At 65.2% G+C, this 110,034-nt stretch carries 116 protein-coding genes, 4 tRNA genes, 1 other RNA gene and 1 pseudogene (1 of these 122 only partly in view); 46 read left to right on the forward strand and 76 right to left on the reverse strand.

Annotation, left to right across the window (positions count from 1 at the left end; all coding sequences use genetic code 11):
• Positions 1–119: integrase core domain-containing protein (locus tag NDI65_RS18560; protein WP_310893828.1), on the forward strand; the 119-nt coding region annotated here is incomplete at its 5' end.
• A gap of 312 nt (positions 120–431) precedes the next feature.
• Here the strand turns inward: NDI65_RS18560 and NDI65_RS18565 are convergent.
• The 9 genes from NDI65_RS18565 to NDI65_RS18605 form a co-directional block, all read right to left on the reverse strand.
• Entirely contained in the window at positions 432–848 is a 417-nt protein-coding gene (locus NDI65_RS18565; protein WP_139043095.1) for a hypothetical protein, read from the reverse strand.
• 202 nt (positions 849–1,050) lie between these two features.
• On the reverse strand, positions 1,051–1,296 hold the full coding sequence (locus NDI65_RS18570) for a hypothetical protein (RefSeq protein ID WP_089777009.1): 246 nt from the start codon (positions 1,294–1,296) through the stop codon (positions 1,051–1,053).
• A 1,006-nt stretch (positions 1,297–2,302) separates the two neighbouring features.
• On the reverse strand, positions 2,303–3,934 hold the full coding sequence (locus tag NDI65_RS18575) for a MarR family transcriptional regulator (RefSeq protein WP_089777008.1): 1,632 nt from the start codon (positions 3,932–3,934) through the stop codon (positions 2,303–2,305).
• 88 nt (positions 3,935–4,022) lie between these two features.
• The gene (locus tag NDI65_RS18580) at positions 4,023–4,259 is read right to left on the reverse strand and encodes a hypothetical protein (RefSeq protein WP_008610516.1); all 237 of its coding nucleotides are present in this window, start codon (positions 4,257–4,259) and stop codon (positions 4,023–4,025) included.
• Positions 4,260–4,432: 173 nt separating this feature from the next.
• Positions 4,433–4,505, reverse strand: a tRNA-Arg gene (locus NDI65_RS18585).
• Positions 4,506–4,567: 62 nt separating this feature from the next.
• Entirely contained in the window at positions 4,568–6,034 is a 1,467-nt protein-coding gene (locus NDI65_RS18590) for an MATE family efflux transporter (protein ID WP_310894078.1), read from the reverse strand.
• Positions 6,035–6,217: 183 nt separating this feature from the next.
• Positions 6,218–6,796 carry a 2Fe-2S iron-sulfur cluster-binding protein gene (locus NDI65_RS18595; protein ID WP_089776991.1) on the reverse strand — a complete coding sequence of 193 codons (579 nt, stop codon included), beginning with the start codon at positions 6,794–6,796 and terminating at the stop codon, positions 6,218–6,220.
• 150 nt (positions 6,797–6,946) lie between these two features.
• On the reverse strand, positions 6,947–7,846 hold the full coding sequence (gene gnd, locus NDI65_RS18600; protein WP_089776990.1) for a phosphogluconate dehydrogenase (NAD(+)-dependent, decarboxylating): 900 nt from the start codon (positions 7,844–7,846) through the stop codon (positions 6,947–6,949).
• Positions 7,847–7,963: 117 nt separating this feature from the next.
• Entirely contained in the window at positions 7,964–8,836 is an 873-nt protein-coding gene (locus NDI65_RS18605; protein WP_310894079.1) for a hypothetical protein, read from the reverse strand.
• Positions 8,837–8,977: 141 nt separating this feature from the next.
• Between NDI65_RS18605 and NDI65_RS18610 the strand changes: the two genes are divergently transcribed.
• Both NDI65_RS18610 and NDI65_RS18615 read left to right on the forward strand, forming a co-directional pair.
• The gene (locus NDI65_RS18610; RefSeq protein WP_310894080.1) at positions 8,978–10,072 is read left to right on the forward strand and encodes an aminopeptidase; all 1,095 of its coding nucleotides are present in this window, start codon (positions 8,978–8,980) and stop codon (positions 10,070–10,072) included.
• A gap of 114 nt (positions 10,073–10,186) precedes the next feature.
• Entirely contained in the window at positions 10,187–10,705 is a 519-nt protein-coding gene (locus NDI65_RS18615) for a high-potential iron-sulfur protein (protein WP_310894081.1), read from the forward strand.
• A 3-nt stretch (positions 10,706–10,708) separates the two neighbouring features.
• On the opposite strand, the gene NDI65_RS18620 is transcribed toward NDI65_RS18615, so the two are convergent.
• A complete protein-coding gene (locus tag NDI65_RS18620; protein WP_089776986.1) occupies positions 10,709–11,011 on the reverse strand; it encodes a rubrerythrin-like domain-containing protein in 303 nt (100 codons plus the stop codon).
• A gap of 154 nt (positions 11,012–11,165) precedes the next feature.
• On the opposite strand from NDI65_RS18620, the gene NDI65_RS18625 reads away from it, so the two are divergent.
• From NDI65_RS18625 to NDI65_RS18635, 3 genes are read left to right on the forward strand one after another with little or no spacing between them, the layout of a single operon-like run.
• On the forward strand, positions 11,166–11,567 hold the full coding sequence (locus NDI65_RS18625; protein WP_089776985.1) for a 30S ribosomal protein S6e: 402 nt from the start codon (positions 11,166–11,168) through the stop codon (positions 11,565–11,567).
• A 24-nt stretch (positions 11,568–11,591) separates the two neighbouring features.
• Positions 11,592–12,029: a hypothetical protein gene (locus tag NDI65_RS18630; protein WP_089776984.1), complete on the forward strand. Its 438-nt coding sequence runs from the start codon at positions 11,592–11,594 to the stop codon at positions 12,027–12,029.
• 54 nt (positions 12,030–12,083) lie between these two features.
• The gene (locus NDI65_RS18635) at positions 12,084–12,512 is read left to right on the forward strand and encodes a DUF5807 family protein (protein ID WP_089776983.1); all 429 of its coding nucleotides are present in this window, start codon (positions 12,084–12,086) and stop codon (positions 12,510–12,512) included.
• Positions 12,513–12,571: 59 nt separating this feature from the next.
• On the opposite strand, the gene NDI65_RS18640 is transcribed toward NDI65_RS18635, so the two are convergent.
• Together NDI65_RS18640 and NDI65_RS18645 are read right to left on the reverse strand one after the other, a co-directional pair.
• On the reverse strand, positions 12,572–13,834 hold the full coding sequence (locus NDI65_RS18640) for a phosphohydrolase (RefSeq protein ID WP_089776982.1): 1,263 nt from the start codon (positions 13,832–13,834) through the stop codon (positions 12,572–12,574).
• A gap of 96 nt (positions 13,835–13,930) precedes the next feature.
• Entirely contained in the window at positions 13,931–14,392 is a 462-nt protein-coding gene (locus NDI65_RS18645) for a universal stress protein (protein ID WP_187367430.1), read from the reverse strand.
• Between the two features lie 101 nt (positions 14,393–14,493).
• Here NDI65_RS18645 and NDI65_RS18650 point away from each other — a divergent pair, with 101 nt between their 5' ends.
• On the forward strand, positions 14,494–14,949 hold the full coding sequence (locus NDI65_RS18650; protein ID WP_089776980.1) for a universal stress protein: 456 nt from the start codon (positions 14,494–14,496) through the stop codon (positions 14,947–14,949).
• Between the two features lie 40 nt (positions 14,950–14,989).
• Here the strand turns inward: NDI65_RS18650 and NDI65_RS18655 are convergent, their stop codons facing one another.
• Both NDI65_RS18655 and NDI65_RS18660 read right to left on the reverse strand, forming a co-directional pair.
• Positions 14,990–15,544 (reverse strand): GNAT family N-acetyltransferase, encoded by a 555-nt coding sequence (locus NDI65_RS18655; RefSeq protein ID WP_310894082.1) that lies wholly within the window; start codon positions 15,542–15,544, stop codon positions 14,990–14,992.
• A complete protein-coding gene (locus tag NDI65_RS18660) occupies positions 15,541–15,909 on the reverse strand; it encodes a universal stress protein (RefSeq protein ID WP_089776978.1) in 369 nt (122 codons plus the stop codon). Before NDI65_RS18660 ends, NDI65_RS18655 begins: the two co-directional genes overlap by 4 nt.
• Positions 15,910–16,028: 119 nt before the next feature.
• Between NDI65_RS18660 and NDI65_RS18665 the strand changes: the two genes are divergently transcribed.
• Complete coding sequence (locus tag NDI65_RS18665; RefSeq protein ID WP_089776977.1) at positions 16,029–16,739, forward strand: DUF5806 family protein; 711 nt, start codon at positions 16,029–16,031, stop codon at positions 16,737–16,739.
• Positions 16,740–16,787: 48 nt separating this feature from the next.
• Here NDI65_RS18665 and NDI65_RS18670 read toward each other — a convergent pair whose 3' ends face one another.
• Complete coding sequence (locus NDI65_RS18670; protein WP_089776976.1) at positions 16,788–17,309, reverse strand: hypothetical protein; 522 nt, start codon at positions 17,307–17,309, stop codon at positions 16,788–16,790.
• A 127-nt stretch (positions 17,310–17,436) separates the two neighbouring features.
• Between NDI65_RS18670 and NDI65_RS18675 the strand changes: the two genes are divergently transcribed.
• Entirely contained in the window at positions 17,437–17,889 is a 453-nt protein-coding gene (locus NDI65_RS18675; RefSeq protein ID WP_310894083.1) for a hypothetical protein, read from the forward strand.
• Between the two features lie 42 nt (positions 17,890–17,931).
• Here the strand turns inward: NDI65_RS18675 and NDI65_RS18680 are convergent, their stop codons facing one another.
• Positions 17,932–19,221, reverse strand: a complete 1,290-nt coding sequence (locus tag NDI65_RS18680; protein WP_310894084.1) for a dihydroorotase — start codon at positions 19,219–19,221, stop codon at positions 17,932–17,934.
• 120 nt (positions 19,222–19,341) lie between these two features.
• Positions 19,342–20,028 (reverse strand): lipoate--protein ligase family protein, encoded by a 687-nt coding sequence (locus NDI65_RS18685; protein ID WP_089776973.1) that lies wholly within the window; start codon positions 20,026–20,028, stop codon positions 19,342–19,344.
• 54 nt (positions 20,029–20,082) lie between these two features.
• On the opposite strand from NDI65_RS18685, the gene NDI65_RS18690 reads away from it, so the two are divergent.
• The gene (locus NDI65_RS18690; RefSeq protein ID WP_089776972.1) at positions 20,083–20,994 is read left to right on the forward strand and encodes a hypothetical protein; all 912 of its coding nucleotides are present in this window, start codon (positions 20,083–20,085) and stop codon (positions 20,992–20,994) included.
• 221 nt (positions 20,995–21,215) lie between these two features.
• Complete coding sequence (locus tag NDI65_RS18695; protein ID WP_089776971.1) at positions 21,216–21,899, forward strand: helix-turn-helix domain-containing protein; 684 nt, start codon at positions 21,216–21,218, stop codon at positions 21,897–21,899.
• A gap of 199 nt (positions 21,900–22,098) precedes the next feature.
• On the opposite strand, the gene NDI65_RS18700 is transcribed toward NDI65_RS18695, so the two are convergent.
• Together NDI65_RS18700 and NDI65_RS18705 are read right to left on the reverse strand one after the other, a co-directional pair.
• A complete protein-coding gene (locus tag NDI65_RS18700) occupies positions 22,099–23,226 on the reverse strand; it encodes a hypothetical protein (protein ID WP_310894085.1) in 1,128 nt (375 codons plus the stop codon).
• A 103-nt stretch (positions 23,227–23,329) separates the two neighbouring features.
• Positions 23,330–25,921, reverse strand: coding sequence for a PAS domain S-box protein (locus NDI65_RS18705; RefSeq protein WP_310894086.1), 2,592 nt, complete (start codon positions 25,919–25,921; stop codon positions 23,330–23,332).
• A 204-nt stretch (positions 25,922–26,125) separates the two neighbouring features.
• Between NDI65_RS18705 and NDI65_RS18710 the strand changes: the two genes are divergently transcribed.
• Positions 26,126–26,611: a PaaI family thioesterase gene (locus NDI65_RS18710; RefSeq protein WP_089776969.1), complete on the forward strand. Its 486-nt coding sequence runs from the start codon at positions 26,126–26,128 to the stop codon at positions 26,609–26,611.
• Between the two features lie 105 nt (positions 26,612–26,716).
• Here NDI65_RS18710 and NDI65_RS18715 read toward each other — a convergent pair whose 3' ends face one another.
• Positions 26,717–27,289 (reverse strand): isochorismatase family cysteine hydrolase, encoded by a 573-nt coding sequence (locus NDI65_RS18715; RefSeq protein ID WP_089776968.1) that lies wholly within the window; start codon positions 27,287–27,289, stop codon positions 26,717–26,719.
• A 145-nt stretch (positions 27,290–27,434) separates the two neighbouring features.
• Here NDI65_RS18715 and NDI65_RS18720 point away from each other — a divergent pair, with 145 nt between their 5' ends.
• The 4 genes from NDI65_RS18720 (at position 27,435) to NDI65_RS18735 (ending at position 31,934) form a co-directional block, all read left to right on the forward strand.
• Positions 27,435–28,868 carry an Hvo_1808 family surface protein gene (locus tag NDI65_RS18720; RefSeq protein WP_089776967.1) on the forward strand — a complete coding sequence of 478 codons (1,434 nt, stop codon included), beginning with the start codon at positions 27,435–27,437 and terminating at the stop codon, positions 28,866–28,868.
• A gap of 45 nt (positions 28,869–28,913) precedes the next feature.
• Positions 28,914–30,341 carry an Hvo_1808 family surface protein gene (locus NDI65_RS18725; protein ID WP_089776966.1) on the forward strand — a complete coding sequence of 476 codons (1,428 nt, stop codon included), beginning with the start codon at positions 28,914–28,916 and terminating at the stop codon, positions 30,339–30,341.
• Between the two features lie 37 nt (positions 30,342–30,378).
• Positions 30,379–30,699 (forward strand): hypothetical protein, encoded by a 321-nt coding sequence (locus NDI65_RS18730; RefSeq protein WP_089776965.1) that lies wholly within the window; start codon positions 30,379–30,381, stop codon positions 30,697–30,699.
• A gap of 77 nt (positions 30,700–30,776) precedes the next feature.
• Positions 30,777–31,934, forward strand: a complete 1,158-nt coding sequence (locus tag NDI65_RS18735) for a nicotinate phosphoribosyltransferase (RefSeq protein ID WP_089776964.1) — start codon at positions 30,777–30,779, stop codon at positions 31,932–31,934.
• A gap of 89 nt (positions 31,935–32,023) precedes the next feature.
• Here the strand turns inward: NDI65_RS18735 and NDI65_RS18740 are convergent, their stop codons facing one another.
• Positions 32,024–32,626: a TIGR00296 family protein gene (locus NDI65_RS18740; RefSeq protein WP_004041686.1), complete on the reverse strand. Its 603-nt coding sequence runs from the start codon at positions 32,624–32,626 to the stop codon at positions 32,024–32,026.
• Positions 32,627–32,776: 150 nt separating this feature from the next.
• On the opposite strand from NDI65_RS18740, the gene rnpB reads away from it, so the two are divergent.
• From rnpB to NDI65_RS18760, 4 genes are all read left to right on the forward strand, one after another.
• Positions 32,777–33,207: RNase P RNA component (rnpB, locus tag NDI65_RS18745), an RNA gene on the forward strand.
• A gap of 79 nt (positions 33,208–33,286) precedes the next feature.
• Positions 33,287–34,417: a matrixin gene (locus NDI65_RS18750; protein ID WP_089776963.1), complete on the forward strand. Its 1,131-nt coding sequence runs from the start codon at positions 33,287–33,289 to the stop codon at positions 34,415–34,417.
• 105 nt (positions 34,418–34,522) lie between these two features.
• Entirely contained in the window at positions 34,523–34,834 is a 312-nt protein-coding gene (locus tag NDI65_RS18755) for a hypothetical protein (protein WP_058566260.1), read from the forward strand.
• A 237-nt stretch (positions 34,835–35,071) separates the two neighbouring features.
• Complete coding sequence (locus NDI65_RS18760; RefSeq protein ID WP_089776962.1) at positions 35,072–36,304, forward strand: digeranylgeranylglycerophospholipid reductase; 1,233 nt, start codon at positions 35,072–35,074, stop codon at positions 36,302–36,304.
• An 86-nt stretch (positions 36,305–36,390) separates the two neighbouring features.
• On the opposite strand, the gene NDI65_RS18765 is transcribed toward NDI65_RS18760, so the two are convergent.
• Positions 36,391–36,771 (reverse strand): hypothetical protein, encoded by a 381-nt coding sequence (locus tag NDI65_RS18765; RefSeq protein ID WP_193310918.1) that lies wholly within the window; start codon positions 36,769–36,771, stop codon positions 36,391–36,393.
• A gap of 101 nt (positions 36,772–36,872) precedes the next feature.
• Here NDI65_RS18765 and NDI65_RS18770 point away from each other — a divergent pair, with 101 nt between their 5' ends.
• On the forward strand, positions 36,873–38,105 hold the full coding sequence (locus tag NDI65_RS18770) for an MBL fold metallo-hydrolase (protein WP_089776961.1): 1,233 nt from the start codon (positions 36,873–36,875) through the stop codon (positions 38,103–38,105).
• A gap of 61 nt (positions 38,106–38,166) precedes the next feature.
• Here NDI65_RS18770 and NDI65_RS18775 read toward each other — a convergent pair whose 3' ends face one another.
• A complete protein-coding gene (locus NDI65_RS18775; protein ID WP_167344089.1) occupies positions 38,167–38,313 on the reverse strand; it encodes a hypothetical protein in 147 nt (48 codons plus the stop codon).
• A 136-nt stretch (positions 38,314–38,449) separates the two neighbouring features.
• Positions 38,450–38,824, reverse strand: a complete 375-nt coding sequence (locus tag NDI65_RS18780; RefSeq protein ID WP_089777297.1) for an SHOCT domain-containing protein — start codon at positions 38,822–38,824, stop codon at positions 38,450–38,452.
• A gap of 241 nt (positions 38,825–39,065) precedes the next feature.
• Here NDI65_RS18780 and NDI65_RS18785 point away from each other — a divergent pair, with 241 nt between their 5' ends.
• Positions 39,066–41,174, forward strand: a complete 2,109-nt coding sequence (locus NDI65_RS18785; RefSeq protein WP_089776960.1) for a PAS domain-containing sensor histidine kinase — start codon at positions 39,066–39,068, stop codon at positions 41,172–41,174.
• Positions 41,175–41,258: 84 nt separating this feature from the next.
• On the opposite strand, the gene NDI65_RS18790 is transcribed toward NDI65_RS18785, so the two are convergent.
• Both NDI65_RS18790 and NDI65_RS18795 read right to left on the reverse strand, forming a co-directional pair.
• Complete coding sequence (locus tag NDI65_RS18790; RefSeq protein ID WP_089776959.1) at positions 41,259–41,534, reverse strand: hypothetical protein; 276 nt, start codon at positions 41,532–41,534, stop codon at positions 41,259–41,261.
• A gap of 44 nt (positions 41,535–41,578) precedes the next feature.
• Entirely contained in the window at positions 41,579–42,067 is a 489-nt protein-coding gene (locus NDI65_RS18795) for an Lrp/AsnC family transcriptional regulator (RefSeq protein ID WP_004041677.1), read from the reverse strand.
• Between the two features lie 202 nt (positions 42,068–42,269).
• Between NDI65_RS18795 and NDI65_RS18800 the strand changes: the two genes are divergently transcribed.
• Complete coding sequence (locus NDI65_RS18800) at positions 42,270–43,217, forward strand: EamA family transporter (RefSeq protein WP_089776958.1); 948 nt, start codon at positions 42,270–42,272, stop codon at positions 43,215–43,217.
• Positions 43,218–43,316: 99 nt separating this feature from the next.
• Here the strand turns inward: NDI65_RS18800 and NDI65_RS18805 are convergent, their stop codons facing one another.
• The 5 genes from NDI65_RS18805 to NDI65_RS18825 all read right to left on the reverse strand — a co-directional run bounded on the left by NDI65_RS18805 (position 43,317) and on the right by NDI65_RS18825 (position 47,751).
• Entirely contained in the window at positions 43,317–43,739 is a 423-nt protein-coding gene (locus NDI65_RS18805) for an ester cyclase (RefSeq protein ID WP_089776957.1), read from the reverse strand.
• A gap of 170 nt (positions 43,740–43,909) precedes the next feature.
• Positions 43,910–44,830 (reverse strand): DMT family transporter, encoded by a 921-nt coding sequence (locus tag NDI65_RS18810; RefSeq protein ID WP_089776956.1) that lies wholly within the window; start codon positions 44,828–44,830, stop codon positions 43,910–43,912.
• Between the two features lie 319 nt (positions 44,831–45,149).
• Positions 45,150–45,434, reverse strand: a complete 285-nt coding sequence (locus tag NDI65_RS18815) for a DUF6360 family protein (protein WP_008574757.1) — start codon at positions 45,432–45,434, stop codon at positions 45,150–45,152.
• Positions 45,435–45,560: 126 nt separating this feature from the next.
• Positions 45,561–47,339 carry a ferredoxin--nitrite reductase gene (locus tag NDI65_RS18820; RefSeq protein ID WP_089776955.1) on the reverse strand — a complete coding sequence of 593 codons (1,779 nt, stop codon included), beginning with the start codon at positions 47,337–47,339 and terminating at the stop codon, positions 45,561–45,563.
• 88 nt (positions 47,340–47,427) lie between these two features.
• Positions 47,428–47,751 (reverse strand): hypothetical protein, encoded by a 324-nt coding sequence (locus tag NDI65_RS18825; RefSeq protein WP_004041667.1) that lies wholly within the window; start codon positions 47,749–47,751, stop codon positions 47,428–47,430.
• Positions 47,752–48,054: 303 nt separating this feature from the next.
• Between NDI65_RS18825 and NDI65_RS18830 the strand changes: the two genes are divergently transcribed.
• Complete coding sequence (locus tag NDI65_RS18830; RefSeq protein ID WP_007275457.1) at positions 48,055–48,219, forward strand: hypothetical protein; 165 nt, start codon at positions 48,055–48,057, stop codon at positions 48,217–48,219.
• A 101-nt stretch (positions 48,220–48,320) separates the two neighbouring features.
• The gene (locus NDI65_RS18835) at positions 48,321–48,995 is read left to right on the forward strand and encodes a hypothetical protein (protein ID WP_089776954.1); all 675 of its coding nucleotides are present in this window, start codon (positions 48,321–48,323) and stop codon (positions 48,993–48,995) included.
• Here the strand turns inward: NDI65_RS18835 and NDI65_RS18840 are convergent.
• A complete protein-coding gene (locus NDI65_RS18840; RefSeq protein WP_089776953.1) occupies positions 48,983–50,227 on the reverse strand; it encodes a M20/M25/M40 family metallo-hydrolase in 1,245 nt (414 codons plus the stop codon). The two genes, NDI65_RS18835 and NDI65_RS18840, sit on opposite strands and share 13 nt — an antisense overlap.
• Before the next feature lie 86 nt (positions 50,228–50,313).
• On the opposite strand from NDI65_RS18840, the gene NDI65_RS18845 reads away from it, so the two are divergent.
• Positions 50,314–50,387, forward strand: a tRNA-Lys gene (locus NDI65_RS18845).
• Between the two features lie 218 nt (positions 50,388–50,605).
• On the opposite strand, the gene NDI65_RS18850 is transcribed toward NDI65_RS18845, so the two are convergent.
• The 5 genes from NDI65_RS18850 to NDI65_RS18870 form a co-directional block, all read right to left on the reverse strand.
• Positions 50,606–50,773: a hypothetical protein gene (locus NDI65_RS18850; RefSeq protein ID WP_310894087.1), complete on the reverse strand. Its 168-nt coding sequence runs from the start codon at positions 50,771–50,773 to the stop codon at positions 50,606–50,608.
• Between the two features lie 95 nt (positions 50,774–50,868).
• The gene (locus tag NDI65_RS18855; protein WP_004967506.1) at positions 50,869–51,180 is read right to left on the reverse strand and encodes a 4Fe-4S dicluster domain-containing protein; all 312 of its coding nucleotides are present in this window, start codon (positions 51,178–51,180) and stop codon (positions 50,869–50,871) included.
• Positions 51,177–52,550: an FAD-dependent oxidoreductase gene (locus NDI65_RS18860; protein WP_089776952.1), complete on the reverse strand. Its 1,374-nt coding sequence runs from the start codon at positions 52,548–52,550 to the stop codon at positions 51,177–51,179. The genes NDI65_RS18855 and NDI65_RS18860 overlap by 4 nt, the downstream gene beginning before the upstream one ends.
• The gene (locus NDI65_RS18865) at positions 52,547–53,578 is read right to left on the reverse strand and encodes an electron transfer flavoprotein subunit alpha/FixB family protein (RefSeq protein WP_089776951.1); all 1,032 of its coding nucleotides are present in this window, start codon (positions 53,576–53,578) and stop codon (positions 52,547–52,549) included. The genes NDI65_RS18860 and NDI65_RS18865 overlap by 4 nt, the downstream gene beginning before the upstream one ends.
• The gene (locus tag NDI65_RS18870) at positions 53,579–54,358 is read right to left on the reverse strand and encodes an electron transfer flavoprotein subunit beta/FixA family protein (RefSeq protein WP_089776950.1); all 780 of its coding nucleotides are present in this window, start codon (positions 54,356–54,358) and stop codon (positions 53,579–53,581) included.
• 144 nt (positions 54,359–54,502) lie between these two features.
• On the opposite strand from NDI65_RS18870, the gene NDI65_RS18875 reads away from it, so the two are divergent.
• Positions 54,503–55,114 carry a universal stress protein gene (locus NDI65_RS18875; protein ID WP_089776949.1) on the forward strand — a complete coding sequence of 204 codons (612 nt, stop codon included), beginning with the start codon at positions 54,503–54,505 and terminating at the stop codon, positions 55,112–55,114.
• 21 nt (positions 55,115–55,135) lie between these two features.
• On the opposite strand, the gene pepF is transcribed toward NDI65_RS18875, so the two are convergent.
• Complete coding sequence (gene pepF / locus NDI65_RS18880; RefSeq protein ID WP_310894088.1) at positions 55,136–56,935, reverse strand: oligoendopeptidase F; 1,800 nt, start codon at positions 56,933–56,935, stop codon at positions 55,136–55,138.
• An 83-nt stretch (positions 56,936–57,018) separates the two neighbouring features.
• Entirely contained in the window at positions 57,019–57,174 is a 156-nt protein-coding gene (locus tag NDI65_RS18885; RefSeq protein ID WP_004967500.1) for a hypothetical protein, read from the reverse strand.
• Positions 57,175–57,319: 145 nt separating this feature from the next.
• Between NDI65_RS18885 and NDI65_RS18890 the strand changes: the two genes are divergently transcribed.
• Complete coding sequence (locus tag NDI65_RS18890; protein ID WP_310894089.1) at positions 57,320–58,657, forward strand: M28 family metallopeptidase; 1,338 nt, start codon at positions 57,320–57,322, stop codon at positions 58,655–58,657.
• A gap of 6 nt (positions 58,658–58,663) precedes the next feature.
• Here NDI65_RS18890 and NDI65_RS18895 read toward each other — a convergent pair whose 3' ends face one another.
• The 10 genes from NDI65_RS18895 to NDI65_RS18940 form a co-directional block, all read right to left on the reverse strand.
• Positions 58,664–58,987 (reverse strand): hypothetical protein, encoded by a 324-nt coding sequence (locus NDI65_RS18895; RefSeq protein ID WP_089776946.1) that lies wholly within the window; start codon positions 58,985–58,987, stop codon positions 58,664–58,666.
• Between the two features lie 134 nt (positions 58,988–59,121).
• Complete coding sequence (locus NDI65_RS18900; RefSeq protein ID WP_089776945.1) at positions 59,122–59,769, reverse strand: HAD family hydrolase; 648 nt, start codon at positions 59,767–59,769, stop codon at positions 59,122–59,124.
• A gap of 87 nt (positions 59,770–59,856) precedes the next feature.
• Positions 59,857–60,708 (reverse strand): tRNA pseudouridine(38-40) synthase TruA, encoded by an 852-nt coding sequence (gene truA / locus NDI65_RS18905; protein ID WP_007276190.1) that lies wholly within the window; start codon positions 60,706–60,708, stop codon positions 59,857–59,859.
• 110 nt (positions 60,709–60,818) lie between these two features.
• Complete coding sequence (locus NDI65_RS18910) at positions 60,819–61,286, reverse strand: universal stress protein (protein WP_004967495.1); 468 nt, start codon at positions 61,284–61,286, stop codon at positions 60,819–60,821.
• A 120-nt stretch (positions 61,287–61,406) separates the two neighbouring features.
• On the reverse strand, positions 61,407–62,702 hold the full coding sequence (gene hisS, locus NDI65_RS18915; protein ID WP_310894090.1) for a histidine--tRNA ligase: 1,296 nt from the start codon (positions 62,700–62,702) through the stop codon (positions 61,407–61,409).
• A gap of 54 nt (positions 62,703–62,756) precedes the next feature.
• Positions 62,757–63,662: a DMT family transporter gene (locus NDI65_RS18920; protein ID WP_089776941.1), complete on the reverse strand. Its 906-nt coding sequence runs from the start codon at positions 63,660–63,662 to the stop codon at positions 62,757–62,759.
• A gap of 91 nt (positions 63,663–63,753) precedes the next feature.
• Positions 63,754–64,344, reverse strand: a complete 591-nt coding sequence (locus tag NDI65_RS18925) for an alpha hydrolase (protein ID WP_089776940.1) — start codon at positions 64,342–64,344, stop codon at positions 63,754–63,756.
• Between the two features lie 3 nt (positions 64,345–64,347).
• The gene (locus NDI65_RS18930; protein WP_089776939.1) at positions 64,348–64,710 is read right to left on the reverse strand and encodes a DNA-binding protein; all 363 of its coding nucleotides are present in this window, start codon (positions 64,708–64,710) and stop codon (positions 64,348–64,350) included.
• A 105-nt stretch (positions 64,711–64,815) separates the two neighbouring features.
• Complete coding sequence (locus tag NDI65_RS18935; RefSeq protein ID WP_089776938.1) at positions 64,816–65,271, reverse strand: 30S ribosomal protein S19e; 456 nt, start codon at positions 65,269–65,271, stop codon at positions 64,816–64,818.
• Between the two features lie 114 nt (positions 65,272–65,385).
• A complete protein-coding gene (locus NDI65_RS18940; RefSeq protein WP_089776937.1) occupies positions 65,386–66,414 on the reverse strand; it encodes a lysylphosphatidylglycerol synthase transmembrane domain-containing protein in 1,029 nt (342 codons plus the stop codon).
• A 165-nt stretch (positions 66,415–66,579) separates the two neighbouring features.
• On the opposite strand from NDI65_RS18940, the gene thiL reads away from it, so the two are divergent.
• Entirely contained in the window at positions 66,580–67,467 is an 888-nt protein-coding gene (gene thiL / locus NDI65_RS18945) for a thiamine-phosphate kinase (protein ID WP_089776936.1), read from the forward strand.
• Between the two features lie 40 nt (positions 67,468–67,507).
• Here thiL and NDI65_RS18950 read toward each other — a convergent pair whose 3' ends face one another.
• The 4 genes from NDI65_RS18950 to NDI65_RS18965 form a co-directional block, all read right to left on the reverse strand.
• Positions 67,508–68,647 (reverse strand): site-2 protease family protein, encoded by a 1,140-nt coding sequence (locus tag NDI65_RS18950; RefSeq protein ID WP_089776935.1) that lies wholly within the window; start codon positions 68,645–68,647, stop codon positions 67,508–67,510.
• Positions 68,648–69,075: 428 nt separating this feature from the next.
• Positions 69,076–69,321: a hypothetical protein gene (locus NDI65_RS18955; protein WP_049920675.1), complete on the reverse strand. Its 246-nt coding sequence runs from the start codon at positions 69,319–69,321 to the stop codon at positions 69,076–69,078.
• Positions 69,322–69,628: 307 nt separating this feature from the next.
• Positions 69,629–70,414, reverse strand: a complete 786-nt coding sequence (locus tag NDI65_RS18960; RefSeq protein ID WP_089776934.1) for a molybdopterin synthase — start codon at positions 70,412–70,414, stop codon at positions 69,629–69,631.
• Positions 70,415–70,438: 24 nt separating this feature from the next.
• A complete protein-coding gene (locus tag NDI65_RS18965; RefSeq protein WP_089776933.1) occupies positions 70,439–70,783 on the reverse strand; it encodes a hypothetical protein in 345 nt (114 codons plus the stop codon).
• Positions 70,784–70,876: 93 nt separating this feature from the next.
• Between NDI65_RS18965 and pyrH the strand changes: the two genes are divergently transcribed.
• Both pyrH and lysS read left to right on the forward strand, forming a co-directional pair.
• Positions 70,877–71,590: a UMP kinase gene (gene pyrH, locus NDI65_RS18970; RefSeq protein ID WP_089776932.1), complete on the forward strand. Its 714-nt coding sequence runs from the start codon at positions 70,877–70,879 to the stop codon at positions 71,588–71,590.
• 1 nt (position 71,591) lies between these two features.
• On the forward strand, positions 71,592–73,265 hold the full coding sequence (lysS, locus tag NDI65_RS18975; protein WP_089776931.1) for a lysine--tRNA ligase: 1,674 nt from the start codon (positions 71,592–71,594) through the stop codon (positions 73,263–73,265).
• A gap of 34 nt (positions 73,266–73,299) precedes the next feature.
• Here lysS and NDI65_RS18980 read toward each other — a convergent pair whose 3' ends face one another.
• Positions 73,300–73,839, reverse strand: a complete 540-nt coding sequence (locus NDI65_RS18980) for a hypothetical protein (RefSeq protein WP_089776930.1) — start codon at positions 73,837–73,839, stop codon at positions 73,300–73,302.
• Between the two features lie 131 nt (positions 73,840–73,970).
• Between NDI65_RS18980 and NDI65_RS18985 the strand changes: the two genes are divergently transcribed.
• From NDI65_RS18985 to NDI65_RS18995, 3 genes are all read left to right on the forward strand, one after another.
• Positions 73,971–74,447: a hypothetical protein gene (locus tag NDI65_RS18985; protein WP_089776929.1), complete on the forward strand. Its 477-nt coding sequence runs from the start codon at positions 73,971–73,973 to the stop codon at positions 74,445–74,447.
• Positions 74,448–74,564: 117 nt separating this feature from the next.
• Positions 74,565–76,349 carry a site-2 protease family protein gene (locus NDI65_RS18990; RefSeq protein ID WP_089776928.1) on the forward strand — a complete coding sequence of 595 codons (1,785 nt, stop codon included), beginning with the start codon at positions 74,565–74,567 and terminating at the stop codon, positions 76,347–76,349.
• A 127-nt stretch (positions 76,350–76,476) separates the two neighbouring features.
• Positions 76,477–77,997 (forward strand): heme-binding protein, encoded by a 1,521-nt coding sequence (locus NDI65_RS18995; protein WP_089776927.1) that lies wholly within the window; start codon positions 76,477–76,479, stop codon positions 77,995–77,997.
• A 32-nt stretch (positions 77,998–78,029) separates the two neighbouring features.
• On the opposite strand, the gene NDI65_RS19000 is transcribed toward NDI65_RS18995, so the two are convergent.
• The 6 genes from NDI65_RS19000 to NDI65_RS19025 form a co-directional block, all read right to left on the reverse strand.
• Positions 78,030–78,278 (reverse strand): hypothetical protein, encoded by a 249-nt coding sequence (locus NDI65_RS19000; protein WP_089776926.1) that lies wholly within the window; start codon positions 78,276–78,278, stop codon positions 78,030–78,032.
• Between the two features lie 52 nt (positions 78,279–78,330).
• Positions 78,331–78,777: an SHOCT domain-containing protein gene (locus NDI65_RS19005; protein ID WP_089776925.1), complete on the reverse strand. Its 447-nt coding sequence runs from the start codon at positions 78,775–78,777 to the stop codon at positions 78,331–78,333.
• A 51-nt stretch (positions 78,778–78,828) separates the two neighbouring features.
• On the reverse strand, positions 78,829–80,958 hold the full coding sequence (locus NDI65_RS19010) for an alkaline phosphatase PhoX (RefSeq protein WP_089776924.1): 2,130 nt from the start codon (positions 80,956–80,958) through the stop codon (positions 78,829–78,831).
• 85 nt (positions 80,959–81,043) lie between these two features.
• Complete coding sequence (locus NDI65_RS19015; protein WP_089776923.1) at positions 81,044–81,526, reverse strand: hypothetical protein; 483 nt, start codon at positions 81,524–81,526, stop codon at positions 81,044–81,046.
• Between the two features lie 184 nt (positions 81,527–81,710).
• Positions 81,711–81,881: a hypothetical protein gene (locus NDI65_RS19020; RefSeq protein ID WP_006601108.1), complete on the reverse strand. Its 171-nt coding sequence runs from the start codon at positions 81,879–81,881 to the stop codon at positions 81,711–81,713.
• Entirely contained in the window at positions 81,881–82,954 is a 1,074-nt protein-coding gene (locus tag NDI65_RS19025) for an aldo/keto reductase (protein ID WP_089776922.1), read from the reverse strand. The genes NDI65_RS19020 and NDI65_RS19025 overlap by 1 nt, the downstream gene beginning before the upstream one ends.
• 190 nt (positions 82,955–83,144) lie before the next feature.
• On the opposite strand from NDI65_RS19025, the gene NDI65_RS19030 reads away from it, so the two are divergent.
• The 3 genes from NDI65_RS19030 to NDI65_RS19040 all read left to right on the forward strand — a co-directional run bounded on the left by NDI65_RS19030 (position 83,145) and on the right by NDI65_RS19040 (position 84,703).
• Positions 83,145–84,062, forward strand: a complete 918-nt coding sequence (locus NDI65_RS19030; RefSeq protein WP_089776921.1) for an acyltransferase — start codon at positions 83,145–83,147, stop codon at positions 84,060–84,062.
• 114 nt (positions 84,063–84,176) lie between these two features.
• The gene (locus tag NDI65_RS19035) at positions 84,177–84,473 is read left to right on the forward strand and encodes a zinc ribbon domain-containing protein (protein ID WP_089776920.1); all 297 of its coding nucleotides are present in this window, start codon (positions 84,177–84,179) and stop codon (positions 84,471–84,473) included.
• 50 nt (positions 84,474–84,523) lie between these two features.
• Positions 84,524–84,703 (forward strand): hypothetical protein, encoded by a 180-nt coding sequence (locus tag NDI65_RS19040; RefSeq protein WP_004967471.1) that lies wholly within the window; start codon positions 84,524–84,526, stop codon positions 84,701–84,703.
• Between the two features lie 14 nt (positions 84,704–84,717).
• On the opposite strand, the gene NDI65_RS19045 is transcribed toward NDI65_RS19040, so the two are convergent.
• The gene (locus NDI65_RS19045) at positions 84,718–84,897 is read right to left on the reverse strand and encodes a hypothetical protein (RefSeq protein WP_089776919.1); all 180 of its coding nucleotides are present in this window, start codon (positions 84,895–84,897) and stop codon (positions 84,718–84,720) included.
• 171 nt (positions 84,898–85,068) lie between these two features.
• Positions 85,069–85,139 (reverse strand) — tRNA-Gly (locus tag NDI65_RS19050).
• 265 nt (positions 85,140–85,404) lie between these two features.
• Here NDI65_RS19050 and NDI65_RS19055 point away from each other — a divergent pair.
• Complete coding sequence (locus NDI65_RS19055) at positions 85,405–86,235, forward strand: NAD+ synthase (protein WP_089776918.1); 831 nt, start codon at positions 85,405–85,407, stop codon at positions 86,233–86,235.
• Between the two features lie 45 nt (positions 86,236–86,280).
• On the opposite strand, the gene NDI65_RS19060 is transcribed toward NDI65_RS19055, so the two are convergent.
• Positions 86,281–86,976, reverse strand: coding sequence for an enoyl-CoA hydratase/isomerase family protein (locus tag NDI65_RS19060; RefSeq protein WP_310894091.1), 696 nt, complete (start codon positions 86,974–86,976; stop codon positions 86,281–86,283).
• 60 nt (positions 86,977–87,036) lie between these two features.
• On the opposite strand from NDI65_RS19060, the gene NDI65_RS19065 reads away from it, so the two are divergent.
• The 3 genes from NDI65_RS19065 to NDI65_RS19075 all read left to right on the forward strand — a co-directional run bounded on the left by NDI65_RS19065 (position 87,037) and on the right by NDI65_RS19075 (position 89,227).
• Positions 87,037–87,714: a hypothetical protein gene (locus NDI65_RS19065; RefSeq protein ID WP_089776916.1), complete on the forward strand. Its 678-nt coding sequence runs from the start codon at positions 87,037–87,039 to the stop codon at positions 87,712–87,714.
• 78 nt (positions 87,715–87,792) lie between these two features.
• Positions 87,793–87,864: transfer RNA gene (locus NDI65_RS19070), tRNA-Thr, on the forward strand.
• Between the two features lie 154 nt (positions 87,865–88,018).
• On the forward strand, positions 88,019–89,227 hold the full coding sequence (locus NDI65_RS19075; RefSeq protein ID WP_310894092.1) for a site-specific integrase: 1,209 nt from the start codon (positions 88,019–88,021) through the stop codon (positions 89,225–89,227).
• Between the two features lie 3 nt (positions 89,228–89,230).
• On the opposite strand, the gene NDI65_RS19080 is transcribed toward NDI65_RS19075, so the two are convergent.
• Together NDI65_RS19080 and NDI65_RS19085 are read right to left on the reverse strand one after the other, a co-directional pair.
• Complete coding sequence (locus NDI65_RS19080; protein WP_310894093.1) at positions 89,231–89,998, reverse strand: hypothetical protein; 768 nt, start codon at positions 89,996–89,998, stop codon at positions 89,231–89,233.
• Between the two features lie 69 nt (positions 89,999–90,067).
• Positions 90,068–90,736: a ribonuclease H-like domain-containing protein gene (locus NDI65_RS19085; RefSeq protein WP_310894094.1), complete on the reverse strand. Its 669-nt coding sequence runs from the start codon at positions 90,734–90,736 to the stop codon at positions 90,068–90,070.
• A gap of 267 nt (positions 90,737–91,003) precedes the next feature.
• Between NDI65_RS19085 and NDI65_RS19090 the strand changes: the two genes are divergently transcribed.
• The 4 genes from NDI65_RS19090 to NDI65_RS19105 all read left to right on the forward strand — a co-directional run bounded on the left by NDI65_RS19090 (position 91,004) and on the right by NDI65_RS19105 (position 95,324).
• Positions 91,004–91,714, forward strand: a complete 711-nt coding sequence (locus tag NDI65_RS19090) for an endonuclease NucS domain-containing protein (RefSeq protein ID WP_310894095.1) — start codon at positions 91,004–91,006, stop codon at positions 91,712–91,714.
• Complete coding sequence (locus NDI65_RS19095) at positions 91,714–92,226, forward strand: LAGLIDADG family homing endonuclease (RefSeq protein ID WP_310894096.1); 513 nt, start codon at positions 91,714–91,716, stop codon at positions 92,224–92,226. Before NDI65_RS19090 ends, NDI65_RS19095 begins: the two co-directional genes overlap by 1 nt.
• Positions 92,227–93,012: 786 nt before the next feature.
• Positions 93,013–93,318 carry a hypothetical protein gene (locus tag NDI65_RS19100; RefSeq protein WP_310894097.1) on the forward strand — a complete coding sequence of 102 codons (306 nt, stop codon included), beginning with the start codon at positions 93,013–93,015 and terminating at the stop codon, positions 93,316–93,318.
• Positions 93,319–93,413: 95 nt separating this feature from the next.
• The gene (locus NDI65_RS19105; protein WP_310894098.1) at positions 93,414–95,324 is read left to right on the forward strand and encodes a winged helix-turn-helix domain-containing protein; all 1,911 of its coding nucleotides are present in this window, start codon (positions 93,414–93,416) and stop codon (positions 95,322–95,324) included.
• Positions 95,325–96,176: 852 nt separating this feature from the next.
• Here NDI65_RS19105 and NDI65_RS19110 read toward each other — a convergent pair.
• Both NDI65_RS19110 and NDI65_RS19115 read right to left on the reverse strand, forming a co-directional pair.
• Positions 96,177–96,569: a hypothetical protein gene (locus NDI65_RS19110; RefSeq protein ID WP_310894099.1), complete on the reverse strand. Its 393-nt coding sequence runs from the start codon at positions 96,567–96,569 to the stop codon at positions 96,177–96,179.
• 15 nt (positions 96,570–96,584) lie between these two features.
• Positions 96,585–97,715, reverse strand: a complete 1,131-nt coding sequence (locus NDI65_RS19115) for a hypothetical protein (RefSeq protein ID WP_310894100.1) — start codon at positions 97,713–97,715, stop codon at positions 96,585–96,587.
• A gap of 110 nt (positions 97,716–97,825) precedes the next feature.
• Here NDI65_RS19115 and NDI65_RS19120 point away from each other — a divergent pair, with 110 nt between their 5' ends.
• On the forward strand, positions 97,826–98,068 hold the full coding sequence (locus tag NDI65_RS19120; RefSeq protein WP_310894101.1) for a winged helix-turn-helix domain-containing protein: 243 nt from the start codon (positions 97,826–97,828) through the stop codon (positions 98,066–98,068).
• 216 nt (positions 98,069–98,284) lie between these two features.
• Here NDI65_RS19120 and NDI65_RS19125 read toward each other — a convergent pair whose 3' ends face one another.
• The 9 genes and pseudogenes from NDI65_RS19125 to NDI65_RS19165 all read right to left on the reverse strand — a co-directional run.
• Positions 98,285–98,716: a hypothetical protein gene (locus NDI65_RS19125; protein WP_310894102.1), complete on the reverse strand. Its 432-nt coding sequence runs from the start codon at positions 98,714–98,716 to the stop codon at positions 98,285–98,287.
• Positions 98,694–100,190 (reverse strand): hypothetical protein, encoded by a 1,497-nt coding sequence (locus NDI65_RS19130; protein WP_310894103.1) that lies wholly within the window; start codon positions 100,188–100,190, stop codon positions 98,694–98,696. The genes NDI65_RS19125 and NDI65_RS19130 overlap by 23 nt, the downstream gene beginning before the upstream one ends.
• 102 nt (positions 100,191–100,292) lie before the next feature.
• Positions 100,293–101,012: a SprT family zinc-dependent metalloprotease gene (locus tag NDI65_RS19135; protein WP_310894104.1), complete on the reverse strand. Its 720-nt coding sequence runs from the start codon at positions 101,010–101,012 to the stop codon at positions 100,293–100,295.
• A complete protein-coding gene (locus NDI65_RS19140) occupies positions 101,002–103,953 on the reverse strand; it encodes a type I restriction endonuclease subunit R (RefSeq protein ID WP_310894105.1) in 2,952 nt (983 codons plus the stop codon). Before NDI65_RS19140 ends, NDI65_RS19135 begins: the two co-directional genes overlap by 11 nt.
• A complete protein-coding gene (locus NDI65_RS19145; protein WP_310894106.1) occupies positions 103,946–105,340 on the reverse strand; it encodes a restriction endonuclease subunit S in 1,395 nt (464 codons plus the stop codon). Before NDI65_RS19145 ends, NDI65_RS19140 begins: the two co-directional genes overlap by 8 nt.
• Entirely contained in the window at positions 105,333–106,832 is a 1,500-nt protein-coding gene (locus NDI65_RS19150; protein ID WP_310894107.1) for a class I SAM-dependent DNA methyltransferase, read from the reverse strand. The genes NDI65_RS19145 and NDI65_RS19150 overlap by 8 nt, the downstream gene beginning before the upstream one ends.
• 688 nt (positions 106,833–107,520) lie before the next feature.
• Positions 107,521–108,891, reverse strand: a pseudogene (locus NDI65_RS19155) (class I SAM-dependent DNA methyltransferase); the annotation flags it as partial.
• Positions 108,892–108,975: 84 nt separating this feature from the next.
• Positions 108,976–109,902 carry a metallophosphoesterase gene (locus NDI65_RS19160; RefSeq protein ID WP_310894109.1) on the reverse strand — a complete coding sequence of 309 codons (927 nt, stop codon included), beginning with the start codon at positions 109,900–109,902 and terminating at the stop codon, positions 108,976–108,978.
• Between the two features lie 90 nt (positions 109,903–109,992).
• Positions 109,993–110,034: the 3' end of an RNA-binding domain-containing protein gene (locus NDI65_RS19165; protein ID WP_310894110.1), read on the reverse strand. The gene runs 1,131 nt beyond the window's last position; only the last 42 of its 1,173 coding nucleotides appear in the window; its start codon lies off the right edge, out of view — the gene reads right to left on this strand; its stop codon occupies positions 109,993–109,995.

Consider the following 110,034-nt stretch of genomic DNA (forward strand, 5'->3'; position numbering starts at 1 on the left):
GGGTGGGCAGTCACGGAAGCGTCCGCGAGTGGTTCATACAATTTGTGCAATACTACAACTTTCAAAGACCGCATCAAGCGCTCGACGGACGAACACCGGTCGAGGAGGCGACTAACTAGACAGTGCCGGCATTAATAAAATAACAGATAAATTACTATAGTATCGAGTAGCATCCTGTATTATCTACAGATGTATGCACCGGGGGTCGGTTTGCGTGTATTTTGAGTGGGAGAGCGTGAATTCTTTTTATACTTCGAATGGTTTGACCCCAACTACGTCAGCCACCGTCTCGAGCTGGTCTGAATCTATGCACGCTGACTGTCGCTGACGGCTGTGAGGTGCATATATCGAGGATGTCGTATACATTCACGCCTGACCCCGGGGAGTGAAACCAGAAAATCATCTCACGAGCGTATTTGGGGGATCTATCCTTACTCGTAGAGCAGTGAAAGGTTCGTATATCCTTGCTCGAGGACCGTTCCGTTTGATGGCTTTCCGTAAGCCTTCTCCAGTTTCCAGTGTCCTCCTCCCTTCTTTTGGGTTGGTAGCGAAAAGTCACCAGAGTGTAGGTCGGCATCCGGCACGATGTAGTATTCACCGGACCCTCCACCTATGAACGCATGGACCAACTCATTACCTTTGGCAAGGTTCGTGTTTTTCGTCCATGCACCACCGAAGAACTTGAAGTGCTTGTTGTAGTGGATCCAGAGGAGTTTTGAACCAGAATCTGTGCTGAGCCGCCAAACGTTCCTTTCTCCCTTTTCGCTTCGGACAGCATTGATTGGTTCAAGGTCCTCGACAGTTCTGAGGAATTGCTTTCTTCTTTGAGATGCAGACATTTTTGTCATCGATTGCTATTGTTCGACATTCTATTCTACATTTGATCATGAAACGGAATTAGCTTAAATCTTTGTCTGTGGGGCTTCTAGGCGCGATATACGACTAGTTGATCTAGTCTAGAAAGGAGTGACTAGAGCGGATTACGTGGTTGGTCGGGTCAGAGCATTCGAGCTAGCAGAACATGATACGATTTTGAGTCTAGAGTCTATACTACATTTGTTGTATCTGCTGTCCAACAAGCCCTTGCACCAGCTCGGTCTCCCCCAACGGCGTGATCGGCCCATCTTCGGGAACTGGCCGAACAACATACACCTCTCTTCCGAGTCGTTGGACGTGCATGGTCTTCTCTTCTCGATCCTCCTCGTTTGCGGGGATGACGCCGTCGAGGACGAGATCGTCGCGGTCGAGTGCAACAAGCGGGGTGCCGTCGTGGTTTCGGAGCTTTCGGAATACCATTGTTGACACCTCACCGGCCACCCAATCCTACTTAGTTCTATCTCCTAAGTCACCCATTACGAATACAGGCCGTGGTCGGTGTAGAACGTGAAATTGCTAGACCACGTATACTTCGAGGAACGGCCACCACCACACACCCCCTTGGCGGCGTATAATTACTTACAGTATGGTTCGGTTTGGCGGGGCTCCGGTGGTGGTCGGTCCCCGTGAGGACTCGATTTTGGTTGTGAAGGTGCTCGAGGAGCTGCAAGATCGGCGTGGGTCAAGTGGAACATTCCGACGAAATGCGACAAAGATATTTCTGTCAGTCAGTTCACTTACCACAGGAGGAAAAATGGGACCAGGTGTAAGCCGCTATAGTCGCCGGAGTTGTCGCTTGAGCTTGCGCTCAGCGCGACGCTGTTCACGCTTTAGCTCCCGTTCGGCTTTGCGCTGTTCCTTCTTGAGCTGACGTTCCATATCCCGCTCAAGTTGGCGCTGAAGCCGTCGAAGCTTAGCTTTGCTGAATCTTCTCATCTTGGTCTCACCTCCTCCCCACGCGTTCTGAACCGGAGCCTTGAGAGGGTCCGTCATACGGGTTAACGTCAGTTGTCGATGTTTGCACATAAGGGTTCGCAGTGCGGAGTGAAAGTGAAAGTGTATATTTGGGGTAGAAGGTGTCTAAAACGACGAATACGGCAATAGACGATTGTCGAAATCCAACTAGGTTCCTAGCTACTGGTGTTGAAAATAACGAGAGAGATTCAATCAGAACTTCACACCCAACCTTCGCGTGGATCACCTGGAGTTGCGGAGGCGGAGGGTTATTTTTTCGAAGTTGTGACGTTAGTCACACTCCCTAAGGGGGCTGTCCCACCGGACGAAACAGCGCCCGCTCGATCTCCTCGAGTGCGGCCGCTCGCGGAGAATCGAGACTCCACCCGAAAACAGGGTTCGACCGAAAACAGCGACGTAGTATATAAAAGAAGGAACCGACCGAGAGCGTTGCCACTCAGAAGGCCACCGGCTACAGGTGCTTCTGAGCGACCGTGTTCTGCACGGGACCGTACGCCCGGTCATAGGTCACAATCGCGTTGAGGAATCTCCGAGAGTCGAGTCCGGCGTCGCACCACGCGCTGTATCCTTCCTCGAGCACGTCGGGCAGGTACTCGCCGGTCGCCGTGGAGTTCTTCGACCGAGTGAGTACCGTCCGAATGCGAATCCGCACGCGGTCGTTGCGGTCGTCCATCCCGGCGACGACTTCCGCTCCGTAGCGGTTCAGCCAGTTCTGCAGGGCACGACCCGACCGCTCCAGATCGCGTGGATCGACGTTCAACACGTTCTCGATGCGACCGGCGACCGAGTCCACCACGTCGTCTGCGATGCTCACCAGCTCGCGCACTTCCTGCGCGATCTTCGAAGAGACCCACTTCACGACTCCGCCGTCGTTCTCGAGGAGTCCCGAGAGACGCTGCAGAACGCGGTAGATCGTCGTGGAGGACCAGCCGGTTCCGTCCTCGAGTTCACCGACTCTCGTTCCGCCGTCGGTGAGCGCCAAGTGCTCGAGTACGTCGTGGTCCGCGTCGGTGAGCCGCGAGAGCGTCCGCATGATGACCGACTCCTGAGACGCTTCGATCTGCGGCGTCGGGTCGTCCCACAGCGCGATAGTCCGGTCGGATGCGACCGCGCTGAAGTGGTCGTCCGAGACGAACCACATACCGGGTCGAGTCGGGATATCTGCCCACGACAGGACGTTCAGTAGTTTCTCTTCCAGGTCGCCAACCAGATCGTGGCGGTCGTCCCACGCGACCGCTTGATCGCGGTTCAGATTCTTCTTGTACAGCGCGCCGAGTTTCGGATGGTACAGCGGGTCATCGTTCGAACTTTCACGCACGTACTGCGGGTGGTAGTGCTTCAGTTGAAGCCCTCGAGGGCGGTGCTGACTGTTCGGGAAGAGATCAGCAATAGCCGAGCGGTCGAGCCGGAGCTGGTGGTTGTAGCCGACTACGTCCTCGTTGTTCGAATCGTAGACGACGTGCGAACCCTCGATGTCGGCCGAGAGCATGAACAAGCGCATGAAGACGCCGTCGCGCCGAACCAGCTTCTTCGCCTGATCGCGGTCGATCCGAAGATACCGCTCGTGCTGGGTTATCGTCGAGAATTCGTGTGGCTCCTCGGCGAAGTACTTGCGCGACCAGTCGAAGCCGACTTTCTCGCAGACTCGGCGCATCACCCACTTGAAGACGTGCGGGATCTCGTCTAACTCGAGATTGACGACGTTCTGCAGTTTGACGTTCGTGGCTGGCCCAAGCGTCGCAGGTACGCTGTCAGGACGGTTCTCGTCGGACCACGCGAGTCGCGGCTGCACACAGACTGGAAGCTTCCGCTCACCCTCGCCGTAGGCGTTGATGTCGTACTCGAGAAGCGAGTTTACCGTGTCTGCCTCTCGCGGGGAGAGACCCGACTGGTGGAAGCCCATCGAGACTTCCCACGTCTCGGTTCCGTCGTCCTCGAGGCGAGGCACCTCCACTTCGACTTTCGAGACTCCACCGTCGATGTGGTTGTACAGCTGGCGAACCGCCCAGTACGGCGAGGAACCGTACTCGTCGTAGAGCAGATCACCGCGCGTCTCGTGGGGTGCGCTCGCGACGGAACTCACCGCCGGTCCTCCTCCGCGAGATCGCGGCCGCAGTACTCACAGCGGAAGATGCAGTCGCTGTTGCGGCTGCAGGACGGACAGCGAACCGTCATTGCCACCGCTCCGGATTACCGCCGTGGCGACCGGGCGCGCCGTCCCACGGGTCCGGAATCGGAACGTCGAGACCGCCCGCGGAACCGCGCTGCAGACGGACCAGCGTATCGCACTCGTGACAGCGGTGGGCGCGGTCCTCGCGGTCACCGTAGACGCGGCGGAAGTCCCGGGTGACGTGTGACCCACAGTTGAGACAACTGCTCTTTCGGCTCTCCGAGTCGAGCAGCATCATGCTGACCACCCCGTCTGTCCCGCCTGACCGCAAGACAACGGCGACCCGCGTTCCGTTTCGTGGTGGACTCTTTTTCGGCCCCCGCTCGCGAATATATATACCCGCGACGAGACCAGCCGGTAGCAGTCGTGAGTCGGACGTTTTCTACATATAGAAAACGCCAAAAAATTGGACGGACCCGACGGGATTTGAACCCGCGACATCTTGGTCCGGAACCAAGCACTCTGTCCACTGAGCTACGGGCCCTCAGCGGAGGGAGCTACACGGTACCGACGTAAAACCGTTGTGGAACCCGTGCCGGCGGCCGATTACGTTCCGGTCGCGTCGGCGTCGACGACGCTGTGTTTCCACGTGCCTCGGGTGAACCACGCCGTGGCCGCAATCGCGCCGAGAATCTGCCCGACGGCCATCCCGAGCCAGATGCCCGTCTCGGCGAAGCCGAACTGGAACGAAAGCAGGTAGACGATTGGGACGCGGCCCAACCAGAGCGCGAACAGCGAGAAGCCGAGGGCGGTCTTCGTGTTCCCCGCGCCGCGGTACGCGCCGAGGACGACCTGGAGGACGCCGATGAAGCCGAACTCGAACGCGCGGATGCGGATGTACTCGACGCCGAGATCGATGGTTTGGGCGGCCGAGGCCGTCCCGGTCTGGAGGAAGAACGCGACGACGGGTTCGGCGAAGACGTACGCGAGGACGCCGGTGACGAGCATGACGCTCGCGCCGACCTTGGCGGCGAGCCAGACGGCGCTCTCGGCGCGCTCCGGTTTCTTCGCGCCGAGGTTCTGGCCGACGATGGTGTTCGTCGCCCGTCCGAGGCCGAGCGCCGGGAGGAACACCAGCGACGTGAGGCGGTTGCCGAGGCCGAACGCGGCGACGACTTCGGGTTTGAACGTGACGACCATCGCGGTGAGGGTGATGAAGCCGAGGGCGGTGGCGGACTGCTCGATGGCGCTCGGGACGCCGATATCGACGATTTTCTTGATGTACTCGAACTGCGGGCGGAAGTCGGCGAGCTGCACGTCGGGGCCGGCGCTCGTCCCGAAGATGACGTAGATGCCGATGACGGTGGCGACGGCGCGAGAGAGGACCGTCGCGTACGCCGCGCCGGCGACTTTGAAGCCGTCAAAGCCCGTGGCGGTGAAGAGGCTCGCTTGAACGCCCTCTAATCCGAGCATCGAAAACAGCGGATTGGCGTCGAACCCGAAGATGAACACGGGGTCGATGACGATGTTGATGACGACGCTGATGAACATCACGACCATCGGGGCGCGGGTGTTGCCGTAGCCGCGCATGAGCGCGGAGAAGACGAAGAAGCCGAACAGGAACGGCAGGCCGAGGAAGAACACGCGCATGTAGTCGCCGGCGAGGGGGATGACCTGCCCGGCGGTCGCCTCCGAACTCGGGAGGACGCCGAGCATCGCGTCGGTGGCGAAAAAGCCGATGACGCCGACGACGACGGCGATGACGGTGATGAACGTGAGCGTCTGTCCGGCGACGGTCCCGGCGGAGCCCTCGCTTTTCGCGCCGGTGTACTGGGCGACGAGCGTGCTCCCGGCGACGGTGAAGCCGCCGCCGACGGAGATGAGCAGGAAGATGAGCGGAAACGCGAGGCTGATGGCGGCGACGGCGTCGGTCGAGAGTCGGCCGAGCCAGACGGTGTCGGCGAGGTTGTACGCCACCTGGAGGAGTTCGGTGACGATAATCGGCCACGCCAGTTCGAACATCGGGCGTTTGAGGTCGCCTTCGGTGAGGGAACCGCCTTCGGGGAGGGACACTGAACAGGTGAGACTCGCGGAGACCGTTTGAAACCGTCGATTAGCGTCGTCGTCGGTCGAGCGGGCAGTGAGGGGGAGTGACACCCTTCACCCGGGAGCCGACAGGCGGGCACAAACGGGACGGGCGCGGCTCGGAGGGTGGACGGCGTCGCGAGAAACGGTGGGTGGTTGCGATTCGGCGCGTTACGGCGCTTCGCCGGTTTCGATGGTGAAGTCGGCTTTCGGGTAGGCGACGCAGGTGAGCGTGTAGCCGTTGTCCATCTCCTCGTCTGAGAGGGTTTCCTGTTTGAAGTGAGTCACGTACTCGTCGGCGGGGCCGTCGGTAATCTTCGCGGAACAGGAGACACACTGGCCCTGTCGGCACGCGTACGGGAGGTCCATCCCGGCGTCTTCGCCCTGGTCGAGCACCGTCTCGTTGCTCGCCAGTTCGATGGTCTCGCCCTGCTTGACGAACTCGACTTCGAAGTACTCGACTTCGTCTTCGGGCATGTCGGCGGGACTCTGTTCTTCTTCCGCCTCCTCGCCTTCGAGTTCGGCCCCCTCTTCACCGGCCCCGACAGCGGCGACGCCGCCGCCGCCGATAGAGCGGTTCATCGGCTCGGGGAAGTCGGTCTCTGCGACGGTCGCCGCGCGGCGTTCGAGGACCTCCTGTGTGATGTCGGCGGTCGGCTCCCAGCCGGTGCCCTTCGAGTAGTGCAGGGCGACGACGAGGAGTACCAGGACCATACCGGCCCCGACACCCACCAGACTGATGACTGCCATAAGGGCGGATATGGAGGGAGGGGTTAAGGAAATTGTGATTGTGGCGGCACCCGCGGGCGGTCGATTTCGCCGCCGAGACGCGGGTCTCGCAGAGGTTCCCACAGTATCGAGGGGACCCGGCCGCTGTGCCGAAGCCGACGCGTCGTTCCCTCAGTCGTCTTTCCGCGCGACCTCGTGGCGGCCGAAGCCGTACCGGAGCCGGTTGGCGAGGCGGCGGGAGAAGCGGTCGTCGGCGCGGGAGCCGAACCGCTCGGCGAGCGACTGGTAGATGAGCGGGACCGGGACCTCCTGTTCGAGCGCCTCTTGGACCGTCCACGTACCGGTCGAGCCGCCCGCGACGTGGTCGTCCACGTCGCCGAGGTCGCTTCCCTCCTCGCGGAACGCCTCCTCGCAGAGTTCGAGGAGCCACGAGCGGATGACCGCGCCGTTGTTCCACGTCTTGGCGACCGATTCGAGGTCGAGGTCGTAGCGGCCCTCGGCGAGCAGTTCGAAGCCCTCGCCGTACGCCTGCATCAGCGCGTACTCGACGCCGTTGTGGACCATCTTCACGTAGTGGCCGGACCCCGACTCGCCCATGTGGCCGTGGCCGGCGGGGCCGGTCGCCACGGCGTCGAAGACGGGGGTTAGCTCGTCGTAGGCCCACTCGGGGCCGCCGACCATGAGCGAGAAGCCGAGTTCGGCACCGGCCGGACCGCCGGAGGTCCCGCAGTCGAGGTAGGCCGCCGAGCACGCCTCGGCGCGCCGCACCGACTCCTCGAAGTGTGAGTTGCCGCCGTCGACGACCACGTCGTCCCCGTCGAGATGCGGGTCGAGGTCGTCGAGCGTCGCGTCCACCGCGTCGCCCGCGGGGACCATGAGCCAGATTCGCTTGTCGTCGCCGAGTCGGTCGGCGAGGTCGGCGACGCTGTCCGCGGGTTCGGCACCCGCGTCGGCGGCCGCCGCGACGGCTTCCGCCGAGAGGTCGAAGGCCACGACCTCGTGCCCGGCATCGAGCACTCGGTCGACCACGATGCGCCCCATCCGGCCGAGGCCGATGACGCCTAGTTGCATGCGTCGGCATCGTCCGCGGGGGGTGGTAGTGGTTGTGGTTTGGCGCGTGCGCGGCCGTCTGCCGGGACCGAACCGTCTCGCCGTCGAGACCGTACCTCCGCCGTCGGTACCGCCCGCTCAGAGCCGCGCCAACAGCGCCTCGGCCAATCGGTCGCCTGCGGCGTCGTCGGTCCGGAAGAACAGCTCGGGCTCGATGAGTTCGACTTCGAGGAGGAGGAAGTCGTCGTCGCGCTCCACGCCGTCGACGCGGGCGTACAGCGGCGGGTCGCCGCCGAGGCGGGCCGAGACGGCGTCGACGACGCGCCGGGCGTTGTCGAGCAGCGTCTCGCTCGGCTCCTCGACGTGGACGCTCCCGCCGTGTTTCTCTTGGACGCGGTAGTCGCCGGGCTCGGGGCGCTTGACCACCGCGTGGCTGAACTCGTCGCCGAAGAAGACGAGCGACCACTCGCCGTCTTCGATGTCCGGCGCGAACTCCTGCACCAGCACGTCTTTCTCCGCGACGAGGTCGTCCACCCACGGTTGGGCGTCGGCGGCCTCCGCGCGACTCAGCTGTCTCGTCTCGAACGCACCCGCGCTCACGGCGGGCTTGACGACGAGTTCGTCCCACTCTCGCGTCTCGAAGACGGCTTCGAGGTCCACGTCGCCGCCGCGTTCGACGTACTCGGTCGGCAGGGTCGAGACGCCGGCGTCGGCGAGGTCACGCAGGTAGAACTTGTGGCTGTTCCAGTCGAGCGTCGCCGTCGGGTTCCACACCGCGCAGTCGGCGTCTGACAGGCGGTCGACCCACGCGGCGTACGCCTTCGGGTGGCGGTAGTAATCCCAAATCGACCGGACGACCACGGCGTCGAAGCCTCCCCAGTCGACCGATTCGTCGGACCAGACGACCGGCTCGGCGGTCACGCCGCGCTCCCGGAGCGCCGCGAGGAACGGGGCGTCGTCGTCGACGAGTCCGGGGAGGTCCTCGGAGGTGGCGAGTGCGATGGAAGTCACGGGAGATGATGGCAAATATCGGGCGATAAGCGTTCTGTAACGCTCGGCCCGCTCTCCGGCCCGGCCGGCGGCGGGTCCGCTGTCGGGCGGCCTTACGCCCGCAGACGCCGACGTTTTTACCGCCCCGCGCGAGGGTCGCGTATGGACGAACGCATCCACGAGCACGCCGCGGTGCTCGTCGACTGGAGCGCGCGAATCGAGGCCGGCGACGACGTGGTCGTCTCCGTCGGCGAGGGGGCACACGACCTCGCGGTCGCCGTCGCCGACGCCCTCGGCGAGCGCGGCGCGAACGTCGTCACGACGTACGCCTCCGAAGAGGTCCAGCGGGCGTACCTCCGCGCGCACGACGGCGACTTCGAGCTTCCCGAACACGAACTCGCCCTCTACGAGGCCGCCGACTCGGTGCTCTTTCTCGGCGGCACCCGCAACACGGCGGCGACCGCCGACGTGCCGACCGAGACGCGACAGGCCTACGGCCGCGCCACGAGCGAGGTCAAAGAGGCGCGCATGGACACCGACTGGGTCTCGACGGTCCACCCCACCCGCGCGGCGGCCCAGCAGGCGGGCATGTCGTTCGAGGAGTACGCCGACTTCGTCTACGACGCGATTCTCCGCGACTGGTCGGCACTCGCCGACGAGATGGCGAACATGAAAGACGTGCTCGACGCCGGGTCGGAGGTCCGCATCGTCAAGGCCGACACCGACCTCACGATGTCAATCGAGGGCCGCACCGCGGTCAACTCCGCGGCCTCCGTCGCCTACGACTCCCACAACCTCCCGTCGGGCGAGGTGTTCACCGCGCCCGTCGAGGACGCCGTCGAGGGCGAGGTGTTCTTCGACGTGCCGATGACGCTGGAGGGCCAGCGCGTCGAGAACGTCCTCCTGACGTTCGAGGACGGCGAGGTCGTGGACTTCTCCGCGGGCGCGGGCGAGGACGCCCTCGCCGGCATCCTCGACACCGACGAGGGCGCGCGCCGACTCGGCGAACTCGGTATCGGCATGAACCGCGGCATCGACCGCTTCACCGACAGCATCCTCTTCGACGAGAAGATGGGCGACACTATCCACCTCGCGGTCGGTCGGGCTTACGGCGCGTGCCTCCCCGAGGGCGAAGACGGCAACCAGTCCGCGGTCCACGTGGACATGATAACCGACATGAGCGAGGACTCGCGCATCGAGGTCGACGGCGAGGTCGTCCAGCGGAACGGGACGTTCCGGTGGGAAGACGGGTTCTGAGCCCTCTCTGCGCCGTTTTCCGACGCGGTCTGCGCGGGAGTTGAGACGATTAAGATACCACGACACGTGGTAACTCTACACTTACTAAAACCGCGCGGCGACGTAGCTCCGGCTATGGTACGATTCGTCCGAACGAGGCGACGGTTCCTCGAACTGGCGGGGAGTGGTGCAGTGGTTGGAATCGCCGGGTGTCTCGGCGGTGGCGGCGGCGAACAGGAGACGGAGACGGAAACGGAGACGACGACGGCGACCGAAGCGGCCGACGACGACCACGACGAGGAGCGCCCGGAGGGCGTCTCCGAGGAGGAGTTCGAACACGGCCCGGTCCCCGAACCGTACCGGACCGCGCTCTCGCAGGCGAACGAGCGGCGGGACCCCGACGACCTGTTCACGAAGGAGGCGGTCAAGTTCCAAGAGGCGGACGACGCCGTCGAGGCGGGGCTCACCGAAGCGGGGCGGAACTGCGGCAACTGCGCGGAGTACATCCCCGACAAGAACGGCGACGGCTTCGGTGCCTGCGCGAAGGTCGAGGGTTACATCGACCCCGAAGACTGGTGTTCGCTCTGGGAGTCTATCGAGGAGGCCGAAGCCGAAGAGGGCGAGGACGGAGGCGAGACCGCGTTCGTCGCCTGAGGCTCACTCCTGAGCCACGCCGATGTTCTTCAGCGACCCGCCGCACTGCGGGCAGACACGCTCGTAGACGCCGTGTCCCGAGCGGTAGCCGCAGGTGGTACACTCGTACCACGAGCGCTCGACGAGCGTCGTCGGTTCGGCCTCGACTAACGTCTCCGTCCGGCGCTCGACGAGCGCGTCGGTCCGGCGTTCGACCAACTCCGTCGGGCGTCGTTCGACGAGGTCCGTCGGCTCGGGGCCGACCAGCGCCCTCGATTTGGCTCTGACGAGGTCTGCAGGCTCACGCGTGGCGATATCCTTGCTCATGCTACGGTGTACGTCGTGTCGGATGTTAACTCTTGCCAGTACACTCCGTTCTCGCTGACACCGCCGAATTCGGCGGTTTCGCTCCGATTCGGCGGGTTCGGTCCCGAGACGCGCTTTCGACGTACTTTTTATCCGCGACCGTTTTCATCCGCGCATGGCAGAATTCATGGTCGTCGTCGCCGACCCCGACACCGGTGCGACCTACCAAGTCGACGTCGAAGGACAGGACGCAAACCGATTCCTCGGCCGCGACCTCGGTGACGAGGTCGACGGCGCGGCCGTCGGTCTCGACGGGTTCACCATCGAACTGACGGGCGGTTCGGACAAGGCCGGCCGACCGATGCACCCCGACGTGCCCGGCGGCGCGCTCAAGGAAATCCTCGCCGAAGACGGAATCGGCTACAAGCCGTCCCGCGACGGCGAGCGCAAGCGCGTCACCGTCCGCGGCCGCGAGGTCTCCGGCGAGACCGTCCAGATCAACGCGAAAGTCGTCGCCGGCGAGGGCGACGTCGCCGCCGCCTTCGGCGAGGGCGACGACGAAGAAGCCGACGAATAACGCCGTCTCACTCCTCTCTCTCCCGTGCCAGAGCAACTGCCCTCCGACCATCCGTCGGTCCAGACGTTCCGCGCGAACGTCGCCCGCAGCGGCGGGACCCGCCGCCCCTGTCTGCGCGTCCCCGACGACGTGCTCGCCGAAGACGGCGACTTCGTCCGTCTCCACCTCGGCGGCACCGCCTATCACGCCCGTCTCTCGGCCGACGCCTCGGGGCTCGTGATTCGCGGCGCGTACGACAACAAGCGCCTCGCGCGCACCCCGAGCGACGGCGAGAACCGACTCGTCGAGTGGTGCCGCGAACACGACCGGTCCGACGGCGACGCCGTCGAACTCGACGAACTGGACGACGGCTACCAGTACGGCCTCCGCGTGCCGGGGGTCCGACAGGTGTACCGCATCACCGAGCGCCCGAACGACTCGCTTTCGAACATCGCCGAGCAGTTCGGCCTGTCCGACGAGTGACCGGTCGCGCTCCGAGACACGCCGCTTTTACGCACCGACCGCACTAGGCGGGGTATGAGCAAGGTAACGGAGTACCTCGCAGGCGAGCGCCTCGACGACGTGGCGCTCTATCTCACCCACGAGTACCTCGACAGCCAGGGCAAACTCCCGAACATGGGCGTCGAAGTCGACAACGGCTACGTCCTCGTCGTCCCCGGCGACGACGGCCGCCGCGCCTTCGCGGCCGGCACGGGCATGGACGCCATGGAGTTCGCCCAGACCGCCATGGGCAACGACGGCGACATCGACGACGACCTCAGCGGCGGCACCTGCCCCGAGGCGGCCGCCGAGGAGAACCACGAGGTGAAGTTCATCTTCTCGTTCGCCGAGGCGCAAAACGAGGAGGTCGGCGGAATCTACGAGGACGGCGACGTGGTCCACGCCTACGCCAAATGTACCTGCGGCACGACGTACTCCGACCGCTGGGTCGTCGACGACGCGTAACCCCCCGATTCGGGTTCGGCGCTGGTTTTTCCGATTGGCTTTCCGAGTCGCGTTCGCCGTTAGCGCTCGGTCTCGACGCCTTCGTCGTCGTCCGCGTCAGCCGCGGCTTCCGCTTCCGCTTCTTCCTTCTCGACCGCATCGGCGACCTGCTCGAACGCCCGGAGGATGACGCGCTTCGTCGTCGCGCCCTGCGTCGTCCAGTGGTGGGCGTAGTCCAGCATGTCGTCGTAGATGTCGGGCTTACAGCCGGCGGCCTTCGGGTGGCCGCCGCCGTTGACGAGGTCGGCGACCTCGTGACACCGCTCGAAGTCGTCGGAGCCGCGGATGCTGGCGCTCCCGGCGGGCTTGACGACGACCGCCGCGTCCGCGCCCGCCTCGCGGAGGGCGTCAGCGACCTCGTTCTGCGAGCAGCGGCCGTAGGTGACGCCGACCGTCCAGTCGCCGACGGTCTTCAGTTCGGCGCGGTCGACGGCGGCCTGAATGAGGTTCTCCTTTTCGACGCGGCGGTGGGCGATGTACTCCTCGACGACCGGCGGGAGGTCAGCGCCGTACGCGCCGACGACGGCGACGTACTCCTCTTTCGAGGTCCAGTAGGCGTAGTCCGCGAGGTCCTGACTCCGCTCGTCTTCGTTCAGCCAGAGGTCGTGGTCGCGGGTGACGGCCGCGAGGTCCGAAAACCGCTCGTCGAACTCGTAGTCGAGTTCGCGGAGCGTCACGTCGGTCGAACACTCCTCGTCGGACTCGCCGACGACGAGGTCGACGCCGGCCTCGCGGACCGCCTCGGCGACCTCCGGCTTCCACTGGTGGTGGTCGTACCAGTGAATCTCGCCCGCCGTCTCGACGAGCGCGGCCAGTTCTTCCTCGACGTACTCGAACTTGTCCGGACAGAGGTCGCAGACGTACACCTCGACGCCCTCGGGGGCGTAGTCGGCGACGCGCTGGAGGTCGTCTTCCAGCGAGTACGGACTCGACCCCATCAGCGCGACCGGCGATTTCGGGCGCTCTTCTTCGTCTTCTCCGGCGAGGGCGGGTTCCTCGTCGTCCTCGTCTTCGTCCTCGTCGCCGAGTCTCTCCTCGATGCGTTCCTCGAAGTCGGCCACGTCGAGGGCGGCGTCGTAGGCCTCCCGGAGGAGGGCGACACAGCCGAGGCCGTCGGCGTCGGTGTCGGTGACGACCGCGACCGACGCGTCTTCGAGTTTCTCCTTGGCGCGCTCTTCGGCGCGCTCCTCGTCGAACTCGTCGGGGTAGAAGAATCCGGCACCGGGGAGCACGGACTTGCGGGGGAGCGAGAGCCGAGAACTGTCGATAAGCTCGTCTTCCATACGCCGAACTCGGACGCGACGGGGAAAACTCCTCCCGATTCCGTCGGCGGCGACCGCGTCGGACGCCCGGGGCCGGCGACCGACCCGCGGCTCCGCTCAGGCGGCCTCGTCGCTCAGCAGGGAGTCCGTCGTCCCCGCTTCCAACTGGCGGACCGTCAACACCGGCACCGGGCAGGTCCGGACGACGCGCTCGGCGACGCTCCCGATGAGAAAGCGGTTCTCGCCGTGTCGGCCGCGGGTGCCCATGGCGACGGCGTCGGCGTCCACCTCGCGGGCGTAGCTCGAAATCTCGGCCGCGGGGCGGCCCTCTCGCACCGCGACGGTCACCTCGCGGTCGGTCGCGGCCTCCACCTCGGCGAGCGCCTCCTCGCCGCGCTCGGTGAGCGCGTCGCGCATCTCCTCGCGCAGTCGCTCCGGCGCGGTCTCCACGTCGCCGGCGTCGATGACGTACAGCGCGTGAACCGACGCGTCGAACCGCTCTGCGAGGTCGACGGCGACGCGGACCGCCCGGCGAACGCTCGCCGAACCGTCGGTGGCGATGACGATGGTGTCGAACATGCCTCCGGGTTCACGGCGCGGCGGCATAAAACCAGTCTGGGGCGGCCGGCCGCCGGGACCGTGGGGTGAGTTTTTTGTCGTCCCCCGACGCAGGTGGGGACATGTCACCGCGCCCGCTCTCTATCGACCTCGTCCTCGTGCCGGTCGACCAAAGCGAGGAGGCGACGCGCGCGGCGGAGTACGCCGCCGCCGTCGCGGCCGAGTACGACGCCGCGGTCCACGCCGTCCACGTCCTCGGCGAGGACGTCGTCCGCGCCATAGAGCAGGGCGTCGTCGACGAGGACGCCGTCGCCGAGGACAGCAAGGCCGTCACCGACACGGTGTCGTCCCTCGCCGAGACCGCCGACGTTCCCGTCACCACCTCGGTCGCCTACGGCTTCTCGCGGACGAGCAAGCTCCGCCACCCCGGGAGCGTCGTCCTCGACACCGCAGAAGAACTCGACGCGGACTTCATCGTCGTCCCCCGAGAGCCGGTCTCGGGCGACCCCGGAGAAGTGCTCGCCAAGGCCGCCGAGTACGTCCTCCTGTACGCCAGCCAGCCCGTGCTCTCGGTCTGAATCGCGGTTCGTCGGTCGCCGTCGCGGCCCGCCGCCGCCCTCAACCGCCCTCCTGGTCCGGCGGTTCGGCGAGCCGGATGGTCATCTCCAGTTCGAAGCTCTCGGCGTCGCTCGTCTCGAAGCCGACGGTCTGGTAGAGGCCGACCGCCGCGCGGTTCCACCGCTCGACCGTGAGCCACACCTTCTCGACGCCGGACACCCGGCCGTAGCCGAGCAGCGCCTTGATGAGCCGCGTGCCGATGCCGGCGCGCTGGTAGGTCTGGTGGACGAAGATGGCGAGTTCGTAGGCGTCGCCGTCGGGGACGAGCGTCGCGTGACCGGCCACCTCGTCGCTGTCCCACGCGATGACGTTCAGGCAGTCCTCGTCGAGGATGTTCTCCAGCCAGTCGCGGATGCGGTCCTCGCGGCCCGGCGGGATGCCCTGCGCGCGGTCCGAGGGGTCGAACGCGTCGTACATCTCGACGAGCGCTTCCAGTTCCTCGTCGGAGCCGTCGTGCGCGCGCACCTCGATGGTGCGGTCTTCCCTGTCGGTGAACGACAGCGGCGGCGCGTCGTAGGGGTCGGCGACGGCGTCTGAGAACGTTCGGTCGCTCATCGTACCAGAGTGACGGTCACGTGGGAGTTCAAGAGGACGAACTCCGCGATGTTGCCGATCTGTATCTTCCCCATCGGACTCGTCTCGCCGCCGCCGAGCACCAACTGGTCGAACCCCTCGTTCTCGGCGAGGTCGACGAGCGCGCTCCCCGGGTCGCCGTCGAGTCGGCGGACGGTCGCGTCGACGCCGCGCTCGCCGAGCAGTTCCGTCACGCGCGTTTCGATGTCCTCGCGCGAGCGCTCGACCGACGGGTTCTCCACGATAGCGACCGTGAGATCGTCGCCGACCTCGGCCGTCCGTTCGACCGTCGTTTCGAGCGCCCGGATGGAATCGTCGCTGCCACCGATTCCGAGCAGTACCTTCATGATTCCCAATCTCGCGGGCGCGATAGAAAACCCTTACCCGGAAACGGAAGGCCCCACCCCCGTCGGCGGGGACCGAACGTCGCGGAACCCTTTTCGGCCGTGCCGCGGTAGCCCGCGGTATGACAGACGAGTCCGACCAGTTCGAGACGGGCGCGAGCGACGCCGAGGAGACGGCTCGCCCCGACGCGGACGCGCGAGCGGAGGCGGACGACGCCGCGGCAGACACGGAGCCGGCAGACGCGGAGCCCGAGACTTCGGAGGCGGCCGCGGAATCGACGGACGTGGCCGGAGACGATTCCGGCCCAGACGCCGAGGACGCCGAGGACGCGGTCCCCGAGGACGTCCAGAAGTACGCCCGGTTCAAGAAGGTCGACGGCGCGCAGTACGACCGCGTCAACGACTTCCTCCGCCAGCGGACCTACGTGACGGCCCGCGAGTGGGCAATCGCGCGGCTCTGCGCCGACTTCCGAACCGAGACGGGCGTCGAGATGACGAAAATCGGGAACAACCTCCCCGAACTCGTCCCCTTCATGACCGACACCTACACCCCGCAGGCGGTCAACCAGGCCCGTTCTGCGTTCCGCGACAAGGTCCGGAAGTCGGGCGCGACGTTCCTCTACGGCGCGATGTCGGGCTTCTTCACGGCCGAGGAACTCGACGAGATGATGTACGAGGTGACGGAGATCGCCAAGTTCCTGCTCGAAGTCGAGGGCGTGGACCTCTCGGTCGAAGAGGAACTCGAAGCCGAAGAGCGCATTTCGAGCGTCATGCGCGAGGTGCGCGAGGCGAGCACAGAACTGCGGCAAGAAGAGCTGTCGGACGAGGAGTGACGCCCCGCGGCGGGGTCGGTTCAGAGCCGACTCCGCGCTGACGCGGAGTCAGGGGAAAAGCGGCTCCGGCTCGGACTGAACTAACTCGACCCGTCGGTCGGCCTCGACCGGCCGGACGTAGAGCCGGAGTTCGCCCCGTTCTCGCGCTTTCGTCTCCATCGCGTCCACCTCGTCGAGCCCGTAGTACAGCGGGACGACGACGGCCTTCGACGCCGCGGCGTCCTGGACGACCGAGACGGCGAACACGGTGTCGTCCTCGCGGGCGCGGTAGACGTCGTAGCGGTCGAACGCGGCCGACTCGACCCACGACGACAGCGCGTCGAACTCGCTGCCGGGGACGAGCACGTCGAAGCCGACGCGCTCCGTCGCGTCGGGTAGGTTCGCCGGCGGCAGCACCGTCACGTCGCCGGGGTGGAGCACGAGCGTCTCCCAGCCCTCGTCTTCGTACTCGGCCGCGGTCGCCTCGGCGTCCTCCACGACCGTCTCCCAGAACGACAGCAGTCCCGTGAGTGCGTGCGGTTCGTCCGCGTTCGGGCCGCGGCCTCGCGGCGGCGTCTGCTCGTCGGTCATGCGTGTCACTCCTTCGGGGTGTCGGACGGGAAAAGGATTCGCTTGCATCGGATACGCCCGCCACTCAGCCGACGCCCGGGCGGCGATTGCGGTACAGCTATCTGTCCACCGGCCGACAGTCGGCCCGATGCGATGGTCGCTCCGCGCGGTCCTCGGTTCGCTCCAACTCCCCGTCGCCGGGGCCGGGGTCGCCCTCCTCGCGGTCGTCTGGTGGACCGCCGTCACGATGCCCCCGCCCCCGCCCGGCAGCGACGGCTTCGCCCACGGGCTCGCGGGCTTTTTCCTCCTCGTGTTCGGGCTCGTCGGCTTCGTCCTCCTCGCGGGCGGCCTGCTCATCCCGCCCGGACCGGGATACGGCGTCCACTTCACTCGCAGACAGCGCTGGCTGTTCGCCTACGCGCTGGTCGCGCCGGCGCTCGCCGTGGGCGGCTTCCTCGGGACCGTCGTCCTGTCGTCCGCGCTCGGCGGCCTCGGCGGCCTCGCCGGGTCGGCCGTCTCGCTCGTCGTCCTGACCGCGCCGCTCGCGGTGCTCGTCGGCGTCGGCTGGAAGGGCGCACAGGTCGCGGCCGCGCGGTTCTGACGATTCGGACTGGTTCGGACCCGTGCCGGTTCCCGCCTCCGGTCAGTCGCGGACGTTCTCGCCGGCGACCGCGCCGAAGCCCTCGCCGTCCCAGACGAACTCGCCGCGGAGCATCGTCCACTCGGGGAAGACGCCGGTGTGGCCCTCGAACGGGGTCCAGTCACAGTTCGAGTGGAGGTCCGCGTCGCGAATCTCGCGGGCGGCGTCGAGGTCGTAGAGCGCGAGGTCGGCGTCAGCGCCCGCCTCGATTCGGCCCTTGCGCGGCAGGTCGAACACGTCGGCGGGGTTCGCGGCGACCACGTCGCGGACGCGCTCGGCGGTGAGGTCGCCGGCGACGACCGCGCCGAGAAGCAGGGGAACCATCGTCTCGACGCCGGGGACGCCGCTCGGGGCGTCGAGAAGCGACTGTTCTTTCTCCTCGCGCGTGTGCGGCGCGTGGTCCGTGGCGACCACGTCGATGCGGCCGTCGGCGAGGCGCTCGAACATGGCCTCGCGGCGCTCCGCGGAGCGTAGCGGCGGGTTCATCCGGCCGTAGGTTCCCAGTTCGGCGAGGTCGTCGCGGGACAGAAACAGGTGGTGCGGCGTCGCCTCGCAGGTCGCGCCGCCGTCGCGGGCGGCGTCGACGCCCTCGGGCGTGCTCGTGTGGGCGATGTGAATCTGCGCGCCGGTCTCGCCGCCGACGCGGACGGCGCGCTCGACGGCGACCGCCTCGGCCTCGGCGGTCCGGTAGGCGCTCCACGCGTCGGCGTCGGCGTCGCGGCCGACCCCGCCGAGGTCGCCCTCGATTGCGGACTCGTCGAACAGGTCGGCGTCCTCGGCGTGGACCGTGACGGGAACGCCCGCCTCGCCGGCGCGTTCCGCGGCCTCGGCAAACAGGTCGGCCTCGATGCCCATGTCGCCGGTCGAGTCGGCGAGGAACACCTCGCCGAGGGCGAAAAGCGGCCGGTCGAACAGGCTGTCGGGGTCCCAGTCGGCGGTGACGCCGCCGTTGATGCCGTAGTCGATACAGGCGTTCGCGGCGCGTTCTGCCTTCGCGTCGAAGCCCGCGCCGTCGGTCGTCGTCGGGTCGGTGTTCGGCTGGTCGGCGACGGTCGTCACGCCCCCCGCGGCGGCGCTTTTCGCGCCCGTCTCCCACGTCTCTTTGTGCTCGAAGCCCGGTTCGCGGAAGTGGACGTGCACGTCGATAGCGCCCGGCAGAAGCAGGTTCCCTTCGGCGTCGACGGTCTCCTCGTCGGCGACGGGGTCGAGGTCGCCGACCGCCTCGACGGTCCCGTCCTCGACGCGGACGTCGACGGCGCGGCCGTCGGCCAGCGTCGCGTTCTCGATTCGCATACGAGGGGGTGCGACGCGCCGGGTGCTAAGTCCGGCGGTTCGGGTAGTGATGGCTCCGGTGGTTCGCGGAGCGGTCGCGGCCGGCCGCATCGCCCGGCTGTCGGCCCCGTCCCGAGTCGCTCACGCGAGGTCGGCCGCGTCCTCGACTCGCGTCTCCGCGTCGCCGACGAAGACGGTTTCGAGGGCGTCGCAGACCGCGTCCGGGCTTCCCGGACCGCCGGCGTCGGCGACGCTGCCGACCGAGTTCGGGTCGAAGGGAACGTCGATGGCCTCGTAGACGGGCGCGAGCACGTCGGCTATCTCGTCGCGGTCGGCGACGACGACCACGCCGGAGACGAGCGCGCTCTCCTTTCGGACCCGCTGGGCGAGGCCGCAGAGCTTCCCGCCCGCTTGGACCGAGTGGTCGCCGGGGCAGTACGACTGCGAGGGCTCGCCCCGCCGCGCGGGGACGCCGAGGCTCCGCAGGGCGCGGACGACGGCGGTCGTTCCGGCCTCGTACCGCGCGTCGAGACCGCTCCGGGCGTCGTCGAGCGGGAGCGCGTGGGCGAACGCGACGGTGGTTCCCGTGTAGGCTACGGCCCGGCCGCCGACGGAACGCTCGACGGCGGGGAAGCCGCGTTCCTCGGCGGCGGCGGCGGCCTCGTCGTACCGCGGGGCGCGGGTGTCGCGCCTGCCGAACGCGAGCTGTCGGTGCGGCGTCCACGCGCGGAACGCCGGTTCGCCCGCCTCGCCCGCCTCGCGGAGCATGGCCGCGGTGACCGCCCGGTCCGCCTCCCGGTCGGGCCCGCGGCCGCGGATGACGCGCATACCCGAGAGGAACACCCCGACGTACCTAAGCGCACCCGTCACGTCCCGACGACCATGCTGCGACTGCCGCGGTCGACGCTCTCGCGCTTCGAGCGCTTCTCGCTCTACAACTCGCCGTACCCCGCCCACGACGGCGGCTGCGCAATCGACCTCTACGTCGCCGACGACGACCCGGTGGCCCGCTCGCCCGTCGGGGGCGTCGTCCGCGAGACGCGGACCGTCCGCGCGCCCGACAAGCCCTACGCCCACGACGACGAGTACCTCGTGCTCGTGGACGTGGACGCCGAGGCGTCCGGGCTGGACTGGCTCGGCGACCCCGACGACGACCCCCGCGACGGACTGGTCGCGCGCATCCTCCACGTCGACCCCGGCGTCGACGCGGGCGACGAGGTCGCGGTCGGCGACTCGCTGGGACGACTCGTCCGCTCGGGGTTCTTCGCCCCGTGGGTCTCGAACCACGTCCACCTCGGCTTCCGGGCCGCCGACGCGAACCACCACCGCGCCCGCGGGTCGCTCCCGGTCTCGCCCGACGTGACCGTCTCGCCGCTCGACTGGGACGGGACGGGAACCGTCGTCGAGACGGCCGAGACGTTCGTCGTCCTCGACGCCCCGGCCCGCGCCGACGCGGGGGTCGGACCCGACGAGTTCGTCGGCCTCGCCAGCGACGAGGGCGTCGTCCTCGACGGCGGCCTCGCTCACTACGGGTTCGGGGGCACGCTCTCGCCCGTCGAAAGCGGGCAGTCGCTGTCGCTCCTCGGCGAGCTGGTCGGCCGGACCGCCGGCCGCGACGTTCCGTGGACCGACTTCGACGTACTCGTCGACGGCGTTCGAGTCACCGGATTGTCACTATTCGCGTCTCGCGTCGGCTTCGGGACCAAAGTCGTCTGCCCCGGTCACGAGTTCGCCGTCGGCGACGAGGTGTCGGTCGCGATTCGTCCCAGCGCCGACCCGATTCGACTCGACTGATACCGCAGAAATAATGTTCGGCTGACACGAGAGCGCCCGCCGGGGGCGACCACACTCCCCTCCATTTTGAGGGCTCACTTTTAAATGCCTTTACTATGAAAGGGTGAGGCTCCGCAAAAAATATCCTTCGCTCGCCCGTAATTTTCTCCGTTTGTGAGACTCGACATACGAGCGCGTGCCGTCGGTTGGGTTTTCGACGCAGCCGTCGGCTTCCCGCCGCGATGACCGACGACCACGCAAGCGGGTACGAGGTCGAACTCGGACACCCGCTGGCCGGGCCGTCCTCCGACGTGGCGCTCGACGACCCCGAGTTCGAACTCACGCTCGTCGGCGGTATCCCGGTGACGGGCGAACCGGTCCCGTACTTCGTCGCCCGCGGGAGCGACCGCGAGGCGCTCGACGGCCTGCTCGACGACCACGCGAGCATCGACCGCTTCGAACCGATTTCCGACGGCCCCGAGGGTCGGCTCTACCGCTGCGAGTGGGCGACCCGCGACGGCGACATCATCTCGGCGATTCACGAGTGCGACGGCATCGTCCGGCGGATGGTCGGCACGAGCTACGGCTGGTCGCTTTCGGTGTACTTCCCGTCGAACGAACTGACCACCCGGTTCCACGACGCCTGTCTCTCCCGCGACATCGACATCGACGTTCGCCGCGTCGAACCGGCCCGCCTCGACGAGCGCCACCCGCCGGACATCGCCCTCTCGGAGAAGCAACTGACCGCGCTTCGACTCGCCTTCGAACGGGGCTACTTCGAGACGCCGAAAGAGACTGCCCTCGACGACATCGCGAGCCAGTTGGGCATCACCGAGCAGGCGCTCTCACAGCGGCTTCGCAGAGCGCTCCGACATCTCGTCGGGTCGGCGATAGACGACCTCGAACGCGACCCGCGGTCCGAGTGAAGAGCCGACGGTGCGTCAGAACGGGACCGTGGTGGGGAGGTGGCACCCGGGCGCTGGATGCCACGGTGGGGTCGGTACCGCGCCCGGACGGAGGCGACACGCGGACCCTCCGGCGGTGCGCCCGTGTGGGGGTGCTACCGACACATATCGGTACGGCGATTCTAGTAATATATCTGACCCTTGTGTGGACAATCGGTATTTAATCCGAGTCGAAGTAATCGAGATACGCCGAGGCGAACGCCCGGAGTTCGTCGTACGTCGGCGGCGACCCGTTTCTGACGAAGTGTCCAGCGACCGCGTTGCCGGCGACGAGCGACTCCGCGCGGCCGAGGCCGAGGACGTGCGCGAGCGCGAGGCCCGCGTTGAAGTGGTCGCCCGCGCTCGTCGTCAACACCGGGTCGTCCGTCCGGGGGACGCCGACGGTCGCGGTCCCCCCGTCGTCGACGAGGTGCGCCGCGTCGACGCCGTGGCCCGCGAACCGGCTGACGCCGAGGTGGTCGAACGCCGCCCGCGACTCGCGACCGAAGTCGTCGCTCTCGACGCCCGCCAGCCGCGCGAGGTAGCGTGTCTCGTAGCGATTCGCCGAGACGACGACGCGAACCGCGTCGTCCAGCGCCGACACCTGCTCGACGCCCGCGGCGACCACGGCCGGCTCCCGTTTTCTGAGGTCGCCGGGGTCCAAAAGCAGCGTCTCCGGCGGGTCCGAGAGCGTCGGCCACAGCTCCTCGCGGAGGCCGCGGGCCACGTCCGGTAGCTCGGGCATCTCCGACCAGTAGCCCATCCCGACGAGTTCGGCTCCGTCGACCAGTTCGGCCAGCCGGTCGAGGCCGACCCGCGACTCGATGCCGGCCCAGTCGAGCGTCATCAGCGCGCCGATTTCGGTGAGCATCAGCTTCCCGTCGCCGAACTCGACGGCGTCGGTGTAGCCGGGCGACCCGAGGGTCTCCAGCGGGAGGTGGCCGAACTCCTCGGCGAACGGCTCTTCGACCGGGTCGCCGAGGCAGCCGACGACTCCGGGGTCGAACCCCAATCGGTCGAAGGCGCGCGCGAGGTGGCTCACGTGGCCGCCGGTGCGGACGCCGGCTTGAATCCACTCGAAGCTGAGCGAGCTCTCGGCGTCGACCGAGTCGTTCACGCGGTCGGCGAACGCTTCGAGGGTCGGCACCCGCTCGTAGGCGTCGGCCGACTGCCGCTCGGAGACGAACTCCCGAACGCGGTCGACGTAGCCGTCGAACCCGAACAGCACCCGCCCGCCGTCGACGGTCTCGGGAAGCGGCCCCCGGCACGACTCGACCGCGCGGACCGTCGTCTCGTCTGGCGTCTCCATATCCCTCGTTCGACCGACCCGAAGGTAGGTGTTGCTGCCGCCCGAGGCGGACGCCGTCGTCGTCGGCGGTGTTCGGGAGCGTCGGCGACGGCGTTCGAGGTTGTCAGTGGTCGCTCTCCGTCGTGATTTCGAAGCGCGCGCCGCCGTCGTCGCTCTCGACGAACCAGACGCTCCAGCCGTGGGCGTTCACGACGCTCATGACGACGCTGAGGCCGAACCCCGTCCCCTCGGAGCTCGTGGTGTAGCCCGCCTCGAAGATGCGGGGCCGCTCGTCCGGCGGAATCCCCGGACCGTCGTCCGCGACGTAGAATCCGTCGCGGTCGCCGAGGGGGCCGACGCGGACGGTCACGTCGTCGCCGCCGTGGCGGACCGCGTTCGAAAAGAGGTTTTCGAGGAGCTGTCTGAGCCGCCCGCGGTGGGCGTCGACCGCGACGTCGCCGTCGACAGCGAGGGTCGCCTCCGGCGCGCCGCCCGCGGCGGTCGTCCACGCCGCCTCGGCGACGGGACGGAGCGGCAGCCGCTCTGCCGCCTCGACCATCTGGCCGTTCCGCGCGAGCGCCAGCACGTCCTCGACGATAGCGGCCATCCGCTCGTGGGCGTCGGCGACGCGGTCCAACTCGTCGCCGCCGTACTGCTCGCGGGCGAGGTCGAGATAGCCCATCGCCGCGTTGAGCGGGTTCTTGAGGTCGTGGGAGACGACCGACGCGAACGATTCGAGCTGTTCGTTCTGGCTGGCGAGTTCGCGCTCGCGCTTCCGCAGGAGTCGCTCGCGTTCGACCCGGTCCAAGACGGCACGGGTGTTCGCGGCCAGCACCTTCGCCAGCGCGATGCGCTGGTCGGCCAGCTCACCCTCGTCGAGCGAGGCGACGAAGAACACGCCGTGGTCGGGAATCGGGACGATGAGCTCCTCTCTGACCCCGGCGTCGCGGACGGCCCGCCGAGGGTTCGAGTCCACGTCCCGGTAGAGGTTGTGCTCGCCGCGCTCGAACACCTCCCACGTCAGGCCGGTCCCCCGCGGAATCGGCGGCACGTCGCCGAACACCGCCCACGCCTCGTCGGTGAACGCCGCCGGGACGAGCGCGTCCAGCGACTCGTCGTACAGGAGGACGCCGCTGATCGCGTAGTCGAGGATTTCGGTGGCGGCCTCGCGGACGATGTCGGCGACCTCCTCGCGGCTCGTCGCCCCCGTCAGCCGTCGGGTCGACGCGTGGAGCGCGTTGAGCCGCTGTTCGTACCGCTTTCGCTCCGTGACGTCCGTCGAGATGGCGACCGCGCCCACGACCTCGCCGTCGTCGCCGACGATGGGCGAGACGGTGAACTCGACCACGTACACTTCTTCCGGGAGCGACAGCTCGATTTCGAAGCGCTCGCGCTCGCTCTCGCCGCCGAGGACGGCGTCGAGGGCGGCCTCGGCGCGCTCGTACTGGTCGGCGGCGAGATAGCCGGCGTCGCACAGCGCGGAGACGTGCCGGCCGACGAACGCCGACATGGGGATGTTCGTCCGCGACAGCGCGGCCTCGTTGATGAACTGGACGACACCCGCCTCGTCGACCACGTACGCGCCCTGTCCGATGCTCTCGACGATGGTCTCGTAGCGCTTGAGCCGCTGTTCGTAGCTCCGCTGTTCGGTCACGTTCCGCGAGGTGACGACGAACCCGTCGACCGAGGTATCCGTCTGGTTGCTCCCCACGGATTCGAGCCACGTCCACGACCCCTCGGCGTTCCGGTGACGGTAGCGGACGGGGTCGGTCCCGTCGGCTCCGGTCTGGAGCGCGCGCTCGAAAACCTCCTCGACGTCCTCCCAGTCGTCGGGGTGAATCAGGTCGGAGACGGACCTCCCGACCAGTTCGCCGGGCTCGAAGCCGAGCACGTCGGCGACCGAGGGGCTCTGGTACCTGATTCGCCCGTCGGTCCCGACGAGGGTGACGAGGTCCCGAGCCAGCTCCACGAGGCCGCGGAACCGCGCCTCCGTGGCCCGCTGTTCGGTCACGTCGCGCACCGAGACGAGGACCCCGTAGGAGCCGTGATACTCGATTTCCCTGACGTTCGCCGAACACTCGCGGGTATTGCCGTCGGCGTCGACGATGCGTGTCTCGTAGCTCACGGGGGCGTCGCCGCCCCGCCGCCGCGTCGCGGCGATGGCGGCGGCCCGCTCGCGGTCGTCGGAGTGGACGACGCTCAACACCGGCGTCTCGGCGAGTTCACCGTCGCTCAGGCCGGTGAGTTCGGTCAGCCGGCGGTTCCAAAAGCGGAACTCGCCGCCCTGCGTGACGAAGATGGCGTCGTGGCTCTGTTCGACGACGGTCCGATACAGCGAGTCCGAGTTCCGGTCGCTCGACGCCCACCGTGAGAACTCGATGACTCGTTCGACTCGCGCGGCGACCGAGTCGGCCGCCGCCGGCACTTCCGGTTCGTCGAGGGCGATGGCACCGCCGCCGTGGGCCGACTCACCGGCGCTCGCGGTCCCGTCGCCGACGAGGAAAAACACCGGGACCACGCCGGCCCGGCCGCGGACGCGGGAGACGAACCCGGTGTCGACGTCGCCGCAGAGGACGACGCCGCCGACTCCGCCGTCGAGGACGTCGAACACTGCGTCCGGTCCCGCGCACGACTCTGTTGTGAACCCGCGTCGCTCGACAGCCTCGACGAGGTCGTCGGGGCACTCGTCGACGAGAACGACGCGGGAATCGCTCATACCCGTACCAGTCCGGGAACGTGTATATACTTCACGCGGTTCCGGTGTGACGACTTCCCGCTCGCTTCGCCCGTGAGAATTCCGTCGGGTCCACTCGGCTCGGCCTCATTCCCCCGACGACTTCCCGCTCGCTTCGCTCGCGGGAATCCCGTCGGGGTGTCACCGACCGTCGGTTACATACTATCTGACATACTCGTTCGTGATATGACCGACGACTTTCCCGCCGAGGCCGCGGCCATCGTCCAGCGACACATCGAGGACGAACACGGCTACCTGTCGTGGCTCGACACCAGCGTCGACGCCATCGAGCGCGGCCGCATCGTGATGACCATCCCGTACGACGAGAAGCTCACCAACACCGTGTCGCCGCCCACCATCCACGGCGGCATCGCGGCGACGCTCATCGACACCGCGGGCGGCATCGCCCTCCGGACGATGCTCGACGACCCGGTCGCCGGCGGCGTCGCCACCATCAACCTCAACGTGAACTACCTGCGGCGGGCGTCGGGCGACCTGACGGCGGTCGCGGAGGTGGTCCGCGCGGGCGGGTCGGTCGGCGTGAGCACTATCACCGTCGTCAGCACCGACCCCGAGGAGGACGCCGACGTGGCCGCCCGACAGTCGCCGTCGAGCGACTGGGACGACGCCGTCGCAACCGGACAGGGCGCGTATCGGCTCTTTCGGGACTGAACCGCGGTCGGGTCGGGTCGGGTCGGGTCGGGTCGGGGACGGGGCTGAGGTGGATGCCGGGGCCGAATCAGCGGTCGCGGTCCGACCGCGTCCTGCCGCCCCCGGCTACTCGAACGCCACGTCCGCGAGCGTCGTCGTCTCGCCGAACAGCCAGTCGGCGTGATCGACGGCGTACTCCTTGTGTCCTTCCTCGATGTAGCCGAGCGCGTCGGCGACGAGAATCGGTCGGTAGTCCCGCAGGCCCGCGCTTCCGGCGGTGTGGAGGACGCAGACGTTCGCCAGCGTGCCGCAGATGAGCAGGTCGTCCACGCCGTGGCTGTCGAGCCAGCCCTCCAACTGCGTTTGGTGGAACGCGTCGTAGGTGTGCTTCTCGACGACGAGGTCCTCGTCGCGCACGTCGAGGTCGCCGTGGAGGTCGGCGTCCCACGTCCCCTCGACGACGTGTTCCCCCCAGCGCTCGAACTCGTCGTAGTAGTGGTTGCCGTCGAACTGCTCCGGCGGGTGGACGTCGCGGGTGTAGACGACGCGCGCGCCGGCGTCGCGGGCGGCGGCGACGAGCTCCGTGACGGGGCCGACCGCGGATTCGCTCCCCGGCGCGAACAGGCTCCCGTCGGGGTGACAAAAGCCGTTCTGCATATCGACGACGACCACCGCGGTTCGCTTCGGGTCGAGTGCCATGTGCGTGGGTTGCGCCGGGACGACCAAAACAGTACGCCGGTCAGATTCGACCCGCCCGACGCGACCGGCCCGAACCGCATCGCGGTCCGCCGGTTCGACGCCCGAACCCGACAAGGTACTTCACTCCGGAGTCTAAGGGTACGATATGCGAACCACCGGTCTCCGCGCCGTTTTCGCCGCCGTGCTCTTGGTTCTCGCCGGCTGTGCCGCCCCCACGGCCGCGCCCGGCGGCGACGCGTCGCCCGCGACCCCCGACCCGGACAGAGACGGCTTCGACGACCCCGACCAGGACGTGCTCGGCTGGGAGAACGGCTACTGGTACGACGAACCCATCGCGGTCGACCAGTCCGACGGCCTGAACGACTCCGAGATGGAAGCGTACGTCGCCCGCGGGATGGCCCGCGTCGAGCACATCCGACAGCTGGAGTTCGACGAGCGCGTCCCCGTCAGCGTCATCTCCCGCGACGAATACCGGAGCGCCAACGCCGGCGGCTCCGGCTCGCCCGACTCCGAGTTCAACCGCTGGAACGACCAAGTGTGGGAGGCGCTTTTCATCGCCGGTGAGTCGACCACGAGCGCGAACGCCATCTCGGCGACGACCGGGAGTTCGGTCCTCGGCTTCTACTCGCCGTCCGACGGCGAAATCAAGGTCGTCACCGACTCACCGGGCGAGCCGACCATCGACAACGCCACGCTCGTCCACGAACTGGTCCACGCCGTACAGGACCAGCGGTTCGACCTGACCGACGCCCGCTTCCGCAGCGAGACGCAGGACGGCGACCTCGCCACCGACGGCATCATCGAGGGCGACGCCAGCTACGTCGAACGACAGTACAGCGAGCGGTGCGCGGCCGGGACGTGGGACTGCGTCGTCACGCCCGACACCGAAAACAGCCGCGGCGGCAGCCCGAACCTCGGCGTCCTGATCACCATCTACCAGCCGTACTCCGACGGCCCGGTGTACGTCCACGACCTCTACGAGCGGGGCGGCTGGGCGGCCGTCAACGACGCCCTGCGCGACCCGCCGGCGTCCACCGAACAGACCATCCACGTGACCGACGAGTCGCCGCGTCCCGTCTCCTTCGCCGACGAGGGGACGAACGGCTGGACCACCTTCCCCGACCAGGGTGTCGAGGGCTCCGACACGGTCGGCGAGGCGTCTATCTTCTCGATGTTCTGGTATCAGGCCCGCACGTCCGGCGCGGAGACCGTCCGCGTCCAGTCCATCCTCGACACGGACTCGCGGTACGACACGTACAACTACGACGCCGCGCCGTCGAACGGCTGGGCGAACGACCGCCTGTTCCCCTACCGTAACGCGGCCGGCGCGGACACCGAGTACGGCTACGTCTGGGTGACCGAGTGGGACACCGACGGCGACGCGCGGGAGTTCCGCGACGCCTACCTGAACATCCTCAGCGCCCACGACGCCGCCCGGCGGGACGACGGCGTCTACGTCGTCGAGGACGGCCCGTTCAACGACGCCTTCCGGGTCGTCCGCACGGGCGACCGCGTCGTCGTCGTCAACGGGCCGACGCCCGCCGACGTGGACGAGATTCGGCCGGGGCTCGCGTCGTAACCCCCACGCCGAGGCGCTTTTTCCCCTCCCGCCCGTGGACTCGCTATGAACCGCCGCCTCGCCGCCGTTCTCTCTGCAGTTCTGCTCGTCGTCGCCGGCTGTGCCGCCCCCGTCGCCGACCCGGGCGCCGCGGGGGACGACTCGGACGCCGCGGTCGGGGCCGCGGACCCGGCCGCCGACTGGTCGTGGCCCGACGACCCGCCGACCGACCGACTGGGCTGGGAGAACGGCTACTGGTACAACGAGTCCATCGCGGTCGACCAGTCCGACGGACTGAACGACTCCGAGATGGAGGTGTTCGTCGCCCGCACGATGGCCCGCGTCGAGGTCGTCCGCGGACTCGAATTCGAGGAGTCCGTGCCGGTCGAGGTCGTCTCGCGCGCCGAGTACCGAAACGAGTCCGACGAGTCGACCGACCCGGTCCACGGCGACTGGAACGACCAGGTGTGGGAGGCGCTGTTGCTGGTCGGCGAGGACCGGACCATCGACGAGGTGTTCGACGAGCTGTACGGCGGCGTGGTGCTCGGCTACTACTCCACCTCCGAGGACCGCATCGTCGTCGTGAGCAACGACGCCCAACCGACCATCGACCGGCAGACGCTCGCCCACGAACTGGTCCACGCCGCACAGGACCAGCAGTTCGGTCTGGGCGGTTCCCCGTCGACGCAGGACGCCCAACTCGCCCACAGCGGGCTGGTCGAAGGCGACGCCCGCTACGTCGACCGCCTGTACGAGGCCCGCTGCGAGGCCGACTGGGACTGCGTTTCCCGCCCGTCGAGCAGTGGGTCGGGCGGCGGGGCGGTCGACTATCCGGTCTTCCTCGTCATCTACACGCCCTACAGCGAGGGGCCGACGTTCGTCTCGGACCTGCGCGAGCGGGGCGGCTGGGCGGCCGTCGACGACGCCTACGCGACCCGCCCCACCTCGACCGAGCAGGTGCTCCACCCGAACCGATACCCCGACGAGCGCCCGGTCGAGGTGACGGTCGAAGACCGCTCGTCGGCCGCGTGGACGCGCTACGACACCGACCCCGTCGCCGACGCGGTCGGCGAGGCGTCCATCTTCGCGACGTTCTGGAAGCACCGCGCCGTCGACCGGGCGAGCCTCCAACAGGACCCCGGCGCGTACTCGCCGTACAACTACACGGCCGACCCCTCCGAGGGCTGGGCCGGCGACGCGGTGGTTCCCTACCGCCCGGCGTCGGACGAGACCTACGAGGCGAACCCCCACGAGCGCGGCTACGTCTGGCGGACGGTCTGGGACACCGAGGCGGACGCCGAGCAGTTCGAGCGGGCGTACGTGAACGACACGCTCCGACTCTCCCTCGACGCGTCGGCCGCGGGCGAGGACACCTACCGCGTTGACGACGGCCCCTTCGCGGACGCCTACCGGGTGACGAGAGACGGCGACACGGTCACCGTCGTCAACGCGCCGACGGTGGAACAGTTGGACGAGGTTCACCAGCGAAGCTAGGGGAAAGTACTTGTGAATCGGCTGACAGTTGCTCCGTATGCCCAGCCAACTCGGTCGCTTCGCGCTCGTCGCCTCCTTGCTCGTCCTGTCCGTCGCGGCCTTCCTCTTCGTCACTGGGTCGCTCGTTCCGTGGTCGAACAGTTGCCCGCCGCAACTCGACGTGGACCCGGCCGACGACGTTCCCGCCGACGCGGAGATAGTCGCCTACGAGTCGCTCACGCCCGCCGAACGGGCCGCCTTCGACGACGCGCTGGCCGCTGAATCGATGATTTCGCTCGAAGACCGGCCGTGGTCGCCGGGCACCGGGTACGTCCGGAAGAACGGGACGGTCTACTTCGCGGCCGTCGCCGTCTGCTGACCCGTTGAAGAGAATTCGTCTTCGACGCACGTGACCGATTATACACCTTTTTCATCGGCCGGGTGGAATCCGCGCCAATGAGTGACTTCGATATCGTCGGTCCCGAGGCCATCCGCGACGGCGTCGCGACCGACGCCTACTTCGAGCGGACCGAGGCGACCCTCCGGCACGCGGGCAAGAACCCCCGCGTCGTCGCCGAGGTGACGGCCGACCAGTTCCCCGACGGCGAGTTCGAGCTGTTCGCCGGCGTGAAGGACGCCGCGGAACTGCTCTCCGGCCGCGATATCGACGTCGACGCGATGCCCGAGGGCACGCTGTTCGACGGCGGCCCCGTGATGCGAATCGAGGGCGACTATCTGGAGTTCGCCCGACTCGAAACCTCGCTTCTGGGCTTCCTCTCGCACGCGTCGGGCTGTGCGACGGCCGCCCTCGAAGCCCGCTCGGCGGCCCCCGACTCGACGGTGCTGTCGTTCGGCGCGCGGCACGTCCACCCCGCCATCGCCGCGATGGTCGAGCGGAGCGCCCTCGTGGCCGGCCTCGACGGCTTCTCGCACGTCGCCGCCGGCGAGATTCTCGGGAAGGAGGCGTCGGGGACGATGCCCCACGCACTGCTCATCGCCTTCGGGCGCGGCCATCAGGCCGAGGCGTTCCGCGCGTTCGACGAGGCGGTCGCCGAGGACGTGCCGCGGGTCGCCCTCTGTGACACCTACGGCGACGAGACCGAGGAGGTGCTACAGGCGGTCGAGGCGCTCGGCGACGACCTCGACAGCGTCCGCCTCGACACCACCTCCTCGCGGCGGGGCGACTTCCGCCACATCGTCCGCGAGGTCCGCTGGGAGCTCGACGCCCGCGGCCACGAGGACGTGGGCATCTTCGTGAGCGGCGGTCTCGGCCCGGCCGAACTCCGCCACCTCCGCGACGTGGTCGAGGGATTCGGCGTCGGCGGCTACATCTCGAACGCCAATCCGGTCGACTTCGCGCTCGACATCGTCGAGGTCGACGGCGAACCGGCGGCCAAGCGGGGCAAGCTCTCGGGCGTCAAAGAGGTCTACCGCACGGCCGACGGCGGCCACCACGTCGGCCTCCGCGGGCGGCCCGGCCCGACCGACGGCGAGGCGCTCCTCGAACCGCTCGTCCGAGACGGCGAGGTCGTCTCGGCGTTCGACTTCGACATCGACGCGGCCGCGACGCGGGCCAAGGAAGACGCCGAGCGCGTCGGCTTCGGCGACGAGTAAGCGCGTTCTCGTTCTGCGGCGGCGCTCGGGGCCGTCGCTCGTCAGTTCGGTTCTCTCCCCCCAAGGAGTCGAGTCGTCGCCGCGACGACTTACAGCGCTTCGACGCTCCCGCCGTCGTCGCGCTCGCGGAAGACCTGCCCTTCGAACAGGGTAATCATCGTGTCGTCGTCCTGCCACGCCAGCGGCGACAGGCCGGCTTTGCGGCAGGCGTTCGTGAGGAACTCCTCTTTCGACCAGCCGAGTTCGACGGGCAGCGTCGGGTACATCCAGCCGTGGGTGCCGCCGGCGTCGATGGCGATTCCGTGGGTGCCGAGTTCGATGTCTGCGACTGGGTCGTTAGTCAGCGTGTAATTGTTGACGATACAAACAGAGATGTTCAGATTCGGGAGTTCGGGCGCTTCGATTTCGGTCTGGCACGAGTCGCCCGAGGCGGCCTTTATCGCCGCGTCGACGATCGCATGACCGAGTTGGTCTTTCCCCCGATACGCGCCCGCACAGCCCCGAAGTCGACCCCGCCCCCGTGTCGACTTGATGCGAACGAACGCCCCGGTTCGGGCGTAAAACGCGTCGCGCATGCTGCCCGGTTGTTCTCTCTGTCCGTGAAGAACGTACGATTCGACCGATTCCCGCGCTAGTTCGACCGCCCGCGCCCCATCATCGTAGGTGAGGTGTACGGTCTGCGCCTCGGACATACTACCATTCAAGTCCTGTGGTGACTTCAACGCTTCCCTCGAATGTTATCCCGCTGTTATGTGGTTTCGTTGCGATATAACGTGCGGCTAAACTCCGGTAGGACCCGGTTAATCGAACCGCTTATCCGACCGACCGGACTAGGGTAGGTCGGCAGAGAGAGCCCAGTTCCCGTGCCCGAGACGGGCATGAGGAAAGTCCCCCCACCGTCCGAACGGGTGACCGGGCGCAAGCCCGGAGTCGGAGACGGCTGGCGCTGGAACAGAAACGAGACCGCTCGACCCGACCGATGATGCGCGCGCGACGGCCACGCCGTCGCCGGCGCGGACGGTTTCACCGTCCGCGAGCGAACCGACCCGTAAGGGGAGGGAGTTAACCCGCAGAGGGAGAGATGGCTTCCGCCATCGCCGACGGTCGAGAACGGATGGAACGGCGAATCCTCACCGGTGCAAGTCCGCGCCGCGAAGGTAGTTCGGACGGCGCGTCGGGTTCGCCCGTCGTGCCCTCGGGGCTCGCCCCGAGAAGGACGCGGACGCTGAGCCGAATGCTGGGACGAACAGAAGGGGGCTTACTCCTCTCAGCCGCTTTCGAACCCCGAGCGACCGCTCCGTCGGTCGCCGCGTCGGGAAACGCTCTTGACCGTCCGCCACCGCAGTCTCGGTATGCGCGGTTCGACTCTCCTCGTCGCGGCGCTCGTCGTCCTCGCCGGCTGTGCCGCGCCGGTGCCGACCGGAAACGACGCGACGACAGCGACGACCGCCACGTCCGCGGCCTCGCCCTCGACCACCGACTCGGCGACCGCTGCGACCGCGACACCGGCGACTTCGCCTCCCCCCACGACCGCGACCGCGACCGCCACGCCCACCGCGTCGCCGACGTCCGAACCGACAACGACGTTCACGCCCGCGTCCGGATACGGGCCGTGGGGGTCCGACCCCGTCGTGGTCGCCGTCGAAGCGCCCGACGACGACCGCGACTACGCCGCGTTCGTGAGCGAGGCGACGGCGTACTGGGAGGTGAACGACTCGCGCTACCTCGGGTACGAAGTCGACTACGAGGTCGACGCCGACGCCCGCGACCCGGACGTCGTGGTCCGCTTTACCGACACCGTCCCGGAGTGCAGCGGACAGGACGACGCGGCCGGCTGCGCGCCGTATCTCACCGACGCGCGACAGATCGACCGCCCCGAAACCGTCTACATCCGCACCGGATACGGCGACGACTCGACGGTGAACATCGTCAAACACGAACTCGGTCACACCCTCGGACTCGCTCACGGCGACGAGCCCGCGGAGCTGATGAACGCCACGGGTATCCTCTACACGCTCCCGCAGACGAACGCGACCGAGAAGGCGTTCCCGTGGGACGACCCGAACTTCACGGTCTACGTCGACGACGCGAACGCCTCGGACCCCGACGCGGCCCGCGAGCAGATTCGCCACGCCCTCGACTACTTCGAAGACGGCGCGCCGGGGATGCCCGACAACCTCACCTACACCTACGTGGACGACCCGGCGGACGCCGAGGTGCGCATCTCCTTCGCGGACACCTCGCCGTGCGCCGCGGGCGCGGCCTCCTGTGCCATCGCCGGCGGCTACGACCCCGACGGCGACGACGCCTTAGAGACCTACGGCGAGTATCGGGTCGTCCTCGTCGACCTCGACACCGAGGCCGTCGGCTGGCACGTCGGCTACTGGACCGCCCACTACCTCGGCGCGGAGGCCGACGACGACAAGCCCGAACCGTTCCGGAACGCGACGTACGGAGAGCGGCGGAGCGAGTGGTGGGCGTAGCGCGGTCACCGCGTCGCGCGTCGGGCGCGCGCTTCCGAAACCGCCGGTCTTGACCACCCCGAATCGGCCGAGTCCTTCTTTGGTACGGCCCGCGTAGACGTTGTCGTGATTCCCACCGACAGGCACGGCGACGCCCACCCCGCGTTCGACGAGGAGTCGTTCCGCGACGCGCTCGCCGAGTTCGGCGGCACCGACGCCGAACGCCGTGTCGTCGCCCGGCAGGCCCGCGACCTCGCCGACTCGGGGCAGGCCGAGGCCGACCGCGGCGCGCCGCTCACGGGCGACGAAATCGTGCGCAACATGCGCGACGCGCCCGAGGGCGGCCCCGCGACGCGCTGGAACTGGTGGCTCGGGGCGCTCGAAGCCGCCTACGGCGGCTACCGCGAGTTCCAAGTTCGCCGCATCCCGAAAGCCTGAGCGTCGCCCTCCGCCCGCTTTGCGGCCCTGTCGGTCGTCGGTTTCGCCGCGCTCCGGCGGCGCGGCACGCTCCCCGCTCGCCCGCAGCCTCCCGGGGATATCTGTCGCTTCTGAGCGGTCAGAACCCGCCGAGCGACCCGCGTTTTCCCCCGTTCAAAACCAAAGCAGATTACACGCTTGTTACAGAAGAGGTGTGTAACGCGTACGACCAACCCTACCGGTGATGCCTACTCTACAATGACAGACAACTACGACGTGATTATCGCGGGCGCGGGTCCCGCAGGTGGACAGGCGGCACGAGACCTCGCCGCCCGAGACTACGACGTGTGCGTCCTCGAAACCGAGTCCGAAGACGAGTTCCCCTCCAGGAGCAACAAATCGACCGCCGGGACGTTCCCGTCGACGATGGCCTCGTTCAACATCCCCGACGAGGTCGTGATGAACTTCACCGACGACGTCGTCCTGGAGTCCCCGAACAACCACTACCACCGGCATCAGCCCGGTGCGGTCCTCGAATTCGCCGACTTCAAGAACTGGCTCGTCGACGAGGCGGAGGCCGACGGCGCGGAGTACTTGTTCGACGCACGCGTCTCCAAACCCGTCATGGAGGGCGGCGAAATCGTCGGCGTCCGCTACAACGGCGACGAGGAGGTGTACGCCGACATCGTCATCGACGCCACCGGCCCGAGCGCGCCGCTCGCCAAGGCCCTCGACGTCTGCGACCTCCGCCGCGAGAAGCAGGCCATCGGCATCGAGTACGAGTTCGAGGGCATGGACCTCGCGCCCGACGGCTACGGCGACCTCACCGACGCGATGATGCTTCGGCTCGACCACGACATCGCGCCCGGCGGCTACTCGTGGATATTCCACACCGGCGGCGACACCGCGAAGGTCGGCGTCTGCTACATCCAAAACGAGGGGCACCGCCACAACGCCAAGTCGGGCTACACCATCGACGACTACCTCCAGTACTGGACCGAGTCCGACCCGCGCTTCGCGAACGCGGAGCGCATCGCGGGCAAACAGCACCGCGGCTCCGCGCACATCCAACTGCCGGGTCGCATGAGCACGGACAACTTCATGGCCATCGGTGACACGGTCCCGACCGTCGACCCGCTGTGGGGCGAGGGCATCGACAAGTGCATGCGCTCGGGCCGGGTCGCGGCCGCGACCGCCGACCGCGCGCTCACCAACTCCGACCGCGACACCTCGGCGTCCGAGCTCGCCGTCTACGACCAGCTGTGGCACGAGCGGGTCGCGCCGAAGGTGAAAAACCGGCTGTTCATGACGGAGATGCTCTACCGCGCCTCCAACGAGCGCTACGACAAACTGCTCGAAGACCTCCATCGCCTCCCGAACGAGCAGTTGGACGCCGCGAACGGCGGCAGTCCGCTCGCCATGTTCCGCATGCTCAAGTTCGAAGACCTCTCTATCCTCGCGTCCACCGCGCGAGACTGGTTCTCGGACTGAGGCCGCCGGTCGGCACGCGCGTCTCTCTCGGTCCCCCCGCGTCCCCGCTTCGTCTCTCTCCGTTCTCGTCTCTCTCGTCGAGCCGCTCACCCGGTTCTGTCGTCGTCGCTCCCACCGTCATCCCCACCGAGCGCCGCCAGCGCGTCGGCCAGCGCCGCCCGCGCCGATGCCACGTGTTCGTCCGCCGGTTCGTCTTCGGTTCCGTCGACGTTCGACAGCAGGCGTTCGACGTGGCCGAGTCGCGTCCGGACCACCTCGTCGTCCGGGAGCGGGCCGACCGCGAGGTCGCCCGCGACCGCCTCCGCCTCGCCGAGCCATCGGCTCGCGTCCTCGCGGACGGGCCGGGTCGCCGTCGCGGCGAGGCGGTCGTGGAGCGTCGTCACCAGTCGGTCGAGGTCGCCGCGGTCGGGTTCGGCGTCGGATTCGAGGTCGCCGTCGGCGTCGGAGTCAGGGTCGGAGCCGGTCACGCCTCGGGAGACGGCGGCCGGCCTGAAAAGCGTCGAGCCCGCGAGTCCGTCGGCCCGGCCGGACCGACGAGCAAAAGCCCCTCCGGTCGGTACTGCCGGCAATGAAACTCCAGTTCCTCGGCGGGGCCGAGGAGGTCGGGCGCAGCGCGATTCTCGTCAACGACTCGCTGCTGGTCGACTACGGGATGCTGACCGGGAACCCCCCGCAGTTCCCCGTCGGCTCCGTGGACCCCGACGCCGTCGTCGTCTCCCACGGCCACCTCGACCACGTCGGGACGGTCCCCTCGCTCCTGTCGGGCGACGACTGGCCGGCGGTCCACTGGACGCCGCCGACCGACGAACTCGCCCGGACCCTCGCGCGCGACACGCTCAAACTCCACGGCGGGAGCTACAACTGCCCGTTCACCGAGACGCACGTCCGGCGGATGACCCAGCAGTCGGCACACCACGACTACGGCGAGGCGTTCGAGGCCGCCGGCCACGAGGTCACGTTCTACAACGCGGGCCACATCCCCGGCAGCGCCCACGTCCTCGTCGACGACGGCGAGACGCGCCTGCTGTACACCGCCGACTTCCACACCGACGACCAGCGGTTGGTTTCGGGCACGACCGACCGCCCCGACGCCGACGTGGTCATCTGCGAATCAACGTACTCCGACGTGGAACACGACGACCGCGCGACCGTCGAGGAGCGCTTCGTCGAATCGGTGCGGACGACCGTCTGGGAGGGCGGCACCGTCGTCGTCCCCGCGTTCGCCATCGGCCGGACGCAGGAGATTCTCATGGTGCTCGACGCCCACGACATCGACTGCTACGTCGACGGCATGGGAATACGCGTGCTGAAGATGCTCGGAAACCACCCCGACTACGTCCGCGACGCGGCGGCGCTCAAGCGGGCGAAGTCGAACGCCCGAATCGTCTCGGGCCGGGACGGCCAGCGAAAGCGCATCGCTCGGCAGAACTCGGTCATCGTGACGACGAGCGGGATGCTCTCCGGCGGCCCGGCGATGACGTACATCCCCGAGATACGGGGCGACCCGACGAACAAAATCTGTCTCACCGGCTATCAGGTAGAGGGGACGCCGGGCAGGGAACTGGTCGAACGCGGCCGCTGCGAACTCAACGGCGGCGTCGTCCCGGTGGCCGCCCGCGCCGAGATGTACGACTTCTCCGCCCACGCCGACCGACACGGGCTCCTGTCGTTCCTCGACGACTACCGCGACGCGCCGGTGTTCGTGAACCACGGCGACCGCTGTGCGGCGTTCGCCGAGGAGCTACGCGCCGACGGCTACGAGGCCGCGGCTCCCGCAATCGGGGCGACGGTCGAGGTCTGAGCCGCGCGGCGGTCGGGGCGAATCGCCCCGCGGCGGCTGACGGAGCACCGGCCCTCGACGCTCAGACGCGGTCGTCGGCGTCGTCGTCGTCGGGCACCGCTATCGACCGACTCGCGGCGACGCACGCGGACACGCGGAGGCGGGTCCGCCGCGAGCCGAAGCGACCGACGAACGAGCGGAGCTTCCCACCGGACGAATCCGAACTCATACTTTTAGGTTGGCCTAAATAAATATAGTCGTTGCGGTCGGCGCGCGTCCGGTTCCCGGGAGGACCCCCGCGATAGCCCCCGGTCGAAGCCCTTCGTTTCGCCTGCAACGTTCTGACTGTCTCGGTTTCCGACGCGTCAGTCGCGTTCGAGTCGCTCGCGGCGGCGGTCGAACTCCTCGTCGTCGATGTCGCCGCGGGCGTAGGCCCGGCGGAGTTCGTCGAGCGCGCTGTCGCTCCCGTCGCGCAGGGCGCGGAACAGGAGGACGCCGCCGGCGACGACCACCGCGAGGACGAGCAGTTGGCCGAGGAGGCCCATCCCCCACATCCACCACGGGACGGTCCCGCCGGTCCCGCCGTGCATCCACGTGTCGTGCATCCAGCCGCCGCCCCACCCCATCGGCATGCCGCCGCCGAGGCCGGCCATCCCGAAGAGGGCGGGGAGCGCGAACAGCGCGACCAGCGCGAGCAGGACGATGCCCGCGAGTCGCGTCGAGTCGTTTGTCGTCGTCATGGTGTTCACCGAGGCGGCGGTGGCCGCCCCATAGATACCAGTACGCGCTCCACGTTTAGGTCGATTGTCGCTTCGAGCCTTCGACTCCAACGCCGTCAAAGATTAGATTTCCACGCTTTGCGCCGCCCGGAGGTTAGAATCTTCGGCGCGGTCGGACACGGCGTTCGCTCGGACAGCCGGTCGTGATTTTTTCCCGACAGCTGCCGGTTCATACTTGAACCCCGCTGTCCTTTTCGCCGGTATGCCTGGTCGGTTGCACGTCCTCGTCGTCAGCGAGGACGCCGCCGTTCGCGAGCGTCTCGCCGCCGAGCTTCCCGCCGCGGTCGGCGACGCGACGACCGAGGTCCGCGTCTCGACTGCCGACAGCCCCGGCGCGGTTCACGCGGTGCTCGAACGAAGTCGCATCGACTGCCTCGTCGTCTCGACCGAGGCCACCGACTCGGAGGGGCGACCGCTCGTCTCGAAGCTCCGCGTCGACGGCGTGCCGCTCGTCTCGTTCGAGCGGTCGGTCCCCGACGAACACGACCTCGACAACCTCGGGCACGTCGTCTACGACGCCGCCCGGAACACCGTCGGCTCGCTCGACCACCGCGCGCTCTTCGAGGCCGTCAACGTCGGGCTCGCGGTTCGAAACCTCGAAACGCTCGAACTCGTCGACATCAACCAACAGTACCTGGATATCCTCGGCATCGACCGCGCGTCGGTCATCGACACGAATCCGACGCACGTGACCGCGGACGTCCCCGGCTACGACGCCGAGCGCGCCTTCGACGAGGTCGAGACCGCCCGCGAGGAGGGCGGGTCCGTTTTCACGTGGCCCATCGAGAACGCCGCCGGCGACACCGTTTGGATTCGCGTCAGCCTCACCGTCGCCGAGATATCGGGCCGGGACCGACTCATCTCGACGGTCGAAGACGTGACGGCGGAGTGCCGCCGAGAGCGCGACCTCGAAGCGTTCCAGGGCGCGGTCGACGCCGTCGACGCCGGGGTCACCATCACGGAGGACGACCGACACGTGTACGTCAACGAGGCCGCGGCCGACATCTGCGGCTACCCGAACACCGAGGCGATGCTCGGGACGGGCTGGGGCAACCTCCACGACGAGGCGGAACTCGAACGGCTCAGAGAGACGATTCCGCCCGCGCTCGAAGCCGACGGGAAGTGGCAAGGCGAGGTGTCGATTCGCCGGCTCGACGACGAACTCGTTCCGGTTCGGTTCTCCATCACGTCTCTCGAAGGCGACCGGAACGTCATCGTCTTCCAGAGCCTCTCCGAGCAGAAGCTCCGCGAGGACGAACTCGAACGGAGCCGCGACTTCCTCGAACGCACCCAGCGCATCTCGAAGGTGGGCGGCTGGGAACTCGACCTCGTGACCGCCACGCTGGCGTGGACTGACCAGACCAAGCGCATCCACGCGGTGTCGCTCGACTACGAGCCGACGGTCGACGACGCCGTCGAGTTCTACGCCGCCGAGGAGCGAGACCGGGTCCGCGAACTGCTGGACCGCTGCCGGTCCGAGGGCGTCCCGTGGGAAGACGAGTTCCGACTGGTCACCGCCGAAGGGGCGGAGGTGTGGGTCCGCACCCGCGGCGAACCCGTCATCCGCGACGGGCGGGTGTCGTCGCTCAGGGGGACGATTCAGGACGTGACCGCCCGCCGCACCCGCGAGGACGAACTCGAACGGATGAACGCCGAACTGGAGGCGCTGAACCGCATCGTCCGCCACGACATCCGAAACGACATGGCCGTCGTCGTCGGCTGGGCGGAGCTCCTCCGAGAGCACGTCGACGAGGAGGGCGCGGACATCCTCTCGCGCATCCTCTCGACGGGTCGCCACACCACCGAGATAACCGAGGTCGCCCGCGACCTCATGGAGACGATGAGCGGCGGCGGCGTCGAGACTCGCCCGATGTCGCTCGCCAACGCCGTCGAGCGCGAACTCGCAGTCCGCCGCGAGGCGTTCCCCCGCGCGACGTTCGAGGTGGACGGCGAGATTCCGGACGTGGCGGTGCGCGCGAACCCGCTCATCGCGTCGGTGCTCGGCAACCTCCTCAACAACGCCGTCCAGCACAACGCCGACGACACCGTCGTCACCGTCTCGGCGACCGTGGACGACGACGCCCAGACGGCGCGCATCCGCATCGCCGACGACGGCTCGGGCATCCCCGACGCGCGGAAGTCGGTCGTCTTCGGCAAGGGCGAAAAGGGACTGGAGAGCACCGGCACCGGCCTCGGACTCTACCTCGTCAACCAACTGGTCGACTCGTTCGGCGGCGAGGTCCACTTCGAGGACAACGACCCGATGGGGGCGGTGGCCGTCGTCTCCATCCCGCTCGCGGCGGTCGCCTGAGCCGGCCGCCCTCTCAGACCGTGTCGGTCGGCTCGTGGGACTCGGCCATCTCGCTCGCGGCGGTCGCCTGAGCCGGCCGCCCTCTCAGACCGTGTCGGTCGGCTCGTGGGACTCGGCCATCTCGCTCGCGGCGGCCGCGTAGGCCTCTCTCGTCTCCTCGTCGCCGACGCGGCCCAGTTCGTCTTCGGGCACGTCGACGGCGGCGTAGGTGTCGCGCACGTCGGACTCGAAGCTCGTCAGCGAGCGCTCCTTCCGGTGGTAGCGCGTCCCGTCGGGGGTCGCGTACACGAGGATGATGATGTTCTGTTCGTCGTCGGAGTAGGTCCGTTCGACCAGCCACGTTCGCACGTCGTTCGACATGGTCGGTAGTACGTGACCAACCGTGATACGCTCCCGGGCGACTGTCAGTCCTCGATGCCCAACTCGTCGAGGAGCGTCTCCAGCGTGTAGCTCTGGAGCGCCCGGTGGCTGTCGCGCATCGAGGAGATGACGAACGTCGAGTTCGTTCGCTCGACCTCCGGCGTCGCCTCGAAGTCGCTGATGAGGCGCTCCACGCGGTCGGAGTCCGCGAGGTGGGCGACGACGATGAAGTCCGTCTCACCCATCGTGAAGTAGAGCTGTGTGACGCCCTCTATCTCCAGCAGTTTGTTCCCGACTTCCTCGTACGACCCGCTGTAGTCCGCCAGCACTTCCACGACCACGGTGACGCCGAGTCCGAACGCCTCTAAGTCGATGTCGTAGAGGTCGTTTTCGATGACGCCGTCGTCCTTCAGGTTGTTCAGGCGGTAGTGGATGGTCGACACGGGGATGTCCGTCGCTTCGTGTAGCTTCTCGGGACTGCCCGTCCCGAGGTCCGCGATGGCCTTCAACAGGCGCACGTCGCGTTCGTCCATACCCTCCCGTTGCGGTCGGTGAGGTAAGTCCTTGTTCTGTCCGCCGTTTTCGCCACCTCTCGAATCCAATCGAACTATCACGAATTATACGTCGTTTGATACAGTAAAACACAGAAAATATATTCTAAACTCCAACTCAATCTGGTTCTCTTGTAGAAGACTTTAACACGGTGGGTCTCTGAGAGATGAAACAGATTCGACTATGACGCGAACCACTTGGACAAACATTCCGACGACGCCCCTGCTTTTCGTCGCGCTCGCGGCGATGTGGGGCACCTCGTTCGTCGCCATCGAGGTCGGCTTGGAGTTCTTCCCGACGCTCTCTTTCGCCGCGCTCCGCTACGAACTCGCCGGCCTCGTGATGCTGGCGTACGCCCTCTACTCGACCGACCGCTGGCGGCCGGAGACGAGAGACGAACTGCTCGCGACCGCCATCGGCGCGGTGTTCATCATCGCCGCCCACCACGGCCTGCTGTACCTCGGACAGGAACACGTCCCCGGCGCGGTGGCCTCCATCATCATCAGCCTCTCGCCTATCCTGACCGCCGTCTTCGCCTCGTTCGTCCTCACCGAGGGGTCGCTGGGGAGGACCGCCACGGTCGGACTGCTCGCCGGCTTCGCCGGCGTCGTCCTCGTCGCCGACCCCGTCTCTGCGTTCTCCGGCTCGGCCGGGTCGACGCAGGGGCTCGGCATCGTCCTCATCTTCCTCGCCGCGGTGTCGTTCGCGCTCGGCGCGGTCCTCACCCGCCCGCTCCGGACCGACCTCCCGGTCCAGTCGATGCAGGCGTGGGCGATGCTCGGCGGCGGCGTCCTGCTCCACGGCTGGGCGCTCGCCAACGGCGAGTCGCTTTCGGCCATCGAACTCGCCCCCGCCGGCATCGCGTCGTTCCTCTACCTGACGCTCGTCTCCGGCGCGGTGGCGTTCCTCCTCTACTTCGAACTGTTGGACCGCCTCGGCCCGACCGAACTCAACCTCATCGGCTACGTCGAACCCGTGGTCGCGGCGCTCATGAGTTGGGCGCTCCTCGGCCACGTCATCGACGCGACGGCGCTCGTCGGCTTCGGAGCCATCTTCTTCGGCTTCGCGGCGATGAAAAAGGAGACGCTGGTGTCCGTCGCCGTCGCGGTCCGGCGACGGGTCGCCGCGTAGGTTCGGCTTCGGTCTGCCGTCTCCGCTTCACGTTCTGTTGCACTCCGTTGACCCGGAGCGCACCCGAGTGAGAGGGTCCGGTGGCTGTCTGCCGCGGTCTCACTCTTCGAGGAAGCCGAGCTGCTCGGCGATCTCCCGCGGGTCGTAGTACATCCGTTCTTCCCGTATCTCGCCGTCCGCGATGACGAACTTCGACATCCCCCTGTGTTCGAACGTGCGGCCGGTCGGGGGGAGCCCGTTGAACTCCCCTTCGTGCGTGCCTGTCCCCGTCCACTCGGTCATGACTATCTCCTCGCCTTCGAGCGCGGCCTCGGGGGTGATCGTGAAGTCGGGGAACGCGGTTCGAAGTTGACGAACGTACGCTTCGAAGGCGTCCGGCCCGCGCACTTCGCCGCCCGGAGCGCTCGGTTCGTAGGCCACGAACGAATCGGAGAGCACGTCTATCTTCGAGAACTCCCCGTGCCACAGCGCGAGGTAGTCACTCATGGGCTGTTCGTGTTTGGTTACGGTGGTCTCGGTCATGGTTCTAGTCGACCGACCTATACTTCGTGCCGAAACGATATACCGTTGTCAGGTAACTCCCGACCTGCGAGAACCGCCTTCGCTCGACTGCGGGCGACCGATACGCGCCTTCTGTTCAGCAGGGTCTCGACAACCCGTCAGCGACCGAGAATTTCAGAGAGCCAGTACTCTCACTCCGCTTCGGCGGGGACGCTCCCCCGGAGACCGACCACCCGGGCCACGCTGTCGCGCTGGACGAGGACGAACCCCGAGAGGATGACGCCGAAGCCGAGGACGGTCGCCGGCGAGACGGACTCGCCGAGGAACGCCCAGCCGGTGACGGTGGCGACGACCGGCATCGCGTAGGCGACGAGGTTGCCGCGGACCGGGCCGGCCTCCGCGAGGAGCGCGAAGTAGACCGGGTAGGCCGCGGCGGTCGCGGGCATGCCGACGTAGAGAATCGCGGCGACGAGTTCCGGCGACCACGCGACCTGCGCGACCGACTCGCCGAGACCGAGGCTCGCGGCGTGGATGCCGACGGCGGCGGCCGCCATCGCCCACGCGGTCTGCGGGAGCGTCCCGATAGAGGGTCCGACGCGCTTGAGCAGGACGGTCCCGAAGGCGACCGACAGCGCCGAACAGACGATGAGCGCCTGTCCGACGCTCCCGCCGCCGAGGACGCTCTGGGGGCCGACGATGACGACGACGCCGACGAGTCCGAGCAGGATGCCGGCGGCGTCGACCGCCGAGATGCGCGCGTCGTCGAGGAGCAGGACGGCGAACACCGGGGAGGCGACGGGCATGATGCTGTACATGACCGCCGCCGCGCCGGTCGTCGCGTGCTGCTGGCCGAGGAACAGGAACACGTTGTTCGCCCCGAGGACGAACGCGGCGCTGGCGAGGATGCCGAGGGCGTCGGCGCGGGTCCGCGGGAGCCAGTAACCGCCGCGGACGGCGACGAGCGTCAGGAGGACGACGGCGGCGACGTCGACGCGGAAGGCGGCGAACAGCACCGGGGGCACCGAGCCGATGGCGGCCTTGATGCCGACGAAGGAGGTGCCGAACAGCGCCGCGGCCGCGACGAAGAGGACGAGGGTCCGGTGACGGCTCACGCCACCACCCCCCGCGCTGTGGCCGGCGTTCGATTCGCCGGGCGGGCGCGGGAGGTGGAGTGCGGTCGACGCTCGGTGCGTGGACGGCGTAGAGGCGTCGTCTGTATCACAACACATCCTGCGACTTCCGAAGGCATATGTCTAACGATTGGTCTCGTTGCAGTACGAATAGACAGTTCGAGTTACGGTTTACCACGATTCGTTGAGTAAACTGGGTTAGAAGTTGTCACGGGTGTTGTTGCCACGAACCGCCGGGCTCCCGCGGCCGGCCGCGCCGCTCGGAGCCGTCGAACCGTCGTCGAAAATCGGGAGACTGCGGTCAGTCGCGCTGTTCGGCTTCGACGCGGTCGGCGTGCTTTTCGAGGTCGGCCGCGAGCGTCCGGGCCTCCTCGGGCGACAGCGTTAGCTTGTCCGCGTGCGGCGCGAGCGCGTCGAGCTGCGTCCAGTCGAGTTCGAGTTCGAGGGTAATCTCGTCGGGGTGCTTCCGCGGCGAGGTGACGTTGCACACGGCGAACGCCGACTCCTCGAAGTCGTGGCCCGTCGCCGACGCGTCGACGAGGTCCAGCGTCGTGTAGGCGTTGACCTTCAGGATTCGGTCTGGCATCTGTGAGTAGTGTTCGGTGTCGTCGTAAATAGGTAGCGCGGCGGAGTCGTCACCGGCGCGGACCGGCGTCGGAATCCGGCGACGAACGCGGCGGTCGCGGTCGGTCACCGGCCGAAAACGGTCGGCTCAGTCGTCGCTCGGGATGGGCGTGCCGTCGGCCCGGGTCGGCGCGGGACTCGCGTCCATCGAGTCGTCGTCGGCGTAGGGGTACCACGTGCGCTTCGTGTTGTGCATCATCGGGTCCTCGTAGCTGGTCTCCTCGGGTTCGACCAGTTCGGCGAGGTCCTCTTCGTCCGTCCGCGCGACGAACTCGCGGAACGTCTCGTCGCCCTCGCGGCGCTCCTCGAAGTTGGCGAGCAGGTTCTTGATTGCGCCCGGCACCTCGTCGACGGGGACGCGCTGGGTGACCCACTCGGCGAAGTTCGGGTTCTCGCCGAGGCCGCCGCCGAGGCCGATGTCGAGCGCCTCGACCGGGTCCCCGTTTTTGCGGGTCTTCATGCCGCGGAGGCTGATGTCCGCGATCTGCGGCTGGGCGCAGGAGGCCGTACAGCCCGAGAGGTGGATGTGGAAGTCCTCGACGCCCGCGGGGAGTTCGACGTTCTCCTTGAGCCAGCGGGCGTAGCGGACCTGCCGGTTCTTCGTCTCCACGATGGAGAGCGAACAGAACTCGGTGCCCGTACAGGCGATGGAGCCGCGCATGAACGGGTGGGGGTCGGGCGAGTAGTGGTCGAGGAGGTCCTCGTCCTGCAGCGCGTCGAGCTTCTCCTCGGGAACGTCGGTGATGATGACGTTCTGGCGCTGGGTGACGCGAATCTCGCCGGAGCCGTACTCGTCGGCGACGCGGGCGAGCTCCTTCGTCTCGTCGACGCCCATGCGACCGACGAGGACGTTGAGGCCGACGTAGTAGTTGCCGTCGGCCTGCTCGTGGATACCGACGTGGTCGGAGTGGCCGCCGTCGGCGTAGCCGGAGTTGTAGGAGTACTCCGAGCGCAGGTCGTCGCCGGCGGTCTCCAGTTCGAAGTCGACGAACTCCTCTTGGAGGACGTCGCGGAACTTCTCCGCGCCCCACTCGTCCATCAGGAACTTGATGCGGGCGTTGTAGCGGTTGTCGCGGTCGCCGTTCTCGCGGAACAGCGCGGAGATGGCTCCCGACACCTCGGGGGCCTGCTCGGGCGTCACGAACACGTCGATGTCGCGGGCGAGCCGCGGTTCGTTACGCGAGAGGCCGCCGCCGATGCGGATGTTGAAGCCCTTCGTCTCCTCGCCGTCGATTTCCTTCGTTGCGGGTTCGAGCGCGAGGTCGTTGATGTCGCCCTGTCCGCAGCCCTCGCGGCAGCCGGTGACGGAGACCTTCCACTTGCGCGGGAGGTTCGAGTGGTCGTCGTTCCCCTTGAACGTCTCGTTGAGCTCCATCGCGACGGGAAGCGCGTCGACGTGCTCGTGTTTGTCCTTGCCGGCGACGGGACAGCCGACGATGTTCCGCCACGAGTCACCGCAGGCCTGCTGGGTCGACAGACCGACCGATTCGAGCTTGTCGAAGATTTCCGGGATGTCCTCCAGCTTAATCCAGTGGAGCTGAATCGACTGGCGGGTCGTCCAGTCGACGTAGCCGTTGCCGAAGATGGGGTTTTCGGCCGGGCCGCGGGCGTACTCGTCGGCGACTTCCGCGACGACTTCGGTCTGACCGGGCGTCAGCACGCCGTTCGGCGTCCCGATGCGCATCATGAAGTAGCTCTCTTGGCCGTTGCGCTGGTGGTACAGCCCCCACCATTTGAAGCGCTCGAACCAGGCGTCTCGCTCGTCTTCCGGGATGGTGTCCCAGCCCTGCTCGGCGAATTCGAGCAGGTGCTCTCGTATCTCGTTACCGTAGACCTCCGACTTCCAGCGTTCGACGTCCGTGGGCATTCGTATGAATGTCCATATACGTGCCCACGTAAGGCCCCGAGCGTACCGTCAACCCTTCCCGGTGCTGCCCAAAAGAGGATAATGTTGCCTACTCGTCGTCGTCGCCGCGTCGAACCGGGAGGACGACCCGCTCGCGGTCGATATCGACGAATTCGCCCTCGCGGAGCCTGCCGACCGGGACCCAGCCGGGCACGCCCGTCTGGCCGCAGGCGATGCACTGACCGTACACCTTCGCGGAGACGGTTCTGCCGTCCGCGCCGACGTCGAGGACGTTCTCGACGACGAAGTCGGGAAGCTCGCACCCACAGAATGACGGGTCGTCGAGCCGCCAGAGCTCGCTCACGCTCACTTCTCTGGCGTCGTTCACGGAGACCCACGCCCCGTCGTCGAGGACGCGCAGGGAGACGCTCATACCTCACCTTCCGCGCTCCGGCTACCTATGCGGGACGGCGCCCGCAATCCCCGCGGGGGAGCGCGACGCCCGCTTCGGAGGTAGTTCGACCGTAGTCGTGCGATTGTGCCGAAATCGGCCGTCAGAGGTAGGGGCAACCCGTTCCGGTAGCCGGGAGTGGGGGTACACATTACAGGTGCGGATTCCCTTATGCGGGTCCGGCCGGTACGTGGTGGTGATGAGTGACCACCGCACCGCCGTCCGACAACACGCCTCCGCCGACGTCGCCCCAGAGCTGTTCGAACAGTCCACGGAGGGTGACGCATGACCGGCGAGGCAGAACTCGAACCCGAACGCGACCGCGACGCGGAGGCCGACCCGTCCGCCGAGGCGGAAGACGAAGACCCCGCGGCCCACCTCAAGGACCTCGAAGACGGCGCGGGCTGTACCGAAATCTGGTCGCACCTCTCGGAGTCCCGCGAGGAGTAATCTCTCTGTCCTCTCGTTCGCGTTCGCTTGCGGTCCGTTCGCGCGCGAATCTCGCCTCTCGGGGGGACGTTTTTAAGCCCGAACGCGCTATCGATTCGTAGATGACGAACGACGAACGCCGACGAACGACCGAGGTTCCGGCCGACCGACGCGAACCGGTCGGTGAACCCGTCGTCCGCGGCGACCCCGCCGTCACGGGCGACCGCGCCCGCGAGGCCGTCGGCTTCGACCCCACCGACCCCGACAGCCTCGCCGAGGCCGCCAGAACGGTTCGCTCGTTCGCCGAGTCCACCGCCGGCGACGACGACCACGTGTTCATGCTCCGCGGCGCGGCCGCCTGCGCCGCGCTCGTCCGCGGCGTCGGCTCCTACAAGCGCGCCGCCGAGCGGGCCGGCGGCGACGTCTCCGTCTCCTTCATCCGCAAGTGGGCCCGCGTCCACGACCTCCCGCAGTCGGTCCGTCGGCACGTCGCCCGCGGCCGCATCGCGCCCACGGCCGCAAAGCACATCGCTCGCGTCTCCGGCGACGCCAGACTCCACCTCGCGTGGGCGACGCTCGACGCCGGGCTGACCGTCCGCGAGGTCCGCCGGCTCGCCAGCGAGGTCAACGACGGCACGCCCGTCGTAGACGCTCTGTCGGACCACGGTGTCGACATCGGCACGCTCGACGTGACGCTTCCGGCCGACGTGTACCTCGAACTCCGCCGCCGCGCCTCGCTCGAAGATTCGGCCCCCGGCGACGTGGTCGCCGACGCCCTCGACGACTACCTCGACTGAAGGAACCGCGCCGCCGTCTCGCGAATCACGTCCCGAGCGACCTCGACTTCCGCCCACTCGACGGTCTCGTCCGGAAAGTGCGCGTGGTCGATGTCGCCCGGGCCGAACAGTACCGTCGGAATCCCCGCCTCGACGTAGTGCCGCGAGTCCGCGCCGTAGGTCGCGCCGACCGGTTCGTCGTCGCGGCCGTCGGCCCGGAGCGCCGCCCGCAGCGACTCCACGACCGGTTCGTCGGCGTCGATTTCGGCCGGTTCGAACTGCACCGAAAACCGCTCGAACGCCGGCGGGTGCGCCGAGAGCCACTCGTCGTCGGCGACGACGCTCGCCAGCCGCTCGTCGAACGCCGCTTCGACCTCGGCGACCGTCTCGCCCGGCGCGACGCCGAGTCGCCACTCCGCGGTGAGCGTCCCCGCGACGCTCGACGCCCACGACCCCGCTTCGACGCGGCCGACGCAGACGGGCCACGGTATCGGGTAGTCGAAAAGCGGGTGCGAGACCGCGTCGGTCCGCTCCGCTTCGAGGTCGAAAAACGCCCCCCGAATCGCCTCGAACTTCTCGATGACGTCCACGCCGCGCCACCGCGAGGCCGCGTGCGCCGTGCGTCCGGTCAGTCGGAGCCGCTTCATCACCGACCCCTCGGTGGCGACGACCGGCTTGAGCCGCGTCGGCTCGGCGACGAGCGCGGCGTCCCGCTCGAACGGGTAGGGGTTGTCGACGGCGGCCGCCGCGGCCCCGATGCCGCCGTCTTCCTCGCCGGCGACGCTCTCGACGACGACCCGCCCGTCGAGGTCGAGGTCGCCCGCCTCGACGGCGTCGCGCAGGTCGAGCGCCGCGAAGACGCACGCCGCGAGCCCCGCTTTCATGTCGGCCGCGCCGCGGGCGCTGACGGTGCCCGCGTCGTCGTTCCAGTCGGGGATGTACGGGTCGTGAGACCACAGCCCCCTGTCGGCTGGCACCACGTCGACGTGCCCGTTGAGGACGATAGTCCGGCCCGCGTCGGGGTCGCCGAACTCGACCACGCCGGCGACGCTCGGGCGGTTCGCGGTGTCGATGTCGTCGGGGTCGTCCGGGAACGACGGGTGTTCGGCCAGTCGCTCCGGGTCGGCGGTCCACTCGTAGGTGTCGAACTCGAAGTCGTGCAGCCGGTTTCTGACCCACTGCTGGGCCGGGGCCTCGGCGCGGGCGACGCTCTCGAACCGGAGCAGCGTGTCCACGAAGTCGCGCAGGTCCATGATGTGGGAGACGGCAACGGGGTACAAAGCAGGCGGGGGCTGTGAAAATAAACGCTTATCAGTATCCCCACTTAAAGAAACTCCGAGGGCTGGTAGCTCAGTTAGGCAGAGCGTCTGGCTTTTAACCAGACGGTCGGGGGTTCAAGTCCCTCCCAGCCCGTTTCTACTCCGAACAACCGTGAGGAGTGAAACGGCTTCGAGAGATTGAACCCGACCAGTCGCGCACAGCGAAGCGAGCACGTCTGGGCTCGGTTCGAGTCCCTCCCAGCCCGTTTCTGCGACGGAGTTCGTGCGGAGCGACGGCTCTGTAGGTTCTCATCGGGACCAACAGCGTGAGCGAGCGACAGCGCGCGCCGTCGCACTCGCGAAAACGACTGGTTAATTCTCGTGCCGTGCGATTTCGTTCAACAGGCACCGAACCTCGGCTTCGATAGGCGGCGACACCGTCAGCAATTCGTAGAACGCTCCGTCCTTGCGAAAGCCGAGTACCACTTCGTCGACACCGGTCTGCTCCCCCAGATTCAATCGGAAACACTCGTCTGACATCAGTCACGTCCCCGAGAACATATTGGTTGTCCAACTATATCTCGGTTTGGGAAGGTAGGGGAGCCGAACACCCCGAAATCAGCGGATCGGTTCTCTCAACCCTGCTTGAACACGACGCCGCCGCCGGTCTTCGGGTAGCTCCACTCGACGTTGTCGTACGGACAGCCGTAGCGGCAGGTCCCGCATTCGAGGCAGTTCTCGTAGGCGATGGACGGCACGCCGTCGCCGTCGGGGTCGACCGTCCACACCGCCGCGGGACAGACCGACGTGCACTCGTTTGTGGTGCAGTCGGCGCAGACGTCCGGGTTCTCGACGCCGAGGTGTGACTCGCCGGCGTCGCGGTACTTGACCGTGTACAGACGGTCTTCGATGCTCACGTCGGGAACGTGGGGTTGTGCGGTGCTCATGATAACATCCTCCGGAAGCGCCAGGCGCGTTTCGCCGCGCCGAACCAGCCGCCGGCGGCGGCGACGAGGTGGTCGCGGGCCGCGCCCGTGTGTTCGTCTTTCGACGCGCGGTCCATCTTGAAGTACTCCGTCTCGGCGCTGGCCAGCGCGCGCGGCAGGTCCTCGAAGAGGAACTGTCGGTCGGCCGCGATGGTCCGCTGGAACCAGTCGTAGTGCCGGAGGTTCTCGACCACGAACGACTGGTCGAGGTCGCGCGCGTAGGCGGCGAGCGCCTCGGCGTCGCTCCGGCCGTCCGCCAGCGCGGCCGCGATGGCCTTCCCGGCGTGGTAGCCGCTCTCGACGGCCATGTTCGTCCCTTCGAGGTGGACGCCGCTGTTCAACACGAGGCCCGCGGCGTCGCCGACGACGACCGCCCCGTCGTGGACGAGGTCGGGCATCGCGCGAGCGCCGCCCTCGGGGACGACGTGGGCGCTGTACTCGATGCGACGGCCGCCGCGGATGAGCGGGGCGACCGCCGGGTGCGACTCGAAGGCGTCGAGCGTCGCCTCGGGCGTCTGGCCGGCCGCGGCGTCTTCGACGCGGTAGACGACCCCGACGCTCACCGAGCGCTTGTTCGTGTAGACGAAGCCGCCGCCGACGGCCTCGCCGACGGCCCCCTCGCCGAAGTACTGGTAGGCCGCGCCGGCGTCGCCGTCGAGCCGGAAGCGGTCGTCGATGGTGTCGCGGTCGAGTTTGAACACCTCTTTGACCGACACCGCGACCGCGTCGCGCTCGGGGCGTTCCTTGAGGTCCGCGCCCTCGCTCACCAGCGAGTTCGCTCCCTCGGCGAGCACGACGACCGGGGCGTGAATTTCCCCGTCCGGGCGGTCGGTCGTCACGCCGACGACCGCGCCGCCGTCGCGGAGGAGGCCCGTGACCGTCGTCTCGGTGACGAGCGTCGCGCCGGCCTCGACCGCCTGCTTCGCGAACCACTCGTCGAACCGCCGTCTGAGGACGGTGTAGGAGTCGTTGTGGGGCTCGTCGCGCCACGCGCCGGGCCGCATCGAAACCGCGGTCTCATCGCCCTCTGACGAGAGTATCGAGAAGCGCTTCTCGGCGACGTAGCGTTCGAGCGGCGCGCCGTCGATGTCGACTAACTCCCGAATCGTCGGCGTGTAGAGCACGCCGCCGAAGACGTTCTTCGTCCCCGCCGCGGGGCCGCGTTCGAGCATCAGCACGTCGAGGCCGTCGCGGGCCATCGTCAGCGCCGCGGCGGTCCCGGCCAGTCCGGCACCGACGACGACGGCGTCGTACGCGTCGTCGTAGTTCGGCGTCTCGGTCCGGAGCGTCGGGCGTTGCAGGCCGCCGGCCGTGGTCGCCTCGTTGCTCATACCGCCACCTCCCGTTTCTCGCGGACCATCGCAGTCAGCGCGGGAAGCACCTCGTGGAGGTCGCCGACGATGCCGTAGTCGGCGTGTTCGAAGATGGGCGCGTTGGGGTCGGTGTTGACGGCGACGACCACGTCGCTCCCGTTCATCCCTTCGAGGTGTTGGACGGCACCCGAGATGCCCGCGGCGACGTAGAGGTGCGGTCGGACGGTCTTGCCCGTCTGGCCGACCTGCCGCGCGGGTTCGACCCAGCCCTCCTCGACGGCGGCGCGGGTGGCGGCGACCTCGCCGCCGAGCGCCTCCGCGAGTTCGACGAGCGGCGTCACGTCGCCCTCGCAACCCGCGCCGCCGGCGACGATGACGTCCGCGTCGGTGATGTCGACGACGCCGCCGACGACACGTTCGAGAACGGTCGAAAGCGTGTCTTCCTCGGCGACGACGACCTCGACCGATTCGACGGCGTCGGCCGCGCTCTCCGTTCCGTCGGCGGGTTCGCCGGCGTCGAACACGCCGGCGCGGACCGTCGCCATCTGCGGGCGGTGGGCGGGGCACTTGATGGTCGCCATCGCGCTCCCGCCGAACGTCGGCCGGCTCGCGAGGAGGAGTCCCGCCTCGTCGACGGCGAGTTCGGTGCAGTCGGCCGTGAGGCCGGCGTGGGCGGGCACGGCGACCCGACCCGCGAAGTCGCGGCCGGTGTGGGTCCCGCCGATGAGGACGATGCTCGGCTTGCGCGCCTCGACGAGCGCGCGGAACTGCTCGCCGTAGGGGTCGGCGCGGTACGGTTCGAACACCGGGTCGTCGGCGAGGAGCGCGCGGTCGGCCCCGCGGGCCACCGCCTCCTCGGCGAGGTGAGAGACGCCGTCGCCCACGACGAGCGCGACGAGCGATTCGCCCGTCTCGTCGGCGAGTTCGCGCCCCTTCGCGAGGAGTTCCCACGACACCGGCGCGGCCTCTCCCTCGTGCTGTTCGACGAACACCCAGACGTCCCGGTAGTCGGCGACGTCGATTTCCGGCCCGCTCGCGGCGCTCATCTAGAGCACCTCCGCGAGGTGGTCGTAGAGTGCTTCGACGCTGTCGACGCGCGTCCGCTCGCGTTCGACCGGCGAGGCGGTGTCCATCCCGCCGACCTTCGTCGGCGAGTTGGCGAGGCCGACCCGGTCTTCGATTTCGAGGTCGGCGGCGGTCCACTGGACCGGTTCGAACTCGGTCTCGGCGAATATCTTCCGGTGTAACCCGGCGGGTCGCGGGTCGTTCGCGCCGAACACCATCGCCACGACGACGGGGAGCGCGGCGGCGACGCGCTCGTAGCCGCCTTCGACGTCCCGCGTGCCGACGAGGACGCCCTCGTCGGGTCGGGGGTCGAGCGACTCGGTGTAGGTGAGTTGCGACCAGCCGTTGTGGGCGGCGATGCCCGGCGGTACCTGTCCGGTCGAGGAGTCGGTGCTCTCCTCGCCGCAGATGACCACGTCGGCGTCGAGTTCCTCGGCCGCCCGCGCGAGCGCGAGGCTCGTGGGCCACGTGTCGCTGCCGCCGAACGCCCGGTCGGTGAGCAGGACGCCGCCGTCCGCGCCCGCGGCGACGGCCGCCTGTAGGACCGCGCTGGCCGGCGGCGGCCCCATCGTGATCGCGGTCACGGTCCCGCCGACGGCGTCGCGGAGCGCGAGCGCGGACTCGACGGCGTTGTGGTCGGGCTTGTTCAGCACCGCCGGCGCGTCGGAGCGGTTCAACGTCCCCGTGTCGGGGTCTATCGTGACGTCGTCCGCATCGGGAACCTGCTTGACGCAGACGACGATGTTCCATCCGTCATTCATAATTTGACGACGCCGTCGCGTGCGGCGCTTACCGGAGAGAGGGCGTTCTGGGGTACATACGGACCCGGTCGTTCTCGAAATATAAGAACCGAATACGCGATATTACTCCGTTCCCCGCGTATCCTGGCTCAGGAGGGCCAACAAATGTACACCAAAATCGTCGTTCCCGTCGACACCAGCCCGGAGTCAATGAACGCGGCGAGTCACGCGGTTCGCCTCGCGGACGCGGTCGGCGCGTCCGTTCACGCGCTGTACGTCGCCCGACCGCCCGTTGACACCGACGACGACGGCGAGCGCTCGCAGTCGCGGAGCGAACGCGCCTTCGCGGACGTGGCCGAACGCGCCGAGGAGCGCGGCGTCGACATCGAGACGAGCATCCTCGTCGGCGACCCCGCGGCGTCAATCGCCGACTTCGCCAACACGCATCGCGCCGACCTCATCGTGATGGGGACCCACGGCCGCGAGGGCGTCGACCGGCTGGTGAACGGGAGCGTCGCCGAGCGCGTCGGCCGACTCGCCAGCGTCCCGGTGACGACGATTCGACTCCGAGACGGCGAGCAGTCCGTCCGGTCGCCGCTCGACGCACAGCGCATCGCGCGCGAAAAGCTCCGGCACGCCGGCCACGACGACGCCGTCATCGAAGCGCCGTCTCAACAGCGGTCCGCGTGGGTCGTCCACGCCGCCGACGACCGCGGCGAGTACAACGTCCACATCAACAGCGCGTCCGGGCAGGCCAAACTCGTGCAGGTCGGCTGAGCCGCCGCCGCGATTTTCGGTTTATTCGAGGTCGAGGAGCGTCGCGGCCTCGTCGAGGAACTCGCCGTACACCGACATCGCGTCCTCGATGGGTTCGGGCTCGGTCATGTCGACGCCGGCGGTCCGGAGCACGTCGAGGGGGTACTCACTGCCGCCGAGCGCGAGCGCCTCGCGGTAGTCCGCCGCGGCCGACTCGCCCTCCTCGCGGATGCGCTCGACGATGGCCGCCGCCGCCGAGATACCCGTCGCGTACTGGTAGACGTAGTAGTTGTAGTAGAAGTGCGGGATGCGCATCCACTCGCGGGCGATGCGGTCGTCGGTCGCCGCGGGCTCGTAGTACGCCGCCTTCAGGTCGCCGTACAGCTCGTCGAAGCGGTCGGGCGTGAGCGCGCCGTCGTCCTCGATTATCTCGTGAATCTGGAGTTCGAAGTCGGCGAACATCGTCTGGCGGAACAGCGTCGAGCGGAACCGTTCGAGGTACTCGTCGAGGACGTGCGTCCGGAGTTCGTCGTCGTCGACGTTCTCCAAGAGGTACTCGGTCAGGAGCGTCTCGTTGACCGTCGAAGCGACCTCGGCGGTGAAGATGTCGTAGCTCGCGTCGTGCCACGGCTGGGCGTCGTTGGCGAGTTCGGAGTGCATCGAGTGGCCCAGTTCGTGGGCGAGCGTGAACATCGACGCTGGGTCGTCCTGGTAGTTCATCATGATGAACGGCTGGGTGTCGTAGGTGCCCGCGGAGTACGCCCCGGAGCGCTTGCCGCGGTTCTCGTACACGTCGACCCAGCGGTCGTCGAGCCCCTCGGCCATCCGCTCCTGATAGGCCTCGCCGAGCGGTTCGACGGCCTCGACGATGTACTCCTTCGCCTGTTCGTACGGAATCTCGGGGCCGTGGTCGCCGGTGAGCGAGACGTACAGGTCCCACATCCTGAGTTCGTCCGCGCCGATGGCCTCCCGCTTCAACTCGGCGTGGCGGTGGAGGTGGTCGAGGTTGTCGCGGACGGTGTCGAGTAAGTTGTCGTACACCGCCACGGGGACGTTGGGGCCGTCGAGGGCGGACTCGCGGGCGGTCTCGTAGCCGCGGATGCGCGCGGTCTTCACGTCCTTCTTGACGCTGTTTTTCAGCGAGGTGCCGACGGCGTTGCGCACGTCGGCCCAGCGGTCGTAGAACTCCTCGTGGACGGTCCGGCGGAACTCGCGGTCGGGGTGTTTCTGGAGCTTCGTGAAGTTGCCCTGCGTGATTTCGACCGACGTGCCGTCGGGCTTTTCGACGGTCGGGAATTCGAGGTCGGCGTTGGCGAGCATCGAGTAGATGTCGCTGGACGCGCCGGTCACGTCCGAGAGGTCGGCGAGGACTTCTTCGACCTCCGCGGAGCGGGTGTGTTCCTTCGTCCGGAGCACGTCGTCGAAGTAGTGCTCGTAGGCCGCCAGCTCGGGTTCTTCCTCGACGAACTCGTCGACGCCGTCGCGGCCGAGTTCCTGCAGTTCGGGGTCGAGATAGCTGACCGCGCTCCGCGCCTTCGACGCCAGCGCCTCGGCGCGGCCGGCCTGCGCTTGGTACTCCTGATTCCGGGTGTCCTGACTGCTGCGGAGGTTCGCGTAGGAGACGACCATCGACACCTCGCGGAGCACGGACTCCATCGTTTCGAGGAGTTTGAGGAGCGTCTCGGGGTCCTCGGTGGCGCGACCCTCGTAGCTCGCCAGTTCGGGGACGCGCTCTGCCACGTCCTCGTACGCCGCCTCCCACTCGTCGTCGGAGGCGTAGATGCTGTCGAGGTCCCACTTGTACTCCTCGTCGATGTCGCTCCGCTCGGGAACCGAACTCATGTCGGGTGATTCGACGCGCGCGCGGCTGGTAAGCCTTATCAATCGAGGGGCGTCCGGGGTCGAAGCGGGCGGCCGCGACGCGGTTAGTGTCGGGTCGCCCTCGCTTCTCGGACCTGCGAGCCGTCCCGGACTAAGTCCTCGCAGTGCGGGCAGACGCGGGGGTCATCCATGCCCTCCGGGGCGAACACCCTGACGTAGCCTTCCGTGACGAAAGAATTGCAGTTCTGACATGTAGGCATGGCGGTCGTTCGTACCACGTCAACTGGGTTAGATGTTGTGGGCGATTTTCGGACTCCGGGCGTCGGTCCCGGTCGCGGGCGCGGCCGTCGCCCGAGTCTGCGCGACGGCGCAAACCACTTTGACCGGCGGGCGTGTGGGGGTGCTATGGACGACCTCTCTCCCGCGGTCCGCGAAGCGTTCGCCCGGACGTGGGTCGACGACCGCCCGTGGGCGTTCCTCACCGACCTGACCGCCATCGGCGACCGGATGGCCGGCGGGGCGGGCGACCGCCGCGCGAGCGCGCTCGTCGCCGACGCCCTCGCCGACGCGGGCGTCGGGCGCGTCGAGTTCGACCCCTTCGAGATGGCCCGCTGGACCCGCGGCGACACGACGCTCGACCTCACCGCGCCCGACGAGCGGCGCTTCGAGGCCGTCGCGCTCCCGTACGCTCCGCCGGCGACCGTCGCCGGCCCGCTGGTCGACGTCGGCTACGGCACGCCGAGCGAAATCGACGCCGCCGACGTGGACGGCGCGCTCGCCGTCGCCAGCACGACGACGCCCGCAGGCGGCCGCTTCGTCCACCGGATGGAGAAGTTCAACTACGCAATCGACTCCGGCGCGGTCGGCTTCGTCTTCGTCAACCACGTCCCCGGGCAACTCCCGCCGACCGGGGCGCTCCGCTACGACGAGGAGGCCGCCGCCCCCGCGGTCGGCGTGAGCGCCGAAACCGGGTCGTGGCTGACCGACTACGCGGCCCGCGGCGGGAAGGCGACCCTCGCGGTCGACGCCGAGACGACGCCCGGCGAGAGCCGGAACGTCGAGGGTCGCGTCGGCCCCGACACAGACCGCGAACTCCTCCTGTGTGCCCACTTCGACGCCCACGACATCGCCGAGGGCGCGCTCGACAACGGCTGCGGCATCGCGGTCGTCGTCACCGCGGCGCGACTGCTCGCCGAGATGGACCTCGACCTCGGCGTGCGCGTCGTCGGCGTCGGAGCCGAGGAACTGGGTCTGACCGGCTCCGAACACCTCGCAGACCGCCTCGACCTCGACCGCGTCGCCGCCGTCGTCAACGTCGACGGCGCGGGTCGGTTCCGCGACCTCGTCGCCCACAGCCACACCTCGGAGGCGACCGCCGAGGTGGCCACGCGGGTCGGCAACCAGACGCGCCACCCGGTCGAAATCGAGCCCGAGCCGCACCCGTTCAGCGACCAGTGGCCGTTCGTCCGCGCCGGCGTCCCGGCGCTCCAACTCCGGAGCGAAAGCGGCGAGCGCGGCCGCGGCTGGGGCCACACCCACGCCGACACCCGCGACAAGGTCGACGACAGAAACGTCCGCGAACACGGGATGCTCGCCGCGCTCGTCGTCCGCGAACTCGCGGCGGCGGCCGCCGACGGGGGGATTCCGCGACTCGGCGACGACGAACTCGCCGCGGCGTTCCGCGACGCCGACTTCGAGACGGGGATGAAGGCCGCGGGCATCTGGCCCGACGGCTGGGAGTAGCGCCGGTCAGTCGCGCGCGGCGGGGTCGGCGTCGCCGCCGCGGTCGCCGTCCGAGTCATCGCGCCCGTTTGCCTCGCCGTCTGCGACTTCGACCGTCAGATTCGCCTTCGACAGCGCGCTCTCGGTCGCGGCCTCGACGACCATCCCGGCCCCGATGACGACGTAGAACATCCCGTAGACGAACGCCGGCACGGCCATGAGGAGGTAGAGCGCGAGGCCGGCGATACCCGTCAGGCTGGCGAGGAAGCCGCCGACAGCGTTGCCGACGCCGATGATAAACAGGCCGAAGACGATGCGGAGGGTGGCGTCCCACGCGGTGGACCGGTCCATGCGAGAGCAGACGGCGAGCCGCGTGATGTGTCTACTGGTCGATACGTGGGACGGGGGAGCGGCGGGCACGCGGCGCGGGGTCGCAGTGGGAACACGGCGCGGCTCCGTGGCGGCCGGAGGTCGCCTTCCCGCGCTCAGCACACCGCGAGCAGTTCGTCAAGCGAGTCGAGTTCGTAGGTCGGCTCGGCGGCCAACTGGTAGCCGTCGCGGTGCGGCCGGCGGATGAACGCCGAGTCGATGCCGGCGCGGTCGGCCGCGACCACGTCGACGTTGCTGTCGCCGACGTAGAGCGCCGAGTCGACGCCGAGTTCGCCCATCGCGCGCTCGATGTAGTGCGGGTCCGGCTTCTTCACCCGCGCGCCCTCGACGGTCGGGTCGCGGCCGTAGGCCACCTCGAAGCGGTCGCCGATGTCGAACACGTCGAGGATGTGCTCGATGGTCGCGTGCTGGTTGTTGCTCACGACCGCCAGCGGGTGGTCGATGTCGTCGAGGGCGGTCACGTCGTCGTACAGCGGTTTCGTCCCGTCTTCGAGACACGTCCGCTGGGTCGCCGCGGCGTGGGTCTCGTGGCGCGACCAGAACTCGTCGACCGGCACGTCGTGGACAGAACAGATGCGGCGCAGGCGCGTGAGGCCGCCGTTGATGACCCCGTCGACCGTCTCGGTCGTCGGCTCGACGTCGAACTCGGCGAACGCCCGTCTGACCGCCTCCCGCTGGACTTCGAGGAGCGTCGGCTTCGTCAGCACGCCGTCGTTGTCGAAGATGACAGCGTCGTAGCACATGGTCGAACGGTTCGCGCCCGAGTCACGATAACGTTGCTATGTGCGACCCCGACCGCTCCGGAGGGCTATTGACTCCTCGCGCGTCCGTCAACTGCGGTCTTCGCCGCCGCCGACGGTGCGGTCGCCCGCCTCTCGCCGGACGCCGTCGCGGATGCGCGAGCCGACGCGCCAACCGATGCGGTCCGCGAGGGCCTGCTCGCCGAAGGCCGCGGCGGCGCTCTCGGCGGCCATCGAGTCCACGTCGAACTCGACTCCCGGGTAGTCGACCGCCGTGAGGAGCAGGGGTGTCGGCGGCGCGGGCGGGACGCCCTCGGGGCCGTCGAGGTGGTCGGGACCGAGCACGTCGTCCACCTTCGACGGCGGGGCCGCGCCCGACCCGACGGCGCGGACGAGCGAGACGAGTCGGCGGACGAGTTCGCGGGCGAAGCCGCCGGCCTCGACGCGCACGAGGAGGAAGTCGCCGTCGCGGGTCAGGTCGCCGTCGATGGCACGGACCGTCCTGTGGTCGTCGGGCGTGAGGTTGTGGAAGTCGTGTTCGCCGCGGCAGGCGTCGAAGGCGGCGCTCGCCCGGTCGTCGTCGAAGCCGTCGCTCGGGACGTGGAGGTCGTAGACGTACTCGCGGCGGGTCGGCCGGTGCCGGGCGTGGAAGTCGTCGGGCGCGTCGGCGGCGGCCCACGCCCGCACCGTCCCCGGAAGCTCCGAGTTCAGCGCCCGCGGCGTACACCAGTCGGGGCAGTCGAAGGCGACGGTCTGGGCGAGCGCGGAGACGCCCGCGTCGGTCCGCCCGGCGGCGGCGTAGTCGGTCGGTTCCTCGTCGTCGTCGCAGACGCCGAGCGCGCGGCAGGCGTCGAAGAGGGCGTCCTCGACGGTCGGCACGTCCGGCTGTCGCTGGAACCCGTGGTACGGGCGTCCGTCGTAGGCGACGCGGAAAGCGCGCATGCCGGGTGATTTTCCGGCGGACTACTTAACCGACGCCACCCGGTTCGGCGGCTCCGGTCGCCCCGTGACTACGCGCCGTCGGCTTGCGACGCCACGCCGTCGCCCCGCGACTACGCGTCCGCGTCCAGCGACTGCTCGTCTTCGACCGGCGAGTCCTCGCTTCGGACGGAGAGCACCGGCACGTCGGCCAGCCGGAGCACGCGCTCGGTGACGCTCCCGAGCAGGTAGCGCTCGATTCCCCGGCGGCCGTGGGTCCCCATCACGATGAGGTCGGCGTCGACCTCGTCGGCGTACCGGAGAATCGCCCGGTGCGGCGAGCCGTGTTCGACGGCCGTGACGACCTCGATGCCGTCCGCCTCGGCCGCCTCGACGGCCTCGGAGACGATGCGCTCGCCTTCCGCCTCGTAGGCGCGGACGAGGCCGCCGGCGTCGAGTTGGGTCGCGTGGAGGGCGCGCTCGTCGACGACGTAGAGGGCGTAGAGCGTCGCGTCCGTCGTCGCGGCGAGGTCGAGAGCGCGGTCGAGCGCCTCGTCGGCGGGGCCGCTACCGTCCAGCGGGACGAGAATCCTGTCGTACATGTCACTCGCCTGTACGACGGGCGGGGACAAAAGGGCGCGCGCCGGTATCGGGCCGCGGGAATCGCGGCGCGAGTCGGCCGGCGCGAGGGTCGAGTCTGCCGGCGTGGCCCGCGAGTCGGCCTACTCGTAGTCCTCGTAGGTCGGCGCGTCGCGCTCGCCGGGGAAGTCGTCGACGGGGACGGTGGTCTGGTCGCCGCTCGCCATGTCCTTGACCGTCACCTCGCCGTTTTCGAGGTCGCGCTCGCCGACGATGACGACCGTGTCGGCGTTGACGGAGTCGGCGTAGGACATCTGCGCGCCGAAGCTCCGGTCGGACACGTCGACCTCGACGACGTTGCCCGCCGCGCGGAGGTCGCGGGCGATATCTGAGGCGACGCCGCGGGTGTCGCCGACGGTGAGGAGGTAGTAGTCGGTCGCCAGCTCCTCCTCGGGCCAGACGCCGGCGCGCTGACAGAGCAGTTGGAGCGTCGCGTTGCCGATGCCGACGCCGACGGCGGGGGTGGGCTGGCCGCCGAACGACTCGATGAGGTCGTCGTAGCGGCCGCCGCCGAACGTCGCCCGCGACACGTCGCCCGTGGAGTCGAAGCACTCGAAGACGACGCCGGTGTAGTAGTCCAGCCCGCGGGCGGTCGTCAACGACACCTCGCAGAACTCGCCCGCGCCGAAGTCGTCGGCGGCGGCGAGGACGTTCCGGAGGTTCTCGACCGCGGCCGCGACGTCGTCGCCGCCGAACTCGGCGATTTCGTCGAGATCGCCGCGCTCGATGAGGTCGGCGAACTCGCCGGCCTGGTCGTACGAGAGGCCGGCGTCCGAAAGCAGGCCGAGGTACTCCTCGCGTTCGACCTTCTCGGACTTGTCGACGGCGCGGACCGCGTCGGCGACGTCCACGTCGGCGTCGAACGACCGGAGCAGGCCGCCGAGGATGTCGCGGTGGGAGACGCGGAACTCGAAGTCGTCGCCCGTGAGACCGAGGTCGGTCAGCGCGTCGGCGCAGAAGGCCAGAATCTCGGCGTCGGCCTCCGGCTCCGAGGAGCCGAAGATGTCGGCGTTGGTCTGGTAGAACTCGCGGAAGCGACCCTGCTGGACCTGCTCGTAGCGCCAGAAGGGCCGGGTCGAGACCCACTTGATGGGCTTCGACAGCGCCTGCTGCTTGGCGACGACCATCCGGGCGACCGTCGGCGTCAGTTCGGGCGTGAGCGCGACCTCGCGGCCGCCCTTGTCCTCGAAGGCGTACAGCTCCTCGACGATTTCCTCGCCGGACTTGTCGACGTACATCTGGGTCCGTTCGAGGTGGGGCGTTCCGATTTCGCGGAAGCCGTAGCGGGCGGCGGCGGTCTCGACGGTGTCGACGACCTCGCGCCGGGCCGACATCTCGCCGGGGTAGAAGTCACGAAATCCCTTGAGTCGGTCGTACATGCGCGTTGGTTGGCGAAGGTCGCGCTTGAAACCTGTTGTTCGGGGCGAGGGCGGCTACCCGACGAGGGCGCGGAGCGCCGCCACGTCGCCGAGCGCGATGAGCGAGACGCCGACGACCGCGAGCACGGCGGCGGCGAGGCGCGTGCCGAACCGGGCCTCCCGGAGGACGACCCCGCCGAGGACGACGGCGACGATGGCCTGCATGTTGACGATGGGCGAGGCGATGCTCGCCGGCACCAGTCCGAAGGCGGTCGACGTGACGTGTTCGCCGACGGCGACGAGCGCGCCCGCCGCGGCGAACTTCGGGAGGTCGCCGCGGACCCCCGGCCAGTCGCGGACCGCGACCGGGAGGACGGCGAGCGCCGCGCCGACGAAAAGCACCGGGACGAACACGCTCGTCGGGATGCCGAGTTCCTGGAGCGCCACGCGCTTTCCCACGTCGCTGACGGCGTAACAGGCCGCACTGGCGAGCGCGAGTTGGGCGGGCCGCGACCGGACCGCGCGCCGAAGCGGGTCGAGGAACGCCCCGCCCTCGTAGTTCGCGACGTAGACGGCGACGGTGGCGACCGCGACGCCGAGGACCTGCATCCCCGTCAGGAACTGGTTCAGAAACAGGATTTCGATGGGGAGGACGAACACCGGGACGAGCTTGTTGATGGGCGCGACGTAGGAGACGTCGCCGGCGTCGAGGGCGTCGACGAACAGGATGAGCGCGACGCCGACGAGCGCGGCCGTGCCGGCGACGATTCCCACGCCCGTCGCGCCGAGTTCGGCGAGCGAGGGGACCGCATCCGGGTCGTACGTCACCGCCGTGACCGGGAGGTACAGGACGACGGCGAAGGCGTTGACGACGACCGTGAGAACCGCCCCGGAGTAGCCCGGGAAGTACCGCTTCAGGGCGAAGATGTAGATGCCCCAGACGAACGCGGCGAGAACGGAGTAGGCGATGCCGGGGTCCATGACTCACCCGGCGCGCGGCGGGGTGAAAAACGACGCGGTACGAGCCGGGGGAACGGGCGGTCGGGCCGGCGGCCGAGCGCGGGGGCCGCCCTCAGCGCCGGCCGTGGACGTAGCTCTGGACGTGGTCCGGGAACACCTCGTCGACCGCCGCCCGCCCGTGTTCGGCGGCGATGAGGTGGCGGAGTTCGCCCTCGTAGTCGGCCTTCGGAATCTCCTCGGAGGGCCCGGTTTCGACGTCGAGATGCGACGCCACGAGGCGGTCGACCGCGCCGCGGCCGAACCCCGAAAGCGGCGAGAGGTAGTCGACGCCGTGGCGGTCTTCGAGGCTCTGGGCCTGCGCCCGCGAGATAGAGGGGACGCGGTCGTCGCGGCGGGTGCCGTCGGCGACGGCGTCGAAATCGAGGCCGCAGACCGCTTCGAGCGCGTGTTCGTGGACGTGTTGGATGCCGCCGCGGGGGTAACCGTCTTCGACCATGCGGGCGGTCGCCGCCGCCGCGACCTCGCGGTCGAGTTCCAGCGTCTCGAAGGCGTAGCCGAGTTCGGCCGCCGCGTCGCGGGCGTGCGTCCAGTCTTCCGTGACCCCGAAGTGGACGGTCACGAGCGTCACGTCGTAGAAGGCGTCGAGAAGCAGTGCGGCCAGCGAGGAGTCCTTGCCGCCGCTGTAGAGGAGCGCGAGTTCCACGTGTTACCGGCGGCGGATGTTGAAGCTCTTCGACTCGGGCTGCAGCTCCTTCAGGAGCGCCTTCATCTTGTCGTCGTCGATGCGGCCCTGAATGCGCCCGCTCTGGGCGAGGGCGACGATTTGCCGCTCGGCCTGCTCTGCGAACTCCGGCTTGGACATCTGCACCGCGTTGAGCCGTTGGCGGGCCTCGTCGGTCAGATGCTGTTTGAGAAGCGCCTGCTTCTGCTGTTCGGCGCGCTGTTGGGCGGCCTCCTCGGCCTGCTGTTGCTCCGCGGAACCCTGTCCGCCGCCCCGCTGTTCCTGGAGTTCCTGCATCTTCTTCTTTCGAAGCTCCTCCAGTCGCTCATCGTCGGGACTGCCACTCATACCCTAGCGCACGGTCCGATGTCTGAAAACCATTACGGACCCGCATACAGACGGCTCTCGGGGAATCCGCCGTCGAAGAAGAACTCTCGGTGTGTGTCGGCGGCTCTACGCGTAGCGTTCGAGTTCCGGACGGTCGAGGTCGGAGAGCACGTCGGACGCGGCGTTGTCGAGGAAGCTCGTCCCCTCGGCGGTGATGCGGCGACCCTCTCCCTTGGCGGTCTCGACGAGGCCCTCCTCTTCGAGCTGCTGGAGGAGCGTGCGGATGATGTTCTTGCTGCCGGCGTCGCTGTGCGCACCGGAGACGCTGTAGCGGTTGGTGCCGCGCTTGAGGCCGCCGTACTCGGTCGAGAGGCGGTCGACGCCGACGGGGCCGTTCATGGCGACCTTGCGGAGCAGGCTCGCGCCGCGGACGTACCAGAAGTCGTCCTGCTGGGGCGGGAGCTCGCGGGTCTGGCCGCTCTTCGCGAAGGCCATCCAGTCGGGTTGCTCGATACGGTCCTCGAGTCGTCCGGCGACCTCCTCGATGAGGGCGTCCGCCGGGACGTCATAGATGGTTACCATGGCTATTGGTTCATAATCGCGGCGTTTAAAGGCATCGTATTCGCCCGATACGGGCGGTTGGAGGCTCCTGCGCCCCGCCCGGCGTGCGCCGGGGTGACAGCCCGTATCGCGCCGTCAGGACCGCCACCCGCGCGCGCTCTCCGTGCTCATCACGAGGCCGCCGAGGACGACGGGCACCCAGTAGATGAACCCGCGGAAGACGACGACGCCCGCGGTCGCCACGTCGAACGAGACGGCGGGGCTCGCGGCGGCGACGAGGATGGCGAGCGTCCACTCGATGCCGCCCGCGCCGCCGGGAAGCGGCGTCACGCCGGCGATGGCCCCGATGGGGACGACGAACAGCGCGATGGAGAAGGCGATGGGCGCGCCGATGGCGTGGAACGCCACCCAGAGCGCGACCATCTGGCAGAACCACCCGACCCCCGACAGGCCGAGCGCGACCGCCAGTCCCCGCGGGTTTCGCCCGACGCGCTCGATAGAGCGGAAAAAGCCGTTGATGCGGCGCTCGATACCGTCGTTCGTGGGGACCGACATCCGCGGGACGTACCGCGAGACGGTTCGGATGACCGGCGTCAGGACGCCGATGAGCCGGTGTTCGAGGTCGTAGCGGCGCTTCCACGCGACGTAGACGGCCGCCGGCACGCCGACGGCGAGGCCGACCACGGCGACGAGCGCGATTTCGAGGTTGCGGCCGAGCGTCACCTCCGTGGCGTAGTAGCCCGCCCCGATGAGCGCGATGGTGATAGAGGGGACGAAGTTGAGGGTGTCGACGCTGGCGATGGCCGCCAACCCGGTCTCGTACTCGGTGTCGGCGCTCCGAGAGATGAGAAGCGCCGTCACAGGCTCGCCGCCCGCCTGTCCGAACGGGGTGATGTTGTTCGAGAACGTCGCGCCCGTGAAGATGAGAAACGAGCGGACGGCCGAGATGTCCACGCCGAGCACGCCGAGCACGGTCTTCAGCGACGCCCCCCACGCGATGAGCCACACGAGCGTGATGGCGAGGATAGCGACCAGATAGGCCGGATCGGCCATCGTCACCCGGTCGATGAGCTCGTCCACGCCCGCGAAGTAGAACAGGACGGCGAAGACGACGATCGCCGCTGCGAAACCGAGCACCGTCGCGCGGATGTTCTCGCGGGCCATTTGCTGGGGATGCGTCTACGACGGGCATTAAGTCACCGGATTCGACGGCCGAGAAACAGGTCCGTCGCGGACGCCGTCGCCGTTCCGCACCTCGTCGTCCGAACCTGTGACGCCGCTCACCGGCGGATAGGTGGACATTTCCGCGTCGCCCGACACGTCCGAGACATGGACGAGCGCGCCGCTCTCAGACTGCTCGCCGCCGACCTTCCGGGTGCCGGCGACGACGCCGCCGTCGTGGACGACCTTGTCGTCACGACCGACATGCTCCACGAGACGACGGATTTCCCCGCGGGGACGACCCGCTACACCGCCGGCTGGCGGGCCGTCGGCGCGTCGCTGTCGGACGTGGCCGCGATGGGCGCGAGCGCGACCTGCGCCGTCGCCGCCTACGCCGCCGTCGAACTCGACGAGACGGAACTCGGCGATTTCGTCCGGGGCGCGCGGGACGTCTGCGAGGCGGTCGGCGCTGAGTACGTCGGCGGCGACCTCGACACCCACCGGGAGTTCACCACGGCGACGACGGCCATCGGCCGCACCGACGACCCGGTTCGCCGCTCTGGCGCGACCCCGGGCGACGTGCTCTGTGTCACGGGCGAACTCGGCCGCTCCGCCGCCGCCGTCCGCCTGTTCGAGGCGGGCGAGACAGACCGCGCCAACGACCTCTTTCGGTTCACGCCCCGCGTCGCCGCCGGCGTCGCCCTCCGCGGGTCTGCCACGGCGATGATGGATTCGAGCGACGGCCTCGCCCGGTCGGTCCACCAACTTGCGGAGGCCAGCGACTGCGGGTTCGAACTCGATTTCGACGCGCTGCCGGTCCACGACGGCGTCGCCGAGGTGGCGACCGATTCCGACGACAGACGCGACCTCGCGGCGTTCTTCGGCGAGGACTTCGAACTCGTCTTTACGCTCCCCGAGCCGGCGCTCGACGCCGCCCGCGACGCGACCGACGTACCGCTCACGGTGGTCGGGAAGGTCGTCGAGGAACCCGCCGAGGCCGTCGTCGCCGACGGCGAGGCCGTTCCGGACCGCGGCTACACCCACGGCGGCGACTAGCTGTTTTTCGGTCGGTATCGGTGTCGAGTCCGCCCGCGCGCTATCCCGGAATGACCTGAATCGGCACGAGGAGGAAGCACGCCGCACCGAGGGCGAACGTAAAGAGGCCGACGGCCATCCGGCCCGTTCCGAGCGGCGTCTCGTCTATCGGTTTCGCCGGGCCGTTGTAGGCGATGAACGTCGACATCAGGCCCCAGAAGAACCACAGGCCGACGGACTGGTTGAGGCCGAGGCCGCGGACGTAGTGGAGGTAGCCGGCGATGCCGAACAGGACGAGCGGCACGGCCGCCGCGAGCGACTCCTGGCGCTCGCCGAGCATCGCCCGGACCATGTGGCCGCCGTCGAGTTGGCCGACCGGGAGCAGGTTGAGGACCGTGAAGAACATCCCGACCCAGCCGCCGATGACGACGGGGTGGACGACGGTCCGGGGGTCGGCGTACTCCGTTGGACGACCGAGCACGGTCGCGATGGCGTCGAGGAGCGGCGGGTTGTTGAAGATGATCATGTCCCCGGACCGGCCGAGGACCTCGCTCGGGACGGTCATCGGTTCGAGCGAGAGGCCGATGATAGTGACGACGACCGTCGCACAGAGGCCGGCGAGCGGGCCGGCGACGCCGATGTCGAACAGCGTCTTCCGGTCGGGCATCTGCCCGCGCATGCGGATGATGGCACCGAGCGTGCCGAACGGGAAGATAAACGGGATGAGGTAGGGCAGCGAGACGTTGACGCCGTGGTATCGGCCGACCGCGTAGTGGCCGAGTTCGTGGACCGACAGGACGCCGAGGACGGCGGCGGTGAAGGGCCACGCCCGAAGCATCACGAGCGGGTTCGCGGTGATGTCGGAAAGCGGGATATAGTACCACGCGTACGCGCCGACGAAGAGCGTCGAGAGAATCGTCAGCGCGAACAGCGTGATGTTCTTCCACGGGACTCCCTCGATGCCCTGCGAGGCGGGTTCGACGACGACCACGTCGGTCTCCCCGAGTTCCGCGACCTGCACCTGCACGTCGTAGCCGGCCTCCCGGAACGACGGCCAGATTTCGCGGACGAGCATCTGCTCGGGGACGAGCGACTCGCCGTAGTAGATTCGACGGCGACCGTCTGACCGCACCTCGTGAACGTCGAAGACGGCGCGAAGCGCCTCCACCGGCGGTCCGTCCGCCGATTCGGACTGTACCATCGACGTGCAGTAGGCGGGCGACGTGCATAAATCCCGTGACGGGACTCCGAACCGACCCGGCGACGGCGGCGCGGGAGGCGGTCGCTCGGGGCGTCTGCGTCGCACTGAAAAACGAAGCGCTGCGAAACCGTGCGGGCGTCGCCGCGGGCGGGGGGCCGTCACCGGGGGTGTGTGGTGGAGGCCGCTCCGGCGGGGTGCGAGGAGTTCGGCACTCTGCGCCGCGAGGAGGGGGGCCGGCTCGTCGGAGTCACGAGCCGAGCGGGGCCGGCCGGCGGGCGGTCGAGTCGAGTCTCGGCGCGGGGTCCGAGCGCGCTCGGCGGGGCTACCGCGGGGTCGCGGGCTGTCGGGGTCGGGGTCAGTTCGTCCGGGGACCGGGCGGTGCGCGTCGTCTGGGCGCTGGCGTCGGTCGGGGCGGGCAGTGCGTGCTCTCAGGCGGTCTCGACGCGCCACGTGGTCGCGCTCGTGTACGACCACTTCTCGATGGTCAGCTCCGTCGCGGAGTCGCGGAGCTTGACCATCAGGGCGCCGATTTCCTTGGGAGACAGGCCGACGTCGTCGGCGATGAATTTGCTCTTGAAGTACATCTCGCCGTCTTTCGCACGGTCGAGCAGGTACTGCTTGAGGCGGTCTTCCTTGGAGCTACTGTCGGTGGAGGGGGGTACTGTTGCGCTCATCTGGTACACCTCACTTCCACCTATCGACCCATCACCTGTTATAAAGGAAGGTCCGTTAGAATTAGTTCGGCCGCTTTCAGCCTGAATCGACCAAAAGGGTTCGTTTTAGGAATCTTTGAGACCGTCTTAGATTTTTTAGAACCGTCTTTGAGGGATTCTTTCTAAAAATAATGTCTTGAATACATTGGGTCGAATACGCGCCGTTTCACCCCGTCTGACGCCTCATTTTGCGGAAATAGATGCCGCAATATCGGCCGATTCCCCCGTCGTCGCGACTATCCGCGTATCGTGGATAATCCGCTCCGCCTCATCGGTCGTGGACCCAGAACTCCTCGTCGGTGGTCGTCTCCTTCTTGAATATCGGGACCTCGTCTTTCAGGCGGTCGATGCCGTCTTCGACCGTCCGGAACGCCTCTCGGCGGTGTCCCGCGAGGACGACGACGAACACGATGTCTTCTCCGTCGCCGACGACGCCCACCCGGTGGTGCATGAGGACGCGGAGAACGCCGTCGCGCTCCTCCAGTTCCTCAGATATCGCGGCCATCTTCGACTCCGCCACCCCGTCGTACTTCTCGAATTCGAGGCTGAGCGTCGGGTCGTCGCCCTCGGACTCCTTCGCGCGCACCCGCCCGGTGAAGGTCGCAATCGCTCCGGCGTACACTTCGAGCGGGTCGGCCTTCGCGCGCTTGACCAGCGTTTCGAGCGTGACGTGCGGTTCGCGCGAGTCGATTTCGGCGGCGAGCGACGCCACGTCAGCCGATTCCGCCGTTTCGGCCTCCGCGATGACGTTCGCGGCGTCGGCTCCGGCGAGCGCGAGAGTCGGGACGCGCGCGTCGGGGAACCCCGAGAGGAGCGCGTAGTCGTACGCCGCCGAGAGGTCGTCGAGGAGGCTATCGAGGCCGCGGTCGTCGCCGGTACCGACCCAGTTACCGTCCGGCGAGAGACCGTACGCGGCGGCGACGCCGTCTGTCGATTCCGGTTCGGTCGCGCTCTCGGGGAGCGATTCCACGGTGGCGACGCGGCCGTCCAACTGCGCGGCGAGTCGGTCGCAGAGCGCCGTCGCGCCCGCGCCGACGATTCCGAGGACGTGCATACCCGAAGGACGGCCCGCGCCGGTTTAAGATTGCTCCGTGCCGGCCTCGTCGGACTCGGGTGTCGGCTCCGATTCCCGCGCCTCGGGGCGCGGGCGGGTTCGGTAGAGGTGGACGGCGACGGCCGCGCCGACGAGGCCGAGGAGCGTCGCCAGCCACGGGGCCGCCGCGCCGACGGACGTGTCGGCCGTCGCGGGCAACGTGTCGAACTGCCAGAGCGCCCAGCCGACCGAAAAACAGGCCACCAGCGCCCAGTTGAAGACGGTCCTGCGGTCGACCTCGCCGCGGCGGTGGCGGACGAGCATCGCGCCGAGAGCGAGCACCCACCCGACGACGACGAGCGTAACCGTCTCCACGGTGACGAGTCGCATACTCGTAGTCGCCGCGAGAGTGGTTTAAAGCCCCCGACACGGGCGTCTCGCAGTTGATAACCCTTAAGATGCGGTCACGGATACCCGTGTGCAATGAGAGTCGTCATCTCCATCGGCGGAAGCGTGCTCGCGCCGGACCTCGACGCTCGACGCGTGGAGGGTCACGCCTCCGTCGTCGAAACGCTCGCGCGGGACGGGTGCGAAATCGGTGCGGTCGTCGGCGGCGGCGGCGTCGCCCGCGACTACATCGGCGCGGCCCGTGACCTCGGCGCGAACGAGGTTCAACTCGACCAGATCGGCATCGACGTGACCAGAATCAACGCCCGCCTGCTCATCGCGGCGCTCGGCTCGCAGGTCGACCCCAAGGTCGCCCACGACTACGAGGACGCCGGCGACGCCATCCGGCGCGGCGACATCTCGGTGATGGGCGGCGTCATGCCCGGCCAGACCACGGACGCCGTCGCGGCCGCGCTCGCCGAGTACGTCGACGCCGACCTGCTCGTCTACGCGACCAGCGTCGACGGCGTGTTCAGCGCCGACCCGAAATCCGACCCCGACGCGACGAAGTTCGAGGAGATGACCGCCGCGGAGCTCGTCGACGTCATCGGCGACATCGAGATGAACGCCGGCTCGTCCGCCCCGGTCGACCTCCTCGCCGCGAAGCTCATCGAGCGCGCGAAGATGCGCACCATCGTCCTCGACGGCACGGACCCCGACCGCATCACGCCGGCGGTCCTCCGCGGCGAGCACACGGGCACCGACATCATCCCCGAGGGCGGCGACGAACCGACCTACTGGGCACCCTGAGATGGCGACGAACGACCCCTCTCGCGGCGACGCTCCCGCCGCGGACGCGACCGACGGCGACGGCGACGCGGACGCCAATCACCACGGCTTCTGGGCCGACGAGGTCGCCGACGAAATCGAGGCCCGCGACCCCGACGAGCCGGTCGTAATCAAGGGCGGCGTCTCCCCGTCCGGCGTGGCTCACCTCGGCAACTTCAACGAGATTATGCGCGGCTACTTCGTCGCCGAGGTGCTCCGCGAGCGCGGCCACGAGGTCCGGCAGGTGTTCACCAGCGACGACAAGGACCCCCTCCGGAAGCTCCCGCGAAAGCTCGCGGACGCCGACGGCAACATCGTCGGCCTCGGCGAGGTCGACGCCGGCGCGCTCGGCCGCAACCTCGGCAAGCCGTACACGTCGATTCCGGACCCGTTCGGCGAGACCGAGTCCTATGCGGCGCACTTCGCGGCGCTCCTGAAGGCCGACGCCGACCGCCTCGGCGTCCCGGTGGAGATGATTTCCAACACCGAACTGTACGAGAACGGCGACTTCGACCCCGTGGTCGAACACGTCCTCGAACACGCCGACACCGCGCGCGAGGTGCTGGGCGAGTACCAGTCGAAGGTCGACGAGGACTACGTCCCCTTCAACCCCGTCTGCGCCGAGTGCGGCAAAATCACGGAGACGGTCACGGACATCGACCTCGACGCCGGCACCGTCGACTACGTCTGTACCGACATGACCGTCGGCGACAACACCATCGACGGCTGCGGCCACGAGGGGACCGCGACGTTCCGCGAGGGCAAGCTCCCGTGGCGCTTCGAGTGGCCCGGCCAGTGGCAGGTCCTCGGCGTCGACTTCGAGCCGTTCGGCAAGGACCACGCCGAGGGCTCGTGGCCCTCCGGCAAGGACATCGCCGAGAACGTCCTCGGAATCGAGCCGCCGGTGCCGATGGTGTACGAGTGGTTCACGCTCAACGGCGAGGCGCTGTCGTCGTCCGCCGGCAACATCGTCACCGTCGCGGAGATGCTCGACCTGCTCGAACCCGAGGTGCTCCGGTACTTCTTCGCGCTCAACCCGCGGAAGGCCCGCGACCTCGACCTCACGCGGCTCGACCAGCTCGTTGACGACTTCGACCGCTTCGAGCGCGCCTACTTCGGCGAGGTCGACGACGAGAGCCTGACCCGCTTCGCCGAGCGCGCCTACCCGTTCGTCGTCGACGAGGTCCGCGAGGACCGGGTTCGGCTCCCGTACACGTTCGCGGCCGTCCTCGGCATGACCGACGACGAGGACCTGCGCGTCAAGATGGCCCGCAACGAGGGCTTCTTCGACGAGGACACGCCCGACGAGGCGGTCGAGGAGGCGCTCGGCCGGGTCGAGCGCGCCCGCCGCTGGGCCGAGAAGATGGACAACCAGTACAACTACCGCCTGCAGGTCGACCTCCCCGCGTTCGACTTCGACCCCGCGGTCGAGGCCGCGCTCGACGAACTGGCGGACTTTGTCGAGGAGAACCACGACGGCGAGGCGATTCAGGGCGAAATCTACGAGACCGCGCGCCGCCACGGCATCGAGATGGGCGACTTCTTCGCCGCCGGCTACCGCCTGTTTTTCGACGCCGAACAGGGACCGCGACTCGGCGAGTTCCTCGGCGAGCTAGAGCGCGACTTCGTCGTCGCGCGACTCCGCCGCGAAGACTGACTCCTCGTCCCTCGCCACCACCCTCACCGGACCGTCAGTTCTCCTCGATGGCGTCTATGACGACCGCGCCGACGACGGCGAGTCGCGGGTCGATTCGCTCGCGGTCCACGTCGACGGTGTACTTGTCCCGGAGCGAGAACTGCCCGTCCACCGCGCCGACCGACGCTCCTGTCGCGTCCTCGATGCGGTAGGAAAACGGAATGAGCGTCGTGACGAGCCGTCTGGCGACCGCCATCGGGACGCTGTCCTCGACGATTCGCCCCGCGACCGAGCCGTCGGGGCCGAGCAGTTGGTAGGTGTGTCTGGCGAACGAGAACGCGCCGCGTTTGACCGCGCCGACGCGCTCGCCGGTCCGACTGTCGACGATGTCGTAGGCCGCCGACACGTCGAGGACGCTGTCGGCCTTGACGCGGAACCGCTCCTCGCCGGTGTCATGGTCGTTCAGCCGGAAGTCCTCTTTCAGTTTGAACTTCTTTTGCTTCGCCGAGAGGACGGGGTCGTCGCCCTCGTAGACGACGTACTTGTTGCTGATGGACACCTTCTGTCGGACCTCGTAGCGGGAACTGTCGAACACGGTTCCCGTTCGTCGCCGGGGTGGCTAAAACCCTTCTGGGGGACGACTTATGTCCCCGACGCGCGTACGGTGAGACGGGCTCGTTCCCCCGCGAACGACGCCTACCGCGGCCTCGCCGCATCACAGTTCACATGTCTCTCATCGACTTCATCCGGTCCGTGGAGGAATCGCAAGACGAATTCGACGTCGAACTGGAGGAGTTCGACGCCGACTCCGAACAGGCGTCCGTCGACGACGACTCCTCGGGCGGCCGCTCGTGGGGCCGTCTGCTCCTCGTCGCGTTGCTCCTCGTGGGCGTCGCCTACGCCGTCTCTCGGCTTCGCTCGTCGTCCGGCGACTCCTTCACCGACATCGCGCTCGCCGACGACCCCGCCGAGGGCGAGACGGCGGCCGACGAGGAGACCGGCGCGGACGACGCGACCGACGACGAGGACGCCACGGTCACCGTCGAACACGACCCCGAGGAGGAAACAGACGACGCCGCCTCCGACGACGAGACGGACGAGGCAGACGAGACTGCCGACGCGAGCGACGACGAGACCGACGCGGACGACGACGGCGCGGTCGAAGTCGAAATCGAGTCGCCCGGCGACGACGACGACGAGTAACCCGACTCTCGGTCGCGGGCCGGGTCGGCGCTCGCGCTCGTCGAACGCGGTACCGTGACCCGAACGGTGGAATCGTAACCCGAACGCCTTTTGGCGCGCGCCGCTTCCCTTCGGGCGATGAACACGCTGCTTTGGGTTCTCGCCGGCTTCATCGCCTACTCTCTCCTCGCGGCGCTGTTGCGTGCTCGTGGTATCCTCCCCGAGTACGTCCGCGTCCAGGGTCCCCTCACGACGGTCCACACCCGTCGCGGCCGCGAACTCCTCGACAGAATCGCCGCCCCCAAGCGGTTCTGGCGGGCGTGGAGTAACGTCGGCCTCGGTATCGCCCTCGTCATCATGGTCGGGACGTTCGTCCTCCTCGTCTATCAGGCGGTCGTCATCCTCCAGAACCCGCCCGCCCCGACGCAGGTGAACCAGCCGCAGAACTTCCTCGTCATCCCCGGCGTCAACGACTTCCTCCCGCTTTCGGTCGCGCCGGAAATCCTCTTCGGCCTCCTCGTCGGCCTCGTCGTCCACGAGGGGGGCCACGGCGTCCTCAGCCGCGTCGAGGGCATCGACGTGGAGTCGATGGGCGTCGTCCTCCTGACGATTCTCCCCGTCGGGGCGTTCGTCGAACCCTCCGAGGAGAGCCAGCGCCGCGCCGACCGCGGCGGCAAGTCGCGGATGTTCGCCGCCGGCGTGACGAACAACTTCGCCGTCACGCTCGTCGCGTTCGCCCTGCTTTTCGGCCCGGTCATCGGCTCCATCTCGGTCGCGCCCGGCGTCGCCGTCTCCGGCGCGTACGCCGGGTCGCCGGCCGACGCGGCGGGCATCTCGGGCGGCGACCGCGTGACCGCCATCGAGGGCACGCCGGTCAACACGACGCGGGAACTCGACGCCGCGCTCCTCGGCACGGACGCGGAGACGGTGTCGGTCGAACTCGACGGCGAGCGGACCATCTCGGTCACGCGCGAACTCGTCGTCGCCGGCTCCGTCGCCGGCAACCCGGCGAACCTGACCGTCGAGTCCGGCAGCGACCCGATTCGCGTGACCGCGGTCAACGGGACCGCCGTCTCGACGCGCGCCGACTTCGAGTCGGCCGTCGGCGACTCGCGGTTCGCCCGCCTCGACACCTCCGCCGGCGAGCGCACCATCCCGGTGGGTGCCTACATCACCAACGTCGCCGAGAACAGCCCGCTGTACAACGCCACGGGGACGACCCAACCCCTCATCGTCTCGTCGTTCAACGGCGAGCGCATCACCTCCTCGACGGAGCTTCAGCAGGCGCTCGACCGGACCGACCCCGACCAGACCGTCGCCGTCGAAGTCTACCGCGACGGCGGCTTCGAGACGGTGCAGGTGACGCTCGGCACGAACGACCAGGACGGCAACGGCTTCCTCGGCGTCAACATCTTCCAGGGGACGAGCGGCCTGCTCCTGACCGACTTCGGCACGCAGGAGTACCCCGCGGGGACGTACCTCTCGCTTCTCGGCGGTGACGGCGGCGATGGCGGCCTCGCGACCGCCTTCGCCGGGTCGCCCCTCCAACTCGTCTACGTGTCGCTGCTGTTGCCCCTCGCGTCGGTCGTCCTCGGGATTCCGAACTTCCCCGGCTTCACCGGGCAGGTCGTCAACTTCTATCAGGTCGGCGGCCCGCTCGGCTTCCTCGGCGGCGGCGTCTTCATCGTCGCCAACGTCCTGTTCTGGACGGCGTGGATTAACCTCCAACTGGGGCTTTTCAACTGCATCCCCGGTTATCCGCTCGACGGCGGTCGAATCCTGCGGACCTCGGCCGAGGCCGTCGTCTCGCGGCTCCCGGTCGACGACCCCCACACCGTCGTCCGCACCATCACGACCTCCATCGGCCTCACGATGCTCGCGTCGCTCGTGCTCATGATATTCGGGCCGACGCTCCTCGGCTGAGCGCCTCGGTCGGGGGCGACGGCCCTCCTGACCGCTCCGACCGGAGCCGTCCCGCTTTCCTTCGACGGTTCTCGAACCGCGAAAACGACTCGCAACTTCAATACCGGATGACTCCCTAGGCCACGGTATGGTAGAGGCCCCACAGACCGACGAGGGCTGGTTCGCGCTGCACGACTTCCGAACCGTCGACTGGGACGCGTGGCGTGACGCGCCCGAACACGAGCGCCGCCGCGCAATCGAGGAGGGCGTCGCGTACCTCGACGCCCACGAGGCGGTCGAGGACGCCGAGGCGGGCGCGTCCGCCGTCTTCTCCGTCCTCGGCCACAAGGCGGACTTCGTGGTCGTTCACTTCCGGCCGACGCTGGACGACGTCTCCCGCGCCGAACGGCAGTTCGAGCGGACCGCGCTCGCGGCCTTCACCGAACAGCCGACCTCCTACGTCTCCGTCACCGAGGTGTCCGGCTACGTCTCGGACGACTACTTCGAGGGCAACGAGGAGGACATCGATACGGGACTGCTCCGCTACATCGAGGGCAAACTCAAGCCCGACATCCCCGAGGACACCTACATGTCCTTCTACCCGATGTCGAAGCGCCGCGGCGAGGAGCACAACTGGTACGACCTCTCGTTCGACGAGCGCCGCGAGCTGATGTCGACCCACGGCGACACCGGCCGGAAGTACGCCGGGAAGATCAAGCAGGTCATCGCCTCCTCGGTCGGCTTCGACGACTACGAGTGGGGCGTCACGCTGTTCGGCGACGACCCGACCGACATCAAGGACATCGTCTACGAGATGCGCTTCGACGAGGTGTCCTCGAAGTACGGCGAGTTCGGCCAGTTCTACGTCGGCCGGCGCTTCCCGCCGTCCGACCTCGGCGCGTTCCTCGCGGGCGACGGCGTCCCGACGAGCGAGTTCGAAGACGAGTCCCACCACGGCGCGCACGCGCACGGGGAGGGCGGCCATCAGGGCGGCGAGGGCGGCCACCACGGCGGCGAGGGCGGTGACGGCCACCACCACGGCGACGGCGACGACGGTGGACACCACCACGGCGACGACGGCGACGACGAAGACATCCGCGGACAGCTCGAAGAGCTGAACATCTACGCCGGCAAGCCCCACGGCGAGGACGTGTACGCGACGGTCCTCTACTCCGAGGCCGACGCCGACGAGCTGTTCGAGGAGGTCGAGGGCCTCCGGGGCAACTTCGACCACTACCCGACGCACGTCAAGACGGCCGTCTACGAGGCCAACGAGCGCGGGCGGGTCGCCGTCGTCTCCATCTGGGAGACGGCGTCGGCCGCCGAGACCGCCGCGGGCTTCCTCTCGGAGCTTCCCGGCATCGTCGAGCGCGCCGGCGAGGAGTCCGGCTTCGGCACGATGGGGATGTTCTACACCGTCAAGTCCGAACACCGCGGCGACTTCGTCGAGAAGTTCGGCACCGTCGGCGGCCTCCTCGAAGAGATGGACGGCCACTTCGACACGGACCTGATGGTCAACGTCGAGGACGAAGACGACATGTTCATCGCCAGCCAGTGGCGCTCGCAGGACGACGCGATGGAGTTCTTCCGCTCCGACGCGTTCCGCGACACGGTCCAGTGGGGCCGCGACGTGCTCGCGGACCGGCCGCGACACGTGTTCCTCGCCTGAGGCGGTCGAAAATCAGAACGCGGTTTTTTCTCCTACGCGAGCGCGGCGCGAACGTCTCGGAGCTTCGGGCGGACTTTGTCGGTGCCGACGTTGTACGCGAAGTACAGCGCCACCGCGCCCATCACGACCGCCCACGCGGCGATTTCGACGTTGCCCTGTTCGAAGGTGACGAACGCGAAGCGCTCGATGTACGCGCCGGCGAGGGAGAGCCCCGCGCTGCCGAGGCCGAAGACGAGGAGTTCGAGGAGGTCCGGGAGCACGTCGACGAGTGAACTGCGCATGGTCGTCCCGAACTCGGTCGAGCGTTGTGGCTTTTTCGGTCTCGAATCGGCTTCAGTTCCGCTCGAACGTCGGTTCCGACTCGTCGGTCGCCCGCGTCCGTGACCGGGGCCCGGCGAGGAGGTCTTCGGTCTCGACAAGTCTGGCGAGGCGGCGCTCGAACTCCTCGTCGGAGAGGTCGCCGGCGGCGTAGCGCTCCCGCAGTCGCTCGATGGCAGACTCGTCGTCGACCGGGTCGTACCCGGAACCGTCCGACGCCCGCGTCCACTCGCCGTCGGGGTCGCCGCGGACGCGACGCAGGACGCGCCGCCCGCCGTACGCCAGCGCCATCACCGACGGCGCGACGACGAGAAACCAGACGACTGCGAGGTGCGCTTCGAGCCCCATCATCAGCGCGATGAGCATCAACCACGCCCCGGTGACCGCCCCCAAGAGCGGCGGGCTTCGGGCGACGACGCGGGCCTCGCGGGAGAGTACCGAACCGAACCGTTCGAGGACCATCGGTCGAACGTGTCCCTCTAAATACAAAAAACCGCGTCCGAGCGAGGCGGGTTAGTTGCTGTTTCCGTTCCCGTTGCCGCGTCCCGGATTGCCGTCACCGTCGCCTCGACCCGGGTTGTCGGCGTCGTCGCCGTCGGGGTCGTTCCCGTGGCCGCGGTCGCCGTCTTCGGGCGTGTAGACGTACAGGCAGTCGTTTTTGTACGAGCGGCCGAACTGGTCGGCGTCCTCGCAACAGAGCACGCGGCCGTCGTCCATCACGTCGAGGTTGTCGACGTTGATGAGCGCGTCGTCGGCGACGGCGGCGGGGTCGCTCGCGTCGGGGCCGACGATGACGGGTTCGAGCGTCGAGATGTCGTAATCGGCCTCCAGTTCCGCGCGGTAGACGACGCCCCCGTCGACGCGCTGGAGCTGGAGGTCGCCCGCGTCGTTCGACATGTCGTCGTTGAGTTCGGAGATGCCGAAGTAGACGTAGTCGCCGGGTTCCGCGCCGTCGACGCTGTCGATTCCCTCGGCCTTGTTGAACTCGATGGTCGCGCCGATTTCCTTGGCGGCCGCGCGGGTCTCGATGAAGGGGACGCGCCTGAGCACCTCGTCCACGCCGGCGGGGCCGCGCGTCTCGTACTGGTCGGCCCACTCGACGATTTCCTCGTCGGTGACGTAGTCGCGGTTGCCGTTTTCGACGACCGCCCTGTCGGCGGCTTCGAGGAGTTCCGCCGTCACCTCGTCGCCTTCGGTCCAGTCCGTGTGGGTTTCGAGGTAGTCGACCTGCGTGATGCCGTCGTACTCCGCGACCCACGCCGCGACTTCCGCGTTGGTCGCGTGCCCGAGTTCGACCCACTCGATTTCGAGGTTCACGTCTGCCGGGGGCGCTTCGACCGCGGCGTCGCGGTTCGTCACGTACGGCGCGTAGAGCGTCCCGGCGAGGTCCATCGGGTCGTCGTAGCTCGGAATCGGCTCGTCGGCGACGAACTTGTAGACGCCCTTGCTGTCGCCGTCGGAGGCGAGGTAGACCGTCCGCTCGTCGGACTGCACGTCGGGGCACTCCCACGCGGCCCGGCCCATGACGTAGTACTTGACCGGCTCGGGGGTCTCGGCGGCCGGTTCGCGGACGTCGACGATGTAGCCGTACCGGTACGGGTTCGGGTAGACGTCGCCGATGGGCGTCAGGTCGTTGCCGTCGCCGGACTGGTCGACCGGCTCCGCGCCGAGGTAGTACGCGAGGAGTTCGACGCCGGCGACCGCCCAGTAGCTCTGGACGAACCACGACTCGTCGCCGTAGTAGTCGTCGACGGCCGCCTGAATCTCGGTCGGGTTGGGCCGGTTCCAGAACTCGTGTGCGCCGCGGAGCCCTTTGCCCGTCCCCTTCTCGACGATGTCGCCGACGGTCGCGGTCAGCGAGACGCGCGGGTGACCGTAGTTCTCCTCGGCGGACAGCATCGTGTTCCACGGGCTCAGGTCGCCGTAGCAGTTGATTCGCGTCCCGCCGAGGTCGCGGAGCGCGTCGGTGTTGGCGAGGTTCAGCGCGTTTTCGAGGTCGGCGGTCCACGACCCGTCGTCGTCCCGACTGAGCGGAATCCGCGAGACGTTACCCGGACTCGCCTCCCAGTTGGTGAACAGGTAGCCCTCGGTCCCCGCGTCGTCCGTGGCGACGAACTGGTTGCAGTCGGGGGTGTAGCCCGCGTCGGCGTACTTCGACCCGCTGAACCGGTCGCTCGTGATGTTCGTCCCGTCGGGCGTCTGCGGGACGCCGAGGAGTTCCGACCCGCCGTTGATGGGGTCGCGCTCGCGGGCCAGAATCTCGTAGTCGCCGGCGGCGGACCGGACCGTTCGCCGCTCCTCGTCCGTCTCGGGCGTCGGGAGTTCGTCGAAGCCGCTCTCGCCGTCGAACGAGAACCGGAAGCCGGAGAAGTAGCCGATAGCCGCCTTGTCGTAGGGCGCGGGGTTCTCGCGGTCGGGGTGCTGGAGACTGTAGAGGAGCGTCCCGTCGCCGAAGACGAACGGTCCCGTCACCTCCGCGCCGAACGCCGTCGTCGAAAAGCGCTTGAGTTCGCCCCGAACGAGCGGTGCGCGCGGCGTGTTCGGGTCGTCGGGGTCAGCCGCCTGACCGACGCCTGCCACGCTCGCTCCGAGCGCGGCGGCGACGGACGATGCCATGAGGGTTCGCCGAGTAAACTCCACCATGCGGTCGAACCACTCCGTTCTCCCGCCCTTTAATTTTGTATTGGATACCTATTGTAATATTGTCCGTGGGTGAGCGTTGTGTGGACTATATATCGGTCCCCATTCGGCCTCCGACGGACGCGTCGTCCGCGACGGACGTCCCCTCGCGTTCGAGCGCCTTGACGCCGTCTCGAATCTCCTCGGCGCGCCGTCGGACGGCCGCGACGTAGCGCTCGATTCGCGCCCGCTTTTTCCCGTAGAACGACGCCACCCAGTCGGCGTCGGCGTAGGGTTGCGTCAGGAAGTACGCCGCGAGGGTGTCGCGGCCCGCTTGAATGACTTCCGGCGGCACGCCGCGGTCGCCCGTGCCGGCCTCGACGAAGCCGTTCACGTCGAAGTAGACGTCGGCGTAGAGCGCGGCCGTGTCGGCGTCCGCGAACTCGCGGCCCGCGTGGTCGGGCGCGCGGAAGCCGTACCGTCGGCCCTCCTCGTCCGGGTCGTCGTGCTCGACGATTCGGACGCCCAGCGGGTAGGTTCTGTACGCGCGCTCCGACCGCGTCTCGGTGGAAGGAGATGCTGAATTCGACATGTTCGGGTGTGCGCGTCGCCCCGGCGCGAGCGCGCCGCGGCGACCGTACCGGTCGGGTTCGACGGCGGGGGTGTAGTAGCCTTATAAGTTAGATATATATCGGAAGGGAGGGCTCGTGAGCGTCCGGAACGGCGGAAAACGAACCGAGCGAACGCGCGACCGAGTCGCCGCGGGACCGCCGTCGTCAGCGGCCGTCGCGGACGTACTTCGCGGCACCGACGACGCCGGTGAGGAGCGTCAGCGCTATCCAGCGGCCGGCGTCGTCGCCGCGCTTCTTGGCGTCGAGGCTGACCAGCCACGCGAGCGCGACGTGGGCGACCGCGGTGACGCCGAGGAGGGTCTTCAGGCGACCCATTATGCTTCGTTGCGCGCGCCCTTCGCGACGCGCTTGTCGAGGCCGGCCGCGCGGATGTCCTCGCCGTCGACCGACGAGCGGAGCGCGTCCATGCCGTCGAAGCGGTCGATGCCGAAGTTGTCCGCGTACAGTTCCTCGACGCGGGTTAGCTCCTCGTCGGTGAGTTTCGGCACGTCGGAGGCCTTCGCCCACTCGTCGATGTCGTCTTTCGTGCGGAACGTCGGCGTGACGGCCGCGGTCTCGTCGTAGCCGAGGAGGTAGGCGATGGACGCCTGCGCCATGGTCCGCTCGCCGTCGCGTTCGAGGAAGCGGAGCGCTTCGAGTTTCTCCCAGCCCGTCTCGTACCACTCGTCGGGGCGGAAGCCGCGGTGGTCGCCGGAGCCGAGTTCGGTCTCGGGGCGGACCTGCTCGTTCAGGAGGCCCGAGGAGTGCGGCACGCGGGCGATGAGGCTCGTCGGGGAGCCGGTCTCGCGGATGGTGTCGAGGAAGTGGTTGCCCACGTCCTGCTCGAAGGCGTTCCAGACGATTTGGAGCGCGTCGAACTCCTCTTCGATGGCCATGTCGCCTTCGGCCAGCCAGCCGATGGAGGGGCCGAGCGCCCAGCCGGTGGCCTCGATGAGACCTTCCTCTTTCAGTTCGTCGAGGGCTTCGAGCACGTCGGGCGTGACCTCGTCGACGTTCGCGTTGTGGAGTTGCAGGAGGTCGATGTACTCCATGTCGAGGCGTTCGAGGCTCTTTTCGGTCGCCTCGCGGACCCACTCGCCGGTTATCTCCTTGGGGAGTTCGCCGTGGCCGGCCTGCGGGTTGTTGTAGAAGTCGTAGCCGATTTTGGTGGCGACGGTGACCTCGTCGCGGTAGTCGGCAAGCGCCTCGCCGACGACCTCCTCGGAGTGGCCGTGGCCGTACACGTCACCCGTGTCGAAGAAGTCGATGCCCTGCTCGATGGCGTGGTGGAGCATCTCGATGGAGTCTTCGTCCGAGCGGTCGCCCCACCAATCGGTCCCGACGACCCACGCACCGAAGCCGACCTCGCTGACTTCGATTCCGGAGGTGCCGAGTTCGCGGTAGTGCATGTCCGGCCCTTAGAAGCCCGGTGACTTATTGGGTGTGTTTTGTTTTTGTCTCGTGGGAATCCCCGGCCCGGCGGGCGCTCGGTTTCACCCATCGCAAACGCCCGGAACCAGCCAGTACTGCCCGGAGGAGGCCTGACGTGGGGTTCGCACAACCGAATCCCTTTGAATCTCGACGGCTTACGACGGTGCAATGACGAAGGTCCACGTTTCGCTTCCGGCGGACGCCGAAGAAGGCTTACAGGCGTTCATCGACGAGGTCGACGGTCGGCTCGCCTCGGACGAAGACACCTGCACGGTCGTTCGGGACACCCTCATCGACCTGTTCGGCGACCGCGAGGCGTGGGAGCGCTGGCAGAACGGCAAGCCCGTCTCGCCAGCGACGCGGGTTCGGTTGCAGGGGTACGACCCCTGTAACGCGACGCTCGAAGCCGAGTACTACGCCGAGAAGGACGACGAGCGGTTCAAGCGCTCGAAGCACCTCCAGTGGCTCTGGCGGCAGTTCGACGCGACGCCGATGGCCGACAACGTCGCGTTCGCCCTCCGGTTCCGACAGATGCTCGCCGACCACCTGTTCGCGGAGGCCGGCGACAACCTCCGCATCTTCAAGGGCGTCACGTTCTCCTACGGCCACAACATCTCGGTCGGCGACAACACGGTCATCCACGACGACGTCCACCTCGACGACCGCGGGAAACTCACCATCGGCGACCGCGTCTCCATCTCCGACAGCGCCCACATCTACAGCCACTCCCACGACACCGTCGACCAGACCGAGGTCAGGAACTACCACACGACCATCGGCGACGACGCGCGCGTCACCTACGACGCGATGGTCAACGCCGGCGTCTCCGTCGGCGAGAACGCCATCGTCGGCGCGCGGTCGGTCGTCCAGGGCGACGTGCCCGCCCACCACATCGCGGTCGGCTCCCCCGCCAAGAGCGTGAAGGTGAAACCCGGCTTCGAAGAGGTTGCCGAACCGCTCGACGCCGGCGGCGAGCGCCGCGCCGACGAGCGCGAGATACCCTACGAACTCCCGGACGACATCGAGGCATTCGACGAGTTCGACCGGAATCTCGACGGACCGGTGCAGTCCCACCGTCGCGAGTAACCCTTTTCGACGCGAGTCCGCCGCGTCGGCATCGCCCGCGACCGCCGTCGAGAGCGTCGGTAGGCCCGTTCGACCGAAGAACCGATATAGCATGCTAACGTAAGTCAATGTATGATGGACACCTGGGGTTGGATCGTCGTCTACGCCCTCGGGTTGACCCTGCTCCAGCTGCTGGTCTATCGGTACCTCGTCAACGGCGGCGAGCCGACGATGGGCGAGGGAACCGGTCGGGACTCCGCCCGGACGGACCGCTACGTCCATCCCGAAATCGCGGCGTCGCTCGACGACGGCTCGCAGGCTGGCGTACAGACGACGCCGACGGGCGAGCGCATCTGTCCGAACTGCGGGGCCGAAAACGAGGCCGACGCCACGTTCGACCTCTGCTGGAACTGCACCCGACGGCTCCGGTGACGCCCCGCAGCCGAGTCCGTTTTACCGGCCCTCGACTAACTACGCGTATCATGGCCGACGACGACGAACTCCACGGCGAAATCGACGCGCTCGCCCGCGACATCGAGCGGGCGATTCTCGAATTCGACTCGGCCCTCGAACGCCACGCGATGATTCGCCAGACCGCCCGCGAGCCGGTGTTCCGCTCGGAGTCTCCGCAGTTCGACGACGTGCAGAACCTGTTTTTCTGAGTCGGCGCGGCGGGTTATCCTTCGAAGAAGGTGAGTAACAGCGCGATGGCGATGTAGACGCCCGCGCCCAGTAGCGCGAGCCGGACCGGCTGACCGCTCCAGCCGACTGCGTCGGTGTACATCTGAACCGTGAGTAACAGCGCGAGTGCCATCAGCCAGCGTCGAATCGACAGGAGGGACGTCTCGATGTCCATGTGCCCCCGTTCGGACAACTGTCAGTAAAACAGGTTGTGCGCCGACCGGGAATTGAACCTCACTCGCAACGCTTCGCGTTGCTCGCTGCTTCAATTCCCTCGGGCCGCATACACACTCGACAAGAACGAGCAACACGCAGAGCGGTTGCTCGCTCGTTGTCTCGGTAGAAATGCGCCGACCGGGAATTGAACCCGGGCTCCGAGCTTGGGAAGCTCGTGTCCTACCACTGGACCATCGGCGCTCATTGCATTCGCCCCGTGGCTGACTTCACTTCGTTCAGTCACCCATCGGCGCTCACATTCGTTCGCCCCGCGCGTTGTCTCACGTCGTTCGACAACACATCGGCGCGCTACGCTTCGAACCGTCTTCCGAAGCAAAAACTCGTAGACTGCGGGGGCACTTGAACGTAGCGCTTCACCCCATCGAACCCCCGCGGAAACTGGACGCCCGTCCATTGTTTTCGCGTGACACGTGACTATTTGGGCCCCCGGTTCCAACCGGGTTCCATGACATCCGTCGACGTTCTCTCGGAGGACGCACCGTTCGACCTCCTGCTTTCCGACGAGGAACTCGAAGCGCACCGCGAACACATCACGACCTTCATCGAAGACACCGTCGAGGCCGCCGGCGCAGACGGGGCCGTCCTCGGCCTGTCCGGTGGTATCGACTCGACGCTCACCGCCTTCCTCGCCGTCGAAGCGCTCGGGAAGGAGAACCTCCACGGCCTCGTCATGCCGAGCGTGGCAAACGCTGAGGACATGATGAGCGACGCCGAGGGGGTCGCCGAGATGCTGGAAATCGAGTACGACGTGGTCGAGATTCAGCCCATCGCGGAGACCTTCTTCGACACGTTCCCCGAAGCGGCGGACGACCGCATGGCCGCCGGAAACGTCTACGTCCGCACGCGGGCGGTCCTCAACTACTTCGTCGCCAACCACGAGAACCGCATCGTGCTCGGGACGGGCAACCGCGCCGAGGCGATGACCGGCTACTTCACGAAGTACGGCGACCAGGCGGTCGACTGCAACCCCATCGGAAACCTCTACAAACAGCAGGTCCGCCAACTGGCCGCCCACGTCGGCGTCCCGGAAGACCTCGTGTTGCAGACGCCGTCGGCCGAGATGTGGTCCGGCCAGACCGACGAGGGCGAACTCGGCCTCACCTACGACGCGCTCGACGCGATTCTCGCGCTCCACGTGGACGGCCCGCTCTCGAAGTCCGCGACGGTCCGCCACCTCGACGTGACCGAACAACAGGTCGACCGCGTGGTCGGCCTCGTCGAGGGGAGCGCCCACAAGCGGTCGATGCCGCCCGCGCCGTCGGCGCTCGACGTGTGACCGGCCGCTGAACCGCCCTTCCGGCCCCGCCCGCAGAACTCACACTCACTTCTCGCGCGCCGCCGCGATGTCGTCGGCGTTCGCCCGATGCAGTTCCGCGAAGTCGGCGGCTTCCCGTTCGAGCCGTTCGTCCCGGTCGCCGCGGTCGCGCAGTCGCTCCTTGACGATTCGGAGCGACCGGTGGTCGTTGTCGGCCATCGAGGCCGCGACCGCGCGCGGGTCGTCGACGATTCGGGAGACGAGACCCATTCGGAGGGCTTCGTCGGCGTCGACGACGCGGCCCGAAAGCGAGAATTCGAGGGCGTGACCCTCGCCGACGACGCGCGGGAGGCGGACCGTCCCGCCCCACGCGCCGAACAGGCCGAGTCGGACGCCCGGTTCGCCGAGGGTCGCACGCGGGGTCGCCACCCGCACGTCGCAGGCGAGCGCGAGTTCGACGCCGCCGCCGCGGGCCGCGCCGTCGATGCCGGCCACGACGACCGACTCGGCGGCTTCGATGGCGTCGGCGACGCGTTGGCCGCGTTTTGCGAACGCCTCGGGGTCGTCGAGGTCGGCGACGCTGTCGAGGTCCGCGCCGGCGCAGAACGCCGGGCCGCTCCCCCGGAGGAGGACGACCGGCGCGTCGGCGTCGGCGACCGCGGCTTCGAGCGCGTCGAGGTCGGCCGGTCTGAGGGCGTTCCGTCGCGCCGGGCGGTCGATGGTCACGACCCGGAGGTCGCCGTCGTCCGTCGTCCGTATCATACGCCCGTTGTGCCGTGGTTTTCCAAAGGTCTTTGCCCTCCCAACCGTAAGTCTCGGCCGATGGACGACGCCGTGCGAGCCCGCGAGGCCGCGCGAGAGGCCCTCTCCGACATCGAGCCCGAGGCCCTCCGCGCGGCGCTGGACGAACGCCTCGACGCCGCCTCCTTGACGCCGGCAGTGCTCACGTTCGTGAGCGCGCGGGCCGTCGAACCGAAGGTCGACCTGAACGCGATGGCCCCTCGCGCGGCCGGAGTGCAACTCATCTACGAGGGCCTCCGGCTCACCCGGTCGCTCGCCCACGACGAGCCGTGGACGCACCTCGACTCCCCCGAGGCGGACACCGACGCCGACCTCGACATCCTCGCGGCCGACGTGCTCGTCTCGCGCGGCTTCTACCTCCTCGCCCGAACCGAGGCCGCCGACCACGCCGTCGAGACGGTCCGCGCCTTCGGCCGCGACCAGACCCGCCGCCGCTCGGCAGACGAGGCGGCACGCCCGGACCTCGACGGCGAACTCGAAGTGAACATCTGCACGCTCGCCGTCGTCGCCGGCACCACGGCCGTCGGCTCGGCCCCGCCGACCGCCCTCGTGGAGTACGCCGCCGGGCTGGCCGACACCCACGACGGCGACTTCCCGCCGGCCGACGAGACCGTCTCCGAAGGGACCGTCGAGCGCATCGCGGCCCTCTACCGAGGCGGCGGCGGAGACGACGCGGTCACCTCCGCCGCGGACCGCTAATCGACATACGCTACCACGGTTCCGGGGCGATTCGAATCGAAACCCCTAAAGAGGAACCCGGACAACCAAGGAATGCCTGCCTGGGTAGCTTAGCGGTAAAGCGCGTCCTTGGTAAGGACGAGAGCCCGGGTTCAAATCCCGGCCTAGGCTTACGGGGCGTTACAGCCCCTCTCCGCCGATTTTAGCCTTTTCAGGAAAGGCAAATGCAACTCAATAACGTCCGGAAACGCTACAGACCGATTACGGCGCAGTCTTGCGATTTTGAAAACTGTCATGGCACACTCAAATTCTGGAGGGTGCGCGGATGACGTACCAGTACGATCCACTGGACGATCTACCCGCAGCTGGTGGCACCGACTCCACTGAGCTTCCCCAGAATCTGGAGCCTGAGACCGTTGAAATCGACTTCCCACTGGTGAGCAAACGGTCCCGCGAGGACCTCGAAGCGTTCGGCATCAACATCGTGGACGACTACCGAGATTTCAAGACGGACTTGCTCACCTGGCTCGGTTCTTACGGGAAGAATCCTGAGCGGGCCAAGGGACTGGCGAAAAGCACTCTCCAGTCTACTCATTACAAGCTCGAAACGACGTTCAGGTGGCTGTGGACTGACGAAGATCGCTACACGACCAACTTCACACCCGCGCACGCGGACCGATTCATTCAGCTGCTCGACCGGTCCAGTGGAATGATCGACTCAAGTGTTCTCCACACGGCGAAAGCGATCAAACGGTTCTTCAAGTATAGTAACCACGTCCGGGGGACGAAATACGACTGGGAGCCCAAACCGGAGTTGAGTCAGGCGAACGGTGATGAACGCGATTACCTCCGGCGGACTGCGTTCGAACCACTCTATCAGGCCGCACTCGAATACAGTTCGGTAAAGAGCTACCACAACACGCGGATGACCGCGGAGGAGCGCGAACGCATCAAGACGTACCTCTCGCAGCGGATGAGCATCCCCAAGGATGAGGTTGGCCCGAGGGAGTTCAAGCAGGCAAACTCGTGGAAGATTCCGTCGATGATTGCGGTGACGCTGGACACCGGACTCCGCCCCATCGAAGTCGGCCGTGCTACGGTCCACTGGGCTAACCTCCAGAACAACGAATTGAACATCCCGAAAGAGGAGTCAACCAAGAACAACGCCCACTGGAACTGCACGCTCAAAGAGCGGACGGCAACAGTCCTTGAGCGTTGGCTGGAAGAACGCGAGACCTACGAAAAGTACGACGGAAGGGACGAGCTCTGGCTCACTAAGCGCGGTACTCGCTATGGCTCGAAGTCTTGTAACTACATTCTCCGTCGTCTACTCGAGGAAGGCAACGTCCCCGTCCCGGACCACAAAGAGATTAGCTGGTACTCAATCCGACATGGGGTCGCGACCTACTGGGCGAATCACGTCGGCCCACACCACGCCAAAGAACAGCTCCGACACAAGAGCATCAACTCGACGATGAAGTATCTCCACTCGGACGCCGAGACGAGAGGGACCGCCGTCGAACAGATCTGGTAACTTTCAGGAGCGGTTGATGAGCTCGTCCTGCTGAATTTGGACAATCTCATCGATGATCTCGTCTCTTTCCTTTATCTCGTCGATGTACCGTTCCCCGATGGCGTTGAGGAACCAATCGTAGAACGTCTCGTTTATCGACTGATAGCTCTCTATTTCGTCTTCAATCTCAAATTCCTCCTCCATCTCCATCAATCGCTCTTGGCCGTCAGAACTCCAATCACTCCACGTCGCTAACTTCTCTCGGTCAAAGATGATCTGGTTTGTTCCGTGCGACTGGATTCGACCGGTGACAACAGGCACCCGTCTGTGCTGAACGTAGTTCCGCAGATCAGCTACAAAGCTCCCTCTCTTTGCCAACCCTGTCTCCTGTAGCTTGGTCGTGTACTGGTCCCGTAGGTCATCATCATCTAATTTATTGAGGACTCGGTAGGCGTGATCACGAACTGAGTGTACCATCGCCAGATAGTTGTGGAGTGATCGACTGAACTCCATCAGCGCGTTCAGAATTTCGTCTTCATCGGTAAAATTCCCTGCTGAGAAATCGTTTTCAAATGCCCGAATTGCTTGTATCAGGTCGCGTTTGTTGCGAGCCAGCATTTTCCGACTGCGGCCAAGGTCTCCAGTCATCTCTAATATCATTTGGCCTTCTGAAGCTCGGAGTTCCTCGTGAAGTTCCTTTAGCTCGGTTAGTACGTCCTGGATCTCATCGAGCTCGACGTGACCGTACAACTCGTCAAGCTGAGCCGGCGAAATGAGAGTCACTTCTTTCATACAATGACTTGTAGCGGACTTCTGACCAAGATACCATAAATAGCAAGCTCAACAGAACCGGGGGCTGGGTCATCCCAGTAACATGGGCTCGTATTGCCGGCCAGCGTCGGCCTCGTACAGCGCGATGTTCGCCTCTACGTCTGTCGCGGTGTACTCGTAGATCACCGACTCCAGATCGTCTACTCGTGCCTCATTGCCCTGTTGGACAGATTCCAGATACGCCGGTGCGAGTTCTTCACCGAAACGCGTGTTCGTGAGCTCCTGTCCTCGCCATTCAGTCACAGGCACCGACAAATCGTGCGAGCTGAGAACGGTCTCCAGCTTCGGCCACTTTACGCCCGCTGTATCGGCTTTCTGCTTCCGTGGGAGAAAGAGATCGAGATGATGTTCCGCACACTCAAGTGTGGGCTTCTGGTCGAACTCGAGTCGTTCGATTCTCCCGCCCAAGAAGTCCAGATCGAACCACTCCCCATTGAACGTCACCAGCGCGGACGGTTCGAACTCATTGATTCTCGTGAACGCCCGCCTGATGAGTGCTTTCTCGCTCCCCTGTGCGCTCCCGTATGAGAGAACATCCACGGACATCTCGCCGTCAAGGACATCGACAGTCCCGATGCCGATAGCGACTGTTTGCCCCTCCTCGGGATCGACAGACGATGTCTCGATGTCGAGCGTCGCATAGCGGGTTACTATTTCGTTCGTGGACAGGTCGTGGCGGTGTATCTCCTTACGCGACATGTCACACGATACAGAACGCAATAGCATCAATCTATCTCATTACTATTTAAAGCGTGTGTCTGTAAGACTACGATTCATTAATTCTATTAGCCTCGCGCTCTATCGGGTGGTATGGTTCCACGCGAAGCACAGGGGTTTCTCACTGAACGTGAGCGCGCGTACCTCCGCGACGAGCGACCGGACATCACTAACCCACGTCAAGTCCGCCAACAGATGCGTGAGCGGCTACGAGCGACACTCCGGGATCTGTCCCTACTATTCGAGTGCATGGACGACAGAGATCTCAGACAGACAGTGACGGCCGACGAACTATCACCCGAATATGCGTATGAGCGTTCACTGGCTCTCCTCTTTCGAATGGCTATCCTCGCTAATGATGATCTGGACTTTGAGTCGGCACTCTGGAATGGAATCTCCGAGACATACAACCGGCACTATCCTGACCGCACCGTTGACGTACACGTTGAGGTCGTGGAGTCACAGCGAGCGCAAGTCCTGGAGGAAGCGTTGTCGAAGCTGGAGTCACACGAGTCCCTAACCGATACCGAATTGCGGGTACTCCTCGAAGACCCTGATACGGATTACGCTGATGTTCGGACGCACGTTCTCCGTCGTCACATGGCTTCACCGCAGCAGCTGACACAGTACGTCCGTGAGCATCCGACCGTGATCGGTGGGGGCTTCGAAGTTATCGATCAGGGGCCGACGCAGAGGAGTACAGATACGAAGCCAGACCTGGTCGGTCGGGACGCAGATGGGAACATTGTCCTCGTCGAGGTAAATGCTCGATCAGACAGGGACGCGGTCGCAACCAGCGTTGAGGGCTTGGAATACCTAATCCAAGACTATGGAGGCGAAGATCGAGTTAGGGGAGTATTGGTCTCCGTTGAGCCCGCGAAATCTCTCGACGTTCTACTTGAGGGAAGCCCTGTCGAGTATCGTTCGCTCGCAGAACAGTTCGATCTCGAGGACCGTTAATGAGCACTGTTCCGCCGCACGAGCTCGGTTATACAGTTGGGCTGATTGTCGGTGAAGGGTCGTTCTTCGTGACGATCCGTAATGACGACCGGTACCAGTACAATGTCGACTTCGGACCAAAGTTCAGCGTCACGATGGGTGAGTTTAGTCGTGCGCTGCTCGAAGGACAACAAGCCCTGTACAACATCGGTACCGTCAATCGCCACAGTAAGGGCTACACGTGGGTGCTTTCGAGCCGCGGGGACTGTCGGAGATTGGTTGAACTACTCGATGGCTTTCTGGCGGAATACGAAGCACCGGAGTTCGTTCTCTCGCCGAAGTTCGTCGCATATCAGAAGTGGAGGGCAATACTTGATCTCCTTGATTCTGGTAAGGAACTTGCTCCCGACGACATTCGTAAATTGGCCCGATTTAGGGAAGAAATCAACCATATATCTGGCTCTGGACAATTGTCTTCGGACCAGGTCGACGCTATTCTTGACGAGGCTATCGAAGTTTCAGACTGTGATTAGTGGCCCCTATAACGGTTGAATATAGCGTCCAGCGGTGTTGGTGGCATGTCCGCGAATATTCTCTGAGATTTCCACGATAATGACCGAAATGGCTATGATAACAGAAAAATTATGTTTCAATAGACTCTATGACCTCGACCCTTACCTCCATCCCGTGTCAGAGGGCAACGCTCAAAGAGCTCCGTTCACTGAAACGCGGCGGTGAAACATACGATGAATTGCTCCAGGAAATGATACGCGAATACGATCCTGACGTTTCTTAGTCGAAGCTGAGGCCTACTGAATTTGTTGAGCTTGTTTCAACCTCGAATAATGACATTATTATTTGTTTGGTACCTACTTTTAAACGGGTTCACTCAGAGCCCCCAGAGAAGGTTGTTCGACCTGGGGAGGTCACTGACGCTGGGTAGTAACAGCACTCACCCTCTTGGAGACAGCGACCGGTGCACGTGGATGGGCCACGCCGTCGTTCTACATCGATACATCGTTCCAAGGTGAACCGGAGTTGACACCCTCTGGTTGCTCTTCTACGCTGCACTCGGATGCACAAAACCTCGAATACGAACCAGAGGTCGTGTGTCCGTGTCGTACTCTCAGAACGTGACTCAATGTGCCGGTTGACGACGACTTCTGCGACGAAAACACCCTTGAGCGCAGCCAACGCCGCACAGAATATTCTGATGGCCGTCAATAGCGCCACCCATGAGTGTATGCTTTCATTCCCCGACCTGTGACCCGGTCAGACAGAAGTGGTAAATGCGCTTAGTACATATCAATATGTACAAAATGCGCCGGAAGAACATACGTCTTCGAAAGTCCCAGAAAAAGTTCGTTGACGACAGCTCGCTTCACCTCTCGAAACTCGTCCGAAATGCGATTGATAAAGCAATTGCCGGTGAACGCAGCTATCCTACTGGATCTTCCCGCCGTACCCACAGCGAGGAGTTCGAGCGGACGACCATCTTGATCAACGAGGCTCACGAGGATTTCCTTCAACAAGAGAATATCAACTTCTCCCAGTTCATCGATGACATCATTCAAGAACGCATCGAGTTCGAACGTAAGCTCAACCGGCTGGATAAGGGCCGGTAATGTGATCGATGGCCACTGAGTCCCCCTACCAAAACAAAACCTATCCCTCCACAACGGACCTACAGGATCGCCTCACCCACAAGATTCACAAGATCATGGAGGACGAACGGTTCGCCATCGTTCCTTCCCCGACATCAAGTGGGAAGTCCTACAATGGAGCGGCGACCTACTGGATGACTGAGAAGGCCGCCGGGGACAGTCCCGTCATCCAGCTCCACGCCACCAAGGACTCTCGAAAGGAAGCAGTTGAGATGAGTCGGGAGGAAGGTGTCGCTTCCGACGAACTCTTGGGACGTGAGGAAGCGTGTGCGTGTGTTCGTGGCGAGCACGACGACGAAATCGAGACGCCTACCGGCGAGGATGCCAGCGTGTGGCTCAACAATCAGGTATCCATCCGGGGGAACACACTGAGCAACGCCCATAGCTACCTTGAGGACGAGAATGGTGGTGAGCTTCCGTGCTCGCCGTGTCCCTCAGTCGAACAGTGGAAAGGTGTACCCCGTGACGAAGACGGGGATGTGACGGCTGACGTCGTCCACGCGACCCACAACTTCGCGTACGTCCCGAGTCTCACTGACGATGCGAACATCTTCTTCGATGAACAGCCGAACTTCAAGAACACCATCGGCGACGATAATGATGAAAACGCCGACATGACGCGTTCACGGTTCCAGGACATTGTCACGGCGTGGCTAAAGAAGATCGACGCTCCGGCGAAGTCTTGGGAGATGTTCGTCGCCCTGGCTAAGGACGGTGGATTCGATGAAGTTCGTGAGTTGCTCGCTAACCCACCGCGACTCGACATAGATTGGTTCATCACGGGCGAGGGCGCGCACGCGATGGCTCCCGCACTCACCGAGGCCGCCTACGATGCTCTCTCGAGCGAACCTGACCAGAACGGTCGCCGAGTAGGGAGGGCGACCAGCGACATCACCCGGTTCGACGGGAACAAACACGAGGACTTTCGGTACAGCCGGACTCGAATCACGCTAATCGTCGATGATGATAACATCCCCACTGTGTACTGGAACGTCCCCGAGCTCGGGAACGCCCGGAGCATCATCTGTCTCGACGCGTGGCCATCGGTCCATGAGTGGAAACAGAACGTCGGTGAGAATCTCGACATTGAACCCATCGTTGACGACGAGGAGTTCGTCAAGTGGCGGAAGCTTGAACGTGGCCTCGAAGTCGTCCAAATCGGTGAGGGAGCGAAGCCTGCGTCCACTGAGTTTGCCGTTGAGGAGTACACGAACCCAACGCGCCAGAAGATCGTCGTCGAATCGCTCCGCAACGAGTACGGCGAAGCATTTCGATCGGCCATCTATCCGAACGCGATGGACAACCAGATACAGGCGTTCCTCCCGGACGACTTCAGGACTATGACCCACGGAAACGTCAAAAGCAACAACGCGTTCACCTACGAGCGCGTAGGTCTGACCACGAACAGCATCGACCCTGGTGACGACTACGTTCTCGACCTGTTGGCCGCCCGCGGCCTCAACGCCGAACCGGAGACGTGGGACTGTATCGGGTGCGACGACAACGACCCCAACTGTTACGTGTGCGAGGGCGAACCCAACCGGAAGCCCGGTCGGAAGTTCGTCGGTCCAGACGCAGAGGCCGCCAACGAAATGCTGGCTGGTGTCCGAGAAAACGCCATCGCTCAGGCCGTCGGTCGGTGGGCGAGAAAGACCGACTCACCACGCGCAATCGTGTTCGTCCGTACCTCAGCGGTTCCTGACATCTTGGTGGACACGAAGATCGACGACGCCTGGGAGTTCTCAGAGAAACAGCGAGCCGTCGTCGACTACGTTCGTCAGAACGTGCCCTCATCCGTGAGCGAGATCGTCAAGGCGACTGGTGTATCCAACAGCTCAGTCAACCGCACACTCAAGCGGTTGGTGGAGTGCGGCGTCGCCCAGCGCGGTGAGATCAGTGGTGAGTTCCAGTACATGCTGACGGACGAGATTCCTGATGAGGGTCTCCTCGATCTGTCCAGCATATAATTCTATATAAAAGAAATTGCCAAAATCGAACGCAGTCTTGCGCTTTTGGCCTGAAGTGCTTCCCGGAACCCATAATAGGAAATATCTTATGAGATCCGGGAATGAGCTTTCAGGTGAATCCGTCGCAGTCATGCGGTTTTTGGCTTTTTATTTATATACTCTCATCCTACGAGGGGAGCCCGACGAATGGAGACCTCATGCCACCAGAGCCGTCTGATATGCTTCGCCATTCCGGTTTTTCAAGCGGTTACGTGTCACTTCGTGCGGTTTTACATCGTGAAAATCATTCTGCGTTGAGAGAGTGTACGCAAAGTTGTACAGTCTTTACTGCTATAAGATAATTAACAATTGTTTGCCACCTACTTTCATATGGGGTTCATTTAGAACCCCCATAGAGGACGTGACCTGGGGAGGTTACTGACGCCGGATAGCTTACGCTATCCCCCTCTGGGAAAGACGGTAAACCGGTGGCTGATTGACTGGGAATCAGCCATGCCGATCTTTTCGTTTTCCCGTGTCCAGCATCAGAAAGGGGCTTTTCATCGGCAAAGTGTCTACAGACGCAATTGCTGTTGTGAACCCGAGTGCTATCCAGAGAAAAATCTTAGGAACGTCATCGGCGAGTGTGTGGGTTATACTTCTGATGATATCCATGTGAAGCCAGCACAGGTATGCACCATGGTAATCGGGCGAGACACAGCGCGGAAATCCGGTTAGGGAACGGAGCGCCCAAGTATTGTTAGAGAAGTCCCAGACGCCCCCCTGATACGAGTCCCCTAAAGCCGTTTTTCGAGTCTTCAACGGATCTCGGGCCTCTTATACGGACACACTGTTTTCACCCGAGATGGATTATCAGTCACTATCTTCACTTCTGGCAATCATCACACTGGCCACCATCAGGCCGATCCCGACCGGGATGCCGATGATTGTGATGCAGCAGACAATGCCAGCGATCATCATCAGACTCGACAGAGACTGCTTGGCGAACCAGCCTCCTTTTCCGCTTCTACCAGTAACTTCTCGTTTCCCTCGTGGGAGGGCTTCAGTGTCTCCTGTGAGCCCGTTGACTTTCACGCGCTGGTTGCAGGAGTAGCACTTCTTCCGGTACTTCAGAAGACCGACTTTGATATGCCCGACCGTCTCCGCCCCACAGTACGGACACGCGTCAAGTTTCTCGAACCAGTCCTTCAGTTTCCGTCCGTTCACCCGTTTCTCCAAATCAACGTCCTCAGGTTGTTCTCGCATGATATGTAATCTCGATTACTTACCGGTGATATTTAGAGATGAATCAGCGAGGATTTCGTGTCCCGTCTGTACCAGCATCGCGAACTGCTCACCGATCTCCGTCGAGCGGTCACGGACTTCGCCAGCACTCTCGACAGACCACTGCTTCTCAACGAGCCGATAGCGTTTGTTGTCTTTGACGGTGAAGCCGCTCTCCGTGAACAGCTCCTCGTGGGCTTGGATTTCGTCGACGACGTTCAGGTTGTCGTCGAGGTTGTCGATTGTGACCGTGACTTTGTCCTGATCCGGTTTCGCAGCAAGGGTGTAGACAACGCCACCGGGATGATCGGGGTGCTGAGATTGGAGTTCCGGCCCGCGCGTGTCGAGACCGCCCGGGAACGCGTCACCGAGCGTCTCAGCCTGAACGGTACTCCGAATAGAGGGAAAGATCGCTTCGACAATCGGCGCGACGAGCTCGGGATACGTGGGATTTCCGCGACTGGCCGGACGCACGCGGGACTGTTCGTAATCGACGACGACAGAACTCGTCAATAGCGAGCGGTCATCGTCCTCCTCGTCTGGTGCAGAGAACCGTTGCACCTCAGTACACTGGAAGTGCAAACCCTGTTCAAGTAGAAACCGCGCGTTAGCAGCGGTCGCCTGAGTGATCTCCTCGGCCACGACCACCATCCGCTGCTCGGTGTTGTACTCGTGTTCGTCGATTACTTTCCCAAACTCGGCTTCAACAGCTGTCTGGAGAGTGCCACCAATAGCGGAGTCCCCGGCTACGTCCCAGTCGCCGCTCTCCAGCCGCGCTTGGTAATCGTGGTAAAGAGCGCCCAGAGCGTCGTAGTCATAGGTGCTCAGAGAGCTTGCGTACGCCTGTGGCTGGGAGAGTATCGTCTCCTCACTCGCCGAGCCGGAACCCGACCGACCGATCTTCACTTCGATCACGACGACGTTTGCAAACTCGTCAATCGCGATCAGATCGGCGACACCGGAGTCCAGCCGGACTTGCCGTCCAATAACGAGAAGTTGTTCATCCAGAATTAGCGTTGGATTCACGTGAAGGATTGACTCCAGTGCCGACTCAGGTCGAATCACATCTCGGGAGAGTGCAGTCACTGAGATTGGCTCATCACTGTCGTTGGATTCGTAGACTTGCACAGCACCTCAGTCTCACCCCTATGGGTAAATATTTCATACCGGTATAATTTCTAAACCGGTTCAGAAATCGTTTATATACCACTTGTCCTATCGGTTGGAATTTTTTGCCGATGAGTCTCATCGGAGAAACGAAACTCCGGATTTTGCTCGAACTCGTTGGCGAATCAAAGCATGGGTATCAGATCGCAGACGAGCTCAACATCTCCAAAGGCGGCGTATATAACCATCTCCAAGATCTTCAGGAAGCTGGAATGGTTGAGTTGGTTGACGAACAGGAGAGTGGACGCGGGAAGAAGACATACAAGATTACTGAGAACGGATTGTTACTACTTGAGGCGCTGGGAGAGCGATAAATCCACACCAACTGACTCTATCACCTGACAGCTCAACCAAGATACCGTATAGCCAATCGAGTAAATATTACTGGTGGGAATCGTCATTTTCTACAGATACGCTTAGGTCAGATCGTCGATGGTGAACTGACACTGTCTTACTGAAAACGTGAATCTGTAGCTGAATACACTCGTTGAGTCAGTTGATGCTCTTTCGCAAAGACAGCCACCTCCCGATCAGTCACTCCCCGACGCGGGTGGGGTGTGGGCCAAAAGGAAGTCGTGTTCATCACGCAGATATTGGAATGAAACAGGCGGTCGAAAGTCATCCACATATTGATGAGGGTCAATAGATCGCTCGAAACGGCTCGTACTCTCTACTTCAATCGCATATCCTGTTTCTGCGTCTCCGAAGTAGTCCATAAATCGGGAGCGGTCGTCAATTCCAGATACAGAGCCAAAATCACGCCAGAGCTGTTCCGGTGTTCCTTCAATCACCTCGTCCAAGGAGAATGATCCAACGATTTCCTGAACAGGAGACGATGCGTACAGATAGATCGTTTCGATACGGGAGGGATCTCGGAACCGAGTCTTCCGGAACTCGTACCGCTTCTCTCGGTCGAGAATCTTCTCAGCGAACTCCGGTTTAATCGATAGTAAAACGTTCATCTATGCTCCCTTTCTTGCGGATGTACTGATAGCTGGCGTCATCAACTTCTTGGATCGTCTGAGGTGGGCCCGATAAAACACCCTCATTCAACAACACTTGGTAGTGGAGGGGGTTGTCCAAATCGAAGTGCCACTTGAACAGTATCACTGTGGTCGGAGACTTTACCATCTCCTTGATCTCGTGCGTAGTAAACACAGACCGCTTACCGACGAGCTCTACCACAGTAGCTGCATCAGTAACGCCGTACTCTACCCGTTCACAGACCCCGAGCGATGTGAGTTCCTTGTGGTCATTCGATCGGTAGAATAGCAAGAGGTCGCCTTGTTCGACTTGCCGCGTATTGGCGTGTGATAGGTACGCCTTCTTGATCGCGTTGCCCTCTGTGAGGAATTGCCCAGAGAACTCCGAGAGCTTGGGTTGGCGCTTTTCGTACGTCGGGAACAGACGGCTGTGAAATTGGGGCTTGATAGGAACGAGGAATTTGCCAACCTCGTCGCCGTCATAGAAACTGGGATAGAACCGGATATTCACTTCCAGTGGATCTGGGTCGTCGCCAGGCCCTGTCGTGAGACGTTTTACGAAGACACCTTCGCCGTCAGATTCTCGTGAGGCCAGTTTGAAGCCGTATTGGGAAATAAGCTGGACGAGGTAGTCATCTGAATTGATGTGGTGAGTGAGGTACACCTCCTCCAATTCGTGTTGAATCGCCTCTCGGATCGAGATACTAACGAGGAGTTCTCCGATCTTCGAGCCGCGTCGATCTGCGGCTACTTTGAGCGTGCAGATCTTCAACCGGTCTCGTTTCCCGAGTTCTGGCTTGCTCCCGACAGACTCCGCCTCATTCGGCTTTAGGATCAGGACAGCACCAAGCGAATCATCGCTGTTCCAGTTCACATAGGCATCACGTTCGTCGGGTATCGCCTCGAACCAGCTCTGGAAATCGTACTCCGCTTTTAGCGAATCGAAGATCGGATCGTCTACGTCGAGATCGCCGACTTGCTTTTTCTGGATCGAGGGAGGGCCCTGGTATGCTGCTTGGTTCTCTCTGAATCGATTCCTGGCCTGATCAACATTCAGTACCTCCTCGTCAATATCGAGATCGTCGGCCTTCCGGTGCATCCCCTTGTCTTCTGTAACGAGGATGTCGACGCGGCCCTCGAATACAGCGTAGAGTAACGCATTGTCAACCTGCTCGTTAAAGCCGTCTCCAGCTGGAACGTGGGCTCGGAACGCCGTCGACGTAGAGTCTGGATACGACGGAAAACCCAATTCAGCGTATGTTGCGATCTTCGACTCAGCTGTTTCCCGGCGTTCATCGTTCTCGTAGTTTCGAATCTCCTGTTTCGACAACGGATGAACGAGAATCGTGTGACCCTCCGTCTTCAGGAGGTTCTCGAGTTCTTGAAGCGGTTTGGGGACGGTCCAGTCTCCTTCTCGCTGGATGAACACGTTCGTGTCGATAAGCACCTCCATTGAAGCACCTGAGATGTATCTAACAGATCAGTGTTATCTATACATCATAAATCATGGGGACAATTAGTATTTCACAAACCCAACTCAACGACAAGATCGAAGTTACAAATCGCTCTCGTCGAAGATCAGTTTCGTGCTATTTTGATCTAACCACTTCACTGATTCGTGGTACTGTGGAAGTATCTGCTCTATAAGACTCCAGAATTTCGGGCTGTGACTCTGTTCCCGAAGATGGGTGAGTTCGTGGACGACAACATAGTCAATCACTTCAGGTGGAGCCATCATCAGCCGCCAGTTGAACCCAAGTGTCCCAGTGGTTGAACAGCTCCCCCATTTCGTCCGTTGATTACGGATCTCGATCTTTCCGTATTCTACACCGATCTCGTCGGCGTAATGGTCTGCTCGGTCTGTCAGATGTTCTCGGGCCTCGCGTCTGTAGAAATTCTCCAAAGCCCGCTTGACTGAGGACTGAGCGACCGCACTACGTCGGAGGCGGATCGTGCCACCAACCACTTCTGATTTCTGACGTGGTTCCACAACAAGCTCGTGAGTCTCACCGAGATAGGGGAATCGTTCACCAGGTTCGAAGCGTCGGTTGGGGGCTTGCTCTCGGTACGTTTGGTATTTGTCCTGCTTGTCGAGGACCCAGTAGGCGTTCTGGCGCAGCAGTTCCTCTGGGTCAATTTCAGCGTCTTCAGGGATAACGACGACTACACCACGGATGTCGATGTCAATCCGTGGTTGAGTGGCATCTGCGCTCTTGCGGACCTTGTATCCGACTTCGGTGCCGATGAGCGTGGCTGATCGGGCTTCACTCGACATAGTTCTTGATGAGATACATTCGGACAGCGTCGATGAACTGGTCGTTCACGAGATCCTGGATACTGTATCTCTTAATCAGTACATCAAGTAACACAAGTTCAATCGTCTGAACCGTACGGTCGTTCGCTTCCCACCCTCCATACCCAGTGTCGACTCGGTCCTCGAACTCGGCGACGATTTCCCGAGCAATTGATTCGGCTTGCTCATCGGATTCGATGCTGTTGGCCTGTTTCTCGGTGAGCTCGGCGTAGATTGCAAACTCCGCGTCGTTCATCCCTCGTTCCTCAGCCTCCTGTTCGACCTCAAGAACCGATCTCTCGACGGCTTTGAGTGCTTCAACAGCTTCTGGGTCGCCTCGGTTCCCCTGTTGCCAGTCTTCGACGATCTCTGTGACGCGTTCACTGAGTCGTTTGTAGTGGGGGTTCTGACCCTGGCGGGACTGGAGGAACTCACGGGTTGCGTGCGCGATGTTGGTCGCCTTCGCAGCATCGTTATCCATCTTCTCGATGGCTTCGAGGTGCTCCTCGCCGATCTCGTACACCGGGTAATCTCGCTTGATGTCGTCGATGTTGACGTGCTCCTCGATGATCTCCTTCGTCTTCTCACGCATCTCGTCTTCGGGCCGATCCTTACGGTTGTTGTGTCGCTGGAAGGCCGTGTGAACCCGAACGAGCCACTTGTAGTCTTCTTGCAGTCCTTCTTCGACAATCCGACGGTCAGGAGAAACCGATTCGTAGAGGTCCTGAAGCCGACGGAACCCTTGTTTGAACTCGCGTTTTTGAGGATGTGTGCTGACCCGAGCCAAACACTGGTCGATCGTCTCCTGCGTATTTGTCCGCGGGATACCGTCGAAGATGTCGAGGACTACGTCGAGCTGTTTTTCCAACTTCTCGAACAGCTCCTTGCGATCTTGGGCCGCGTAGGCTTTCGTCTCCTCGTCGTAATCGAGTGCATCGTCGATGTTTTCGAACACGCCCTGGAAGTCAACGATCTCCCCGTTCTCTTTCCCCTCGGCTGGCCGATTCGTTCGAGCGATGGCCTGCATCAGCGTGTGATTCTTGATGTTGCGGTCGAGGTACATCGTCTTGAGAATGGGCGCATCGAAGCCCGTGAGTAGCATGTTGTGTACCACGAGGAGTTTGGGCTCGTCATCCTCTTTGAACGCTTTGACGATCTTATCGCGTTCTTCGCTCTCCGTGTGGAACTGTCGAACGAGTTCGTCGTCGCCAGTCCGCGCGGTGTACAGGACTTCGACAGCACTCTGACCGAGACTTGCCACCAGCCTCTCACCGTACATCGCGGCTGAGGTTCGACTCGGCGTGACGACCATCCCTTTCCAGCCATTCTTGTCTACACCCGCGAAGTGATCGAGGATCTCGTCGACAACACAATCGACACGCGGCTCAATCTCCGCGAGCATCTGACTCGTGACGTTGTCCTGGATGAACTCGAGCTTCTCATCCTTGCTCATCCGAGCGAACGCTTCATCGAACTCCTCATCGAGCCCAGCCTCGTCAACGTCCCAGTCCATGTCGTGGCGGAGCGTGAAGTAGACCGGGAGAATGAGTTCGTCCTCGATACCGGCTTTGATCGAATAGCGATGGAGGTACTCCTCTCCCTCTGGGGAGAACTCGCGGAAGGTGTTTCTGTCGGCCTCGCGTTCACCCTCGCGGACAGGAGTCCCTGTGAAACCGAAGTGGTAGGCGTTCGGGAGTGCTGCATCGAGACGGCTCCCCAGGTCTTTCTCAAGAAATCGGTGGGCTTCGTCGCTCATCACGACCGCCTCGTCATTGGACTGAACATCAGGATCGACGTCCTGGAATTTCTGGATTGTCGTGACCACGAGCTCGCTCTTGCCAGCGGCGATCTTCTCCTCCAGGTCGTCGATAGTGAACGCTTCCGTCCAGCGGTCGAACGAGAGGTTCGCCAGTTGGTCGCGCATCTGGGAGTTCAGCTTGTCCGTATCGACGACGACGAAGATCTGAGGCGCATCCATCACATCCCGTTCGAGGAGATTCTTCGCCGTGTAGAGCATCGTGAACGACTTCCCCGACCCTTGTGTGTGCCAGATAAGCCCTTCTCGGTGATTGCCACCAGCCACCCGCTGGAGGACGCGCTTGACCGCGTAGTACTGCATATACCGCGGGATAATCTTGACGTCCTTGCCGGCCTTGCGCTCGTAGAAGACGAAGTGTTTGAGGAGATCGAGCAGCGTTTCGTGGTTGAAAAGGGCTTGAACAGCCTGCTTCATCCGGTTGGCGTCGCGATACTGTTCGGGTGCATCGTTCCACGGCATATAGAACTCCCGTGCAGCCCCGATAGCGCCGTACCGCAGTTCCGTGGTGTCGGCGGCGACGTTCATGAGCGTGGGCACGAACAACCGGGGAACTTTGGCCTCGTAGCCATGGAGGTCCGTGATCGCGTCGTAGTAGTCGTTGTCTTGTGCGAGTGACTTGAGTTCCATCTGGACGAGTGGGATTCCGTTGACGAACAGGGTAACGTCCGGGCGTATCGTGTGGACGCGCGAGACCTGAAACTGGTTGACAGCGTGGAAGACGTTGTTCTCGGGTTGCTCGAAGTCGATGAGATCAGCGTAGATCGTCTTCGTGCCGTTGTGTTTCTGGTCGACGGTGAACTTCTTCCCTTTCCGGAGGACTTCGGTAAACTCCCGGTTGCCATCCATCAGGTTGTCGTGGTCAAGATCGCGCTTCACCGAGTTCAGGAAGCGATCGACGTTGTCCTCGCGGATGTCCCGGTTGAGTCTGATGGCTTGTTCAGCGAGGAGATTCCAGTAGACAACCTCGGGACTGGTGCGATCGTACTCCTCGTCGAGCGCCTTCGCGCCGTTTCCACCATCGAGACCGTGTGTGTCCCAACCGAGGGCGTCGAGCCACGAAAGTATCGAGCGTTCGACGCCGCCTTCGGTCGGGAGGTCAGCCATGTTGGAGGACTTCGTCGAGGACTGCTATGTTTGTGTCGGTTGTTCGGACAGTTCCCGAGAGGAGATCTTGCATTAGACCCTGTTTGAGACGTTGGAGGCGATCGTGGTGCTGTCGGTTGATTTCAATAGCCTCCTCGCACTGCTCGATCTTTTCGATGATCAAATCTTGCTCCTTGAGCGAAGGAACTGGAACCTGAAATTTCTCCATCGCACCAACGCTGAGGTTGTAGTTCCCCGCCGAACTTCGAATCCAACCAGACATCTCTGTTCGACCACGCTGCGAGTTCAGGAACTCACGGATGTAGGCGGGACGAACTCGTGACTCATCTACTCGAACACGAATCAGATATGAAGCAAAGACAAAATCTTCGTCTTGTTCAGTGAATGTAGCGCATCGACCAGCATACTCAGGATTGCCATTTGTACGGATAACAAGAATATCGTCTTCTTCAAGCAGCAAACGCTCTTTTTCGTCGTCATCAAGTGGTGTGTGTTTCAGATCACCGAGAGTGATACGCTTATCAACAACGTTTGGAATCCGAAGTGTTGGGTAACCATCCCGGTCAGTGTTTGACTTGTTGTCAGTCCCGTACCGGGTGTCCTCGATTAACTCATCGAATCGGACAATTTCCCACCCGGAAGGTGTCTTCCCTGACTTTGTCTCAGTGTATGAGGAATGATCTGCGACACCTTCGGAGAATACCTGCTGAACCACACCAGATTTGATGTGTTTCGCCTGATCAACAATCTCATTGGTCTTCTGAATCGCTTGATCCAAATTATAGAGGATGCTGGCGATTTTGCGCTGTTCTTCGATTGGTGGAAGCGGGACAGGTAGGAGATCAAGACGTGTCTTCGAGAGCTCAATCTGTCCCGTTGATCCATTCACACACATCGAGTAAAGGAGTGCCTGACCCAAGTGGCTCTCCAAAAAATATCGGTGAAAGTGTGGGAGCAGTTCGTCGTCAGTCCGAAGCAATGTGACGTGAGAGTCGACAGCTCTCCGCTCATCATCTGGGTACACTTGCGCACGCCCAAGTGTTCCCTGTCCAGTAGAATTGAGAATCACGTCGTCACGTTCTGGGAAATACTTCTCTTTCCAGCCTTCCGCGACATCTGCGTCGAGGTAGCGTAGATTCTCGAAGTGCCAACCATCCCAATAGATGCACTCCTGATTGATTACCGGAACTCCCTCGTCCGCGTAGGTCGGCTGCTTGCCTCTCGTGATTAGCTGTTTGATGTCGCCCAACCGCTTTGCTGTCCAATCGCCGGGTGTCGAGAGGGTGAACGGACCAAACTGCTCATGATCCAGCCCGCTTGAGTCATCTTCTGACGCACCTCCCCTTTGATCGTCAGCAGATTTGTCTAAGCCGACTTCCTCACTCATAGTTCAGCGCCTCCATGTGCTCAGTCATTCGCGTCTCTATCTCGTCGCGCTCAGCCTGCAACTCCCGCAACGTCGCCAGTTCTTCTTGGACGTCGATGTCCTCCTCTGGCTCCGTTGTGTCGACGTAGAGCGCGATGTTCAGGTTGTAATCGTTCTCCCGAATCTCCTCCAGCGGCACCGATCGGCTCACCCGCTCCTCGGTCTTCCACTCCGCAACGTTCGCGTCGATGTGATCCATCCCCTCAGCGGTGAGCTCGTTCTGGTTCGAGAGTTCGCGGTAGAAGGCTTCGTCGGCGGCGTGGACGAATAGCACTTCGTCCTCACGCTCTGTGGGCTTGTCCGTGTTCAGCAGCAGAATCGCAGAGGGAATCGAATTGTTCTGGAACAGGTTCTCAGGGAGACCGATGACGGCTTCAACCATGTCGTTCTCCAGCATCGGTTTCCGATATCTACCTTCGTGCTTGCGGAACAGCACACCATGGGGGATGACGATTGCCGCTTGGCCACCCTCGTCGTCGACGGCGGGTTTCTTCAGTTGTTCGGCCATGTGCATGATGAACGCGTAATCGCCACGGTCGGCTCGTGGAAGCTTCTCATGCCACCCGAAGCGGCTGTACGGATCGTCCTGAAGTTCGTCCTTTGCCCAGTTAACCGAGAATGGGAAGTTGGCGAGGACGTAGTTGAACCGCTGGAGTTCGTCGCCCTCGGTGAACTGCGGCCGAAGGAGCGAGTCTTCGCGTTCGATGCGGCCGTTGAGCCCGTGGATCGAGAGGTTCATCTTGGCGATAGCCGCGATGTCGGGGTTGATCTCCTGGCCGGTGAACGTGAGCTTCGACGGGTCGCCGTTTTGTTCCTCGCGATAGTGGCGTGCCGCTTCGATGAGCATCCCGCCGGAGCCGACCGTCGGGTCGTGGAAGGTGTCGCCGTCGTCGAACGGCTCAACGAGGCGCACCATCAGCTCGACGATGTGCGGCGGAGTGAAGAACTGGCCACCCGACTTGCCTTCTTCCTCGGCGAAATGCCGGACGAGGTCCATGTATGCCTCACCGAGCATGTCCGGAGGGACGCTCTCAGTGTCAAGATCGTGGGTACTCAGGTGCTCAATGAGCTTTGAGAGGCGGTCGTCATTGAGCGCGTCAGCGGCTACGTAGTCAGCCCGGAAGACACCCTCAATCTCGCCGTCGTTCTCCTCGCGGAGTGCGTCGAAGGCCTCGTTAATCGCCTGGTCGACGTTCTCGTTGACAGCACGGAGGTCGTCCCACGTATAGCCTTCTGGGACGATGGGTGTGTCGTAGAGGGCCGGACGGCGGGCGTTTTCTTCGCCGTACTCCTCGGCGTACTGCTCGTACTGAACCTCGAAATTGTCCGAGATGGTCTTGTAGTAAACGAGCGGGAGGATGAACTCCTTGTAGTCGGTTGAGTCAACGGCGTCGCGAATGATGTCCGCGCACTTGAATAAGTGAGAATCCAATTCGTCCAGCGAGAGAGTCATAGAGAGGACATCTCACCTGATTCCTTTATCTGCTACGGTCGCGGAGTAGCGGTTGCCAAATCACAGTTTGATAAGTTTCCGTCAGCCAAGGAAGTGGGCGCGCGTCTTATTCACGCCACTCATACAAGTCACCATACACCTGCTCACGCTTCTCTTGCAACTGATTGGCCCAATCCACTGCTTCGTCAAGCACCTCTTTTGGTTCAAGACCAAATTCAAAAGTTTTGATATAGTTCACATCGACGTGTTCGGATCCTCCGATCATACGGGTTGAACCACCTCCGTTCGAAACTAACCTTGCGAGGATGGTTCGTTGTTTTTCTGCAAGCCGATACTCGTCTATGTGGCCTGAAGCTTGACGGTCCACCATTACGCAGAAACCGACCAGTCGCATTGCGGTGGCGACGCTACCAGATAGATCTTGGCCGGGGAAATCAGGGAGATCTTCGAAAAGATGGGCTTCATATCCCCTTTCCTCCAACGCACGTTTCACCCGTACGAGCTCAGCTTTGTGAGCACCCTCGTAACTTCCTAAAACCAAGACCGTATTATCGAGCTTTTGGATCACCCTCCCGAGTATCGCGTCAAACGTTGAGTTTGCCTTGAGATTCAACTGGCCATCGTATGATACTTCGTCAAGCTTGCTCAGACCTCGATTAAGGGCCTGTCCTTCTCGGAAGTCAACCCCATCAACATAAAATGTGATGTTAAGGTTATAATCATTCTCTCGTATTTCTTCGATTTGAGCAGTCTTACTCATCGAATATCTCGTCGCACTGTCCTGAACCAAGCTTACGATTCTATCAATCCCATCACCAGTCAATCTATTCTGGCCCCTTCGCTCCTCATAGAAATCGGGATCTGCTGCGTGAACGAACTGTACTTCACCTTCCTTCTCCGTTGGTTTGTCAGTGTTTAGAACGAGAATTGCCGAAGGAATAGCCGTGTTCGGGAACAATTTTTCTGGAAGGCCGATTATCGCCTCGACAAGATCGTGCTCAAGCATATATTCCCTATACTCCATCTCATGCTTCCGAAAGAGGACACCGTGAGGAATGACGATAGCCGCTTTTCCACCTGCTCCGTCCAAATTTGGACGTTTCAGGTGCTTTGCAATGTGCATAATAAAAGCATAATCACCGCGATCGGCCCGGGGGAGTTTATCGCTCCAATTGAAACGCTCATACTGATCATTCCGAAGTTCGTCTTTCGGCCAATGCAGTGAAAACGGAAAATTGGAGACGACGTAGTCAAACCGTTCCAACTCGCCGTCCTTAATGAACTGAGGATCTGATAGTGAATCCTCTCTGGCGATCTCGTCGGTTAGACCATGGATGGAGAGATTCAGGCGGGCGATAGCAGCAATGTCCGGGTTTATTTCTTGACCGGTCAATCGAAGTTCCGAAGGGTCCTTATCTTGTTCTTCACGGTAGTAACGAGCGGCCTCCACCAACATCCCAGCGGACCCAACGGTCGGGTCGTGAAATCCGTCTCCAGCTTCGAAATCGTCCAAAAGCGAGATACACAATTTTGAAATCTCAGGCGGAGTATAGAACTGGCCTCCTCTCTTACCTTCTTCTTCAGCAAAATGGTGAATGAGATCTCGAAACGCACTACCAAGCAGATCAGGTGATACCGAGGTGCGATCAAGATCGTACTCACTAAGATGGTTTAGTAACCGGGTCAATCGGTCGTCATTGAGCCGGCTTGCGTTGACAAAATCAACTCGAAAAGCCCCTTTCAATTCAGGGTTTGTCTCGATCAGTGCTGCAAAAGCTTCGTTGAGTGCTTGATCGACGTTGTCAGTAACTTCTCGAATATCGTTCCAAGTGTGTCCTTCGGGAACAACGGGAACGTCGTAATGGTCGGGGGTCCGAGCGGTCTGCTTGTCATACTCCTCAAGATTGTTCTGATACTGATTTTCGAACTCGTCAGAGATGGTCTTGTAGTAGACGAGTGGAAGAATATACTCCTTGTAGTCGGTTGAGTCAACGGCGTCGCGAATAATGTCTGCACATTTGAATAAATGAGAATCCAGCTGGTCCAGCGAAAGGGACATAACAGAGTCGTTGACGGGGGGCCAGTTATCTTCTACGGTGGGGCGACATCTCAAGCCATACTCATCAAATCATTCACCCCAGCACTACCGATACGGAGATACGAATCGGCCGTTTTCGTTCCGCTGAAGTGGATCAAGGGGAGAGTTCCCCAACTGGTCTACATACTGCATGAATAGTTGTTCGAAGCCATGAGGAGGATTGTCGAAAAGGCCGACAGCATACTGAATCAATTCCTCACCCGTGACTGTTTCTCTTTCATTACCTTGTGTAAGTCCGTAGTACGCTGAACTCGCCATCTCCTGTAGAAACTGTAGCTCCCCGTCGTAGCAGAACTGGCAATCATGAAAGTCGGGAGCGAACAGAACACCCCGGCTATGGTGTTGCGTGCAGAATATCTTTTTGAGTCGGTCGAGGTTACGGAAATCTACCTCAAACGGCGGCTCATCCTCAACAGTGACGATAAAATACCCGCCGATAAGTGGGTCACTCCCGTGATCGTCAGTTCGGTAGAGAAACGCCGAATTGAGACAACGACCCTTGTATCGTCCAGTGTGCTCGTGGCCAGAGAAGTACGCCCGCCCAGAGAAATGATCCAGCATCGGAACATATTCTCCGTGAGTAACTAAAATATCGTCCTCTACTACATTTTCTGGGTCCTGAGTAAACCGCTGGTCTCCGACTGTAGTGGTACCCTCTGGTGAGATACGAGTTCCTACGGAGAGCTCGTGTTCTTCATAGACATACCGTGAATCTGGTCCGCGCGTGTGATCCCGATTTCCGTAGATATAGAGCAGACCACCGTTGGTGCGATCCTCCAAGGTTGCCAGGTACGGTTCAACATTACAGAGCTGTTCAACACCAGCGTCAAGCCCGTCAAAATATGCGTTAGTCAGGTCTCCTACGTGAATAACAAAATCAAAGGATTCTCCCTCCGTTTCAGAGACTACCCGTTTTAGGGACTCGACGTCACCATGGTTATCGCCCATTACGAGAATCTTCTGTGTACCCATACTATTACTCGATTATCACATCTTATCAAGATGACTTCGGGAAGGCAAAGAAGACCACAGGCCGAAGCTTATGTCGCAAGTGACGTTCAACTAACGAGGCTCCCCTGATTTTCCGCCAGCGTTCCATACCAG

The organism is Haloferax sp. S2CR25, assembly GCF_031624535.1.
Taxonomy (GTDB): Archaea; Halobacteriota; Halobacteria; order Halobacteriales; family Haloferacaceae; genus Haloferax; species Haloferax massiliensis.

Excerpts from the sequence above, each read along its gene's own strand:
- NDI65_RS19045 (WP_089776919.1), bottom strand. The coding sequence starts at position 84,897 with ATGGACATCGAGACGTCCCTCCTGTCGATTCGACGCTGGCTGATGGCA.
- NDI65_RS19130 (WP_310894103.1), bottom strand. The coding sequence starts at position 100,190 with ATGGAGGTGCTTATCGACACGAACGTGTTCATCCAGCGAGAAGGAGAC.
- NDI65_RS19085 (WP_310894094.1), bottom strand. The coding sequence starts at position 90,736 with ATGTCGCGTAAGGAGATACACCGCCACGACCTGTCCACGAACGAAATA.
- NDI65_RS18625 (WP_089776985.1), top strand. The coding sequence starts at position 11,166 with ATGGCAGAATTCATGGTCGTCGTCGCCGACCCCGACACCGGTGCGACC.
- NDI65_RS19015 (WP_089776923.1), bottom strand. The coding sequence starts at position 81,526 with ATGTCGAATTCAGCATCTCCTTCCACCGAGACGCGGTCGGAGCGCGCG.
- NDI65_RS19010 (WP_089776924.1), bottom strand. The coding sequence starts at position 80,958 with ATGGTGGAGTTTACTCGGCGAACCCTCATGGCATCGTCCGTCGCCGCC.
- NDI65_RS18715 (WP_089776968.1), bottom strand. The coding sequence starts at position 27,289 with ATGGCACTCGACCCGAAGCGAACCGCGGTGGTCGTCGTCGATATGCAG.
- NDI65_RS18910 (WP_004967495.1), bottom strand. The coding sequence starts at position 61,286 with ATGTACGACAGGATTCTCGTCCCGCTGGACGGTAGCGGCCCCGCCGAC.
- NDI65_RS18940 (WP_089776937.1), bottom strand. The coding sequence starts at position 66,414 with ATGGCCCGCGAGAACATCCGCGCGACGGTGCTCGGTTTCGCAGCGGCG.
- NDI65_RS19110 (WP_310894099.1), bottom strand. The coding sequence starts at position 96,569 with ATGCGAGAACAACCTGAGGACGTTGATTTGGAGAAACGGGTGAACGGA.
- NDI65_RS18615 (WP_310894081.1), top strand. The coding sequence starts at position 10,187 with ATGGTACGATTCGTCCGAACGAGGCGACGGTTCCTCGAACTGGCGGGG.
- NDI65_RS18850 (WP_310894087.1), bottom strand. The coding sequence starts at position 50,773 with ATGTCAGACGAGTGTTTCCGATTGAATCTGGGGGAGCAGACCGGTGTC.
- NDI65_RS18565 (WP_139043095.1), bottom strand. The coding sequence starts at position 848 with ATGACAAAAATGTCTGCATCTCAAAGAAGAAAGCAATTCCTCAGAACT.
- NDI65_RS19065 (WP_089776916.1), top strand. The coding sequence starts at position 87,037 with ATGGACGACGCCGTGCGAGCCCGCGAGGCCGCGCGAGAGGCCCTCTCC.
- NDI65_RS18780 (WP_089777297.1), bottom strand. The coding sequence starts at position 38,824 with ATGACGACGACAAACGACTCGACGCGACTCGCGGGCATCGTCCTGCTC.
- NDI65_RS19160 (WP_310894109.1), bottom strand. The coding sequence starts at position 109,902 with ATGGGTACACAGAAGATTCTCGTAATGGGCGATAACCATGGTGACGTC.
- NDI65_RS18775 (WP_167344089.1), bottom strand. The coding sequence starts at position 38,313 with ATGAGTTCGGATTCGTCCGGTGGGAAGCTCCGCTCGTTCGTCGGTCGC.
- NDI65_RS18840 (WP_089776953.1), bottom strand. The coding sequence starts at position 50,227 with ATGGACCTGCGCGACTTCGTGGACACGCTGCTCCGGTTCGAGAGCGTC.
- NDI65_RS18805 (WP_089776957.1), bottom strand. The coding sequence starts at position 43,739 with ATGACCGAGACCACCGTAACCAAACACGAACAGCCCATGAGTGACTAC.
- NDI65_RS19040 (WP_004967471.1), top strand. The coding sequence starts at position 84,524 with ATGGCCGACGACGACGAACTCCACGGCGAAATCGACGCGCTCGCCCGC.
- NDI65_RS18645 (WP_187367430.1), bottom strand. The coding sequence starts at position 14,392 with ATGTTCGACACCATCGTCATCGCCACCGACGGTTCGGCGAGCGTTCGC.
- NDI65_RS19035 (WP_089776920.1), top strand. The coding sequence starts at position 84,177 with ATGGACACCTGGGGTTGGATCGTCGTCTACGCCCTCGGGTTGACCCTG.
- NDI65_RS18855 (WP_004967506.1), bottom strand. The coding sequence starts at position 51,180 with ATGAGCACCGCACAACCCCACGTTCCCGACGTGAGCATCGAAGACCGT.
- NDI65_RS18610 (WP_310894080.1), top strand. The coding sequence starts at position 8,978 with ATGGACGAACGCATCCACGAGCACGCCGCGGTGCTCGTCGACTGGAGC.
- NDI65_RS18670 (WP_089776976.1), bottom strand. The coding sequence starts at position 17,309 with ATGACCGACGAGCAGACGCCGCCGCGAGGCCGCGGCCCGAACGCGGAC.
- NDI65_RS18895 (WP_089776946.1), bottom strand. The coding sequence starts at position 58,987 with ATGGACCGGTCCACCGCGTGGGACGCCACCCTCCGCATCGTCTTCGGC.
- NDI65_RS18650 (WP_089776980.1), top strand. The coding sequence starts at position 14,494 with ATGTCACCGCGCCCGCTCTCTATCGACCTCGTCCTCGTGCCGGTCGAC.
- NDI65_RS18795 (WP_004041677.1), bottom strand. The coding sequence starts at position 42,067 with ATGGACGAACGCGACGTGCGCCTGTTGAAGGCCATCGCGGACCTCGGG.
- NDI65_RS18720 (WP_089776967.1), top strand. The coding sequence starts at position 27,435 with ATGCGAACCACCGGTCTCCGCGCCGTTTTCGCCGCCGTGCTCTTGGTT.
- NDI65_RS18640 (WP_089776982.1), bottom strand. The coding sequence starts at position 13,834 with ATGGAAGACGAGCTTATCGACAGTTCTCGGCTCTCGCTCCCCCGCAAG.
- NDI65_RS19060 (WP_310894091.1), bottom strand. The coding sequence starts at position 86,976 with ATGATACGGACGACGGACGACGGCGACCTCCGGGTCGTGACCATCGAC.
- NDI65_RS18950 (WP_089776935.1), bottom strand. The coding sequence starts at position 68,647 with ATGGTACAGTCCGAATCGGCGGACGGACCGCCGGTGGAGGCGCTTCGC.
- NDI65_RS18955 (WP_049920675.1), bottom strand. The coding sequence starts at position 69,321 with ATGAGCGCAACAGTACCCCCCTCCACCGACAGTAGCTCCAAGGAAGAC.
- NDI65_RS18695 (WP_089776971.1), top strand. The coding sequence starts at position 21,216 with ATGACCGACGACCACGCAAGCGGGTACGAGGTCGAACTCGGACACCCG.
- NDI65_RS19025 (WP_089776922.1), bottom strand. The coding sequence starts at position 82,954 with ATGCACTACCGCGAACTCGGCACCTCCGGAATCGAAGTCAGCGAGGTC.
- NDI65_RS18730 (WP_089776965.1), top strand. The coding sequence starts at position 30,379 with ATGCCCAGCCAACTCGGTCGCTTCGCGCTCGTCGCCTCCTTGCTCGTC.
- NDI65_RS18580 (WP_008610516.1), bottom strand. The coding sequence starts at position 4,259 with ATGATGCTGCTCGACTCGGAGAGCCGAAAGAGCAGTTGTCTCAACTGT.
- NDI65_RS19145 (WP_310894106.1), bottom strand. The coding sequence starts at position 105,340 with ATGAGTGAGGAAGTCGGCTTAGACAAATCTGCTGACGATCAAAGGGGA.
- NDI65_RS18960 (WP_089776934.1), bottom strand. The coding sequence starts at position 70,414 with ATGCACGTCCTCGGAATCGTCGGCGCGGGCGCGACGGCGCTCTGCGAC.
- NDI65_RS18870 (WP_089776950.1), bottom strand. The coding sequence starts at position 54,358 with ATGAATGACGGATGGAACATCGTCGTCTGCGTCAAGCAGGTTCCCGAT.
- NDI65_RS18835 (WP_089776954.1), top strand. The coding sequence starts at position 48,321 with ATGACGAACGACGAACGCCGACGAACGACCGAGGTTCCGGCCGACCGA.
- NDI65_RS18865 (WP_089776951.1), bottom strand. The coding sequence starts at position 53,578 with ATGAGCGCCGCGAGCGGGCCGGAAATCGACGTCGCCGACTACCGGGAC.
- gnd (WP_089776990.1), bottom strand. The coding sequence starts at position 7,846 with ATGCAACTAGGCGTCATCGGCCTCGGCCGGATGGGGCGCATCGTGGTC.
- NDI65_RS19095 (WP_310894096.1), top strand. The coding sequence starts at position 91,714 with ATGAGCACTGTTCCGCCGCACGAGCTCGGTTATACAGTTGGGCTGATT.
- pepF (WP_310894088.1), bottom strand. The coding sequence starts at position 56,935 with ATGAGTTCGGTTCCCGAGCGGAGCGACATCGACGAGGAGTACAAGTGG.
- NDI65_RS18790 (WP_089776959.1), bottom strand. The coding sequence starts at position 41,534 with ATGTCGAACGACGTGCGAACGTGGCTGGTCGAACGGACCTACTCCGAC.
- NDI65_RS18890 (WP_310894089.1), top strand. The coding sequence starts at position 57,320 with ATGGACGACCTCTCTCCCGCGGTCCGCGAAGCGTTCGCCCGGACGTGG.
- NDI65_RS19000 (WP_089776926.1), bottom strand. The coding sequence starts at position 78,278 with ATGCGCAGTTCACTCGTCGACGTGCTCCCGGACCTCCTCGAACTCCTC.
- NDI65_RS18990 (WP_089776928.1), top strand. The coding sequence starts at position 74,565 with ATGAACACGCTGCTTTGGGTTCTCGCCGGCTTCATCGCCTACTCTCTC.
- NDI65_RS18725 (WP_089776966.1), top strand. The coding sequence starts at position 28,914 with ATGAACCGCCGCCTCGCCGCCGTTCTCTCTGCAGTTCTGCTCGTCGTC.
- NDI65_RS18875 (WP_089776949.1), top strand. The coding sequence starts at position 54,503 with ATGTACACCAAAATCGTCGTTCCCGTCGACACCAGCCCGGAGTCAATG.
- NDI65_RS18930 (WP_089776939.1), bottom strand. The coding sequence starts at position 64,710 with ATGAGTGGCAGTCCCGACGATGAGCGACTGGAGGAGCTTCGAAAGAAG.
- NDI65_RS19080 (WP_310894093.1), bottom strand. The coding sequence starts at position 89,998 with ATGAAAGAAGTGACTCTCATTTCGCCGGCTCAGCTTGACGAGTTGTAC.
- NDI65_RS19100 (WP_310894097.1), top strand. The coding sequence starts at position 93,013 with ATGCGCCGGAAGAACATACGTCTTCGAAAGTCCCAGAAAAAGTTCGTT.
- NDI65_RS18920 (WP_089776941.1), bottom strand. The coding sequence starts at position 63,662 with ATGGACCCCGGCATCGCCTACTCCGTTCTCGCCGCGTTCGTCTGGGGC.
- NDI65_RS19135 (WP_310894104.1), bottom strand. The coding sequence starts at position 101,012 with ATGTCGAGTGAAGCCCGATCAGCCACGCTCATCGGCACCGAAGTCGGA.
- NDI65_RS18635 (WP_089776983.1), top strand. The coding sequence starts at position 12,084 with ATGAGCAAGGTAACGGAGTACCTCGCAGGCGAGCGCCTCGACGACGTG.
- NDI65_RS18595 (WP_089776991.1), bottom strand. The coding sequence starts at position 6,796 with ATGGCAGTCATCAGTCTGGTGGGTGTCGGGGCCGGTATGGTCCTGGTA.
- NDI65_RS18770 (WP_089776961.1), top strand. The coding sequence starts at position 36,873 with ATGAAACTCCAGTTCCTCGGCGGGGCCGAGGAGGTCGGGCGCAGCGCG.
- NDI65_RS18570 (WP_089777009.1), bottom strand. The coding sequence starts at position 1,296 with ATGGTATTCCGAAAGCTCCGAAACCACGACGGCACCCCGCTTGTTGCA.
- NDI65_RS19005 (WP_089776925.1), bottom strand. The coding sequence starts at position 78,777 with ATGGTCCTCGAACGGTTCGGTTCGGTACTCTCCCGCGAGGCCCGCGTC.
- NDI65_RS19150 (WP_310894107.1), bottom strand. The coding sequence starts at position 106,832 with ATGACTCTCTCGCTGGACGAATTGGATTCTCACTTATTCAAGTGCGCG.
- NDI65_RS18815 (WP_008574757.1), bottom strand. The coding sequence starts at position 45,434 with ATGCCAGACCGAATCCTGAAGGTCAACGCCTACACGACGCTGGACCTC.
- truA (WP_007276190.1), bottom strand. The coding sequence starts at position 60,708 with ATGCGCGCTTTCCGCGTCGCCTACGACGGACGCCCGTACCACGGGTTC.
- NDI65_RS19125 (WP_310894102.1), bottom strand. The coding sequence starts at position 98,716 with ATGAACGTTTTACTATCGATTAAACCGGAGTTCGCTGAGAAGATTCTC.
- NDI65_RS18660 (WP_089776978.1), bottom strand. The coding sequence starts at position 15,909 with ATGAAGGTACTGCTCGGAATCGGTGGCAGCGACGATTCCATCCGGGCG.
- thiL (WP_089776936.1), top strand. The coding sequence starts at position 66,580 with ATGGACGAGCGCGCCGCTCTCAGACTGCTCGCCGCCGACCTTCCGGGT.
- NDI65_RS18985 (WP_089776929.1), top strand. The coding sequence starts at position 73,971 with ATGTCTCTCATCGACTTCATCCGGTCCGTGGAGGAATCGCAAGACGAA.
- NDI65_RS18705 (WP_310894086.1), bottom strand. The coding sequence starts at position 25,921 with ATGAGCGATTCCCGCGTCGTTCTCGTCGACGAGTGCCCCGACGACCTC.
- NDI65_RS18935 (WP_089776938.1), bottom strand. The coding sequence starts at position 65,271 with ATGGTAACCATCTATGACGTCCCGGCGGACGCCCTCATCGAGGAGGTC.
- NDI65_RS19030 (WP_089776921.1), top strand. The coding sequence starts at position 83,145 with ATGACGAAGGTCCACGTTTCGCTTCCGGCGGACGCCGAAGAAGGCTTA.
- NDI65_RS18820 (WP_089776955.1), bottom strand. The coding sequence starts at position 47,339 with ATGCCCACGGACGTCGAACGCTGGAAGTCGGAGGTCTACGGTAACGAG.
- NDI65_RS18995 (WP_089776927.1), top strand. The coding sequence starts at position 76,477 with ATGGTAGAGGCCCCACAGACCGACGAGGGCTGGTTCGCGCTGCACGAC.
- NDI65_RS18760 (WP_089776962.1), top strand. The coding sequence starts at position 35,072 with ATGACAGACAACTACGACGTGATTATCGCGGGCGCGGGTCCCGCAGGT.
- NDI65_RS19075 (WP_310894092.1), top strand. The coding sequence starts at position 88,019 with ATGACGTACCAGTACGATCCACTGGACGATCTACCCGCAGCTGGTGGC.
- pyrH (WP_089776932.1), top strand. The coding sequence starts at position 70,877 with ATGAGAGTCGTCATCTCCATCGGCGGAAGCGTGCTCGCGCCGGACCTC.
- NDI65_RS18750 (WP_089776963.1), top strand. The coding sequence starts at position 33,287 with ATGCGCGGTTCGACTCTCCTCGTCGCGGCGCTCGTCGTCCTCGCCGGC.
- NDI65_RS18800 (WP_089776958.1), top strand. The coding sequence starts at position 42,270 with ATGACGCGAACCACTTGGACAAACATTCCGACGACGCCCCTGCTTTTC.
- NDI65_RS19120 (WP_310894101.1), top strand. The coding sequence starts at position 97,826 with ATGAGTCTCATCGGAGAAACGAAACTCCGGATTTTGCTCGAACTCGTT.
- NDI65_RS18740 (WP_004041686.1), bottom strand. The coding sequence starts at position 32,626 with ATGTCCGAGGCGCAGACCGTACACCTCACCTACGATGATGGGGCGCGG.
- NDI65_RS18735 (WP_089776964.1), top strand. The coding sequence starts at position 30,777 with ATGAGTGACTTCGATATCGTCGGTCCCGAGGCCATCCGCGACGGCGTC.
- NDI65_RS18665 (WP_089776977.1), top strand. The coding sequence starts at position 16,029 with ATGACAGACGAGTCCGACCAGTTCGAGACGGGCGCGAGCGACGCCGAG.
- lysS (WP_089776931.1), top strand. The coding sequence starts at position 71,592 with ATGGCGACGAACGACCCCTCTCGCGGCGACGCTCCCGCCGCGGACGCG.
- NDI65_RS18885 (WP_004967500.1), bottom strand. The coding sequence starts at position 57,174 with ATGCCTACATGTCAGAACTGCAATTCTTTCGTCACGGAAGGCTACGTC.
- NDI65_RS19140 (WP_310894105.1), bottom strand. The coding sequence starts at position 103,953 with ATGGCTGACCTCCCGACCGAAGGCGGCGTCGAACGCTCGATACTTTCG.
- NDI65_RS18785 (WP_089776960.1), top strand. The coding sequence starts at position 39,066 with ATGCCTGGTCGGTTGCACGTCCTCGTCGTCAGCGAGGACGCCGCCGTT.
- NDI65_RS19055 (WP_089776918.1), top strand. The coding sequence starts at position 85,405 with ATGACATCCGTCGACGTTCTCTCGGAGGACGCACCGTTCGACCTCCTG.
- NDI65_RS18690 (WP_089776972.1), top strand. The coding sequence starts at position 20,083 with ATGCTGCGACTGCCGCGGTCGACGCTCTCGCGCTTCGAGCGCTTCTCG.
- NDI65_RS18860 (WP_089776952.1), bottom strand. The coding sequence starts at position 52,550 with ATGAGCAACGAGGCGACCACGGCCGGCGGCCTGCAACGCCCGACGCTC.
- NDI65_RS18700 (WP_310894085.1), bottom strand. The coding sequence starts at position 23,226 with ATGGAGACGCCAGACGAGACGACGGTCCGCGCGGTCGAGTCGTGCCGG.
- NDI65_RS18655 (WP_310894082.1), bottom strand. The coding sequence starts at position 15,544 with ATGAGCGACCGAACGTTCTCAGACGCCGTCGCCGACCCCTACGACGCG.
- NDI65_RS19090 (WP_310894095.1), top strand. The coding sequence starts at position 91,004 with ATGGACGACAGAGATCTCAGACAGACAGTGACGGCCGACGAACTATCA.
- NDI65_RS18675 (WP_310894083.1), top strand. The coding sequence starts at position 17,437 with ATGCGATGGTCGCTCCGCGCGGTCCTCGGTTCGCTCCAACTCCCCGTC.
- NDI65_RS18965 (WP_089776933.1), bottom strand. The coding sequence starts at position 70,783 with ATGCGACTCGTCACCGTGGAGACGGTTACGCTCGTCGTCGTCGGGTGG.
- NDI65_RS18685 (WP_089776973.1), bottom strand. The coding sequence starts at position 20,028 with ATGCGCGTCATCCGCGGCCGCGGGCCCGACCGGGAGGCGGACCGGGCG.
- NDI65_RS18900 (WP_089776945.1), bottom strand. The coding sequence starts at position 59,769 with ATGTGCTACGACGCTGTCATCTTCGACAACGACGGCGTGCTGACGAAG.
- hisS (WP_310894090.1), bottom strand. The coding sequence starts at position 62,702 with ATGTACGACCGACTCAAGGGATTTCGTGACTTCTACCCCGGCGAGATG.
- NDI65_RS18710 (WP_089776969.1), top strand. The coding sequence starts at position 26,126 with ATGACCGACGACTTTCCCGCCGAGGCCGCGGCCATCGTCCAGCGACAC.
- NDI65_RS19105 (WP_310894098.1), top strand. The coding sequence starts at position 93,414 with ATGGAGGACGAACGGTTCGCCATCGTTCCTTCCCCGACATCAAGTGGG.
- NDI65_RS19020 (WP_006601108.1), bottom strand. The coding sequence starts at position 81,881 with ATGGGTCGCCTGAAGACCCTCCTCGGCGTCACCGCGGTCGCCCACGTC.
- NDI65_RS18680 (WP_310894084.1), bottom strand. The coding sequence starts at position 19,221 with ATGCGAATCGAGAACGCGACGCTGGCCGACGGCCGCGCCGTCGACGTC.
- NDI65_RS18620 (WP_089776986.1), bottom strand. The coding sequence starts at position 11,011 with ATGAGCAAGGATATCGCCACGCGTGAGCCTGCAGACCTCGTCAGAGCC.
- NDI65_RS18830 (WP_007275457.1), top strand. The coding sequence starts at position 48,055 with ATGACCGGCGAGGCAGAACTCGAACCCGAACGCGACCGCGACGCGGAG.
- NDI65_RS18825 (WP_004041667.1), bottom strand. The coding sequence starts at position 47,751 with ATGAGCGTCTCCCTGCGCGTCCTCGACGACGGGGCGTGGGTCTCCGTG.